Origin of the sequence: Nocardia iowensis (assembly GCF_019222765.1) — a bacterium.
Classification (GTDB): Bacteria; Actinomycetota; Actinomycetes; order Mycobacteriales; family Mycobacteriaceae; genus Nocardia; species Nocardia iowensis.
The window spans coordinates 859757-975099 of sequence record NZ_CP078145.1 but is presented as its reverse complement, the minus strand read 5'-3'; the positions used below and the strand labels follow the sequence as shown (position 1 = coordinate 975099).

The window sequence follows — 115343 nt, the reverse complement described above, 5'->3', positions numbered from 1 at the left end:
GGTCGATGGTGTCGGACCCTTGCCGATATCGCGGGTCTGGGTTGACCCCACACAGCCGCGCCATCATCTCCAGCGTCTCGTCGAACGTCCAAGCCTTCAGAGCCAGCCCGAATTGATAGTCGGGATCCTTCGCGACCATCCGGCGATAGTGCGCCAGGTTCCCTTCCCGCGGCGTCGCAACGTCCCCCGCGATCCTGGTTTGCAGCAGATGCTTACGCAACAACGCTCGGTCATATGGCTGCGTCATGAATCCCACCTCCGCGTCGCCCGGCGCTGCCGCCGAGGCCAGGTGCACCGACGCAGTGTTCGTTCGCCGTCAACATGACACTACAAGAATCGTCTGATTACTCCGCTCGATCGCGGAACGGGTTCCGGACCTCGAGTCCGGCGAAGTTGCGGCCGTGCTGAAGGTCTTCCGAGAGTAAGTATTTCGCGCCGGACTGGGCCGCGGCCTCGATGATCAACGCATCCCACCAAGACACTTTGTGTGTCTCCTGGAGGAATGAGGCGTTTACGACCACCAGTGGATCCATGTCGATGGCACACCATTCGCTGTAGACCGCAACGATGCGGCGAGCTTCGGCTGCCGTCAACCGCGGTGTGAACTTGCGCGTGGCGACGCTATAGAACTCCTGCAGGACCTGTGTGCTCAGCACACCGACCTTCCGGTCCCATAAGCCCGCGAGAACTTCACGAGCAATCACGCTTCGACGATCGATGCCTGCCTCATAGGCATAGAGGAGGACGTTGGTGTCTACGAAGACCCGTTCTGCACTCACCGGCTCCGACTCTCCCATCGGTCGTAGAGGTCTTCGCGCCGCCATTCGACGGGGCCCTCACCTGTCCGCTCCGCCGCCATCGCCATAGCTTGCAATGCCTGGTGTCTCGCCGCCTCATAGCGGGCGGTATCGGTGACGAGCTCGCGCACCTGCTGCGCCAACAACGCGCTGAGCGACGTCCCCTGCCTGGCCGCGATCACCTTCGCCTCGGTGATCAGCTCTTCGTCCAGCTGGAGCGTCAAGTTCCTCTTGGTCATGCCACAGGATATCACGTGGAACACAGGAATTTACGTGGAGCTTGCCACTATCCACGAAACGACAAAGGCCCGCCTCCCGAACGGGAAGCGGGCCTTCGACATTCAGACCGGAAAGACCTACTTGGCCTTCTCCAGCACCTCGACCAGACGCCAGCGCTTGGTCGCCGACAGCGGTCGGGTCTCCATCAGCTGGACGCGGTCGCCGATGCCGGCGATCTCGTTCTCGTCATGCGCCTTCACCTTGGAGGTGGTGCGAATGATCTTGCCGTAGAGCTTGTGCCGGTTACGGTCTTCCAGCTCGACGACAATCGTCTTGGTCATTTTGTCCGAGACAACGTAGCCGGTGCGTACCTTGCGGCTGGCGCGCTGCTCTTCCACTTTCTCGCTCATGCCGCATCTCCCTTGTCAGCGGGTCCGGTGGCCAGACCGAGCTCGCGCTCGCGCATGACCGTGTAGATGCGCGCGATCTCGTGACGAACCACGCGCAGCCGACGGTTGTTGTCCAGCTGACCCGTCGCCATCTGGAAGCGCAGGTTGAACAGCTCTTCCTTGGAGTCGCGCAGCTTCTGCACCAACTCTTCTTCGGTGAGCTCGCGGAGCTCTGCGGCCGGTGTTTCAGTAGCCATCAGAACTGCTCCTCCCTGGTCACGATCCTGCACTTCATCGGGAGCTTGTGCATCGCGCGGCGCAGGGCCTCACGAGCGATCTCCTCATTGGGGTAACTCATCTCGAACATCACCCGTCCGGGCTTGACGTTCGCGATCCACCACTCGGGCGAACCCTTACCGGAACCCATGCGGGTTTCGGCAGGCTTCTTGGTGAGCGGGCGATCCGGGTAGATGTTGATCCAGATCTTGCCGCCACGCTTGATGTGGCGGGTCATCGCGATACGCGCCGACTCGATCTGCCGGTTGGTGACGTAGGCCGGCTCCAGTGCCTGGATGCCGAACTCGCCGAACGCCACCGAGGTGCCGCCCTTCGCCATGCCGGAACGACCCGGGTGATGCTGCTTGCGGTGCTTCACCTTGCGAGGCATCAGCATGCGTCAGCCCTCCTGTGTCTCTGCCGGAGCGTCCACCACCGCGGTGGCGGCGCGCCCGGCCTCGGTGCTGGTCGCCGTGGTGCCGGCGGAACCGGACCGACGCGGGCGGGACGGACGCTCGCGGCGCGGGCGATCACGATCGCCTGCCGGAGCGCTCACGGCGGCCAGCTCACGCTTGCCACCGACGATGTCGCCCTTGTAGATCCAGACCTTCACGCCGATGCGACCGAAGGTGGTCTTGGCCTCGTAGAGGCCGTAGTCGATGTCGGCACGCAGCGTGTGCAGCGGGACCCGACCCTCGCGGTAGAACTCCGAGCGCGACATTTCGGCGCCACCGAGGCGGCCCGAGCACTGCACGCGGATGCCCTTGACGTTCGGCGAACGCATGGCCGACTGGATGGCCTTACGCATCGCACGACGGAACGCCACGCGGTTCGACAGCTGCTCGGCCACGGCCTGAGCAACGAGCTGCGCATCCGACTCGGGGTTCTTGACCTCGAGGATGTTCAGCTGCACCTGCTTCTTGGTGAGCTTCTCCAGCTCGGCCCGGATGCGATCGGCCTCGGCGCCACGGCGGCCGATGACGATGCCCGGACGAGCGGTGTGGATATCGACACGGACGCGATCCCGCGTCCGCTCGATCTCCACCTTGGAGATGCCCGCCCGCTCCATGCCGGTGGCGAGGAGCTTACGGATAGCGACATCTTCCTTGACGTAGTCCGCGTACTGCTTGTCCGCGTACCAACGCGACTTCCAGTCGGTGGTGATACCGAGGCGGAAGCCATGGGGATTGATTTTCTGTCCCATTTACTTTGCCCCTCCCTTCCGGCGGTTGCGAGTTGCTCCACCGGCGGTGGGGATGCTCTCGACCTCGATGGTGATGTGGCTGGTGCGCTTGCGGATGCGGAACGCACGGCCCTGGGCGCGCGGCTGGAACCGCTTCATGGTCGCACCCTCGTCGACGTAGGCCGTCGAGATGACCAGGGTGGCCGGGTTCAGGCCGAGGTTGTTCTCGGCGTTCGCCGCGGCACTGGCCACGACCTTGGCAACTGGCTCGCTCGCGGCTTGCGGCGCGAACTTCAGGATCGCCAGGGCATCCTCGACTCGCTTGCCGCGGACCAGGTCCACGACACGACGAGCCTTCATCGGGGTCACGCGAACGTGCTTGGCCGTCGCGCGCGCAGTCGGATTCTGAGTATCAGTCGTCATCGCCGCTTGCTCTTCCGGTCGTCCTTGACGTGGCTCTTGAACGTCCTGGTCGGCGCGAACTCACCGAGCTTGTGCCCGACCATGTTGTCCGAGACGAACACCGGCACGTGCTTGCGACCGTCATGGACGGCGAAGGTGTGGCCGATGAAATCGGGGATGATGGTCGAACGACGCGACCAGGTCTTGATGACCTGCTTCGTGCCCTTTTCGTTCTGCACGTCCACCTTCGCGAGGAGGTGGTCGTCGACGAACGGGCCTTTCTTGAGGCTGCGTGGCATTTCTTACCTCCTCCTTCAGCGCTTGTTCTTGCCGGACTTGCGGCGGCGGACGATGAGCTTGTCGCTCGGGCGGTTGGGCTTGCGGGTGCGGCCTTCCGGCTGACCCCACGGCGAGACCGGGTGGCGACCACCGGAGGTCTTGCCTTCACCACCACCGTGCGGGTGGTCGACCGGGTTCATCACGACACCACGGACGGTGGGGCGACGGCCCTTCCAGCGCATCCGGCCGGCCTTGCCCCAGTTGATGTTCGACTGCTCGGCGTTGCCGACCTCGCCGACGGTGGCGCGGCAGCGCACGTCGACGCGACGGATTTCGCCGGAGGGCATACGCAGCGTGGCGTAGGAGCCTTCCTTACCGAGCAGCTGGATGCTGGATCCGGCCGAACGAGCCATCTTCGCGCCGCCGCCCGGACGCAGCTCCACCGCATGGATGGTGGTACCGGTCGGGATGTTGCGCAGCGGCAGGTTGTTACCCGGCTTGATGTCGGCCGTGGGGCCGGACTCGATCGGGGTGCCCTGCACGATGCCCTTGGGCGCGATGATGTAGCGCTTCTCGCCGTCCACGAAGTGCAGCAGCGCGATGTTGGCGGTGCGGTTCGGGTCGTACTCGATGTGCGCGACCTTGGCCGGGATGCCGTCCTTGTCCAGCCGACGGAAGTCGATCAGACGGTAGGCACGCTTGTGGCCGCCACCGCGGTGCCGGGTGGTGATGCGACCATGCGCATTACGGCCACCCTTGCTGTGCAGCGGACGGATGAGCGACTTCTCGGGGGTCGACCGAGTGATCTCAGCGAAGTCCGAAACGGACGACCCGCGGCGACCCGGGGTTGTCGGCTTGTACTTACGAATTGCCATGAGTTCTTCTCTTCTTTCTGGAGTCCCAGACGCTTACGCGACCGGGCCTCCGAAGATCTCGATGGGCTTGCTGTCGGCCGAGATGGTCACGAGCGCGCGCTTGGTGTCCTTGCGCTTGCCGTAACCGAAGCGGGTCCGCTTGCGCTTGCCCTGACGGTTGGCGGTGTTGACGCTGGTGACCGTGACACCGAAGACCTTCTCGACGGCGATCTTGATCTGCGTCTTGTTGGAGTCCGGGTGCACCAGGAAGGTGTAGGTGCCCTCCTCGATCAGTCCATAGGACTTCTCGGAGATGACCGGCGCCAGCAGGATGTCGCGGGGGTCGGCGATGGTGGTCACTTGCTCTCCTCCTGTGCAGCCTCGGCGGGGCCGTGCACGAAGGCGTTGAGCGCCTCCACGCTGAACACGACCTCGTCGCTTTCCAGCACGTCATAGGTGTTGAGCTGGTCCGGCGCGATCGGGTGCACGAACTCCAGGTTCTGCACGCTCTTCCAGGCCGCGATGTCCTCACGTCCGAGGACGAGGAGGAACTTCTTGCGGTCCGACAGCTCCGCGAGGAAGCTCTTGGCCGTCTTGGTCGACGGGTCCTGCCCGGCAACCAGTTCGGAGATCACGTGGATGCGCTCGTTACGCGCCCGGTCCGAAAGAGCCCCACGCAGCGCGGCGCGGATCATCTTCTTGGGGGTGCGCTGGCTGTAGTCACGCGGCTGCGGGCCGTGCACGATGCCACCACCGGTGAACTGGGGCGCGCGGGTCGAGCCCTGACGGGCGCGGCCGGTGCCCTTCTGCCGGTACGGCTTCTTGCCACCACCGCGGACTTCACCGCGGGTCTTGGTGGAGTGCGTGCCCTGGCGGGCCGCGGCCAGCTGCGCGATGACCACCTGGTGCATCAGCGAGATGTTCGCGGTCACGTCGAAGATCTCCGCGGGGAGCTCGACGGTGCCATTGGTCTTGCCGCCCAATTCCTTGACCGGCAGGGTCAGGTTGGCCTTCTTTTCGAGGCTGGTCATGCGTGCGCACCACCCTTCACTGCGCTCTTGACGATCACGACATTGCCGCGACGACCCGGGATCGCTCCCTTGATCAGCAGCAGGCCGTTTTCGGCGTCGACCTTGTGCACCGAGAGGTTCTGCGTGGTGACGCGGTCGTTGCCCATCCGGCCCGACATGCGCATGCCCTTGAACACGCGGCCGGGGGTGGCACAGCCACCGATGGAACCCGGGCGACGGTGCACGGCCTGCGCACCGTGCGAGGCGCCCTGACCGGCGAAGCCGTGCCGCTTCATGGTGCCGGCGAAGCCCTTGCCCTTGCTGGTACCGGTCACGTCGACGTAGGTGCCCTCTTCGAAGACGTCGGCGTTGATCTCCTGGCCGACCTCGAAGGTGGACGCGTCGGCGACGCGGATCTCGGCGACGTGGCGGCGCGGCGTGACACCGGCCTTGGCGAACTGACCGGAGACCGGCTTGTTCACCTTGCGCGGGTCGATGGCGCCGAAAGCGACCTGGACGGCGCTGTAGCCGTCGCGCTCCACGGTGCGGATCTGGGTAATAACGTTCGGTCCGGCCTTGATGACGGTCACGGGAACGACGCGGTTCTTCTCGTCGAACACCTGGGTCATGCCGAGCTTGGTGCCCAGGATGCCGGCCGCAGGCCTGTTCTTGTTGTCAGTCATGTCTCGAGTCCCCGTCACTGAATGTTGACGTCGACGCTGGCCGGCAGGTCGATGCGCATCAGCGCGTCGACCGTCTTCGGCGTCGGGTCGAGGATGTCGATAAGCCGCTTGTGCGTACGCATCTCGAAGTGCTCGCGCGAGTCCTTGTACTTGTGCGGCGAACGGATGACGCAGTACACGTTCTTTTCGGTCGGCAACGGCACCGGCCCGACGACACGGGCCCCAGTGCGGGTCACCGTCTCGACGATCTTGCGCGCTGACGCGTCGATCGCCTCGTGGTCGTAGGCCTTGAGCCTGATGCGGATCTTCTGTCCCGCCACGCTAAGTGTCCTTTTCTCCGCTTATTACCTTCGTGATCCGGAAGCTGGCTTCCGTACCACCCTCAATTTGCACAGCCCGAACACACGAAGACGTCTCACGTGAGACCGCGACCGCGCACGCATGCTCGGTCCTCGCCGCTGTTCATCTGTCATGGTTCTCCGGTCCACGCGGTCGGGCGTGTCGCCCATCCGCTCATTCCTCGGCGCCGGATCAAAACTTCATCTCAGGCCTGGAACACTGTCCCGGACGTACCCACACCGGTTGACCCGATGAGGTACACGATTGGTACTACTCGCCTCGCCTAGCCATCCCGTCTCACTCGGAAACAGGCACGGCCCGGTGCAAGGCAACCCGAACAGTATGCCCGACGCGTCCATCGACTTCAAATCCGCCCCCCGCGAGCGGCTCCGCCCAGGTCATCGGCATGGCGGCGGAGACGACAAGGGCGGCGGTGTGACGATTCCGAGGAGCCGTCACGGCCGCCGCCGCTCGGGTAAATCAGCTGGTCCCGATCCGGCGAAGCCGGGCCGGATCAGTCGGAGCTCAGCCCAGTACCTGGCGGATCGCGTACGGCGATCCGGCGAAGCTGGCCGGATCGACCAGTGCGATCGCGATCCATCCGCTGCGCGAGGCGGCCGCCTCGGCGGTGACGCCGGAGAACTCGAGGTAGTCGTTGTACACGACACCGTCGACCTCTTGGCCACCGTTATAGACGGATTTTTCGTCGAGGTAGAAGAGGCCCTCGTTGGTCAGCGGGCCATTCAGCATGCCGACCAGTGGACTGTGCTGCAGCGCGACCGTTTCGCCGTGGTCCAGCACAACGCCGAAGTAGATGCCGTCCTGCGGAGCGACGACCGGAGTGATGGCGGCGGCTTGACCGGCCCCCGCCGATACCGCGAATGCGGCGCCGCCGAGTGCGATGCCCAACGCAACGACGGCAGTACGAATACTCATGATGCAGAACTCCAGTTCCCCTATGCGCCAACCGAAATGGTGTTGGCCCCCAGCGACGCCATCCCTCGGCCCGCCCCGTCAAGGTAGCAATGCGGGCCGACATCGGCAGGCCGACCAGCCAGCATGTTTTCGGCCGCACCCGCGGGCAACCTCGACGTGAACTTACTTTTGAGTAAGATACGGCTCATGACGAAAGAGACCGCGACCTACCGCGGCTGGAAGAAGCTGCCGGACAATCGGCTCGGCCACACGCTGTTCTCGCTGGGCATGGTCGCGCGGGTGCCCTATTTCGGCACGGTGCTGCCGAACGTCGTGCGGCTCGAACCAGGCCTGTGCGAGGTGACCTCGCCGAAGTGGTTCGGCATCCACAACCACCTGGGCACCTTCCACGCCATCGCGGCCTGCAACCTGGCCGAGGTGGCGATGGGCATGCTGAGCGAGGCGACCGTGCCCGCGACGCACCGCTGGATTCCGAAGGCGATGAACGTGCAGTACCTGGCCAAGGCCGAGACCGGCCTGCGGGCCGTCGCGAAGCTGCCGGAGATTCCGGACTTCGCGGCGATCACCGAGGGCCAGAACCTGATCGTGCCGGTCTCGATCTACGACAAGCACGGCCTCGAGGTCGTGCACGCCGACATCACCACCTGGGTCACTCCGAAGTAGCCAGCCCCTCAGCAGGGCAGGGGGCGGTCGTCGTTCGCCAGTGCGCCGAGCACCGCGGCGGCCGCTCGGGTATCGGCGAGCAGGCCACTGTGATCGGCGGTGTCGGTAGGGCAGCCGTCTTGCAGCCAGATGTTGCGGTTCTCGCCGGTCGGGGCGGCGAGCAGCGCGGTTTCCTGCGGGGTGATGATCTCGTCGGCGCGGGAGGCGAGGGCCGTGTACCGGATGCCGGGCACGGTCTCGCCTCCCGCGTTCAGCCGGTTCAGCAACGGTGACCCAACCACCTGCTGCTGACCCGGAGTTCCGAAGACCTGGGCGGCGATCTGCGCGTTACCCAGGCCGAGCGAGGCCAGATCCGGATAGCTCTCCCGCAGTCCGGCCCAGGTAGAGCCCCGGTACGGGGTGCCGAGCGTGACCACCTGAGCCACCGTCTCGGCGCCGTGCGTCCGCACGTATTGGCGGATCACCGTGCCGCCGGTGGAGTGGCCGACGAGCGCGACCTGGCGAGCCCCGGTAGCGACCCGCACGGACTGCACCACATCGCTCAGCTCGCTCGCCATCCGGTCGATATCGGCGACGCCGTAGACCACGCGACCGAGCAACGCGGCCCCGACCGGACCGATACCTGTTGTGCTGGAACCGGCTTGACCGCTCACGACATCACGCAGCCCGGGCGCGGAGCCGAGATTCGCCGCGTACACACAGTGACCTTCGGACCGCAGCAGTGGCGCGAGCAAGGCGAAGCTGCTGACCGCGTCGGTGCCGGAGCCGTGCACGAGCACCACCGGCTCCGGACGCGCCGGTGACGGGCGGCAGGCCCAGTCGTTGGCGCCTGCCAGCACCGGGATCGGCGGCGCGGCCACCGCGGCAGCCGGGTGCAGTACGGCCGCACAGGCGGCGGCGAGGATCAGGCCGGCGATTCGCGCGGCCTGTTTCCGAATCCACATCTCAAATTCCCAACGGAGCGGACAGCGCGGGCCACGAGTTCTTCAGCGCCTCTTCCCAATATCCCCAGGAATGGGTGCCGTCCGCATTGATGTCATAAGTTGCCGGAATACCCAATGTATTCAGACGGGTCCGCATATTGCGCGAGCAATAGTTGGTCGCTGCCTCTATGGCACCACCTTTGATGAGCTGTGCCGCAATTCCGTCTACGCCGGGCAGGGAATATTTGCCGTTCAATACATCGTGTTTCCCTGGCAGTCCGCCGCCGCTGGAAATGTAGATGGATTTGCCGCGCAATCCCTCGGCTTGCACATAGGGATCATTGGCCGCCCAGCGCGGATCGCCGGGCGCGCCGTACATGTTCGCCATGTTCGCCCAGCCCCAGGTCTCCACGGTGAGGCGGACGAACTCCTGGCCGACCGGATCGCTGATCTGCGCGCATCCGCTGTAGGCGGCGACGCTGGAGTAGAGGTTGCCGGTGGTCGCGGCGAGCGCCAGCGTGCTGGTGCCCGCCATCGAGAAGCCCGCGATGGCATTGCGTCCGTTGGTCGCGAAGTATTTGTCGATGAGCGGCGGTAATTCGCGGGTCAGGAAGGTCTTCCACTGCTGGCGCCCGAGCCGGGGATCGTCGTTGACCCAGTCGGCGTAGTAACTGAACATGCCACCGATCGGGGACACCACGTGCACGTTCTTGGTCGACAGAAACTGGAACGCATCTGTTTCCGTCTCCCAGGTGACGCCGTCCTCGCCGCCGCCGGCACCCTGCAGCAGGTAGAGCACCGGCCGGGGCACACTGGTGTCGGCCGCCCGCTGCGTTTCCACCTGGATATCGCGATCCATCGCGGCGGAATGAATTGTCAAGGTGAGCTTTCGCGCATCGTGTTCTTGCACCGCGACAATTGATGATTCCGCGGGCGCCCCGTGCGCCGGTGCGGGCATCACCGCTATAACAGCAGCCGCTCCAATTGTGACCGCGAGCACACCGAGCCAGCGGGGGTGGTAGCCTCTCATGATTCCCCTTCTCCTGAACACGGAAACCACCCGCGCTCGGCGCCAACACTAAGTGCGCAGCCACGCGTTTTCATCACTGAAGTTGCTGGGCCACCGATTCTGGGGGCACGGTAGAAAGCAATTCTCGAAGTGCTTGCTTTCACCTTGTTTGCCTTGTCGCGAGACCCGAATTCCGGGGGCGCCGAGCGGCGGGATAGTTGCGTCGGCCCGGCCGCAGCGGATTGAATGCCCTTATGGGTGTCAGCGCGGTCCGGGACGTCGACGTATGCGTGGTCGGGCTCGGCCCGACCGGCCGGGCGCTGGCGCATCGCGCGATGCGGGCCGGGTTCAGCGTGACCGCCATCGATCCGCGGCCGGATCGGCTGTGGCCGCCTACCTACTCCTGCTGGGTCGATGAGTTGCCGGATTGGCTGCCGCCGAGTGCGATCGCCACCACAATTCCGACACCCACCGTCTGGGCCAAGTCCGAACTCCGCATCGATCGGCCCTACTGCGTGCTGTCCAAATCCGGGCTACGCGAGGCACTTCCGCTCGACGACGCCACCGTGCTCACCGGGCGCGCCACCCGGGTCGACGCACACGTGGTCGAACTCGCCGACGGAACGACGATCACCGCGGCGACGGTGTTCGATACCCGCGGCCTGCCCACCCTCGGTCGGCGCAGGGCCGCCAGCGCGCACGGCATCTTCGTCGCCGCCGAGACGGCCGCGCCCATGGTCGCCGACGGCGAAGGGCTGCTGCTGGACTGGCGGCCGGAGAACGGCGCGGGTCCCGACGAGCCGCCGTCATTCCTCTATTCCGTGCCGCTCGGTGACGGCACGGTGATCTTCGAGGAAACCAGTCTCGGCCTGCGCGGCGGTATGCCGCAGCATGAACTGCGCAGGCGCACCCTGAATCGTCTTGCCGCGCACGGCATCAGGCTCACCGGTACGGAGCCCACCGAGGCCGCGCACTATCCGCTGGACCAGCCACCGCCGAAAAGGGGCGTGGCGCAAGCTGTTCCGTTCGGCTCACGCGGCGGCATGATGCACCCCTGCACCGGCTACAGCGTCGCCGATTCGCTGGCGCTGGTCGACACCGCGATCACCGCCTTGCGGCAGGGCCGCGACCCGATCGCCGAACTATGGCCGCGCCGCGCCAGGTTGGTGTACTGGATGCGGATGCGCGGCCTATGGGGTCTTGGCCGCCTGACCACCGAACAGTCGATCGCCATGTTCGACGCGTTCTTCAACGCCTCCCCGCGCGGCCAGCGCGCACTGCTGTCCGCACACGACGACTACACCGCCCTCGGCGCGGTCCTGTTCAACACCGTCGCGCACACCTGGCCGTTCCACTGGCGCTACGACCTGGTCGGCTGGACCCACCGCAATCGCTGGCTCGACTACGACTTCGATCAGGCGCCGGTCTCGGCCGCCCGGCGATAGCCGCGCACGGCCGGGTAGGCGAACACGATGATCAGCCCGATCGCCCACAGCAGGGTCTTCATCAGTGGCTCCCCGACCGGTCCGCCGTAGGCCAACCCGCGCATCGCGTCGATCGCACAGCTCATCGGCTGGTTCTGAATCGTGCTTCGCAGCCAGGACGGATAGGCGAAGACAGGTGCGAAACCGGTGTTGAAGAACATCAGCAGCGTGTTGATGATGCCGATGACGTTCACCAGCATCACGCCGTCGGTGATGGTGGCCAGGGCGGTGACGAGCACGGCGAAGGCGACACCGAACAGCACGGGAATCGCGATCAACGCGATCCCGGCGAGCGGCCCTTCGAGGAAGCGGAAACCCAACAGCATCCCGACCGCGACGACGAACAGAGTCGTGATCAGCACCCGGACCGCCTCGGCCAGCAGACGCCCGGTCAGCCCGGCCGCTCGGTGAATCGGCATGGTCCAGAACCGGCCGAGCAGGCCGGTCATCTTCTCGCCCTTGAACCCCAACGCGCTCACGACCGCACCAGACATCGCGGCGACCAGCGCGAGCAACGGAACCTGCGCGTAGATGCTGGGCTGGCCGGTGTACGCGGTGATCGAATTACCGAGCACGATCCGGAACATCACCAGCGTCAACGCCGGATACACCAGCGTCTGGATCGTCGTCGCGGGATCCCGCGCCCACACCAGCAACAGCCGCTTGCACTGGATCAGGCTGTGTGTGACCCACAGGCTCAGCGAGTTCTCTGGCTTCGCCGCCACTTCGGGCAACGGCGTTTTCCACGCGATGTTTTCGGTCTCCTCGACTCGCGCCATGGTGGCCTCCACAGAACTCATGACCGCCTCGCGCTCGCCCAGATCGCCAGCGGGGTGAACACGAGCGCTAGCCCGATCACCCAGACCAGCGGCACCCACAACACCTGCCAGCTCACCCCGCCCGCGGCCATGTCACGCAGCGCGAAGGAGAACTGCGAGACCGGCTGATTGCGCACGAACCCGCGAATCCACTCCGGAAAGCTGCGTTCCGGGACGAAGCCACAGGAGAGCATGCCGAAGATGAGCGTGGGCAGGGTCAGCGCCTGACTCAGCGATTCCGGGCTCTTGGTCAGGCTGCCGAGCGCGTCCGCGCCGAGCGCGAGCGTGGTGCCGACCGCTAAGGCGAAAACGCAGAACAAAGCGGCCTGGCCGAAACCCGCGACGAAACGGAAACCGATCACATATCCGAAGAGCAGTGCCGCGACCAACGAGGTGACCGAACGAACCAGCCCGGCCGCGACCCGCGCGGACAACGGAACCAGCATGCCGATCGGCATGGTCTGCATTCGGGTACTCAGCCCGGTCAGCGCCTCGAACGCGGCCAACTGCGCGTTCGACATCATGGTGAAGGCCATTGTCTGCAACACGATGATCGGCATGACGTACTGGGCGTAGTCGACACCCTGGAACTTCATGACGTAGCGCAGCGGTAGGTAGAACCCGACGGTGAACACCAGCGGCGTCACCACCGCGACGATCAGCTCACCCTTGGTGGCCATGGTCCGGACGATGCGGCCGGACAGCGCACGCCACTGGGCGAACGAGGACAGCCGGGGCTTGGGTAGGTCCGCGAACAACGCGGCCGCGTCGGCGGCCCGGGTCGGGATAGTGGGAGCGCTCACGCGTTCCCACCCGACCGACCGGTGATGGACAGGAACACGTCGTCGAGCGAGGGCCTGCGCAACGCGATGTCGGCCAGCTCGATGCCCGCGGTGTCGAGTCGGCGCAGCGCCTCGGTCAGCGTGGCCGCGCCCTCCGGCGCCGGAATCGAGAGGCGATCGCCGCCGTCGATGTCGGCGAGCACCGCCGCGGGTACCAGGTCGCCGAGCGCGGCGGCGGTCGAACGCAGTTGGGTCGGGTCGAGCGGGACGACCTCGCAGTAGCTGCCGCCGGTCTTCTCCTTGAGCTCGTCGGCGGTGCCCTCGGCGATCACCGTGCCCTTGTCGATGACGATGATGTTGTCGCTGAGCACGTCGGCTTCCTCGAGGTACTGCGTGGTGAGCAGCACCGTGATGCCTTGCGCCTTCAGCGCGTTCACCAGATCCCAGACACCCTGGCGGCTGCGCGGATCGAGGCCGGTGGTCGGCTCGTCGAGGAACACCACCTCGGGACGCACCACCAGACCGCAGGCGATGTCGACCCGGCGGCGCATGCCGCCGGAATAGTGGCGCACCGCGCGACGGCCCGCGCTCACCAGATCGAATTCCTCGAGCAGGGTGTCGGCGCGCTTGCGGGCGGCGGACTTGCTCAAGCCCATCAGGCGACCGAACAATTCCAGGTTCTCCCGGCCGGAGAGGTTCTCGTCGAGCGCGGCGTACTGACCGGTCATCATGATCGAACGACGCACCCCCGCCGCGTCCTTCAGCACATCGTGCCCGGCGACAACGGCGGTGCCCGAATCCGGCCGCAGCAGTGTCGACAGGATCTTCACCATCGTCGTCTTGCCCGCACCGTTCGGGCCGAGGATGCCGAGGACGCTGGCGCGGTCGGCGACGAAGCTGACCCCCTGCAGTGCGTGCACATCGCCGAACGACTTGCGAACATCCGTCACCCGGACCGCTGGCTCACTCGCACGCAGATCTGCTTGGTTCAAGCTCGGCATCAACTCTCCACTATCGGCAATTGCGACGACTCGGGGCCGCCGGAGCGCGCGCGTATACGTCCCCATAGGTGATCCGTAGCGCTTGGCGCGATGTTACCGGTATGCAGGGTTCGCACCGGGTCGCCCGCACGGTACCCAACGGGAGTGCGCGTTAATTGTGTCCTTACTCACAGTCGCCGATATCCGTCCGGCGCGACGCAGATCGGCGCTGGTGGACAGTGTCAAGGGCAGCGTGGTGGCGGCGGACGAGCCTTGTCGGCCCGTCGCGACGACCATAGTCTGCTAATCGGGGGAACACTCACTCGTCCGCGGCGGCTGCCCCGCAAGTGGTCCGCACGCCGATTTCGACACTGCGAGAGGTGATCATGGCCGAGTCCGCGCAGCCACGACTGGCGGCGCAGCCGGGAGGATCGGGCCGACCGAACGTGCTGACGTCCTACGACCCGCGCACCGGCGAGACCGTCGGCAACTACGCCGTGATGGGCGCGGGCGAAATCAACCGCACCGTGCGCGGTGCCCGATCGGCCGAAAGATGGTGGGCCGAGCTCGGATTCAGTGGGCGCAAGCGCTGGCTGCTCGACTGGAAGCGCGACATTACCCGCCGCGCAGGCGAATTGGTCGAGATCCTGTCCGAGGAAACCGGAAAGCCGGAGGCGGACGCGGCCATCGAGGTGATGCTGGCGGTGGAGAACCTCGACTGGGCGGCCCGCAACGCGGCGCGCGCACTCGGCAGGCACAAGCTCGGCTCCACCTGGCTGACCCGCAATCAGCGCGCCTCGGTCGGCTACCTGCCGCTCGGGGTGATCGGGGTGCTCGGTCCGTGGAACAACCCGGTGTTCACACCGATGGGCTCGATCGCCTACGCGATGGCCGCGGGCAATACGGTGGTGTTCAAACCGCATGAACTGACCACCGGCGTCGGCGTCTGGCTGGCCGACAGCTGGACCAGGCTGGCGCCCAACCAGCCGGTGCTGCAAGTGGTCACCGGCGACCACCTGACCGGAACCGCGCTGTGCCGGGCCAAGGTGGACAAGATCGCTTATGCCGGTTCGGATTCCGGCGCGCGCGAGGTGATCGCGCTGTGTACCCAGTCGATGACGCCGGTGGTCGTGGAACGCAGCGGTAAGGGCAGCATGGTCGTGCACGTCGACGCGAAGCTCGACGATGCCGCCGAGGCCGCGGTGTTCGGGGCGATGGCCAATGCCGGGCAGAACGCCACCGGGATTCAGCGGGCCTACGTTGCGGAGTCGGTATACGACCGCTTCCTGGAGTTGGTCGCCGCGCAGGCCGCCAAGCTGCGACCCGGCGCCGACAAGCGGGCGTCGTACGGCCCGATGATCTTGGAGTCGCAGGTCGAAGTGGTACGCAAGCAGATTCGCGACGCACTGGCCCGCGGCGGGCGCGCGGTGGTCGGCGGGCTGGATTCGATTCGCGAGCCGTACATCGAACCCGTGGTGCTCGCCGAGGTGCCCGAGGAGAGCGTGGCCATCACCGGCGAGGGCATCGGGCCCATGCTGGTCGTGAACAAGGTGACCAGCATGGACGACGCCGCACAGCGGATCAACGCGGTGGGCAACGATGTCGCGGTCTCGGTCTTCACCAGGGACGTGCACGAGATCGAGGCGTTCGCCGAGCGGCTGCGCGTCGGGGTGGTCACCATCAATTCCTCGACCGCCTACGCGGGCATCCCCGCGCTCCCCTACGGCGGCGTCGGCGAATACGGACAGGGTCACAGCCACGGCGATCAAGGCCTGCGGGAGTTCAGCCACACGCTGGCCATCGCCCGCAAGCGTTATCAGGCCCCGGTGAATCTGTCCACCTTCGACCGTCACCCGCGGCATGTGCGCTTGGCCAAGACCATCTTTCGGATCCGGCACGGTCGGCGCGCCTGATTGCCGCCATCCACTATCCGCGCCCGGAATCGGCTGCGAGTGGGGCGGCCCTATGCCGAGTGACCGAGCAGGACTGCTTCCATCAGCGCGGTGACGCGGGCCAATTGGGCTGGGCGCGAGTCGAAGTGGAGTAGCCGCCCGACGTCGATGACCTGACCGATGGCGGCGTGTACCCGGAAGCGAGCCTCGACCGGGTCGCCGTCCAGCAGGTTGGCCCACTCGAGGACGTTCTGGCGTTGAATGGCGCGCAGCTTGTGCTGTTCGGCCTGCGGCAGATTGCTGAATTCGGCGTAGTAGACCGGCATGATCTCCGGCATCGCGAAGGTGAGCCTGGCTTGGCGCTCGGCGATGCGGCGCACCGCGTCCTCGCGGCTGGTGGCCTCGGCGAGTGCCTCGGTGATCGCGAGGGCGACCCGGTCACCGGTCCGGTAGAACGCGGCGGCGAGCAGATCGGACTTGCTGGCGAAGTAGCGGTACACGCTGGAGGCGTTGATGCCGACCGCCGCGCCGATCTCCTCGATGCTGGCCTCGTGGTAGCCCTGCCTGCCGAAGATCCGGATCGCCTCGGTGAGCAGTTGTTCGCGCTTCGACGACACCGGCAGGCCGCGCGTGACGGGACCCGGATCCGGTTCCGGCGGCGCGGGCGGCAGGTCGGCGCGCAGGATCGCCAAGGACATGTCGTGCAACAGCGGCAGCAGCCGCGCGCCGGACAGCGCACTGCGGTGCGCGGAAATGCTGGCGATCGCGCTGAGCACGGCGGCCGCCAGCATCGCGACATCCGCGGGCGGGGAGTCGGGTCGCAGTTGCGCGATGGGCCCGGCGAGGGTGCCGTTCAGGTCGTCGTAGATCTTCCTGATCCGGATGCGATCTTCGCGTTCCAGGTAGCGCCGCTCCCAGCGGTACAGCCCGGCCTCGCGGCGGATCTCGATGGTGTGTTCGCTGATCGCCCGGATCAGGGCGTCCAGCCGCCGGGCCGGTTCCAGGTGTTCGTCGTCCGCGGCGCGGGCGACGTTCAGCAGGTGTCGCGCCCCTTCTTCCGCGGCCGCGACGAGCAGCGCGTACTTGTTCGTGAAATGGCGATAGAGAGCGGGCCCGGAGATGCCGACCTCGGCGGCGATCTCGTCCACGCCGACCGGGTAGTACCCGCGCTCGCTGAACGCGCGCGCGGCCGCCCGGATGATCTGCACCTTGCGATCCTTGGGCCTGCGGCGCACCGGCCCGCCCGTCACCCGACCACCACCCCCCACGGAATCGCTCCGCGATGCCGAGTCGTCGGCGTCGGACCGCGCGGAAGCGAGGCCGACCTCGCTGCGATCCGCGACCATGCACCTCTCCGTTCTCCGGCGGCGCCGCTGGTTGACAGCGCCCGACAATGGAACCTAAGTTAACCACAATTCGCAAAGTTAACCACTATTCATGGCACGGTAGCCGCTGAGTTGCAGCGTAGGAGCAGATATGAGCAATACAGATTCCGCAGCGGTAGCTGAGTCCTCCTCACCCGCGACGGGCTTTTCCGCGGTCCACGACGGCCGGGTGCTCCGGGTGACGATCACCAAGCCGAAGCGCAAGAACGCGGTCGACTACGACACCATGGTCGCCCTCGGCGACACCTTCCTCGCCGCGGCCGAGGACCGGTCGGTGCGGGTGATCGTGCTGACCGGCGAGGGCGGGGATTTCTGCACCGGTGCCGACCTGTCGGCCACTGCGGGCGAGGCCCAGCGCGGCATCACCTCCGACATGGTCATGGACGCGGCGAACCGACTGGTGAAATCCATCGTCGATGCCCCCGTCCCGGTGATCGTCCGCATCAAGGGCGCGGCGGCGGGTGTCGGCGTCGGCATCGCGTTGGCCGCCGACCTGGTCTACGCCAGCGAGGACGCCTACCTTTTGCTGGCTTTCATCAACATCGGCCTGATGCCCGACGGCGGCGCGGCCGCCATGGTCGCCGCCGCGGCCGGGCGCCCCCTCGCCGCGGAGATGGCCCTGCTCGGCGAGCGCCTTCCCGCTCCCGCCGCAAAGCAAGCGGGGCTACTCACCGCGGTGCTGCCCGAGGACGAGCTCGACGCGAAGGTGGAAGCCGTGGCAGCCAAGCTCGCCGCGGGCCCACGCCGCGCACTGGAACTCACCAAGAAGGCCCTCAATCAAGCAACACTGACCTCACTCGACGCGGCCCTGGCAGCCGAAAAGACCGGCCAGAGCGAACTTTTGAAGTCCCCCGACTTCATCGAAGGAGCAACCGCGATGCTCACCAAGCGCAAGCCGGTGTTCGCCGACTGAGAACCGGGAACTGTGCCTAGGCGACAACTGATCTCGCCGGTACATAACGATCAGCGCACCCGTGTCTGGCCTGAAGTCTCGGAGCGACGGGACTGCTATGTTCACTGGCTATGGGCTACCTGGTTACCGGGGCAACTGGGTTCATCGGTCGGTTCCTCGTCCCCGAGCTGCTGAAACGCGAGGGTGACATCCATGTGCTGGTGCGGCCGGGCGCCGAGTCCGCCGACCGGTTCACCTGCTGCGCCCGGGAGTGGGGCGGCGGGGATCGGGTGTTGCCGGTGCGCGGTGACCTAGGCGCGCCCGGACTGGGGATCGATCCGGCTTGGCTTGCCGAGCATCGCGGCTCGATCGACCATGTCTTCCATTTGGCGTCCAGCTATGACCTCGCCGAGCGCGGCGACGGCACGCGGCATCTGGTCGATGTCGCCGAGGGGCTGAAAGCCGGTCTGTTGCATCATGTCTCGACGGTGGAGGTGGCCGGTTCGACGGAGGGCCTGTTCACCGAGGAGATGTTCGACGAGGGCCAAGAGCTGACCACACCCGTGCAGCGGGCCAAGTTCGAGGCCGAGCGGATCGTGCGCGGTTCCGCGCTGCCCTGGCGTATCTATCGGCCCTCGTTGGTGATCGGTCATTCCCGGACCGGCGAGATCGACCGGATCGACGGACCGTACTACTTTTTCCGGCTGCTGCGGATGGGTGCGCAGCTGCCGAGAATCCTGCCGGTGCTGGTGCCCAAGCTCGGCGAAACCAATATGGTCCCGGTAGATTTCGTGGCCCGCGCGCTGGATCATATTGCGCACCAACCCGGTCCGAACGCGACGACCTTTCACTTGGTCGATCCGCGCAGACAGAGCGTGGCCGAGGCGTTGAATCTGTTCGCCGACGAGGCCGGTGCACCGCACCTGGTCGAGGTGATGCCGAAACGCGCGCTCGACATGGTGTTGCAGGTGCCCGGCGCGAGCTGGGTGCTCCCCCGGGTCGGCGTTCCGCAGGAGGTGTTGGAGCACAGCGAATTCAGCTGCTGGTTCGACTGCCGGAACACCAGCGCCGCACTCGCGGGCACCGACATCAAGGTGCCGCCACTGGCCGGCTACGCCCCGCTGATCTGGAAGTACTGGATCGAGAACTGGGTCTGATTCCGGCCGTGGCGCTTTCGCCCACCAGTCAGGCGCCGATGACCGTCAGGTAGATCAACGCCACATTGAGTGCCGAGATGATGGCGGCGATCAGCCAGGCGAACGCGGAGGTGACGCGGTGGTTGGTGTCCGCGCCCATCAAGCTGCGATCGCTGGTGAACCGCACCAGCGGGATCAGCGCGAACGGGATGCCGAAGGACAACACCACCTGCGAAATGATCAGCGCGCGAGTGGGATCGACGCCGATCGCGAGGATGGCGATCGCCGGGATCAGGGTGACCAGGCGACGCAGCATCAGCGGAATGTGCTTGCGCAGCAGGCCCTGCATGATCATCGCGCCCGCGTAGGCACCGACCGAGGTCGAGGCGAGACCGGAGGCCAGCAGGCCGATGGCGAGCATCAGTGCCGCGACCGGGCCGAGCGCGTCACCGACTGCGGTGTGCGCGTCGGTCAAGGTCTCGACCTCATGACCGCGCAGCGTATTCGCCGCCATCAGCACCATGGCCAGGTTGACCGTGCCCGCCAGCACCATGGCCAGGCCGACGTCCACCTTGGTGATCCGCAGCAGCCGGGCCCGCAGCGGGCCGGGGGCCGGGTGTCCGTGCCGATCCCGGGCCAGGCCGGAGTGCAGGTAGACCGCGTGCGGCATGACCGTCGCGCCGATCATGGCCGCGGCGAGCAGCACGCTCTCGGTGCCCTGGAACCGCGGCACCAGTCCGCCGACCGTGCCGGAGACCGAAGGCGGCGAGATGAACACGCTGGTCAGGAAACCGATCGCGATGACGGCGAGCAGCCCGGTGATCACCCGCTCGAACGGGCGCTGTCCGCGCCGGTCCTGCACCAGCAGCAGACCCATCGAGACCACCCCGGTGATCACACCGCCGACCAGCAGCGGCAGATCGAACAACAGGTTGAGCGCGATCGCGCCGCCGACCACCTCGGCCAGGTCGGTGGCCATCGCGACCGTCTCGGCCTGCCCCCAATACGCCAGCCGCACCGTCCGGCTCGACTTCGCGCGCACTGCCTCCGGCAATGACATGCCGGTGACCAAACCCAGCTTGGCCGAAAGGAATTGGACCAGCCCCGCCATCACGTTGGCCATCACGATGACCCAGACGAGCAGATAGCCGAACTGCGCGCCCGCGCTGATGTTGGAGGCCACATTGCCCGGATCGACATAGGCGATGGCAGCGACGAACGCGGGCCCGAGCAACAGCGATGCCGCGCGGACCCGCTGCGTCGCGGATCTGGCGGATTCGGCCAAGGTGGTACTCACGGAACAGAATTTTACGGGTTCCCGAACTTTTTCATCCAACCCACCCTTAAAAGCCGACCGCCTGGCCATACCCGAAGGTATAACCAGGCGGTCGGTCGGTATTCAGTTAGCGAGGCGGAAGCTCTCAGATGCCGAGTCCGCGGGCCAGGACCGGCCAGGACCGCTGGAACTCGTCCCGCCAGTAGCCCCACGAGTGGGTGCCGCTGTTGCGGAAGTTGTAGGTCGCCGGGATGCCGAGCGAATCCAGCTTCCCCTTGAGGTTGTTCGTGCAGTAGTTGGTGCCCGCTTCGATCACGCCACCGATGATGATCTGGTTGGCCAGGCCGTAGGCGCCGGGCAGGGCGTACTGACCGTTCAACGTGTCGTACTGGCCGGGCAGACCGTTGCCGGTCGAGATGTAGAGGTCCAGCCCGCGCAGCCCCTCGGCGTGCACGTATGGATCGTTGGCCACCCACTCCGCCGAACCCTGCGGGCCCCACATGTTGTCGGTGTTGCCGCCGCCCCAGGTCTCGACGGTGAGCTTGACGAACTCCGAGCCGACCGGATCACTGGTCTGCGCGCAACCGCTGTAGGCCGCGGCCGCCTTGTACAGGCCCGGCTTGGCAATCGGCAGCGCGAGGACGGTGGTGCCCGAGGTGGACAGACCCGAGATCGCGTTCACGCCATTGGTGCCGAGCGCGCCGTCGATCAGCGGCGGCAACTCCTCGGTGAAGAAGGTCTTCCATTTGTTGCGGCCGAGCGCCGGGTCGTCCTTGATCCAGTCGGTGTAGTAGCTCCACTTGCCACCGATCGGCTGGACCACGTTGACGTTCTTGTCCGACAGGAACTGCAGCGCATCGGTCTTCGCCTGCCAGGAGGCATCGTCCTGGCCGCCGCCCGCACCGTTGAGCAGGTACAGGGTCGGCCGCGGTACCGAGGCGTCGGCCGGACGCTGGACGTCGACGATGACCTTCTGGTCCATCGCCGCCGAGTACACGTAGAGCCGGATGTTGCGGTCATCCTTGTACTCGGCCTTGGTGATACGCGATCCGTCCGGGGCGGTCGGGTTGGCGAGCAGGCTCTTGGAATCGATGATCGGATCAGCGGCCGACGCGGGGGTCACGCCGAGGCCGGTCATCACTCCCGCAAGGACCGCCGTTGCCGCGATCGCCGCCGCGGCACGTAGGCCGCCGCGCCGGGTCTGTCGACGTATCAATTTCGCACCTTCGCTTCGTCTCGAGATTCCATCTGCATTCCCCTTGGAGCGCTTGCGAGCCGCGCATGCGCGAGGCCGCACGTGCCTGCGGTGGATGCCCTGGACACACCACGCCAGACCATACGGCCTATGTAGTCGTGACAACAGAGGTCATCGTTACCACAGCGTTGCCCCATCATGCCTGAGTTGCTTCGTTTCGCTCACGCCCGACCCACCTTCGGCGTTGCCGACCAGGCGCGCGGCATCAGCAGGTCGGACAGGCTCGGACCGATCTCCGCCAGTGCTTCCGGCGAGGTCATCTGATCATGCGCGACACCGACCGGGTGATCTTCGACACGCCCGTCGACGAACGGTTGCCAGCTGGCTGCCGCTGTCTCGTGACCGGCCGCGCTGTAGTAATCCAGCCTGCCGTGGAACACCTCTGGTCGATGCTCGGCGATGAGCTCGGCCGAGCGCACCGCGCTGCGGTAGATCCGGCGCACCCGTTCCGGGGTGAGCACGGCCATGTCCGGTGGGATGGTGGCGTGCAGCGCGGCGAGTGCGTCGTCGCTGAGATCGTGGATGTCGCCGTCGGTCGGCAGCAGCGCGTCGGCGCCGATGCCGAGCTCGCCGAGTGCCTCGCGGATCGCCGCACGGAAGTCCGTCACGTCGATGTCGGGGTGGCTGTCCAGCATCGCGAGCAACGCGACCTGTTCCCCCGCCGCCTGCAACTCCGTCGCGATGGCGTGGGCCAGCACACCGCCGAGCGACCAGCCGAGCAGCCGGTACGGGCCGGTCGGCTGGACGGCGCGGATCTCCGCGACATACCGGCTCGCCATCTCGGCCAGCGAGGCGGGCAGGTAACCGTCTTCCGACAGCGCGGGCGACTGCAGCCCGAAGATCGGCCTGCTGCTGGGCACGTAACGGGCCAGACCCGCGTAGCACCAAGACAATCCGTACATCGGGTGGATGCAGAACAGCGGCTCGGCGGCGGCTGTGTCGTGCGGTACCCGGGTGCGGATGGGCAGCAGCACGCCGAGGGCGGTGTTCGAGTCGAGGTCGTAGTCGTGATCGCCGGCGAGTGCGGCCAGGATGCGGGTGGCCAGGGCCGCCGGGGTGGAGTCGGTGAAGAACCACTGCACCCGGATCTCCGCACCGGTGAGCGTGCGCAGTCGGCTGACCGCGCGGGTCGCCACCAGCGAGTTGCCGCCGAGGTCGAAGAAGTCGTCGTCCAGGCCGACCTGATCGACGGCCAGGATGTCGGCGAAGACCTCGACGATGGTCCGCTCCAGCGGCGTGGTCGGCGGACGGTATGGGCGGGCGGCGAGTTCGGGGACCGGAAGCGCCTTGCGGTCGAGCTTGCCGCTGGCGTTGAGCGGCAGCGCGTCGAGGACGAGGACCGCCGACGGCACCATGTAGGACGGTAGGGCGCTGCGCGCGTGCAACAGGACCGCGGCTTCGTCGATGGCCTCCCCCGGCATCGCGACCAGGTAGGCGACGAGGCGGTCGCCGGTGCCGCCATGGACGAGGGCGACGGCCGCGTGCCGCACCGACTGGTGGCCGAGCAGCACGGTTTCGATCTCGCCGAGCTCGACTCGCTGGCCGCGCAGCTTCACCTGGAAGTCGCTGCGGCCCAGATACTCCAGCGCACCGCCGCGCCAGCGCACGATGTCACCCGTGCGATAGAGGCGCGCACCACCCTCGTGCGCGACGAAACGCTCCGCGGTGAGGGCGGGCGCACCGAGGTAGCCGCGGGCCAGCTGGACGCCGGCGATGTACAGCTCGCCCGCAGCACCGGGCGGAACCGGGCACAGCTGGCGGTCGAGCACGTGCACGCGAGTGTTGGCGACCGGCGTGCCGATCGGAACCGCAACGGCGGCAGGGTCTTCGACCGGATAGTCGGTGACCACCGTCGCCTCGGCCGGGCCGTACCAGTTCACCAATCGGGCGGCCGGTACGGCGGCGGCGAAGGTCGTCGCGGTCTCGCCGGACAGCGCCTCGCCCGCGGCAAACACGCGCCGCAAGGCCGGGTATTGCGCCGCCGTCTCCGGGCCGAGGAAGGCATCCAGCATCGATGGCACGAAATGCACGGTGCTGACGGCGTTTTCGGCGATGGTCCGGGCCAGGTACGCCGGGTCGCGATGGCCGTCCGGTTCGGCGACGACGATCGAGGCGCCGGTCTGCAAGGGCCAGAACAGTTCCCAGGTGGAGATGTCGAAGGTGATCGGCGTCTTGTGCAGCACCACGTCGGCGGTGTCGTGCGAGTAGGTCCGCTGCGCCCAGCGGAACTGGTTGACCATCTGGCGGTGCGTGATCACCACACCCTTCGGACGGCCGGTGGAACCCGAGGTGTAGATGACGTAGGCGACATTGTCCGGGTGAACGGCGGTGTCCGCTCCGGAGATCGCGTCCAGTGGCAGGTAGAGCGTGTCCACCGCGACGACCGGAACATCGGTGTCGGTGTCGAACGCGTCGCCGGTGGTGGTCAGCACGCAGGCGGGAGCGGCACTGCCGAGCACGTACTCGCTGCGCTCGGCCGGATGATCCGGGTCGATCGGCAGGTAGCCCGCACCGGCCCGCAGCACCGCGTAGATCGAGACGACCAGGTCGATGCCGCGCCGCATGGCCACGCCGACCAGCGATTCCGCACCGACGCCCCACCGGGCGAGCTCCGCGGCCAGCGCCCGGGAGCGCAGGTCGAGATCGGCGTAGCTGAGCGTGACGTCGCCGTAGCGCACCGCGGGCGCCTCCGGCGTGCGCGCCACCTGAGCGTCGAACAGCGTGAGCAGCGTCGCGTCGTCCAGCAGCTCCGGCACCTCGGTGGCGTTGCGGGCGGCCAGCTCGGCGCGTTCGCCGTCGAGCAACACATCGATGTCGGCGATGCGGGCCTGCGGGTTGGTCACGAACCGCTGGATCAGCGTCGAAAGCCGTTGCGCGAGCGCCGCTGCCGCTGGTTCGTCGAACAGGTCGCGCAGGTACTTCACCGAGACCCGCAGCTGACTGTCCAGCACCACCATCACGGTGAGCGGATAGTGGGTGCCGTTGACCGCGCCCACGCCGGTGACGCTCATGCCGTCGATCGCGCTGGCCTTGTCCAAGCCGTCGCGGTCGACGGGGAAGGATTCGAACACCACGAGGGAGTCGAAAAGCCCTTCCACGCCGATGGTTTCCTGAATATCGCTCAGGCCGAGGTAGTGGTGGTCCAGCAGCCCGGCCTGCTCGGCTTGCAGCTGGCGCAGCAACCCGCCGAGGGTGTCGGTGGCGCCGAGGCGCACCCGCACCGGGATCGCGTTGAGGAACAGGCCGACCATGCTCTCGACGCCGTCCAATTGCGGCGGCCTGCCGGACACGGTGGCGCCGAAGACGACATCGTCGCGATCGACGCTGCGGCCGATCAGCAGACCCCAGGCCGCCTGCACCACCGTGTTCACCGTGACACCGAGACCCGAGGCAAGCCGGGTGAGCGCGGTGGTGTCGGCCTGTGCCAGCTCGAAGCCGACTTCGCCGACCCCGGCGGCGATTTCGCGGCCCGGGTCCACCGGTGCCAGCGGCGTCGGCTCGGTGATGCCGGCCAGCGCGCTGCGCCAGGCCGCGCGCGCCGCGTCGGCCTGCTGGGCAACCAGCCAGGCAAGGTAGTTCCGGTACGACGGGACCTTGGGCAGATGCCGGGAATTGCCGCCGAGCGCGTAGAGCGTCAGCAGGTCCTTCATCAGCAGCGGCATCGACCAGCCGTCGATCAGGATGTGATGGCTGGTCACCAAGAGGTGGTACGCGTCGGCGGACGAGCGGATCAGCGTGAACCGCAGCAGCGGCGCGGTCCGCATGTCGAAGTGGTCGGCCAGGTCGGCCGCCTTGATCCTGGCCAGCTCCGCGTCGGCGGCACCGGGCTCGAGCTGGCCGAGGTCGATGAGCCGCCACGGCACGTCGAGCGAATCCTGCACGACCTGAAGGGGATTGCCCTCGGCGTCCTCGGCGAACGCGACACGCAAGTTGTCGTGCCGGTCGAGCACGCCCTGCGCGGCCGTGTGCATCCGGCCCGCGTCCACCGCGCCGCCCAGATCGAGGACGAACTGGGTGGTGTAGACGTCCACCGACGTCTCGGCGAGCAGCGCGTGGAACAGCATGCCCGACTGCAACGGGGTCACCGGCCACACATCGGCGAGGTTCGGGTAGGTGGCGGCGAGACGGTCGATGCAGGGCTGCTTCAGGCGCACCAGCTCGAAGTCCGACGGCGTGAATCCGCCCGCGTCTGGCCGCAGACCGTGCTCGGCCAGGCCGCCGAGTGCCCGGATCCAGTGCTCGGCAAAGGTTTTCACCTGGTCGCCGGTGAACACCGCTGCGGCATAGTCGAACCGGGCCAGCAGGCCGTCGTCGGTGGCGTCGACGGTGAGGTCGAGCAGCAGGTCGTCGGCCGCGGTGTCGGTGTGCACCCGGGCCGGACGCAGATCCCGGTAGCGCAGCGCGAATCGGCCACGGCCGAGCGCGCTGAGGTCGGCGGCGGTGTCGGCGTTGAGGTAGCGCAGCAGGCCGTAGCCGACACCGCGCGAGGGCACCGAGCGGCGCAACTCCTTGATCTGGGCCAGCGCCGCGCCCGCGGCGGGGCCGCCGACCAGCGCGTCGGCCGTGTCGATCCTGGTGAGCCGCAATGGCAACGGGTACTCGGTGGTGAATCCGCCGACCATGCTCTCGTCGGCATTCGTCGCCGACCGCTCGTCGGCGGACAACCGGATCACCGAGCCGAGGGCGCGGGTGACGGATTCCTCCGCCGACGTCTGCAGGGCCAGCGCGACGGCGGTCAGCAGCACGTCGTCCACGGCGGCGTGATAGGCGGCCGCGGCGGCGGCCACCGCGGCGGCACCCTCCGCGGTGATGGTCAGCGACACCCGGCTGCGGGTGCGCAGATCCCGTCCATCGGCGACGGTGCCCTCCGGTACGGAACCCAAGGTCCGCTCCCACCAACCCAATTCGCCGACGGTCCGCAGATCGTGCGCCCGCGCCGACAGCGCGCGGATGAGCACGCCGAGGCCGGACTCCGGGGCCGCGGGCGCCGCGTGGCGGCCCCGGCTCCAGGCGACGGTCAGCTGGTCGACGATGGTGCGCCAGGAAACATCGTCCACGACAAGGCCGTTGGCGACGACGATCAGCGTCGACCGGCCCTCGAGCCCGCCGGTCAGCACGAAGTGGATATTGCGTCCCTGTTCGGGATCGAGTGCCGCGGCGGCGGCATGCACCACATCATCGATGGGCAGCGAGGTTTCGCCGTGCTGCGGGTCGAGCCTGCGGAACGCCTCGCCGGTGCGTTCGTCGACCGGCGGGATCCGCAGCACCGGGGTGTCCCCCTCGCGGTCGAGCCGGACCCACAGCATCGGATGCTGATCGAGGACCTTGCCGACCGCGGTGTGCACCGCTTCGACGGCGCAGCTCTCCGGCACATCGAGGGCGATGGCGCGGACCTCGACACCGAAGTCGAGCAACCGGGCCGCCTGCGGGGTCAACGGCAGGTCGCCCGACTCGTCGCCCGGACCGTCCTCGACCACGGCGGCGCGGGCGAGCGCGGCGACGGTGCGGGATTCGAAAACGTCACGCGGCGAGAAGAGCACGCCGCGGGCTCGGGATCGCGACACCACCTGGATGGAGACGATGCTGTCGCCGCCGAGTGCGAAGAAATCGTCGTCGAGCCCGACCCGTTCGATGCCGAGCACCTCGCCGATCACCTCGGCGATGGTCAGTTCCGCCTTGGTCTGTGGTGCGCGGTAAACCGTTGTCTCCAGGACCGGTTCGGGCAGGGCCCGCCGATCCAGCTTGCCGACCGGTGTCAGCGGGATCTCGTCGAGCACGACGATGGCCGTCGGCACCATGTATTCCGGCAAGATCGTGCCGAGTTGTCCGGTCAGCGTGGCGACATCGAGCGTCGCGCCCTTGGCGGGCAGTACGTAGGAGACCAGCATCGTGGCACCGGAACCGGATTCGCGGCCGAGGGTGACCGCGAACTCGACGCCGGGTTGCGCGGCCAGCGCGGCATCGATCTCGCCGAGCTCGATGCGGAAACCGCGTACCTTCACCTGGAAGTCGTTGCGGCCCACATACTCGACCACCGGGCGATCGTTCGCCCGACCCCAGCGCACCACATCGCCAGTGCGGTAGAGGCGCTCGCCGGGCTGTCCATAGGGGTCCGCGACGAATCGAGCCGCGGTGAGTCCGGGCCTGGCGTGGTAGCCGCGAGCCAGCTGGATGCCACCCAGATACAGTTCGCCCGCAACACCTTCCGGCACCGGGCGCAGCCTGCTGTCCAGCACCAGCGACCGCGTGCCGCGGATCGGACCGCCGATGGTGACCGGTTCCCCCGGTCGCAGCGGGTCGCTGATGTTGGTCATGATCGTGGTCTCGGTGGGCCCGTAACCATTGTGGAAGCGCCGGTTCTCGGCACCCGCCCACTTGGCGACCAGGTCGGCGGGCACCGCCTCGCCGCCCGCCACGATCGCGCGCATGCCGGACAGCGCGTCCGGGTCGAGCGAGGCGAGTACCGACGGGGTGAGGAAGGCGTGCGTGACCTGTTCGTCGCGGATCAGTGCGGCCAGTTCGTCGCCGCCGAACAGCAGCGGCGGCGCGACCACCAGCGCACCGGCCGAACCCAGCGCCAGCAGCAATTCCAGCATCGACGCGTCGAACGACGGCGAGGCGAAAGCCAGTGCGCGCGTCGACTGGTCGAGCTCGTAGCGCTCCACCTGCTCGGCACTGAAATTGGCGAGGCCCGCGTGGGTGACCACGACGCCCTTGGGCAGCCCGGTGGAGCCCGAGGTGTAGATGACGTACGCGGCGTTGCCGCTCCGGACCGGGCCGTGGCGTTCGGTGAGGCTGATCGGGCGATCCGACCGGGCGGCGACATCGTAGGTGAAGTCGCGATCGTCGAGCACCAGCCAGGGGCGGCCACCGGCCATGGCGGGCAGGTCGCCGAGCTCGGCGGTCAGTGTCACACCCAGTGCCGCACCGGAATCGGCGACCATGTGCGCGATGCGGTCGGCCGGATAGGTCGGGTCGATCGGCACCAGCGCCGCGCCGGTCTTGGCCACCGCCCACACCGTGAGCACCGACTCGACCGAGCGCCGGATGGCCACGGCCACCAGGACATCCGGGCCCGCGCCGCGATCGATCAGCGTGCGTGCCAATTGCGAAGAGGCGGCGTCGAGTTCGACGTAGCTGAAGGAGCGGCCGCCGACAACGATGGCGACGCCGGTGGGATTCCTGGTGACCGCGGAGGCCATCAGTTCCGGCAGGGTGCGTGGCGGTGCGGCCTCGCCGCCGCTGCGCGAGACCAGGTCGGCCCGCTCCGATTCGTCCAGCACCTCCAGGTCGCCGACCGCGGTGCCAGGGTCTTTGGCGACTGCGGCCAGGATGCCGCGGAACCGGCGACCGAACTCGGCGACCGTGTGTTCGTCGAACAGGTCACGGGCATAGGTGAATTCGGCGGCGAGCCCGGCTTCGGCACCCGTCTCGGTGCGCTGCTCGCGCATGGTCAGCAGCAGATCGAACTTGGCGGTATCGGCGGCCGGGTCCAGCGCGGCGAAATTCAGGCCGGGCAGTTCGAAGCTGGTGGCAGCGAGGTTTTCGAAGGACAGTGCCACCTGGAACAGCGGGTGGCGGCCCGCGGAGCGCTCGGGATCGAGCACCTCGACCAGTCGCTCGAACGGGGTGTCCGCGTTGGCGAAGGCCCGCAGGTCGGTCTCCCGGTTGGCGGCGAGCAGTTCGGTGAAGCCGAGGCCGGGGGCGACGCGGGTGCGCAACACCAGCGTGTTGACGAACATGCCGATCAGGTCGTCGAGCTCGGCCTCGCCGCGGCCCGCGATGGGGGTGCCGATGGCGACGTCCTCGGTGCCGGACATGCGAGCGAGGAACACCGCGAGCGCGGTGTGCACGACCATGAACAGGGTCGCGTTGTGCTGCTTGGCCAAGGCCACCAGCGCGGCGTGCACGTCGGCGTCGACGACGAAGTTCGTCTTGCCGCCCGCGAAACTCTGTGCGGCGGGGCGTGGCCGGTCGGTAGGCAGGTTCAGCTCGTCCGGCAGGTCCGCGAGTTCCCTTGTCCAGTAGGCGAGTTGCGCTCCCGCCGGGGATTCGGGATCGTCGTCGCTACCGAGCACGCTGCGCTGCCAGAGCGCGTAGTCGGCGTACTGGATCGGCAGCGGCGCCCAGGACGGTGCCTCACCGCCGCTGCGGGCGGCGTAGGCCAGCATCAGATCCCGGGTCAGCGGGCCCATCGACCAGCCGTCGGCGCTGATGTGGTGCGCGACGAACACCAGCACGTATTCGCTGCCCGCGAGCTGGAACAACCGCGCACGGAACGGCACCTCGATGGTGACATCGAATCCGGCGGCGACGATGCGCTGCACCTCGTGCGCGACGCGTTCCTCGCCGATCTGCGCGGGGGCCAGATCGACCGAAACCTCATGTGGCGCCAGGACGCGCTGCTCCGGACCGTCCAATGTCTCCGGGTAGACGGTGCGCATGATCTCGTGGCGCGCCACGAGATCGGTGACGGCCTGCTGTAACGCGTCGACGTCCAGGTCGCCGGAGAGGCGGATGGCGACCGGGATGTTGTATACCGCCGCGGTGGTGTCGAATTGGTTGAGGAACCACATGCGCTGCTGGGCGAAGGAGAGCGGGATGTGGTCGGGGCGCGGCTGGGCGACGAGCGGGCTGCGCGCGTGCTCGCCAGCGGTGTGCTCGACCTTGACCGCGAGGCCCGCGACGGTGGAGGCCTCGAACAGCGCGCGCACCGGGACACGCGAATCCAGCGCGGCACCGATCCGAGCCGCGACCTGAGTGGCCAGCAGCGAGTTACCACCGAGCGCGAAGAAGTCGTCGTCGGCACCGACCCGCTCGACACCGAGCACCTCGGCGAACACCGACGCCACAATCTCCTCGATCGGGGTCGAGGGCGCACGGAACACCTGAGCCTCGAACTCCGGCTCCGGCAACGCCTTCCGATCCAACTTGCCGTTCACATTGAGCGGCAACGCATCCAACACCACAAACGCCGACGGCACCATATACGACGGCAACGCAGCGCCGAGCGCCGACTTCACCTGCGCCACATCGAGTCCGGCCGAATCATCCGGCTGCCCGACCTCCGCTGCGACCAGATAGGCCACCAGGCGATCACCGGTCTTCGGATCGGACTTGGCGATCACCGCAGCCTGCGCTATCTCGGGCAACGCCAGCAGCGCCGCCTCGATCTCACCCAACTCGATCCGGAAGCCACGAATCTTCACCTGGAAGTCGGTGCGGCCCTGGTACTCCAGCTCACCGTCGCGGTTCCAGGCCACCAGGTCACCCGTGCGGTACATCCGCGCACCGGACCGGAACGGGTTGGCCACGAACCGATCCGCGGTCAGATCCGCGCGGCCGAAGTAGCCGCGCGCCAACTGATCGCCCGCCAGATACAGCTCGCCGGAGACGCCGACCGGCACCGGCCGCAGCCGAGCGTCGAGCACGTAGACCTGGCTGTTCCACTCGGGTGCACCGATGGCGACGGAGCCCTGATCGGCCTCGGTCACTCGATGCCGGGTGATCGACACCGCGGCCTCGGTCGGGCCGTACAGGTTGTACAGAGCCACCTCGGGACGCGCCGCCAGGAAGCGCTGCGCCAGCGCGGCGGGCAACGCCTCGCCGATGGCCAACACGCGCCGCAACGGCGACGGCTCCGGCACGGATTCGGTCCCGGTGTGCACCAGCAGGGCATCGAGCATGGACGGGACGACATGCAGCGTCGTCACGCCTTCTCTGGTGATCAGCTCATTGAGGTAGGCCGGATCACGGTGCCCCTCCGGCGCGGCGATCACCAGCTTGCCCGCGCAGACCACGGCCGACCAGAACTCCCACACCGAGAGGTCGAAAGTCGCCGCCGTCTTGAGCAGCACGGCGTCGTGGCCGGACAGGCCGAATTCTGCTGTCTTCCACTGCAACTGGTTCGCAATGGCGGCGTGCGTGACCGCGACGCCCTTCGGCCGACCGGTCGATCCGGAAGTGAAGATCACGTACGCGGTGTGCTCGGGCCGCAACGGCGCGAGCCGCTCCTTGTCCGAAAGCGGGCCGCTGGCAAAGGAATTCAATGCGAGTTCGTCGATCCGCAGCACGGGCGCGACATCGGTGTCGAAGGCCGCGTCCTCGTCGGTCAGCACGCACACCGGTGCCGCGGTGTCGAGGATGTAGCCGGTGCGCTCGGCAGCCTGGTCCGGGTCGACCGGCACGTACGCACCACCGGCTTTGGCGACCGCGTACATGGCGACCACCAGGTCCACCGACCGGCGGAAGGCGAGCGCCACCCGCGTCTCCGGCCGGACACCCACCGAGATCAGATACCGGGCAAGCCGATTCACCCGTGCGTCCAGCTCGACGTAGGTCAGCTCGTGGCGGGAGCCGTCCGGCAGGTCGGCCACGACGGCGACTGCCTCGGGTGCCGCGGCCATGACCGACCGTTGCAGGAACGACGGCAGTGTCGCGGCCGTATCGACCTTGTGGACGGTCTCGTTCCAGGTGGACAGGACGGCGCGGCGTTCCTCGTCAGCGAGCAGGTCGATATCGCCGACGGGCGTCGCGGCATCGGCTACGACGGCGGCGAGGATCCGGGAGAACCGCTCGGCGAAGCCCTGCACCGTCGCGGCATCGAAAAGATCCGTGGCATAAGTGAAGAACCCACCGATGCCGGTGGGCGCGCCGGACTCGTCGTAACTGTCCCCGACGATCAGATGCAGATCGAACTGCGACACATCGAGATCCGCGTCGACACCAGCAACGGTCAGGCCGGGTAGTTCGAGTGCGGTGCGGGCGATGTTCTGGAAGGACAGCCCCACCTGGAACAGCGGATGATGCGCCGTCGAGCGCGGCGGATTGAGCACCTCCACCAACCGCTCGAACGGAATATCCGCGTGCGCGAACGCTTGCAGGTCGGTATCGCGTTGCCGCGCGAGCACATCGGTGAAGGATTCGCCGCCATCGAAGGTGGCCCGGAAGACCACGGTGTTGACGAACATGCCGATCAAGTCGTCGAGCTCGCGTTCACCACGACCCGCCACCGGTGTGCCGATGGCGATGTCGCCGGAACCCGACAAGCGGCCGAGCAGCACCGCCAGCGCGGTGTGCACGACCATGAACAGCGTCGCGCCGTGCGCGTGAGCAAGGTCGACGAGTCCAGCGTGCGTGGCCGCATCGATCTGTACGTCCACGCGCGCACCGGCCATCGACGCGATCGCGGGCCGCGGCCGGTCCGTCGGCAACTCCAGCAGGTCCGGCAACCCGGCAAGCCGCTTGCGCCAAAACAGGATCTGCTGTGCCGCAATCGATTCAGGATCGGTCTCGTCGCCGAGGACCGCGCGCTGCCACAGGGCGTAATCGGCGTACTGCACCCGCAGCGGTTCCCACCCGGGTGCCTCGCCCGCGGTCCGCGCGGCGTAGGCGATCATGACGTCGCGCACCAGCGGCCCCATCGAGGACGCGTCCGCAGCGATGTGATGCACCACCACCGCGAGAACATAGTCCGATCCCGCTGTGCCGTCGGTGATTTCGAGCAGCCGAACGCGCACCGGCACCTCACCGGTCACGTCGAACGGCGTCGACGCCAGCGCGTACACCTCGCCGGGGACCTCGGCCGCGGTGACAGGGCGGGCGGTGACGTCCAGCGTCACCCGGCTCGCGGGCAACACGACCTGCACCGGACCGTCCGCGGTCTCCGGATACACGGTGCGCAGCACCTCGTGCCTGCTCACCACGTCGTCGAGGGCCGCACCGAGCGCGGCCACATCCAGCGCACCGGTCAGCCGCAGCGCGAACGGCAGGTTGTAGGCGGCCGAACCAGCCGTCGCGACATCGCCTTCGGCCTGATCGAACCGGTTGAGGAACCACATCCGCCGCTGTGCCAGCGACAACGGCAACCGGTCGGGCCTGGCGATGCTGCCGAGCAGCACGCCCCGCTCGCCGTGGGTGCGTGATTCGATTGCGGCGGCCAGCGACTGCACCGTCGGCGTCTCGAACAGCGTCCGCACCGGAACCTTGGCATCCACTGCGGCACCCAATCGAGCCACCAGCTGCGTGGCGATGAGCGAGTTGCCGCCGAGGGCGAAGAAGTCGTCGTCGGCACCGACCCGGTTGAGTCCGAGTACCTCACCGAACACCTCGGCAACGATCTCTTCGACCGGCGTTGCGGGCGCGCGGAATTCCCGCGCGGTGAAGGTCGGCTCGGGTAGTGCCTTGCGGTCCAGCTTCCCGCTGGGGTTCAGCGGCAAGGCGTCCAGCGCGACGATCGCCGTCGGAACCATGTACGCCGGAAGTGTTTCCGCGACAGCCGTGAGCAGTTCCGCTTGCTCGATCGAATGTCCAGGGGTGGCAACAACGTAGGCCACCAGCTGGTCACCGAGCGCGGATGGGCGCACCAGCGCCACCGCCTGGTTCACCGAAGGCTGCGCCAGCAGCGCGGTTTCGATCTCGCCGAGTTCGATGCGCTGGCCGCGGAACTTGACCTGGAAGTCGGTGCGGCCGATGTAGTCCAGCCGATGCGACCGTCCGGCGGTGGCGTCGCGCCACACCACCAAATCGCCGGTGCGGTACATGCGTCCGCCGAAACCGAACGGGTCGGCCACGAAACGATCCGAGGTCAGGTCGGGACGCCGGACGTACCCGCGAGCCAACTGATCACCGGCGAGGTAGAGCTCGCCAGGCACGCCGGCGGGCACCGGTCGCAGCAGGCCGTCCAGCACGTACACCTGGGTGTTCCACTGCGGCACGCCGATCGGCACGGAACGGGTGTCCGAACCATCGGCGGGCCAGTAGGTCACCGACACCGCAGCCTCGGTCGGACCGTACAGGTTGTGCACCTCGGCAGCCGAAACCGCACGGAACGCGTTGACGGTCTCCGGCGGCAATGCCTCGCCGATCACGAAAACATCGCGCAGCGTCGGGCAGGAACCCGCCTCGACGTGCGCGGCGAATACCGTGAGCATCGACGGCACGAAGTCGGTGACGGTAACCCGCTGCGCGGCAATGGTTTCCGCGACGTAAGCCGGATCGCGGTGGCCATCGTGGGTGGCCACGACCAGCTTCGCCCCGGCCCGCAGTGGCAGGAAGAAGCCCCACAGCGATACGTCGAAGGTCGTCGCCGTCTTCTGCAGGTACACATCGTCGGCATCCAGCGGGTACGCCGCGAGCATCCACTCGATCTGGTTGTTGATCGCGGCGTGCGAGACCGCGACCCCCTTGGGCCGCCCCGTCGAGCCGGACGTGAAGATGACGTAGGCCGGATGCTGCGGCAGCACCGGTCGCAGCAGCTCCTCCTGCCGGACCGGCGCACCGTCGAAACCACTGGTATCCACCGAATCCAGGGTGAGCACCGTGATCCCGGCAGGCACCTCGATCGCGTCCGCCGACGTGGTCAGCACGCAGGTCGGCTGTGCCGTATCGAGAATGTGCGCGATCCGCTCGGCCGGATGATCCGGATCCAACGGCACATACGCACCGCCTGCCGTGACGATCGCGTACATGCCGACGACCAGGTCCAGCGAACGCCGGATCGCCAATCCCACCAGCGACTCCGCGCCGACTCCCTGCGAAATCAACAACCGGGCAAGCTTGTTGACCTGCTCATCGAACTCGCGATAGGTAAGCGTCGCGCCCTCGTAGTCCAGCGCGACGGCCCGCGGATGTGCCGCCGCCGCCCGCCGATACCCGTCCAGCAGCAGCTCGGGAGCAACCGCGTGCCGGGTCTCGTTCCACTCGAGCAGAATCCGCGCTCGCTCGGCGGGCGCCAGCAAATCGATCTCACCGACGGCGCGCTCCGGATGCTCCGCAACCCCGGCGAGCAGCCGCTCGAAGCGGTGCGCGAACTGCGCGATCGTCGTCTCGTCGAACAGCTCCGTGGCATAGGTGAACTGCGCGGAGAACCCACTGTCTTCCTTGGGCACGACGGTCAACTGCAGATCGAACTTGGCCACCGCACCGTCGAAATCGACCGCGTGCGCGGACAATCCGGGTAGCTCGACGTGGGCCTTGCTCATGTTCTGGAAGAACAGTGCGACCTGGAACAGCGGGTGGTGCGCCTGCGAACGCACCGGGTCGAGCACCTCGACCAACCGCTCGAACGGTAGCTCGGCATGCGAAAACGCCGCCAGGTCCGTCTCTTTGGTGGCGGCGAGCAGGTCGTGGAAGGAGGCGCCGGGATCGATCGTGGTGCGCAGCACCAAGGTGTTGACGAACATGCCGATGAGCCCGTCGAGCTCACGCTCACCGCGGCCCGCGACCGGCGTGCCGATGGTGATGTCGTCGGTCCCGGCGAGCCGGGCGAGCAGTGCCGCGAACGCGGCGTGCACCACCATGAATTCCGAAGCGCCCGCCCGCTGGGCGAGGTCGGTCAGCCCGCGATGCACCTCGGCGGACACCTCGAAGGTGTACTCCGCGCCGCCACCGGAGGCGACGGCCGGACGCGGGCGGTCCGCGGGCAGGTCGAGCCGATCGGGGATGCCCGCCAGGGCATCGCGCCAGTACGCGATCTGCGCCGCGGCCACCGAATCGGGATCGTTCTCGTCGCCGAGCACTTCCCGCTGCCACAGCGTGTAGTCGGCGTACTGCACTGGCAGCGGCGCCAAGGCGGGCGGGGCGCCGTTGCGCCGAGACAGGAACGCGCCGAGCAGATCACGCAGGAACGGCGCTACCGAGGCGCCGTCGGCGGCGATGTGGTGCACGACCACCACGACCACGTGCTCGCTGGGCGACAGCTCGGCCAGCGCGATGCGCAGCGGCACCGCCGCGGCGACATCGAATCCGGCCAGCGCGAACCCGCGCAGCCAGTCCACCAGCTCGTGCTCGGCCAACGGCTTCGGCGCCAGGTCCGGAACAGCCTGTGCGGCCGGGAGTACCACCTGGTAGCCGGTGCCATCGATGGCGGGATACACGGTGCGCAGCGTCTCGTGCCGTTCGATCACATCGGTGATCGCGGCCTGCAACGCCGACACATCCAGCGCCCCGGACAACCGAATGGCGAACGGAATGTTGTTCGCCGCCGACGCGGGGTCGAACTGGTTCAGGAACCACATCCGCTGCTGTGCCAGCGACAGCGGAATATGCTCCGGCCGCTCCATCGGCGCGAGCGCACGCCGGTCATCGGCGCCCTTCAATGGCTCCAACCGCTCGGCAAGCCCGGCGACCGTCGGCGTTTCGAAGATCAGCCGCGCTGGCACCCGCGCCGCGACGGCCGCACCGAGCCGGGCGGCCACCTGCGTCGCGATCAGTGAATTGCCGCCGAGCTCGAAGAAGTTGTCGTCCGCGCCGACCGGCGCACCCGGGCCGAGCAACTCGGCGAAGACATCGGCGACCAGCTCTTCCAGCGGACCGACCGGCGCCCGAAACACCTTGGTCTGCAACCGTGGCGCGGGCAGCGCCGCCCGGTCCAGCTTGCCAACGGGGGTCAGCGGGATCGTATCGAGCACCATGACCACCGTGGGCACCATGTGCGCGGGCAAGCTCTGCTCGGCGAAACCGGCCAGTTCGGCGGCATCCGCGGCCATTCCTGGCGCGGCATGCACATACGACACGAGAATCGTTGCGCCGCTGTCCAGGTTGTGCCCGACGGTGACCGCGAAGTCGACGGTCTCGTGCGCGGCGAGCACCGCGTCGATTTCGCCGAGTTCGATCCGGAAGCCGCGGATCTTCACCTGGAAGTCGTTGCGGCCCAGATACTCCAGTTCGCCGTGATCGGTCCAGCGCACCAGGTCGCCGGACCGGTACAACCGGGACCCGTTGGCGTCGAACGGGTTCGCGACGAAACGAGCGGCCGTGAGCCCTGCCCGATCGTGATATCCCCTGGCCAGCTGCGCGCCGGTGATATACAGCTCGCCGACGGCACCGCGCGGCACCGGGACCAACTGCTCGTCGAGCACGTATTCGGTGATCGCGCGGATCGGTGCGCCGATGGTCACCGGCGCGTCCGGGACCAGTGGCGCACTGATATTCGTCATGATCGTGGTCTCGGTCGGCCCGTACCCGTTGAAGAACTCCCTGGTGCCGCCGGACACCGGTGTTGCCCAGCGCCGCACCAGCTCCGGCGGGCAGGCCTCGCCGCCGGCGACCACCACGCGCAACTCGTCCAGACCGGTCGGGTCCACCGACGCCAGCGCGGCGGGGGTGATGAACGCGTGCGTTACACCCTCTCGGCGGATCAGCGCGGCCAGTTCCTCGCCGCCGAACACGGTCGGCGCCACCACCACCATGGTGGCCGCGCCGCCGATCGCCAGCAGCAGTTCCAGCACCGAGGCATCGAACGACGGCGACGCGAAATGCAAAGTCCGCGAATCACTCGTGACCTGGTACCGCTCGCGCTGCTCGTCGCAGAAACTCGACAAGCCGGCCTGGGTGACGACGACGCCCTTGGGCTTGCCGGTCGATCCAGAGGTGTAGATCACATAGGCCGGATGCTCGGCACGCAGCGGCCGCACCCGGTCGACGTAGGTCACCGGGTCCGCCGGGAACTCGTCGAGCAGCCTGGCGCAGTCGGCGGTGTCGATGGGCAGCCAGTCGACCCGGTCCGGCAGTTCGTCACGGACGGCGGCGACGGTCAGCCCGAAGACCGCGCCGGAGTCGACGACCATGTGCTCGACCCGGTCGGCCGGATAGTTCGGATCCACCGGCACGAATCCGGCGCCGGTCTTGGCCACCGCCCAGACCGCGAGCACGGATTCGATCGACCGCGGGATACCGACGGCCACCAGGTCCTCCGGCCCGACACCGCGGCCGATCAGCAGCCGGGCCAGCCGGGTCGACCGCTCATCGAGCTCGGCGTAGCTCAGCTCGGTCAGCGTGCCGGTGGCGTCGGCGAAGGTGACACCGATGCCGCCGGGGTTCGCCTCGACGGCGGTCGCCATCAGCTGCGGCAGCGTGGTGACTCTCGGCCGCCTGGTTCGGGTCGGCCGAACACGTGCCGGGCGGGTCATGCGCACACCGCTTCGAGCGTCTCATCACACCGCTGCCCGACCGACCGAACCATGGAGATGCCTCACCCTGCCTGTTGTCGCCGCATACCCGCTTCGATGCCCCCGCCCCCATGATCATCGAACGCGCGCATGCCCATCGTTACCGACCGCATCGGCCCACGCCGAACACAGCCTCGGCGATCCCCTAGGGCAGGACCGCGACCGGACCGCGCGAAACGTGCGCCGGAAACGATTATTCCCTGCCGACGCGCGATTGGTTACCTCACGTCGGCAGGGCATCCTCAGCTCAACCGATCGAGCAGAACGGCCAGCTCAGAGCCGATGTCGGCCAACGCCTTCTGCGCGGTCATCTGCGCGTGCGTCACCTCGATCGGCCGGTCGACCACCGCGCCCGTCACATACGGAGCCCAGTCGGTCGCAGTGGCGCGAAGCACATCCGTGGGATCCGCCACGGCCGCGCTGAAGTACTCCAGCGCACCGTGGAACACCCCTGGACGGTGCTCGGCGATGAGTTCGGCCGAGCGGACCGCGCTGCGATAGATCCGGCGCAGCCGCTCCGGGGTCAGCGCGACCAGTTCCGGCGGGATCATCGCGTGCAGCGCGGCCAGCGCCTGGTCGCTCAGGTCGTAGATGTCGTCCTCGGGCCCGATCAGCTCACCGCCGAGTCCGAGTTCGGCCAGCGCACCGCGCACCGCCGCGCGGAAGCCAGCGACGTCGGGGTTCGGGTGGCTGTCCATCATGGCCAGCAGCTCGACCTGCTCGCCGTCGGCCTGCAGTTCGGTCGCGATGGCGTGGGCGAGCACGCCGCCGAGCGACCAGCCGAGCAGCCGGTACGGGCCGTGCGGTTGCACGGTCCTGATCTCGGTGACGTAGCGGTGCGCCAGCTCGGCGATCGAGTTCGGCAGCTCGCCGTCCTCGGCAAGAGCGGGCGACTGGACGCCGAAGATCGGCTGCTCGGCGGGCAGGAACTGGGTCAGGCCCGCGTAGCTCCAGGCGAGGCCGTACATCGGGTGCAGGCAGAACAGCGGTGCCGCGGTGCCGCCGGGGCGGATCGGCAGCAGGACGTTCATGGCGGCGTCGGTCTCCCCCGTCGGCTGCGTGCCGATCCGCGCGGCGAGTCCGGCCACCGTGGCGTCGGTGAAGAACCACTGCACGCTGACCGTGGCGCCGGTGGCCTCGCGTAGTCGGCCCACCGCCTGCGCCGCGAGCAGCGAGTTTCCGCCGAGCACGAAGAAGTCGTCGTCGAGGCCCACTGTCTGCGCGCCGAGCAGATCGGCGAATACCTCGGCCACTGCCTGCTCCACTGGCGTGCTGGGCGCACGGAAGGTGACCGTACTGGTGAATTCCGGTGCGGGCAGGGCCTTTCGGTCCAGTTTGCCGTTGGGTGTGAGCGGGAGCGCGTCGAGGACGACGACGGCGTCCGGCACCATGTAGCCGGTAAGGAACTGGGCGGCCTGGGAACGAACGGTCACCGGATCAATTCCGGCAGCGCTCTCGGCCACCACGTAGCCGACCAGCCGATCGCCGTGCGCGTCCGAACGAACCAGGGCCACGGCCTGATTGACGCCGTCGCAGCGCAGTAGCGCCGCTTCGATCTCGCCGAGTTCGATGCGGAAACCGCGCAGCTGCACCTGTTGGTCACTGCGACCGGCGTATTCGAGCAGCGCCTTGTCGCCGGAGTCACGCCAGCGGCCGACATCGCCGGTGCGGTACATCCGTGAACCTGGCGCCCCGAAGGGATTCGCGACGAAACGGGTCGCGGTGAGGCCCGGCCTGCCGAGGTAGCCACGGGACAGTTGCGCGCCGACGACGTGGATCTCGCCCGGCACGTCGAGCGGGGTGGGGTGCAGCCGCTGGTCGAGCACGTAGGCGTCCAGCCCGGGGATCGCTCGCCCGATGACGCTGGCGGGATTGCGCCGATCCTGTTCTTCCAGCGGCAGGAACGACACGTGCACCGTGGTCTCGGTAATGCCGTACATATTCACCAGACGAGCTGCGGCACCGTGCCGTTCGTACCAGCGTTCGAGCTTGCGCAGGTCGAGGGCCTCGCCGCCGAACACCACGTAGCGCAGCGCCAGCGAGCCCGGCGCCGCGGACCGGTCCGCCTCCACCAATTGATAGAAGGCGGACGGAGTTTGGTTCAACACCGTAACGCGCTCGCGAATCAGCAACTCGCGGAACTGTTCCGGCGAACGCGAGGTCAGGTAGTCGACCACGACGACCGAGCCGCCGTGCGCCAAGCCGCACCACAGTTCCCACACCGAGAAGTCGAACGCGAACGAATGGAACAACGTCCACACATCGTGTTCGTCGAAGCGGAACAGGGTCTGGGTGTTCGCGAAGAGTTCGACGACATTGCGGTGCGCGACACCGACGCCCTTCGGCACGCCGGTCGAGCCGGACGTGTAGATGACGTAGGCCAGATTGTCCGGGTGCAGCGGCGCGAGCCGATCGGCATCGTGCACCGGGGCGTCGGCGAATGCCGCCGTCTCCTCGAACAAGACGACGGGCAGGTCACCGGTGGGCACCGCGGCCCGTTCGTCCGCCGTGGTCAGTACGCAGACCGGGGCGGCGTCGGCGAGCATGAATTCCAGCCGCTGCGCCGGGTACGCGGAGTCGATCGGCAGGTAGGCGGCGCCGGTCGCGAGCACGCCCAGCAGAGCGACCGGCAGGTCCTCGGTACGTGGCACCGCAACGGCCACCAGCGATTCCGGGCCTGCACCCTGCGCGATCAGTGCTCGTGCCACCTGATTGGCCCGGCGCTGCAGTTCACGGAAGGTGAGCGTGCGATCGGCGAATCGGATCGCGACCGCGTCCGGGCGGCGCCACACCTGATCGGCGATCAGGCCGGGGAGCGTCGCACCGGGTACCCAGGCGCCGAGTGAGTTCCATTCGTGCAGGACAAGTTCGCGTTCGCCGGCGGCGAGCACGTCGATATCGCCGACGACCGCCGAGGCATCGGCTGCGACGGCCGCCAGGATGCGACGGAAGCGATCGGCGAAGTTCTGCACGGTTGCGGCGTCGAACAGATCGGTCGCGTAAGTGAGAACCGCCGAAATGCCTTGGGTGTCCGGTTGTTCGGCGACGGTGAGCTGTAGATCGAACTTGGCGGGCTGGATCTGCGGATCGATGCCGGACACGGTGAGACCGGGTAGCTCGAGCGAGGTCTCGGCCAGGTTCTGGAAGACCAGCATCACCTGGAAGAGCGGATGCCGCGCCGCCGAGCGGACCGGATCCAGCAGTTCCACCAGGCGCTCGAACGGCAGGTCGGCGTGGCCGAATGCCGCGACATCGGTGTCTCGTACGTCGGCGAGCAGCGCGTCGAAGGTGGCGCCGGGTTCGATCTCGTTGCGCAGCACCAGTGTGTTGACGAACATGCCGATCATGTCGTCCAGTTCGGCCTCGCCACGACCGGCCACCGGGGTGCCGATGGCGATGTCGGTGGTGCCGGACAGTCGCGCGAGCAGCACCGCGAGTGCGGCGTGCACCACCATGAACAGCGTCGAATTGTGCTGCTGGGCAACGCGGTCGAGCGCGGCGTGCAAGTCCGCGTCGATCTCGAAGTCCAGCGTCGCGCCCTGGTAGGAGGCCACCGCGGGGCGCGGCCGATCCGCGGGCAGTGCCAGTTCGTCCGGCAGCGCGGCCAGCGCGGTGCGCCAGTACTCGGCCTGCTGGGAGATCAGGCTCGTCGGGTCGTCCTCCGAGCCGAGCACGTCGCGCTGCCAGATGCTGTAGTCCGCGTATTGGACCGGGAGCGGCGCCCATGCGGGTGCTTCGCCGCCGGTGCGAGCGGCGTAGGCCAGCACCAGGTCTCGGGTCAGCGGGCCCATCGACCAGCCGTCGGCGCTGATGTGATGGGCCACGAAGACCAGGACGTGCTCGGTGTCGGCGACCTGGAACAGCTTGGCGCGGAACGGCACCTCGGTGGTGACGTCGAAACCCGTGGCGACAACGCGGTATACCGCGTCGGCCACGTCCGCCGCATCGATCCGCGCGGGCGCGAGATCGACCGGCACGTGTGCGGCGATGGACTGCACGGGACCGTGCTGTGTCTGCGGGTAGGTGGTGCGCAGGATCTCGTGGCGGGCCACCAGATCGGTCACCGCCGCTTGCAGTGCGGCGGTATCGAGATCGCCCGTGAGGCGGATGGCCGCGGGGATGTTGTAGACCGAGGACGTGGTGTCGAACTGGTTGAGGAACCACATGCGCTGCTGGGCGAGCGACAGTGGAATCTCATCCGGGCGCGGACCGGCGACAAGGGCCTTACGGCCGCCGGTGCCCGCATGCTGTTCGACCTTCACGGCCAGACCGGCCACAGTCGACGCCTCGAACAGGGTACGAACGGGGACACGCGAATCCAGCGCGGCACCGATCCGAGCCGCCACCTGAGTCGCCAGCAGCGAGTTACCACCGAGACCGAAGAAATCATCGTCGGCACCGACCCGCTCGACACCGAGCACCTCGGCGAACACCGACGCCACAATCTCCTCGATCGGGGTCGAGGGCGCACGGAACACCTGAGCCTCGAACTCCGGCTCCGGCAACGCCTTGCGATCCAACTTGCCATTCACATTGAGCGGCAACGCATCCAACACCACAAACGCCGACGGCACCATATACGACGGCAACGCAGCGCCCAGCGCCGACTTCACCTGCGCGACATCGACATCGGCATTCGTCGCGCAGACCAGGTAGGCGACAAGGCGGTCGCCGGTGCGCGGGTCCGACTTGGCGATGACCGCGGTCTGCGCGATCTCGGGCAACGCCAGCAGCGCGGCCTCGATCTCGCCGAGCTCGATACGGAAACCACGGATCTTGACCTGGAAGTCGGTACGACCCCGGTACTCCAACTCACCAGAAGCGTTCCACGCCACCAAATCACCAGTGCGATACATCCGCGCACCAGCCCGGAACGGATTGGCCACAAACCGATCCGCCGTCAAATCCGCACGACCGAAATAACCACGCGCCAACTGCGCACCGGCCAGATACAGCTCACCGGAGACACCCACCGGAACGGGACGGAGCCGTGCGTCCAGGACGAAGACCTGGCTGTTCCACTCCGGCGCGCCGATCGGCACCGATACCTGATCGTTTCGAGTGACCCGATGGCTGGTAATGGACACCGCGGCCTCGGTCGGGCCGTACAAGTTGAACAGCTCGACGCGCGAATAGTCGCGCTGGAAGCGCTGTGCCAATGCACCGGGCAGTGCCTCACCGATCGCCAGCACCCGCCACAGCGAGTTCGGGAAGTCACCGGCGGTGAGCGCATCGAGCATCGACGGGACCACATGCAGCGTGGTGACCCACTCGCGAGCCATCAACTCGTTGAGATACGCCGGATCCCGATGACCATCAGGCGCCGCGATCACCAAACGACCACCACACACCGCAGCCGACCAGAACTCCCACACCGACAAATCGAACGTCGCCGCCGTCTTCAACAAAACCGCATCAGCAGCATCGAGACCGAACTCGGTCACCTTCCACTGCAACTGATTCGCAATCGCCCCATGCGACACCGCCACACCCTTCGGGCGACCAGTCGAACCCGACGTGAAAATCACATACGCGGTATTCGCCGGACGCAGCGGCGCAACCCGATCAGCATCGGCGATCGGAGATTTGTCCAGCCCCTCGAGATCGAGCTCGTCCAACCGCACCACCGGCGCGACATCAGTATCGAACTCAGCGTTGGTCAGCACACACACCGGCGCAGCGGTTTCAAGGATGTAGCTGGTCCGCTCAGCACCCTGATCCGGATCCACCGGCACATACGCACCACCGGACTTCGCCACCGCATACATCGCCACAATCAGATCCACCGAGCGGCGGATAGCGAGCGCCACCCGCGACTCCGGACCCACACCCATCGAAATCAGATGCCGGGCAAGACGATTCACCCGAGCATCCAGCTCGCCGTAGGTGACCTTCTCGCGACCCTCCGGCAGGTCCATCACCAGCGCCACGGATCGCGGATCGGCCGCCACCGCGGCGTCCAACAGCGAGACCAATGTCGCCGACCGGTCGACCTGCTGCTCGGTACCGTTCCACCGCGCCAGCACATCCCGGCGCTCGGCCGCGTCGAGGACCTCGATATCACCGACCGGGATCGCGGCGTCCGCCACCACGGCGGCGAGGATCCGCGACAGCCGTTCGGCGAAGCCCTGCACCGTCGCGGCATCGAAAAGATCGGTGGCATAGGTGAAGAACCCGCTGATGCCCGTCGGCACGCCGGACTCGTCGTAGCCGTCGCCCACGATCAGATGCAGATCGAACTGCGACACCGCGAGATCAGCGTCCAGCCCCGCCACCGCGAGGCCTGGCAGTTCGAGCGCGGTGCGCGCGATGTTCTGGAACGACAACCCGACCTGGAACAGCGGGTGATGCGCCGTCGAGCGCGGCGGGTTGAGCACCTCCACCAACCGCTCGAACGGAATATCCGCGTGCGCGAACGCCTGTAGGTCGGATTCCCGCTGCCTGCCGAGCAATTCGATGAACGACTCACCCGGATCGAGCTGCGTCCGGAAGACCACGGTGTTGACGAACATGCCGATCAGGTCGTCGAGCTCACGTTCACCACGACCGGCCAGAGGGGTACCGATGGCGACATCCGTCGAACCGGACAACCTCGCCAGCAGCACCGCCAAAGCGGTGTGCACGACCATGAACAACGTCGCACCGTGCGCCCGACCGAGTTCCACCAGTCCGGCGTGTGTGGCCGCATCGATCTGTACGTCCACGCGCGCACCGGCCATCGAGGCGATCGCGGGCCGCGGCCGATCCGTCGGCAACTCCAGCAGGTCCGGCAGGTCGGCCAGGTGCGATCGCCAGAAGCTGATCTGCTGTGCGGCAATGGATTCCGGATCGGCCTCGTCGCCGAGCACCGCACGCTGCCACAGCGCGTAATCGGCGTACTGCACCCGCAGCGGTGCCCAACTCGGCGCTTCGCCCGCGGTCCTGGCGGCATAGGCGATCATGACGTCGCGCACCAGCGGCCCCATCGAGGACCCGTCGGCGGCGATGTGATGCACCACGACGGCAAGCACATACGTGTCCGGCGCGCCGTCGATCTGAAGCAGCGCCACTCGCACCGGAACCTCGGCGGTCACGTCGAACGAACTCGACGCCAGCGCGTACACCGCGCCCGCCACGTCTGCCTCGCTCAGCACCCGCGGCGTGACATCCAGTGCAACGCTGTTGGGCGGCAACACCACCTGGATCGGGCCGTCGGCGGTCTCCGGGTACACGGTGCGCAGCACCTCGTGCCGCGCCACCACATCGTGCAGCGCCGCGCCGAGGGCGGCCACATCCAGCGCACCGGTCAACCGCAACGCGAACGGCAGGTTGTAGGCGGCCGACCCGGCCGCCTCGTCGTCGGCCTGGTCGAAGCGGTTGAGGAACCACATCCGGCGCTGCGCCAACGACAGCGGCAACTCGTCCGGCCGCGCGATGCTGCCCAGCTCGACCCCGGGACGACCATGCACCTGCGAGTCGATCACCGCGGCGAGGCCGGCCACGGTGGGCGCCTCGAACAGCGTCCGCACCGGCACTCGTCCGCCGACAGCGGCACCGAGCCGGGCCACCACCTGGGTGGCGATCAGCGAGTTGCCACCGAGCGCGAAGAAGTCGTCATCGGCACCGACCCTGGTCAGCCCCAGCACTTCCCCGAACACACCCGCGACGATCTCCTCGATCGCCGTTGCGGGCGCACGGAATTCCCGTGCGGTGAACATCGGCTCCGGCAGCGCCTTGCGGTCCAGCTTGCCGCTGGGATTCAGCGGGAACTCGTCCAGCGCGACGATGGCGGCCGGCACCATGTAGGTGGGCAGCGATTCCGCGATGGCGGCCCGCAACTCCTGCGGATCGATCCGGTCGCCGGGCGACGCGACCGCGTAGGCGACCAGTTGATCACCGAGCGACGTCCGGCTGACCAGGGCGACGGCCTGGCTCACCGAAGGCTGTGCCAGCAGCGCGGTTTCGATCTCGCCGAGCTCGATGCGCTGGCCACGGAACTTCACCTGGAAGTCGGTGCGGCCGAGGTAGTCGAGCACCATCTCCTCGGCGGTGTCCGCGTCGGAAGGCTTGCGCCACACCACGAGATCACCCGTGCGGTACATGCGTTCACCGGTGCCGAACGGATTCGCCACGAAGCGATCCGCCGTCAGGTCCGGCCGCCGGACGTAGCCACGGGCCAGTTGGTCACCGGCCAGATACAGCTCGCCCGCCACCCCCTCGGGTACCGGGCGAAGTCGAGAATCGAGCACATAGACCCGGGTGTTCCACTGCGGCAACCCGATCGGCACCGAACGGGTATCCGAACCGTCGGCAGGCCAGTAGGTCACCGACACCGCGGCCTCGGTGGGGCCATACAGGTTGTGCACGTCCGCGTCGAGCACCGCGTGCACCGCGCTGACCGTTTCCGGCGGCAACGCCTCGCCGATCACGAAGATCTGTTCCAGCGTCGGGCAGGCGCCCTTGGCGGTGTGCGCGGCGAAGATCGTGAGCATCGACGGCACGAAGTCGGTGACCGTCACCGACTGCGCGGCAATGGTTTCCGCGACATAGGCCGGGTCACGATGACCGTCCGGTGTCGCGACGACCAACTTCGCACCCACCCGCAACGGCAGGAAGAAGCCCCACAGCGACACGTCGAACGTGGTCGCCGTCTTCTGCAGATAGACGTCGTCCTGATCGAGTGGGTACTCGGCGAGCATCCACTCGAGCTGATTGTTGATTGCCGCGTGGGAAACCGCGACGCCCTTGGGGCGGCCGGTGGAACCGGAAGTGAAGATGACGTACGCGGGATTCAGCGGCGACACCGGCCGGAGCAGTTCGTCCGCGCGGACCGGCGCACCGTCGAAGCGCGCCAGTTCGGCGGTATCGATAGCGACCGCGGCAACGCCGTCCGGCAACGCGGCCGCGTCGGCGGATGTGGTGACGACACAAACGGGCTGCGCGGTATCGAGAATGTGCGCGATCCGCTCGGCCGGATGATCCGGATCCAGCGGCACATAGGCACCACCGGCGGTCACGATCGCGTACATGCCGACGACCAGGTCGATGGACCGGCGTATCGCCAACCCCACCAGCGACTCCGCACCGACGCCCTGCGAAATGAGCAGCCGGGCAAGCTTGTTGACTCGGGTATCGAAATCCCGGTACGTGAGCTCGGCCCCCTCGTAGGCCAGCGCGACAGCATTCGGGTGGGCTGCCACGGCCTGCCGGTAGCCGCCGAGCAACAGCTCGGGGGCGATCCGTTGCCGGGTGTCATTCCACTCGAACAGGATTCGATCCCGCTCGACCAGCGACAGCAGATCGGCATCGCCCACCGCGCGGTCCGGATCGGCCGCGACCGCGCGAAGCAGCCGGCGTAGCCGGGCGGCGAAACTTTTGACCGTCGATTCGTCGAACAGGTCGGTGGCATAGGTGAACATGGCGGACAGGCCGGTGTTTTCACCCTCGTGCGGGGTAACTGTCAGCTGCAGATCGAACTTCGCCGCCGCGCCGTCGAGGTCAACTGCCGCCGCCGACAGCCCGGGTAGCTCCAGCGCGGGCTTGTCCATGTTCTGGAAGAACAGCGCCACCTGGAAGAGCGGATGATGCGCCTGCGAGCGCGCCGGGTCGAGTACCTCCACCAGCCGCTCGAACGGCAGCTCCACATGCGAAAATGCCGCGAGATCAACCTTTTTGGCAGACTCGACCAGCTCGCGGAACGACGCACCCGGTGCGCTCTCGGTGCGCAGCACGAGCATGTTGACGAACATGCCGATCAGCCCGTCCAGCTCCGCCTCGCCGCGGCCCGCGACCGGGGTACCGATGGCGATGTCGGCGGACCCCGACAGCCTGGCGAGCAGCGCCGCGAACGCCGCGTGCACGACCATGAAGAGTGAGGCACCCGTGTCCTGCGCGATCGCGTCGAGCCGGGCCCGGATCTGGGCGTCCACCTCGAAGGTGTAGACGCCACCGCGGCCGGAAGCCAGCGCGGGCCGTGGGCGATCGGTCGGCAGTTCGAGGCGACCGGGCAGGCCCGCCAGCGCGCCGCGCCAGTAATTGATCTGTTCGGCCGCCACCGATTTCGGGTCGTTCTCGTCCCCTAGCATCGCGCGCTGCCACAGGGCGTAGTCGGCGTATTGCACCGGCAACGGCGCCCAGTCGGGCGCGGCGCCCGTGCGTTCACCCTCCCCGGCGGCTCCGCCTCCTGCCATCCCCGTGCGCGCGAAATACGCGACCGTCAGGTCCCGCACCATCGGCGCCATCGAGGTGCCGTCCGCCGCGATGTGGTGCACGACCACCGCGAGAACGTAGTCGTCGCCACCCAGCTGGAACAGCGCCGTGCGCAGCGGCACCTCGGCCGCCACATCGAATCCGGCCAGCGCGAACTCGGCCAGCCTGCTCGGCAGCTCGGTCTCGGCGACCTCGGTCACCGACAGCTCCGGAACCGCCTGTGCCGCAGGCAATACCACCTGGTAGCCGGTGCCGTCCACGGCCGGGTAGACGGTCCGTAAGGTCTCGTGCCGCTCGACCAGGTCGGCGACCGCCGCCCGCAGAGCGGTCACGTCCAGCGCGCCGGACAACCGGATGGCGAACGGGATGTTGTTCGCCGCCGACGCCGTGTCGAACTGGTTCAGGAACCACATCCGCTGCTGCGCCAGCGACAGCGGAATGTGCTCGGGGCGCGGCATCCGCGCCAGCGCCTGCCGCCCACCGGAGCCCGCGAGCGGGGCCAGCCGCGCCGCCAAGCCGGCGACCGTCGGTGCCTCGAAGACCGCGCGCGCTGGCACCCTGGCCCCGATCTGCGCGCCGATCCTGGCCACCACCTTGGTGGCGATCAGCGAGTTGCCGCCGAGCTCGAAGAAGTCGTCGTCGGCGCCGATGGGGGCGCCGGAGTCCAGCAGCTCAGCGAAGGTATCCGCGACCAACTGCTCCCACTGCCCACTCGGCGCGCGGAATTCCTTGGTCTGCAACTGCGGCGCGGGCAGCGCGCGCCGATCCAGCTTGCCGACCGGCGTCAGCGGAATCTCGTCCAGCACGGTGATCGTGGTCGGCACCATGTGCGCGGGCAACCGGCGCTCGGCCAGCGCGATCAGCTCGTCGGTATCCACCGCGGCGCCGGGTGCGGCCAGCACGTAGGAGGCGAGAATCGTTGTCCCGCTGTCGAGCTGATGCCCGATGGTCACCGCGAAATCGACGCCGTCGTTGGCGGCCAGCACCGCGTCGATCTCGCCGAGCTCGATGCGGAAACCGCGCACCTTCACCTGGAAATCGTTGCGCCCCGCGTACTCCAGTCGCCCATCCGCCGCCCATTTGACCAGATCGCCGGTGCGATACAGCCGGGAACCGCTGGGGTCGAACGGGTTCGCCACAAAACGGGTGGCGGTCAATGCCGGTCGGTTGTGGTAGCCGCGGGCCACCTGCGCGCCCGCGATGTACAGCTCGCCGACGACGCCGTCCGGCACCGGCGAAAGCCGGTCGTCCAGCACGTACTCGGTGACGCCGCGGATCGGCCCACCGATGGTCAGTGGAGCGTCGAGCATCAGCGGCGCACCGATGTTCACCACGATCGTGGTCTCGGTCGGCCCATAGATATTGAACAGCTCACGAACCCCGGTGGAAACCGGAAGTATCCAGCGGCGCACCAGATCCGGCGGCCACGCCTCGCCGCCGACCGCCACTACCCCGAGGTCGTCGAGGCCGGCCGGATCGATCGAGGCCAGCGCGGCGGGGGTGATGAACGCGTGGGTCACCCGTTCCCGGCGTAGCAGCTCGGCGAGATCGTCGCCGCCGTACACCGTCGGCGCGACGACGACCATGGTGGCCGCGCCACCAAGGGCGAGCAGCAGCTCCAGCATCGACGCATCGAACGAAGGCGACGAAAAGTGCAGGGTCCGTGCGGCGCTCGTCACGCCGTAGTGGGCGCGCTGCTCCTCACAGAACCCGGCCAGGCCGGCCTGGGTGGCGACGACGCCCTTCGGTGTTCCGGTCGAACCCGAGGTGTAGATCACCCAGGCCGGATGTTCGGCGCGCAGCTGGCGCACGCGATCGGCATTGGTGACCGGCTCGGTCGAGTAGCGCTCGACCGCATGCACGCACGCATCGCTGTCGATGACCAGCCATTCGACCTGTCCCGGCAGCTGGGTGGCGGCCTGCGCGGTGGTCAGGCCGAAGACCGCGCCGGAGTCCTTCACCATGTGCTCGATGCGGTCGGCCGGATAGTTCGGGTCCACCGGCACGAACCCGGCGCCGGACTTGGCCACCGCCCAGACGGCGACCACGGACTCGATCGAGCGCGGAATGCCGATCGCGACGAGATCTTCCGGGCCGATGCCGCGATCGATCAGCAGCCGTGCCAGTCTGGTCGACCGCTCGTCGAGCTCGGCGTAGCTCAGGTGCGCCAATGTCGTCGTGGCGTCGGCATAGGTCAGGGCGACGCCGTCGGGATTGGCTTCGACGGCGGTCGCCATCAGCTGCGGCAGCGTGATGACCCGGGGACGCCGGGTCCGCGCCGGCCGGACACGAGCAGAACGCGTCATGCGTTCACCATCGCCAGGTTCTTGCTTCCCCGCCGCCGATCCGGCCGCACGTCCCCCACCACTACACGAACCATGGAACTCTGCTCATCCTGCCTGTCGAACATGTTGAAGCCACACTTGCAACGGCTGCCCTCATTCGGCAAACCGGTCCCGAGTGACCCTAGTCATGATTTTGGGGGCTTGCACCCGGTACTGGTCGGGATTTACCCCACCCGCAGCAGGTCGGTCAGGGCGACCACCGCCGCCACCTGCGTCCATGCGCTGTTGACATCAGCACCATCGGCCAGCACCACGGCTTGCAGATCCGCCAACGCCGCCGAGTCGAGGGTACTGAGCCCCGCTCGATCGGTGAGCAGGTGGCTGATCCACTCGTCGGCCAGCGCTTCGGTCAGCTCGGCGTCGTCCGGGACGAGTACCACCGAAGCCCCGGCCGAGCCGGCGGCCACCACCTCGATCAACGCCAGCTCCGCCGGACCGCCGAGCTGGAAGGTGCGTGATTCGAAGGTCAGCTCGGTGCGGGTGCGCAATCGGTCCGCCGCCCCGGCCAGCTCGTCGTAGCCGAGCGTGCGCGCGCCGACGAAGGCCGGGTCGGTGCCCCGCAGCACCCGCGTGCGGTGCGCGTAGGTCACCGGACGCGGCGATTCGGCCGCGATCTGCGCGGCCACCGCGGGATCGTCGAGCACCAGCCAGTCGACATCGCCAACCGATGGCACGGCGGCATCGGTGAGCCCGATCTTGACGACCGGGGCCGCCGGAATCGTGGCGTCGGCCGAGGACACCGGAACGACGGCGGCACCGGCCTTGAGCACGGCCCAGGTCGCGACGACCGCGTCCACACCGCGGTCGAACCGGACGGCCACCCCGTCGCCGGGCCCGCAGCCACGCGCCGCGAGCACCCGCGCCAGGCGCGAGGAGCGTGCGTCGAGTTCCTGGTAGGACACCGCGTCCTCACCGAACACCACCGCGGGACCATCCGGGTCGTCCTCGACCACGGCGGTCAACGCTTGGGTCAGCGCCGTTCCGGTGGTCGACGTCGCGCTCTGAACGTTGGTCTCCTGCGCCGATTCCGCTGCGGCCTGGACCCGCTCCCGCTCTTGTGCGTCGAGCAGGTCGATGTCACCGACCCGCACCTGGGGATCGGCGACCACCGCGGTCAGCACGCGCTCCAGCCTGCGGCACAGCGCCTGCACCGTCGACTCGTCGAAGAGGTCGGTCGCGTAGGTGATCGCGGTGATCAGCTCGTCGGGCGAGCCGTCTTCGCGGTGCCGCGGGTCGACATTCACCTGCAGATCGAACTTGGCCGCGATCTGGCCGCCGTCCAGTCCGGTGATCGTCAGGCCGGGCAGTTCCAGCGTCGGCTGCTCGTTGTTCTGGAACGACAGCACCACGCCGAACAGCGGGTTGTACACCGACGCATGACCGGCGGCGACCACCTCGGCGACCCGTTCGAACGGGATGTCCGCGTTGGCGAAGGCCGCGAGGTCTGTCTCGCGGGCCTGCTCGACGAGTTCGGCGAAGCTGGTGCCGGGTTCGACGGCGGTGCGCAGCGTGAGCGTGTTGACGAACATGCCGACCAGCTCGTCCAGCGCGCGTTCGCCACGGCCCGCGATCGGCGTGCCGATGGCGATGTCGGTGCTGTTGGTCTGCCGGGCCAGCAACACGGCCAGCGCGGCGTGCACGACCATGAACAGCGTCGAATTGTGTTCGCGGGCAATCCGAACCAGCGCCGCGTGCACGTCGGGTGCGATCGCGAGGCCGGTCGAGGCGCCGCGCATCGACGGGATGGCGGGGCGCGGGCGGTCCAGTGGCAGGTTCAGCTCGCCGGTCAGGCCGTCGAGCTGATCGCGCCAGTAGGCCAATTGCCGTGCGGCGATGGAGTTCTCGTCGTCATCGGTACCGATGACGGTGCGCTGCCAAGCGGCGAAGTCGGCGTACTGCACCTCGAGCGGCGACCAGCGCGGCGAATTGCCGCCGATCCTGGCGAGGTACGCGGTCACCAGGTCCCGCGCCAGGGGTGCCATCGAGGCGCCGTCGGCCGAGATGTGATGGACGACCAGCGCAAGCAGGTGCTCGTCCTGACCGACCGCGAGCAGCAGCGCACGCACCGGAACCTGTTGCGTCACGTCGAATCCGGTGGACATCAACGCGGTGATGCGGCCGATCGGATCGGCGGTGGCCACGACCTCGAGGCCACCGGGCAGCGCCTCGCCGACCGACAGGATCTCCTGGTACGCCACCCCGGACGGATCCGCCGGGTAACGGGTGCGCAGCGTCTCGTGCCGTTCGAGCACATCGGCCACGGCATTGCGCAGCGCGGGCACGTCCAGCACACCGGACAGCCGGATCGCCAGCGGAATGTTGTAGGCGGGCGACTCCGGATCGAACTGGTTGAGCACCCACATCCGTTGCTGGGCCAGCGACAACGGCACCCGATCGGTCCGTGGCACGCGGGCCAGCGGCGGCCGCGCGCCGGACGCCTCGGCCGCGCCGGGCACGACGCGCGCGGCCAGCGCCGCGACGGTGGGCGACTCGAACAGTTCGCGCACCACGAGATTCGCGTCCAGCGCCTCGTTGATCCTGGCGACCACCCTGGTGGCGAGCAGCGAGTTGCCGCCGAGGCCGAAGAAGTCGTCGTCCAAGCCGATGTCCTTGGCGCCGAGCAGCCCGGCGAAGACCTCGGCGACCGCCTGCTCGACCGGCGAACTCGGCGCACGGAAGGTCGCCGTGCTGGTGAATTCCGGTGCGGGCAGGGCCTTTCGGTCCAACTTGCCGTTCGGTGTCAGCGGGAGCACATCCAGCACGACGAGCGCGTCCGGCACCATGTAGCCGGTGAGGAATTCGCCGACCTGACTGCGCAATTCGACCGGGTCCAACGCAGAACCGGTATCCGGCACGACATATCCGATGAGCCGGTCGCCCGCGTGCTCGTCGGCACGGACCAGCACCACAGCCTGACTCACACCGGGGCAACGCACCAGCGCCGACTCGATCTCGCCCAGCTCGATGCGGAAGCCACGCAACTGCACCTGCTGATCACCGCGGCCCGCGTACTCGAGCGTCGCTTGGCCACCGAAACCGACCCAGCGGCCGATGTCGCCGGTGCGGTACATCCGAGATCCGGGCACGCCGAACGGATTCGCGACGAATCGGGTCGCGGCAAGCCCAGGGCGACCGAGGTAGCCGCGAGACAACTGTGTGCCCGCGACGTAGATCTCACCCGCGACACCGACCGGCGCGGGATGCAACCGGTCTTCGAGCACGTAGGCATCCAGGCCGGGCAGCGCGCGGCCGATGACGCTCGCCGCGTTGTCGACCATCTGCTCGTCCAGCGACAGGAACGACACGTGCACCGTGGTTTCGGTGATGCCGTACATGTTGACCAGCCACGGCGCGTCCACCGCGTGCCGTTCGTACCAGCGCTGCAGCTGACGCAGGTCGAGCGCCTCACCGCCGAACACCACGTAGCGCAGCGCGAACTTGGCCTGATCGGCGGTCTGCGCGGCCCGATCGGCCTCGGCGAGCTGATAGAACGCCGACGGTGTCTGGTTGAGCACGGTGACCTGCTCGCGAATCAGCAACTCGCGGAACAGTTCCGGGGAACGGGAGGTCAGGTAGTCGACCACCACGACGGTGCCGCCGTTGGCCAGCGCGCACCACAACTCCCACACCGAGAAGTCGAAGGCGAACGAGTGGAACAACGTCCACACGTCGGTCTCGTCGAACTCGAACAGCACCTGGGTATTGGCGAACAGCTGCACCACATTGCGGTGCGCGACACCGACACCCTTGGGCACGCCGGTGGAGCCGGAGGTGTAGATGACGTAAGCGAGGTTGTCCGGCCGCAGCGGTGCGGTCCGCTCGGCGGCCCGGATCGGCGCGTCGGCGAAGTCGGCCGTTTCCTCCAGCAGGATGACCGGAATATCGCCCGCCGGAACCGATTCCAGCTCGCTCGCGGTAGTAAGGATGCACGCCGGGGCGGCATCGGACAGCATGAACTCCAGCCGCTGGGTGGGATAGGTGGTATCGATCGGCAGGTACCCGGCACCGGCGGTGAGAACCGCGAGCAGCGCGATCGGCAGCTCCTCGGTACGCGGAACCGCAACGGCCACCAGCGATTCCGGGCCGACGCCATGCGCGATCAGTGCCCGCGCCACTTTGTTGGCGCTGCGCTGCAGCTCACCGAAGGTAAGGGTGGTGTCGCCGTAGCGGATCGCGCCCGCGTCCGGACGCCTGCGCGCCTGGGCACCGATGAGATCCACCAGGGTCACCTCGGGCACGGCAGCACCCGGGCTGTTCCACTCGTGCAGCACCAGATCGCGCTCGCCCGGCGCGAGCACGTCGATATCGCCGACGGTCACGCTGGAATCACCCGCGACCGCCGTGAGGATCCGGCCGAAGCGGTCGGCGAAGTCCTGCACGGTTGCCTCGTCGAACAGATCGGTGGCGTAGGTGAATGCCGCCGAAATACCTTCCGCCGCACCGTGCCGGTCGATTCGCTCGACCAATGCCAGTTGCAGGTCGAACTTGGCCAGCGGCATCGCGAGATCCACTGCCGACACCGAGAGTCCGGGCAGTTCCAGTTCGGTACGGGCCAGGTTCTGGAAGGTCAGCATCACCTGGAACAGCGGATGCCTGGCCGCGGAGCGCGCCGGGTCGAGCAGCTCGACCAGCCGCTCGAAGGGCACGTCGGCGTGACCGAACGCCTCGACGTCGATCCTGCGCACCTCGCGCAACAGCTCGTCGAATGTCGCACCGGAGTCGATATCCGTGCGCAGCACAAGGGTATTGACGAACATGCCGATGAGGTCGTCGAGCGCGGCCTCGCCACGCCCGGCCACCGGGGTTCCGATGGCGATGTCCCTGGTGCCGGACAACCGGGCGAGCAGCACCGCGAGTGCCGCGTGCACCATCATGAACAGCGTCGAATTGTGGCTGTGCGCAAGACGGCTCAGCCCGGCGTGGACATCGGGACCGATCTCGAAGCCAAGCGTGGCACCGCGGTTGGACGCCACCGCGGGACGGGGCCGGTCCGCGGGCAGCTCCAATTGCTCGGGCAGCGCGGCCAATTCGGTCCGCCAGTAGGCGATCTGCTGGGCCAGTACCGATTCCGGGTCGTCTTCGGCGCCCAGGATCTCTCGCTGCCAGATCGCGTAGTCGGCGTACTGCACCTCGAGCGGCGGCCATTCCGGTGCGCCGCCGCGCATGCGGTCCAGGTAGGCGGCCATCAGGTCGCGGGTCAGCGGGCCCATCGAGAAGCCGTCGCCCGCGATGTGGTGCACCACGCAGACCAGTACATGCTCGGTCTCGGTCAGCTCGAGCAGCCGCACCCGCACCGGCGGCGCTACGGTCACGTCGAAGCCCTCGGTCACCGCTGCGGCGACGAGTCCGGGCACATCGGCCTCGGTGGCCTGCTCGACCACCAATTCCGGCACCGCACGCGGGTCGCCGGTCGGCAGCACCAACTGGTAGCCCTCGCCGTCGACCTCGGGGTACAGCGTGCGCAGCACCTCGTGCCGCTCCGCGAGGTCACGCACGGCGGCGCGCAACGCGTCGACATCGAGGTGGCCGGACAGACGCACCGCGGCCGGAATGTTGTTGACGGCACTGTCCGGATCGAACCGGTTCAGGAACCACATCCGCTGCTGTGCGTAGGACAGCGGCACCCTGGCCGGTCGCGGCCGCGCGTGCAACGCTTGGCCCGCAACCGAACCGGCGTGCTGCTCGACCCGTTCGGCGAGCGCGGCCACCGTTGTCGCCTCGAACAACAGCTGCACCGGCACTCGAACATTCAAGGCCGACCCGATGCGGGCGGCGGCCTGCGCGGCCAGCAGCGAGTTGCCGCCGAGTTCGAAGAAGTCGTCGTCCACGCCGACTCGGCCTTCGTCCCCGGTCACCAGCAACGCGGCGAACACGTCGGCGACGATCTCCTCCACCGGCGTTGACGGCGCCCGGAATGCCTTGGCGGCGAACACCGGTGCGGGCAGTGCCGCGCGGTCCAGCTTGCCGACCGGGGTCAGCGGGATCTCGTCGAGCACCATGATGGCGGCGGGAATCATGTACGCGGCCAAGGACTCCCCGAGGAACTCGACGAGTTCGCCGGTGTCCACGACGGTTCCGGCCCGCGGCAACACATAGGACACCAGCGCGGTGGCCCCGGACGGCAGCGTTTTGCCGAGCGTCGCCGCGTAGTCGATGTCGGGGTGCGCGGTCAGCGCGTTGTCGATCTCGCCGAGTTCGATACGGAAGCCACGGATCTTGACCTGGAAGTCGGAGCGGCCGAGATACTCGATGGCCCCGCCGTCCTCGCCTTCGGTGCGGCGCACCAGGTCTCCGGTGCGGTACAGCCGGGCGCCGGGATTGCCGGTGTCGGCGCCGAACGGGCTGGCCACGAAGCGCTCCGCGGTGAGTCCCGGCCTGCCGAGATAGCCCTGGGCCAGCGCGGGACCCGAAAGGTACAGCTCGCCGACCACACCGGCGGGTACCGGCCGCAGCCGCGAATCCAGCACGAACGCACCGACTCCCGGAATCGCCGAGCCGATGGTGATGAGATCGTCGGGCAGCATTCGCGTGGTGCTCGTCGCGAGAATGGTGGCCTCGGTCGGCCCGTAGCCGTTGTAGAACTCGTGATCGCGGGCCCAGCGGCCGACCAGTTCCGGCCCGAACTTGTCACCGGCTACCACCACGACCCGCAGGTCGTCCAGTCCGGTCGGATCGACCGACTCCAAGGCGCCCGGCGTGATCAGCATGTGCGTGACCTGCTCGCGACGCAGCAGATCGGCCAGCTCGTATCCGCCGAACACCGACGGCGGCGCGATCACCAGCGTGGCGCCGGCGGAGAAGGCGAGCAGCAACTCCAGGACCGACACGTCGAAGTTCGGCGAGCACACATGCAGCACCCGCGAATCGGCGGTCACCCCGTAGTGCTCGCGCTCGGCGGCCACCAGGCCCGCCAGGCCGGTGTGGGTGACCACGACGCCCTTGGGCTTGCCGGTCGAACCGGAGGTGTAGATGACGTAGGCCGGGTGCCGCTCGTCCAGCGGACGCACTCGGTCGGCGTAGGAGATCGGGTGCTCGGGCCGGGCGGCGATCCGCGCGGCCTGCACCGGGTCGTCGAGCTCGATCCAGTACACCCCGGTGCCGAGCACCGGGCGATGCGCCGAGGTGGTGAGCCCGACCACGGCGCCGGAATCGGACACGATGTGGTTGATGCGCTCGGTCGGGTAGGCCGGATCCACCGGCACGTACGCCGCACCGGTCTTCGCGATCGCCCACACGGCGAGCACCGACTCGAGGCTGCGCGCGATGCCGATGGCGACCACGTCGCCAGGACCGACACCGCGTTCGATCAGTTCCCTGGCCAGCCGGGAGGAGGCCGCGTCGAGCTGGGCATAGGTGAGCTGGCGTTCGTCGTCGAGCTGGCCCGACGGGTTGTAGCGGATGGCGACCTCTGCGGCCTCGGATTCGACGGCGGCGGTCAGCAACTGCCCGAACAGCGGGCTGCCCGACCTGCGGCGACGGCTACCACGAGCGGAACGACGGGCAGTTTCCATTCGAGTGCATTCACCTCTCGCATCGAGCTAGGACCCGGCCCTACCCATATCGAGGGCGTATCGTCCGGGGCCAGCGCGGTCCGAGCAATCATATAAGGGACTGTTCGGTGTCCACGCGTGCTGTCTTGGATTACTAACGGGCCGCTGACAGCGGCACGCGCCCCCTTGTCGGCTCCTGTCTTTCGATCACACATCCGCCGCTGCCCCCATGGAAGCGGTGTCTTGCCAGATGCCAGGGGTTATATCGGTGTCGAGCCGGTCATGTTGCAGGAGTACCCGGATCGGTGAACTAGTTCACAACCAACCACGCCGGGTTGCCTGCACCCCAGCTTGGAATCGGGTGCTCGCGCCGAGCCGCTCCAGCAGTCGCGCGGTCCGGCGGACCACAGTACGCCGAGACATGCCGAGCCGTCGCGCGATGGTGTCGTCGGTGGCACCGAGACCCATCAGGGTCAGGATCGCCCGGTCTCGTTCGTCGAGGGCCTCCGCGGTCGGGTTCACCGAAATGGGAGCGGCCAGCGACCACAGCACGTCGAACGTTTTGACCAGCAGGTCCAGCGCGGGTGAGCCGGTGATCCGCAAGCCCATGGGGTCCGGGCGGCGTTCGTCGACGTGCAACACCAGGCTAGCGCGTTCGTCGTCACTGATGATCAGTTTGAACGGCGGCTCGGGCAACGTGCGCGCCTGTGCCCCACTGGCATTGGTGGACAGTGCGTGCCGCAGCCGTTCCGGATCCTGATAGATGGTGTCCTGGTAGAGCGTCTGGTAGCGGATGCCTTCGCTGAGGCGACCCCGTTTGAGCAGGAACAACTGTCGCTCGCGGTCGAGATCGCTGAGATAGGGCCCGCGTTCGACGACCTTGACGCAGCTGCGCGCCGCGGTTTGCATCTCCTCGAAATCGGCGAGCATTTCCAGGCGTTCGAAGACCGGCACCACGGCGCCGTTGCTGCGCGGCGAGCGGCGCACCGAACGGAACGTCTCGCTGAGCCGCGCTGCGGCCGTGTGCATCTGGTTGATCTGCTGTTGTCTTCGCCGAGCCTCGGCCTCCGACAACGACTCCGGGGCATGGGCGTCCCACACCGCGGGCGCGCCATCGGGAGTCGTCACGCGCACGGCGGCGCGCAAGTCACACAGCACGTCCAATGAGGCCGCGGCGGTCTCTTCCGAAACGCCCAGATACTGCGCGATATCGGCGAGACTCGACCGCGGATGATGCACCAGCACGGCGTAGGTGCGGCCGTGTGGTGATCCAGGCTCGAAGATGTCGCCGAGGTCGGTCACGGAATGAGCTTAATGTGAACTGGCGGACGGAGTCCGGTCCGAAGACCGCGCACGGCCGGAGCGAAGGCGGAGGTACGCCTGACGACCGACTGGTTCTGGTGGGGAAACCTGCACGCCAGCAGGTGGCGTGAGCGACGGAATATCAAGCCCGGCAGCGGGGTCAGTGCGCCGACGGGCCCCACTGCAGTGGCACTCCCTTGGCCGCCAGGTACGGCATCGGGTCGATCTTGCTGCCGCCCTGATCCCAGATCTCCAGGTGCAGGTGCGGGCCGGTGGAGTTGCCGCGATTGCCGACGGTGGCGATCACATCGCCCGCGTTGACCCGCTGGCCTTCGCGCACAAGCATTTCGTTCACGTGGCCGTAGACGGCGGTGGTGCCGTCGTCCTGCTGCACGCGGACCCACAGACCGAAGCCGGACGCGGGGCCCGCCTCGATCACGGTGCCGTTGCTCACCGAGTGGATGGGGGCGCCGAGGTGGTCGGCGAAGTCGAGGCCGTAGTGGAATTCGCCCCAGCGGCTGCCGAATCCGGAGCTGACCGCGCCGGCGACCGGGCGCACCGCCACATTGGCGGGCGCGGGAGCGACCTGCTGCTGCACACCCTTGAGGATCTGCTCGGCCTGGGCCAGCGGGCCCGCGATCTCCGGCGGCAGGTTCGGCAGGCCGAACGGGGCGGCGACGGGGGCGGCGACCTGGGTGGCGACCGGCGCCTCGGGGGCCGGGGCCTCCGGTGCGGGGGTGGCGATCTTGGTCTGGGCGACCGGAAGAATGCCGGTTCCCCGGAAGGTCATCGGGCCCTCGGCCTCGTCACCGTCGTGCGCGCCGGGCAGCAGCGGACTGGCGACGGCGGGAGCGATCTGCGAGACGGTGCCGATCAGGGCGCCCGTGGCGACCGCGACACCGGCGGCGACCTTCACTCGTTCGGTCGCGGTCGACTCGGCGCGATGCCGCGTCGGCCGACCCGAAATATCATCGCCGATGAGGCTCATGACCGTAATGGAACTGGGGCCTACCCGGTGGTGCGACAAAGCTGCGTCCTTGCGTCCGAAGAACAGTTGGTTCAAGCGGTGCCTGGCCGGTCGCGGACCGGTTCGGTAACGATCCGGTCAAGCTTGCGATGTAACGGTTTGGCATCCGTTGTGATGGGAACTCTACGCCAGCGTGACCATTCCGCAACCTTCTGCGGCAAAGACGCAGGTAAACACCGGGTCACACGTCCAGTAAGTCAGACTGGAGCCGTGATCATCGATGACTTGAACGTCCCGATCGTGCTCGCTCCGATGGCGGGCGGACCCTCCACGCCCGAGTTGACCGTCGCGGTCACCGAGGCCGGTGGCTTCGGCCTGCTGGCCGCCGGTTACCTGAGCGCAGCCGACACTGCCGCCCGGATCACCGCCACCCGCGCCATGACCGGCGCGCCCTTCGGCGTGAATCTGTTCGTGCCGGGCCCCGCCACTCCCGCCGCCGCCTTCGCGGACTACCTGGCCGAACTCGCGCGCGAGCATCCGGTCGGCGACGCGAAGTACGACACCGACGACTGGGACGCCAAACTGGATCTGCTCGTCGCCGATCCGGTCGCGGCCGTCTCGTTCACCTTCGGCTGCCCGTCCGCCGCGGAGATCGCGCGCCTACATGCCGTCGGCTCCGAGATCTGGGTGACCGTGACCTCGCCCGCCGAAGCAGCCATCGCGGTCGAGCGGGGTGCCGACGTGCTCATCGCCCAGGGCGCGGAGGCGGGCGGGCATCGCGCCACCTTCCTCGATCGCGCCGAGGACGACGCCACCGATCCGCTGAGCGTGCTCGCCCTGCTGCAACTGCTGCGCGCGGCAACGGACCGCCCGGTGGTGGCCACCGGCGGCATCAGCACGGGCGCGGGCATCGCGGCCGCGCTCGCCGCGGGCGCGGCCGCGGTGCAACTCGGCACCGCATTCCTGCGCTGCCCGGAGGCGGGCACCAATCCGGTGCACCGCGCCGCGCTGAGCACGGACACCCCGACCATGCTCACCCGCGCCTTCACCGGCCGCCGGGCGCGCGGGCTGCGCAACCGGTTCATGGTCGAGCACAGCGCGACCGCACCCGCGGCCTACCCGGAAATCCATTACGCCACCGGCCCTTTGCGGGCGGCGGCCCGAACTGCGGGCAATCCGGAAAACGTGAACCTCTGGGCGGGACAAACGCACTCCCTGGCACCGGAGCTACCAGCGGGCGAACTGGTCCGCAAGCTCGCCGCTGATACGAAATCCGCACTGAACGCGGCGCTTTCGCGGCGAATCCAGGTTTGTTGACAACGACTTTCGATTAGAATCGAGACGCATCGCATCGGCCGTCCATCCTTGGAGGAGAGCGCTATGTCCCTCGATGTACCCACCGCATTACTCGAACGCGCCGAACGCGGCGAAGTCAGCGACGCCGACTTCGTCGAGGTTGTCCGCAACTCGCTGCCCTACGCCTGGGAAGTCGTCAGCCGGGTGGCCGGCGAACTGCACTCCGGCACAGCGGAATACGCGGACAACGTGGTTCCTCCGCCGGATGAGGTGGCGCGCGGGCAACTGCTGCGCGCCATGGCCTCCGACGCGATCCGCGGCGGACTGGAGCGCCACTTCGGCGTGAAGCTCGCCTTCCAGAACTGCCACCGGGTGGCCGCTTTCCCGCTCGCCGCGGTCGGCGGCGACACCTACAGCACGTTCATCGGTACCCGGGCCCAGCTGCTCAATCAGAGCCCGGAACTGCGTAACTGCTGATCACCAAGAGCATAGGCCCGGCGCGGCAAGCGATTTCGCTCCGCGCCGGGCTTATGCGGTGATCGGGCCGGTACCGGTGCCGGTCAGGACAGCGTGGTGACCGTCAGGTCGCCATCGGCGTACTGGGCGCGCAGCCGCTTCTTGTCGAACTTGCCGACGCTGGTCTTCGGCACCTCGGCGATGAACGTCCAGCGTTCCGGCAGTTGCCATTTCGCGAACTTGTCGGCGAGGAAGTCGCGCAATTCGTCGGCCTTCGCCTCGGCGCCCTCGGCGAGCACGATGGCCACCAGGGGCCGCTCGTCCCACTTCTCATCCGGCACGCCGATCACGGCCGCCTCGGCCACCGCGGGGTGACCCATCACGGCGTTCTCCAGGTCCACCGACGAAATCCATTCGCCGCCGGACTTGATCACGTCCTTGGAGCGGTCCACCAGCGTGAGGTAACCGTCCCGGCTGATCTTGCCGACGTCACCGGTACGCAACCAGCCGTCGTCGAACTTCTCCGGATCGACCTCGGCACCGTCCGGGGAGTAGTAGGAGCCGGTAATCCACGGCCCGCGAACCTCCAACTCACCCAGCGATGCTCCGTCGTTCGGCACCACGCTGCCGTCGTCGGCGACCAGCCTGGCCTGCACGCTGGCCGGGAACCGGCCCTGGGTGTAGCGGTAGGCCCACTCGTCTTCCCCGGTCACCCCGGCAGGCGGATGCGCGACGCTGCCGAGCGGCGAGGTTTCGGTCATGCCCCAGGCGTGCAGGATGCGGACGCCGTGCTTTTCCTCGAAGGCGCGCATCATCGACGGCGGCACCGCCGAACCGCCGACCACCACCGAGCGCAGATGGGTGATGTCCTGCGGGTGCGCGGCGAGCCCGGCGAGCATGCCGCCCCAGATGGTCGGCACCGCGGCGGCGAAGGTCGGCTGCTGTGCCGCCATCATTTCCAGCAACGGACCCGGCTGCAGGAACCGGTCCGGCATCAGCAGACTCGCGCCGGACATCAGCGCAGCGTACGGCAGGCCCCACGCATTGGCATGGAACAGCGGCACGATGGCGAGCACATTGTCGGCTCCGGAGAATCCCATGCTGCTCGGCGAGCACACCTGCATGGCGTGCAACCAATTCGAGCGGTGCGAATACACCACACCCTTCGGGTCGCCGGTGGTGCCGGAGGTGTAGCACATTGCCGCGGCGGAACGTTCGTCGATAATCGGGAAGTCGTAGGTATCCGGTTGCGCGGCAAGGAGTTCGGTGTAGTCATGCACCTTGACACCTTCGGGAGCGGACAGCGTCGACGCGTCGCCGTTGACCACGATGACGTGCCGGACCGTCTTCAGGTTCGGCAGGTACTGGGCGAACATCGGCAGCAGCGTGCCGTCGACGAGTACCACCTGATCCTCGGCGTGGTTGGCCACGTAGACCAGCTGTTCGGGGAACAGCCGGATGTTGAGCGCGTGCAGCACCGCGCCCATCGCGGGCGCCGCGATGTAGGCGACCATGTGCTCGTTGTTGTTCCACATGAAGGTGCCGACTCGATCGCCGATGCCGATCCCCAGCTCGCGCAACGCATTCGCCAGCCGTGCCGCGTCCGCGCCGAGCTCGCGATAGGTCATGGTGCGCACGCCGGTACCGGTCCAGGTGGACACGGTCGAATCGCCGACAAACGTCGATGCGTAGCGCAGCAACGTCGCCAGCGACAACGGCTCGTCCTGCATAGTGCTCAACATCGGAACTCCTTTTTCTTCAGTGACTTCCACTCAGAAAGCCAAGTCTGTTTCGGCCACCTTCGGTGTCTCCGAGGTGATCCCGTAGAGCAGACCCACCCAGCGGATGAGTTCGGGATACAGGATCGGTTTGCCGCTGGTGAGCACGGCGCACGAGAGCGCGCGCTCCGGATCGGCCCACGCCGCGTTGTTGGTGAAGCCGAGATGTCCGAAGGCGCGGCGGGTGTCGGGGCCGTACAGGCTGACCACCCGGCCACCGAGCATCGGCCCGTAGCCGAAGCCGAAGTTCATGCCGAGCGACAGGTCCGGCTCGATCCGCGACTGCGGAACAAGCGCGGCCGCAATGGTTTCCGGCCGCACCACCCGGACGCCGTCGAGTTCGCCGCCGCGCCGGAAGATCTCGTAGAACCGGGACAGCTCGTTGGCGGTGCTCACCACGTTCGCCGCGGGCGCGATGATGCCGAGGTAGGCGGGGTCGTTGCCGGTTTCCACGGCCTCGGTGAAGGAAACGCCGAGTATTCGCTCCATGGCCAGCGACAGCGGCGGCAGCGGAGCCAGACCGGTGCGGTAGTTCCTGGCGAGGGCCGGTAAATCCGGCGGCGCCACACCGTAATTGGTCCAGCGGAAGGACAGCGGGCGCAGGATCTCCTCGTCCAGAACGGTGCGAATGTCCTTGCCGGTGACCCGGTAGACCACCTCGCCGAGGATGAAACCACCGGACAGGGCGTGGTAGGACTGGAACCGGCCGGGCGGCACGGACGGCCGCACCGCGCACAGGTTTCGCACCAGCAGTTCACGATCCGCGACGGCCTCGGCCGTCAAGGCCTCCCTCGGCAGGTTCGCCACGCCGGAGCGGTGCGCGAGCACGTGCCCGACGGTGATGGATTCCTTTCCATGACAACCGTATTCGGGGATGTACTTGCAGATGGGCGCGTGCAGATCGATCAGTCCGCGGTCGACGAGCAGGTGCACCACGAACGCGGTGACACCTTTCGAGGCCGAGTAAGTGACGAATGGGGTGCTCGGGGTAACCGGCACCTTCGGCGTATCCGCCGCATCGTCCGGACCGTTGCCGTGTGCGTGGCCGAGTGCGCGGTCGAAGACGACCTCGCCGTGCCTGCGCACACAAACCTGGATGGCCGGATGCACGCCGCTGCGGTATACCAGCTGCATCCGCTGCCAGATCCGCTCGGCATAGTCGGTCGGCAGGCCCAGTTCGGTGGGCTCGGCCTCGGGGCCGATGGCCGCGACGGACTCTAGATCCGCCGGGATCCGGCTCCGATGGAGCAGGTCAGGCAGCTTCGAGAGGTTTCGGACGCGCGTCAGCATGGTTCAGCACATACCGACCATGAGCCACATCACACCGCGAATGCTACCCAACGGTAAGGCGCCTGGGGCGGGGCTGACCAGGAATGGTCTCCCGAACCAAATCCGACGGCATCCGCCTTCACTTTCGGCAGGTCAGCCCGCGTGGGCCGGGTAGGCGTGCACGACGGCGGTGTTCAGTTTGGGGACGACGTGGGTAAGGGTGTGCTCGGCCTCGTGTGCGACGCGATGCGCCTCGGCGAGGGTGATGGACGGGGCGACATCCAATTCCACGACGGCGTGCAGCCGGTGGCCGATCCAGCGCATCCGCAGGCTGCGGACGCCCTGCACGTCCGGTTCGGCGGCCAGGGCCCGCTCGGCGGCCGTCACCAGGCCCGGCTCGACCGCGTCCATCAGACGGCGCAGCACATCCCGGGCGGCGGTGCGCAGCACCGCGAGGATGGCGAGGGTGATCAGCAGGCCGATGATCGGGTCGGCCAGCGGAAACCCGAGCGCGACGCCGCCCGCGCCGAGGAGCACCGCCAGCGAGGTGAAGCCGTCGGTGCGGGCGTGCAGGCCGTCGGCGACCAGCGCGGCCGAGCCGATCCGCCGCCCGACCCGGATGCGATACAGCGCGACGGTCTCGTTGCCGAGGAAGCCGATCACACCGGCGACGGCGACCCAGCCGAGATGCTCGATCGGCACCGGGGCCAGCATCCTGCGGACCGCCTCGTACCCGGCGATCAACGCCGACAGCGCGATCATCGCGACGACGAACAGACCCGCCAGATCCTCGGCACGACCGAACCCGTAGGTGTAGCGCCGCGTCGCCGCCCGCCGCCCGAGTGCGAACGCGATCCACAGCGGCACTGCGGTCAACGCGTCCGAGAAGTTGTGAATAGTGTCCGCCGCCAACGCCACCGACCCGGAGGCCGCCACCACCAGCACCTGCAATGCCGCGGTTACCCCGAGTACCACGAGGCTTATCTTCACCGCCCGGATGCCGACGGCACTGGCTTCCAAGGCGTCGTCGACGCTGTCGGCCGCATCGTGGCTGTGCGGCACGAAGATCTCGCGAAGGATGCCGCGCAAGCCTTTTGGATGCTCATGCGTGTGCTGACCGTGCCCATGCTGGTGCTCGGAATCGTGGTGGTGGCCATGACCGAACTCGCCGCTGTGCCCATCCGCCGTATGCATCACGTCACGCTCCGAGATCTGTTGCCCAGGACTATGTTTCGTGCAAGTCATTCCGCTGTCCCGGTCCGCTGCTCCGGTAATTCACGCACGGCCATCTCGCCGCGGTGGTGCGGTGGAATGCCCGGGCCCGCGTGCTCGGCGTTGTAGACCGCGTCCACGACCAGTTGCCGGACGTGCTCGTTCTCCAGGCTGTAGTAGATGGTCGTGCCCGAGCGGCGGGTGCTGACCAGGCGCGCCATCCGCAGCTTGGCTAGATGTTGGGAGACCGAAGGTGCGGGTTTGCCGACATAGCCCGCGAGGTCGTTCACCGAAAGCTCGCGGTCGACCAGTGACCACAACAGGCGGACCCGGGTCGCGTCGGCAAGCATGCGGAAGACCTCGACAACCAGACCCACCTGGTCGTCCGCGAGCGACCGGCCTTCCTGGTTATCTGCATTCATACGCAGATAATAGAGCAGGCGGGCCGGTCACGGCCACTGGGGAGTTGCTGAGCGATTCCCCCCATCGGACCGGAATGGCGGCGACACCCCCTGCGTGGTCGCCGACATGCCGGTCCGTCCCCGTTCGCACCATTCACCGTCTTAGTCGTTATGGCGCTACTGCGCCAGGCAACCTGCCGAATATCACCCGAATGAGACAATTCCAGCGAGGCAAAGGTGGCCAGCCAAGCGGCAGCAACCTTGTGACCTGCGCGAATTCACCCGCGTCCCAGCAAAATTCAATACCCCTGGATGCACTCACATTTGCACGTGCATCGCGGGCCGACCGGTCGGCTATGACCGCTTTCCTGCCCGCGACCAGCCGCAAGCCTGGCCGGGTCCGCCGGGCCGGTGCGCCACTGGGCAATTCACCAGCGCACGTTGTAGGTGGAGACCGCGCTCTGACGAAGGCGATAGTCCGCCACCGAAGCGGTCCGGTCCGATCGGCGTGCGGAATTCGGCAATGGCGCAGCCACCCAGCGAGGGCACGGTCCACCATACCGGCCGCCGGATAATAAACGGGCACAGCAGGTTCCGCGTACTACGGCCGATGGGCCGCGGGCACCGCCGCTGACGCTCGGGCGGTAGCAACGGCCTGATCCCCGCACCGGCGGCAGGCTCGCTAGCGTAGGGGCATGCCAGTGGATCGAATGCTGCCGACGTCCGAGGCTCGGGACCTGCTCGAGCTGACCCGCGATATCGCCGACAAGGTGCTCGAACCGCGGGTGGTCGAGTGCGAGAAGACCGGGACGTTTCCCGACGGCGTCTTCCCCGCGCTTGGCGCGGCCGGTCTGCTGAGCCTGCCGTATCCCGAGGAATTCGGCGGCGGTGCCCAGCCCTACGAGGTGTACCTGCAAGTGTTGGAGGAACTGGCGGCGCGGTGGGCCGCGGTCGCGGTGGCGGTGAGCGTGCACAGTCTGTCCTGCCATCCGCTGTTCACCTTCGGCACCGAGGAACAGCAGCAGCGCTGGCTCGCGGACCTGCTGTCCGGTGAAACCATCGGCGCCTACAGCCTTTCCGAGCCGCACGCGGGCTCCGACGCGGCCGCGCTGCGCTGCCGGGCGACGAAAGTCGATGGCGGCTACCGGATCAACGGTGCGAAGGCGTGGATCACCAACGGCGGCCGCGCCGATTTCTACACCCTGTTCGCCCGTACCGGCGAAGGCTCCCGCGGCGTTTCGTGCTTCCTGGTGCCGCGCGATACCGAGGGACTGAGCTTCGGCAAGCCAGAGGAGAAGATGGGGCTGCGCGCCGTGCCGACCACTACCGCGGCCTACGACGACGCGTTCCTGCCCGACGAACGGCTGATCGGCGAAGAGGGACAAGGGCTTTCGATAGCATTCAGTGCCCTGGACTCCGGCCGCCTCGGGATCGCGGCCGTCGCAACAGGTTTGGCGCAGCGCGCCCTCGACGAGGCCGTCGCTTACGCCAAGGAGCGAGAAGCGTTCGGCCGTCACATCATCGACCACCAGGGCCTCGGCTTCGTGCTCGCCGACATGGCCGCCGCAGTCGATTCGGCCCGCGCCACCTACCTCGACGCCGCCCGCCGCCGGGACGCCGGGCTGCCCTACTCGCGCCAGGCCAGCGTCGCGAAACTCATTGCCACCGATGCCGCCATGAAGGTCACCACCGACGCCGTGCAAGTCTTCGGCGGTTATGGCTACACCCAGGACTTCCCGGTCGAGCGCTACATGCGGGAAGCCAAGGTCATGCAGATCTTCGAGGGCACCAACCAGATCCAGCGCCTCGTCATTGCCCGCCAACTCGCGGGCAACTGACGCGTCAAGATCCGCACCCGATTCGGCGACCCATAGCGGGTGCGGATCTCGCGAACAGGTCCGGATCCCGAACCACATATGGCCGAAAATGTCGATTCCCTGACCGCGGATCTCTTCGGACCTGCGGGTTCGCCACTTAGGCTCAGATCATGACAACGCCGTCCATCATCATTATCGGCGCCGGATTCGGCGGGCTCGGCCTGGCACTCGAGCTGCGGCGGGCGGGGCTGGACAGCTTCACCATCCTGGAACGCGCCCAGGATCTGGGTGGCGTGTGGCGGGAGAACACCTATCCCGGTGCCGCATGCGATGTGCCTTCGCCGCTGTACTCCTGGTCGTTCGAGCCCAAAACCGATTGGCCGCGGCGGTTTTCGGAGCAGCGTGACATCCACGAGTACATGCGCGGGGTTGCCGAGAAACACGACCTGGTGCGGTACATCCGGTTCGGCACCGAGGTGACCGACGCCGAATTCGACGAGCAGACCGGACGCTGGATCATCACGACCGCGGACGGCGCGCAGCTCACCGCCGACGTCCTCGTTCCCGCCGTCGGCCAGCTGTCGCGGCCCGCCATGCCGAACATCGCCGGAATAGACACCTTCGCGGGCCCGGCTTTCCACTCCGCCGAGTGGGATCACAGTGTCGATCTGACCGGTAAGCGCGTCGCCTGCATCGGCACCGGCGCCAGCGCGATCCAATACATTCCGCGCATCCAGCCGGAGGCCGCGCACCTCACGCTGTTCCAGCGGTCGGCGGCCTGGGTGCTGCCGAAGTTCGACACCGAGTACAGCTCCACCCATAAGGCCGTGTTCAAGTACCTGCCGCCGACTCGGCTCGCCGAACGGTTCGCGATCTGGTCGTTCTTCGAGGTGCTTGCGCTGGCGCTGACCGATATCCCGGCGATGAAGACGCCGGTGATCGCGCTGGCCGACCGGCATCGGGTCAAGCAGGTCAGCGATCCCGAACTGCGCGCGAAGCTGACCCCCGATTACGCGGCGGGCTGCAAGCGCGGCCTGTTCTCCAACGAGTATTTCCCCGCGTTGGCCCAACCGAACGTCACGGTGGAGACCACCGCGATCGAGGCGATCACGCCGACCGGCATCCGTACCGCCGACGGCGTCGAGCACGAGGTCGACGTCATCGTCTACGGCACCGGATTCAAGGGCACCGAGTTCCTCGCGCCGATGAACATCTACGGCCTCGGCGGCCGCAAGCTCGCCGACGTCTGGGGCGACGAAGGGGCCCGGGCCTTCCTCGGCCTGTCGGTGCCGCATTTCCCGAACCTGTTCATGATGTACGGCCCGAACACCAATGTGGGCTCCGGTTCGATCATCTACATGCTCGAATCGCAAGCGCGCTACATCCGCCAGGTCGTGCAGTACCTGTCCGACCGGCCGGGGCGCTACCTCGCGGCCCGAGCGGACGCCGAACAGAACTGGGACGATTGGCTGCAGCGGCGGCTGAAAGACACCCCGTGGAACTTTTGTTCCAGCTGGTACCGCAACGCGGCGGGCCGCATCACCAACAACTGGCCCGGCGCCACCGTGCTCTACCGTTGGAAGACAAAGACTTTCGACCTGGGTGACTACGACGAGGCACAGGCCGAGCCGCTGGCCGAGGTGTCCTAGCCGGACTCGGACGCACCATCGTTTTCAGCCGAGTCTCAGCAAGCGCCCAGTAAACTGGACACTGTTCGGACCCGGCAACGGAAGAGGTGCGCACCGTGTGGTGGCTACTGATCGTCGTGCTGATCGTGGCGGTGGGCGCCTTGGTCGTCGTACTGGCCCGGCAGAGCAAGCAGCGCGCGGCCACCGAGCTCGCCGACGCACTGGCTGATGCCCGCCAGGTCAACGAGCGGCTCGGCGGCCAGATCTACAACCTCAGCGGCAGCAATGACGCCGCCAGGCAGGCGCTGGTCGACGCGTCCGAACGACATCTCGCCGCCGGGTCGCAGCTCGATCAGGCGCGCACTCCTGGCCAAGCACGGCTGGCGAAACAGACGGCGCTGGAGGGGCTGTACTACATCCGGGCGGCGCGCACCGCGATGGGCATGGACCCGGGGCCCGATGTGCCCGCCCTCGACGGGCAGGACACCGCGGGCAAGGTCACCGAGAAGCGGATCGTCGAATACGACGGCCGGGAGATCGCGGCCTCGCCCGGTCCCTCGTCGGCGACACCGAATTACTACCCGGGCGGGCGGGTCGCGGGACGGCCGGTGCCCGCGGGTTGGTACTCCGAGCCGTGGTGGAAGCCCGCCCTGATCGGCGGGGCCTGGGGTATCGGTTCGGCGCTGCTGTTCACGTCGCTGTTCGCCGGGATGTCCGGTGTCGGGTACGACGCCCAGGGATTCGAGAGCGGATACGGCGACGGATACCAGGACGGGTTGGCCGCCGGGAACGGTGACGGCGGGAGCGACGCGGGTGGCGACAGCGGCGGTTACGACTCCGGCGACACCGCAGGATACGACTCCGGCGGTGACGCAGGCGGATTCGACGGTGGCGGCTGGGACAGCGGCGGGTTCGATAGTGGCGGTGGCGGGTTCGATGGTGGTGGCGGGTTCGACGGCGGCGGTTTCTGACCGCCTCGGCGCACGCCCGAGCCTGGAAATGCCAGGCGTTTTCGCCACTATCCGACGCGTAGGTGGTACGGCTGGCCCCACCCCGTACCCGCCTGCCTACACGGTTGTCGCCGGACCCCACACTGCTGGACGGTTGACGAATGATCATGCAGCGCAAGCGAACCGCGGTCATCGCCGCCGCATTGGTGATGGTCGGCACGCTCACCACGGCCTGCGGGAACCCGGCCAGGGAACCGGCCGTCATCGAAATTCCGCCCGGTTTCTGGCAGGTGGAGGACTACGGCACCGCGCTTTCGGTACATGACAACGTTGTGGAGGCCTATCAGCTGACCGAGCTCAGCTGTTTGACGGACGCACCCGCAACCCGATCCGAAAAGCCGGGCACCTACGTCACGGAAGACAAGGACGTTCTCACCCTCCGCCCCGGCACTCGGCCGGATCGGGCCACGCTGCACATCGACGGCTCCGCCGGCGACCGCACGCTTCGCCACATCCCCGCATTGCCCATACCATGCACCAGCTCTACCGAGCCGACCACCTTCGATGTCTTTTGGCAGACCTTCCAGGAGAACTATCCGTTCTTCGCGGCGAAAGGTATTGACTGGCACCAGGTTCGGGGCCGGTACCGCGAGCGCGCCGCCCTGGCCGAGCAACGCGGTGACGACACCGAGCTGTTCGCCGTACTGCGGGATATGGTCGCACCGCTCAACGACGCGCACGTGGTGGTGTCGGCAGGTGAGCATGGATTTTTCGGCATCGGCAGGCCGGGAACGACCATCCCCGGCCCGCAACTCGACCAACGGGTCAAGGAGCACGTCCAACGTCGCGACCTCCAGCAGCACCCGCTCACTGAATACGCCAACGGCCGCATCAGCTACGCGGACCTGCCCGGCCAGGACTACGGGTACCTGCGCGTCTCCGCGTTCAGCGGCTACACCGCCGAGCGCACCTTCGCCGCCGACAGCACCGAGCTCGACCGCGCCCTCGACGCGATTTTCACCGCGGACCGGCTGACCCGGCTGCGCGGACTGATCCTGGATCTGCGGCTCAACGGCGGCGGCTCGGACAGCCTCGGCCTGCAACTGGCCGCCCGCCTCACCGACCGCCCCTATTTCGCCTATGCCAAGAAGACCCGCAGCACCGAGCCCTGGGTGCAGCGGGTCGAGCCCGCCCGTGCCGGTTTCGCGGGACCCGTCGCGATACTGACCAGCGGCTCAACCATCAGCGCAGGCGAGACCTTCACTCAAGCGATGATGGAACGTCCTTCGCGCACAACACGAATCGGCCAGCCGACCCAGGGCGTGTTCTCCGACGTCATGCGGCGCAAGCTGCCCGGCGCGCGGCATGCGGACTGGTCGTTCGGCCTACCCAACGAGGAATTCTTGACCTCGGACGGACGGACCTTCGACGGCGCGGGCATCCCACCCGAAGTGACCGAGCCGGTCTTCACCGACGAAGAGTTCAGCCAGGACCGCGACTCCGGCTTCGATCGCGCGGTGCGCTGGCTCGAGTCGAGCGGGTCTTGACGGCAGTGCCAAACTGTCTGAGACTGTCAGCATCTCGAATCCAGATCCGCTGGCGGCACCTGGTCGAGCCCGAGCGCTGGAGGCCTCATGACGCTGACCACTGCCGACATTCCGGTCGAGGACTTGCGCCACCGATCGCGGCGCTGGGCCAAAGAATGCTATGAGTGGGCGAAGGTGCCGCTCCTGCCGTCGGGCGAGCGGGTGGGCCGGGTCTACGACGTAGTCGGGCCGCAGAACCTGTTCGGCGAGGACTCGCTGTTCATCAATCTCGGCTACTGGCGCGACCATCCGGCCACCCTCGACGAGGCGAGCAAGGACCTCGCGCGGCTGGTGGCCCGGGAGGCGGAGCTCGGGCCCGACGACATCCAGCTCGATGTCGGATTCGGCTACGGCGATCAGGACTTTCTGTGGGCCGAGGAGTTCCAGCCGAAGCAGATCATCGGCGTCAACATCGCGGTCGAACAGATCGAGATCGCCAGCAGGCGCGCCGCCGAACTCGGCCTCGCCCACCGCATCCGCTACGAATACGGCTCCGCGATCGACCTGCCGCGCGAGAACGAGTCGTGCACCAAGGTGACCGCACTCGAATCGGCCTTCCACTTCCCTTCGTACACAAAGTTTTTCGCCGAGGCCCACCGGGTGCTACAGCCCGGCGGCAAGCTCGTCACCGCCGACATCGTGCCGCGAACGAACCGCGCCTCGAAAGCCATCGTCCAACTGTCCGACCACCCCAACCTCCGCCGACTCCCCCGCACCCGGCACGAGCGCGACTACTTCGACATCCACCACTACCGGCAGGCACTGACCGACACCGGCTTCCACGACGTACTCACCTACTCGATCCGCCGCGATGTCTACGCCCCCCTCGCCAACTACCTCACCAAGCGCCTCCGCGACCCCGACATGCGCCGCGTAAACCCCGCCCTCCGCCTCGCCTTCAGCCGCCCCGGCCTCACCCTCTGGGGCCCCTGGGCCGACTACATCATCGCCGTAGCCACCAAACCTTCCTGATCAACGCCCCCACTCCCCCGTCACCACCCCCACATCCCATCGATCCCGCCAATCCGTTTCGGCCCCGCCGCCCTCCACCCGGTAGACTCCCCGACGTCCCACCAGGCATCATCGATGCCACCAGGTCAGCCCTCGTAGCTCAGGGGATAGAGCACCGCTCTCCTAAAGCGGGTGTCGCAGGTTCGAATCCTGCCGAGGGCACATTTTCTCCGCGGGTCAGCGGGATGCGGGAGTGGCTCTGCCGCAACGGCTGATGGGCCGCTGCGGCAGAGGCTGGGCGGGGCGTCAGGTTTGGTCGGGTTCGATGGACAGGACTGTGCCGGTGTTTGCGTCTACTTGGACCTCGTAGACGGCGCCGTCTCGGGTGCGGATGTCTACTTCCCATTGGGGGGTGCCGTCTGCGGTGTCCAGTTCTACCGATTGGACGGTGGCTCCGGCTAGGGCTTGGCGGGCTATTTCCAGGTCGCTCATCATTGGGTCTGCGGTGGCTTGGGCGGTGGCGCCTGCGATTAGAGCGGTGGCGAGTGCTGTACCTGCTGCGAGTCGGTATAGGCCGCTGGCGGGGCGGCGAATTGTGGACCTCATGATCGATCTCCTCTGCCCGTGGGCACTGAACTTCGGTAATCAACTTCGGAGGCGCGGTATGGGCTGCGCCCTCGGCAGGGAACTACCACCTCTTCGCCGGGGCATGCGTCTCTAGTTGGTCTGAGTGTTCGGCGCAATGGGTTGCCGGGCTGGGCGGCACACGCGGTAGGTAGGGCGTGGGTGGGTGGCGAAGCAGGTAGCTGAGTACTCGCGCGCTGGTGGGTGGGCGGTGCGACGATCGGCTTTCAGCCGGCCCGACACCGGAAAAATTCGAAGTAAAGAACGATCATCATGCCGAATGACAATGAACCCGCAGCCGTGATCCGCGCCCTCGACCATGTCGGGGTGGATTTCAGCCTTCCGGAACCCGTCCTCCTCGACTTTCTCGGCAATGCCGAGTTCACCCCGTACCCGGCGCTTGCTGCCGCGTTGCTGAAACTGCTGGACGGTCGCATGCTGCGCCGTCCGGTCTTCCTCGACGTCATCGTGTTCAATTACGAACACTCGCCGGGCAATCCGTCGCCACGCAGCATCGACGACGTCAACTTCGCTGTCCTGCAGGCGGCGATCCTGGAAGGTTTCAACAACAGGTACGGGGAGCAGAACACCAGCTTCCAGACCCTGACGAAACCACAGAACCAGCCGACGCCGCCGCTGCAGACGTTCATGCTCGTCGTCGAGGGCGCGGTGAAGACCGACAACGGGATCACCTTCGTCGATACCGACAACCCACAGGTCGAGGTCACGACCAAGCTGATCGATGTGCACTCCGAAGCCGCGAGCGGCATGGTGCCGCAGGAACTCGTCCGCATCGGGAACGGGTGGCGATTCACCCACGGCGACACCGAACTCTCGGTCAGCAACGGCGAAGCGGAGGCAGGCCCGCGACCGATCCGCGCCGGGTCGTTGAGCGAAGGCGCACACGCTTGGCCCGCCACGGTCGGAAACTTCAGCGGCGCTAACGGTTCAGAGGTGAAGCTGCTGTCCCGCATTCGAGTCGGCTATCGCCCGGTCGACGTCAAGCTGCTCGTCCGGGCACCCAAGAACGGCTTCGCCGCCAACACGGCCGAAAAGGCGCGCATCGCTTTGGATCCGGACGTGCTCCTCGTCCCGGTCGAGGTCGCCCGGTTCTTCTCCGATCAGATTCCAGTGCAAGAGATTTCGGCGGCCAGCCAGATGGCGCTGTGGGACCAGGTCCCGATCATCAGTCCCACCACCAACTTCAAGAGTGTCGACGGCAGTACCGGTGAACTGAAGTTCGCCGAACGCGCCTGGGATCACTGGCCCGTGCCCGACAACGAGGGCCTCTACCGCCACCTGGGCTGGGTGTCACCCGACAGCATCTGGGGCAAGGCGCGCATCAGGTTCCGGCTGGTCAACTACATCGACATCAAGACCGACAATGAACACGCCGCGCCGGGACCCGCACCGGGCGTGAACGACGTGCGCCTGCGGGAGAACAACACCACCCTGAACGAGCACCCCCAGCACATTTCGGACAAGCGGGTGCTGAAGGTGATCTTCATGCATCGGATCGCGCCGCCCGACGCGCCGCAGATCGGCGAGGCCCTGCTCGGCAACAATTGCATCGGCATCGCCGCGGGCGCGTCGGACCGGTTCGCCACGATCGCCCACGAGATCGGTCATCTGATCACGAATTCCGGCGGGCACAGCGACCTGCCGGACAATGTCATGAACGATCCGGGGCCTGGCACCCAGATCACCGAAACCCAGATCACCCAAGCACGGGCCTGGGCGCAGAATTTCGCCGACTTCTGGCAGCACTGATCGTCAGCGGCCGAGCAGCTCGCGCAGGGCCGCGGTGACGGTGGCGGGGGCTTCTTCGGCCATGAAGTGCCCGCAGCCGACGGTGGTGTGCTTCAGGTCGGGAGCCCATGCGCGCCACAGTGTTTCGGCGTCGAAGCCGAGGGCCGCGCCCCAATCCTGTTGCAGGACAGTGACGGGCATGCGCAGGTGATTGCCCGCGGCGCGGTCGAGGCGGTCGTGCTCGATGTCGATGCCCGCCGAGGCGCGGTAGTCGGCGACGATGCTTGGCACCGCGGCGGCGCAGGCGCGCAGGTAAGCAGCGCGGATCTCGGGCGGGATCGAGTCGGGGTCGCGGGTCCAGATGTCGAGGAAGTGTCCGAAGAACGCGTCGGGGGCGGCGCCGATCAGTTGTTCTGGCAACCCCGGCGGCTGCGCCATCAGGTACAGGTGGAAGCCGACCGCGGCCGTGACGCCGTGCAGCACGTCCCACATGTCGAGGGTGGGCAGCACGTCGAGCGAGGCGAGGTGAGTGACGGCATCGGGATGGTCGAGACCGGCGCGGATGGCGACCAGGGCGCCGCGGTCGTGTCCGGCCAGCGCGAAGCGCTCGTGTCCGAGGGCGCGGGCGACGGCGACGACATCGGCGGCCATGGTGCGCTTCGAGTAACCGCTGCCATCGGTCTCGACCGGCTTGTCGCTGTCGCCGTAACCGCGCAGGTCGGGGCAGATAACGGTGTGGTCGGCGGCGAGGTCGGCCGCGACGTGGCGCCACATCAGGTGGGTCTGCGGGAAACCGTGCAACAGCACGACCGGACTGCCCGAGCCGCCGACGGCGACATTGAGTTCGATCTGGTCGGCGACGGCGATCCGCTGGTAGGTGAATCCGGTAATCTTCGGGGTCATGAGGTGTCCTTCCGGTGTTCGCTGGTGACGCCGACCAGTCTTTTCTCGTGCACTCAGCAACGAATCAGCAGCGACTGAGTACGTCGGCTGCCTCGATCGAAGGGATCGGACTGGTCGTGTGGCGCAGCTGAGCTTCGGTGTCCTCGGGCCGATCGGCGCCGAGCGTGCCGGGAAATCGCTGCCGCTGAAGGGGCCGCGGCACCGCGCGGTGCTCGCGCGGTTGCTGGTCGCGCGGGGGCGCATGGTCTCGGTGGACCAGGTGATCGACGACCTGTGGGAGCGCCCGCCGCGCGGCGCGGTGGGCGCGATTCAGACGTTCGTCGCCGATCTGCGGCGGGTGCTCGAGCCCGATCGCCCACCGCGCACTCCCGCCGCGGTGCTGGTGACCGTCCCGCCCGGATACGCACTGCGCACCGAGCCGGATGCGGTGGACGCGGACCGGTTCGCCACCGCCGTCGAGCACACCGCCGAACTGCTGGCCGCCGGGCGGTTCGACCGCGCACTGACGACCATCGATGCGGCGCTGCCGCTGTGGCAAGGCCCGGCCTACGCGGAATTCGCCGAACAAGGCTGGGCGCGTGCCGAAGTCGACCGGCTCGACGGGCTGCGGCTAACGGCCGTCGAGCAGCGCGCCGCCGCGCTGATCGACCTCGCGCGGGCCGCCGAAGCCGTGCCGGTACTGAATACCTTGCTCGCCGAGCACCCTTTGCGCGAACACGCCTGGCAATTGCTCGCGGTAGCGCTCTACCGATCCGGCAGACAGAGCGACGCCCTGGCCGCGCTGCGCCGCATCCGCGACCTCTTGCGCACCGAATTGGGCGCAGACCCGGGTCCCGAGCTCCAGCGCGTGGAGGCGGACATCCTGGCCCACGCGCCGCATCTGCTCGCTCCAGCCGCCCGAACATCGCCGCGCGGAGGCGGTTTCGTCGGCCGGCGGTTGGAATTCGCCGCGCTGCGACACGCCGCCGAGGACGCCGCTCGGCATGGTCACGCACGATTAGCACTATTGGCGGGGGAAGCCGGAGCCGGTAAAAGCGCTCTGGCCCAGGAGATTTCATTTGCACTGACCGACAGCGGCTGGACCGCCGCGCGCGGCGAAAGCCCATCGGATGTCGGTGTCCCACCCGGCTGGGCATGGACCAGCATCCTCGCGACGCTGACCACCGCGGCCGATCCTGAAGGTCAACCTGCGGGTCCAGCGGGCCACCCTCCCACGGCAGCGAGCCCAGATCCGGCCGAAGCCCGGTTCCTATTTCATCGTGCCGCAGCCGAATACCTCGGGTCGGTGTCGCAACGCACGCCGGTCCTGCTGGTCTTCGACGACATCCACAATGCGGGCGCGGAAACCCTGGACCTACTCGCCGCGCTGGTCACCGGCGGTATCGCAGGCCCGGTGCTGATCGTGGCGACGTACCGCAGCACCGAGATCAGCACCGAACTGACTGCCGCGCTTGGCAAGATGGCGCGCGCCGAACCGGTTCGCGTGTATCTGAGCGGACTGTCCGAGACCGACACCGCCGCCCTGGTACGCGAGATCGCCGGACCGGATATCGCCGAGCCCACCGTGCACCGAATTCACCGGCGCAGCAACGGTAATCCGTTCTTCGTTCGCGAGCTGGCCCGGCTGCTGCGCGACGAAGGCGCCGTCGCCATCGATGCCGTCCCGGCGGGTGTCCGCGAGGTCATCCGGCATCGCATGGCCATGCTGCCGCAACCCGCGCAGACGGTGGTGCAGCAGGCGGCCGTGCTCGGCGAAGACGTCGATCGGGAGATCCTCATCGACCTCGTCGGCGACGAGAGCCGCGCGCTCGACAGTCTCGAAACCTCGCTGGCCGCAGGGCTGTTCACCGAACTACCAGACGGGCTGCTGCGCTTCACCCACGCGTTGGTACGCGACACCGTGTACCACGACATCAGTGGACCGCGCCGAGCCCGGTGGCACGGCACGATCGGTGCATTGCTCGAAAAGACCGGCACGGCACCCGTTTCAGTGCTGGCACATCACTTCGTCCGCGCACACAGCCGTACCACCGCGGCACCGGCTGCCCGGTACGCCAGCGCCGCTGCGGTCGAGGCCGAGCGGGGATTCGCCCTCGCCGAGGCGGTGCGGCAGTGGCGTGCGGCACTCGATGCCTTCGACCGGATGCCCGAACCCGACCCGGCCGCGCAACTCGAGGCGACCACGGGACTCGCGCGCGGGTTGGCGGTGACGGGTGCGCTCGGCGAGGCCCGCCATTACCGCCGACTAGCCGTCACGCAGGCCGGGCAGTGGGTCGATCCGATGCTCGCCGCGCAGGTCATCAGCGCTTTCGATGTCCCCGCGGTATGGACAACCAACGACGACCCGGAGCTGTCCCGCCACGTCATCGCGGCTGCGGAACGCACCCTCGCCGCCCTGCCCGCCGAGTGCCGTGCGCTGCGTGCGCGGTTGTGCACGACAATTGCCCTGGAACTGCGCGGCGCGGCGGACGACCGCGGCCTGCGGGCGGCCGAGGAAGCGGAGGCGATCGCTCGGGAACTCGGCGACCCAGCGCTGCTGGCGTTCGCGCTCAACGGCCGCTTCATGCACATGTTTCACCGGGCCGGTCTCAGTGCGGAACGTGCCCGTATCGGCGGCGAACTCATCGCGCTCGGGCGGCAACACCGGCTGGTCACCTTCGAGGTCCTCGGTCACCTCATCGGTATTCAAACAGCTTGCGCGACAGCTGATATCGCCTCAGCGGACGCCCACGCTGCCGCGGCGGACCAGTTGGCCACCGAATACGAGTTACCGATGGTCGGCGTCTTCAATCACTGGTACGCCGCCCTGCGCACCGCGATCACCGGCAGCCCGCACCAAGCGGAGGCCGCTTACCGCGCCGCGGCCGCGTCCCTCGCTGGCAGCGGTATGCCCGGTGTCGAACGGGGATTGCTTCCCTTGGCCCTGCTCTGCCTGCGGCTGCGGCACGGTCTGCCGAGCAATGACGCCGCGACCGCGGAATGGGGGCCGTATGAACCATGGGTGCGCCCGATCATTCTGTTGGACAACGGCCTTCGAGAGGAAGCCGCCGAGGCATTGCGGGCCATCCCCGACTCACCACGAGACCTACTGCTCGAACTCCGCACCTGCCTCACCGCCCGAGCCGCCCGAGCCCTCGGCGACGAACCGATGATGCGGCGCTGCTACGACCAATTGCTGCCCGCCGCAACCGAACTCGCCGGAGCGGGCAGCGGTCTGGTCACCCTCGAACCGGTCGCCCACTACCTCGCCGAACTCGCCACCGCCCTCGGCAAGCCGGAAGCCGCCACAGCGCATCGGCAACAAGCAGGCACCACAGCCCAATTCATGAAGTGAGCAGCCGATCCTGCTCGACCGGCGGCGTGCCGGAATGCCATGGCACAACCTTGCCGAAGCGGACCAGTTCGCCATACAGCCTCGGATCGACACCCGGGTCAGCACCAGGTCGAGCACGGCCCGCGCCGCCGCGGCCGGAGTCTGGGCATGGCGGAAGTCGCTGAACCATGGGCGGGAGGTCGCGGTGTCGACCATGCCGGGGCAGACCGCGGCGACCAGGGTGCCGGTAACCGAGTCACGGTCGCGGCGCTCGGCCGCCACCGCGCGCACCGCGGCGACCTGGGCCACCTTCGAGGGCACGTTCAGCCAGCGCGGCCAGCCCGCCTCCGTTGTCGTCTCCGAATGGATTGCGCTGCGCCAGGATTCGACGGCGTACTCGACCTGGTCGAGGGTGGCGCCGTCGAACAGCGGACGCAGCCGCTCCGGTAGATGGCCGAGCGCGCCCAGCGTGCTGGCCACGACGATCAGTCGCCCGCCGGGACGCAGGATCGGACCGAAGGCGCGCAGGATCGTATGGGTGGCGATGTTTGAGACGTCGATGAATTCGTCGGCCTGCTCGGATTGGGGGCGATCCGGGGTGAGCCGGGTAATGGCGTTGGAGAGCACAATGTCCACTCCGCCATGGCTTTCCCGCAGTTCGGCGGCGAGTGCGACGATGCTGCCGGTATCGGCGACATTCAGCACGCGCCCCCGCACCTGACTGCGCGTGTCCGGGGCCTCGGCGACCTCGGCCGCCGCGGCGGCGACTCGCTCGGCATTGCGACCGGTGAGCAACACCAGATCGGCGGGGTCCATTCGGGCGGCGAGCCCCTCGGCCAGCGCTCGGCCCAAACCTTGATTCGCCCCGGTCACCAGGGCAATGCGTGCCACGTTCATGACTCCAAACTAGGAACGCGGTATCCATGAGTCCAACGAAAGTTGGGCACACCTGCTATGCGTAGAAGTCATGGACTTCACCGATGTCTCGCTCACGGCACTGCGGGTCTTCCGTGCGGTGGCCGAGCAGGGCACCTTCACCGCCGCGGCGAACTCACTGGGCTACACCCAGTCCGCCGTCTCACGGCAGATCGCGTCGCTCGAACGGCTGGCAGGCGCGGAACTGCTGGAACGTCGCCGCGACGGCGTAAGGGTCACGGCGGCAGGGCATCTCGTGCTGCGGCGGGCCACCGCCGTACTCGACCAGATCGACGTGACGGCACGCGAGTTGTCCGGACTGCCCGCACAGGTCGCGACGGTACGAGTGGGCTGGTTCCCGAGCGCGGGCGGCGTCCTGCTGCCGAAGGCCATCGCGGCGCTGCGCCAGAACCATCCCGAAGTCACCGTCGTCAGCCGGGAAGGCAGCACACCCGCATTGGTTCGGGCCCTCCGCGCGGGCAGCCTCGACCTGGCACTACTCGGTTCCACACCGCCGTTCCGACCGCCGGACACCGAGTCGCCCGCACTTATTCTGCGCACCCTCACCGAGCGCAGCCTGTATCTGGCCGTGCCTGCCGCCCATCCGCTCGCTCGCGGCGACTACATCGACGTCGCGGATCTGCGCGGTCGGCGCTGGATCGCTGGGCCCACCACCAACGACGACACGCTGATGGGCGTCTGGCCCGGCCTGGACGAGCGGCCCGACATCGCCCATACCGCTCGCGACTGGCTGGCCAAGCTCCAATTGGTCGCCGCGGGTTGCGGATTGACCACTATCCCCGCCATCCTTGCCGCCGCGGCACCGCCCGGGGTGCGAGTCCTGCCGGTCCGCGGCGGTCCGCAGGAGCAACGACGACTCCTGCTCGCCCATCTGCCGTCCGCGCTGTCCGACGCGGCAGCCTGTCTAGCCGACGCACTCCGGGCAGCTGCGATAGCGCTGGACGTTCCCCGGTAACCGAATCCGTCGCGGCTCGGGGGTACCGTGGGTTTGCTTACAGTTCGCCGTCGATCGATGTGGTAGCTGAACAACCGACTTAGGCTGCTCTTCAACTGGACGAGCGTCCAGCACGAAGGAGAGGTTCTTCGATGCGCGTTATTCGTGGTTGGAAAGGTGCGGTGACCGTGGCCACGGTCACCGCGAGCGTCGCGCTCGGGCTGCAGGCCGCTCCCGCGGTGGCCGAAACTCCGGGGATGCTGATCTCGGTGGAGCCGCAGGCCGACGGATGGCATGGCATGTCCGGCGGGTCGGTGGTCAGCTACTGGATGGCGGGGTCGGACGGGACGCCGCGGCAAGCCAGCGGGGCGATGTTCGTCCCGGCGGGCACGCCGCCGCCCGGCGGCTGGCCGATCATCGCTTTCGATCACGGGACGACCGGACTCGGCCGTGGGTGTGGCGGCAAATCCGATCCCAGCACCGCGCCGGACACGCATTGGCATGCCGAGGAAGACGGCATCATGCGGCATCTGGTCTCGCAGGGCTTCGCCGTGGTGGCTCCCGACTATCTCGGACTCGGGCTTTTCGATACCGGGCCGCACCCTTACCTGGAGCTGAAGACCGAGGCGACCGCCACCCTCGACCTGGTGCGCGCCGCTCGCTCCGCGCGACCGGAGCTGTCGCGGACCTGGGCTGTGCTCGGCCCCTCGCAGGGCGGGCAGGCGGCGCTGGGCACCGGTCACCTGCAGGCCAGCTATGCCCCTGAGCTCGACTTCCGCGGCACCGTGGCGATCGACCCGGAGTCGGACGTCGAAAAGGTGCTTCCCATTGCGGGGCCAAGCATTCCGACCGTGCCCGATACGGCGGAAACGCTCGGCTTCGTGTCGATGATCTTCGCCGGACTGCGCACGGCGCGTCCCGATATCGATTTCGACCAGTATCTGAGCCCGGTGGGGCGGACGTTGCTCGACGATATCGGCACCATGTGCAAGCCGGAGATCGAAGCTCGGGTGGCCGGTCTCGGCATCGGCGAGCTGCTGTCGAAGCCGCTGTCCGACAACCGCGTTCGCGCGGCATACGAGTCCTACCTGACCGTGCCGACCAGCGGCTACGACGCACCGATCCTGTTGCTGCTCAACGTCACCGACACGACGGTCCCGTCGCCGCTGCACGCGGCCCTGGCCGCGCAGTTCGCCGCCAACGGTGTCGACTTCCAGACCGTCGCGGGCACCGGTACGCACACCCAGCTCAATCCCCAGATGTGGTCCGCCGTCGACGCATTCCTGGGACGCATCAAGGCAACTCCGGCCCAGGGGTAGGTCAGCCTGGCGAGAACCCGTTGGAAGCTGGCTGTCGAGCCACTTCTTCCGGCTCCGCGCACCGCTTAGCGTCGAATCACCCTGATAGAAGGAGATTTCGATGCTCGCACAGTCGTGCTGTTCGACGGGTTCGATCCGATGGATGTGATCGCACCGTATGAGGTGCTCGGCGCAGGTGGCCTGGTTACCGGCGGATTGCTCGAGGTCGAACTGGTCGCCGCGGAGGGCGCGCGGGAAGTGCCGAGCGGGGTGCCTCCGGTATCGCTGCGGGCCACCGGGGCGCTGGACCCGCAGCGCGCGGACATGATCATCGTGCCCGGCGCGATGGGACGCATGCCGACCAGCTCGGACGACTACGGGGACGACAGCGTCCTGACCGTGCTCGCCCGCACGCTGGATACCGGCCTGCCCGCACTGCTGAAGGAAGCGATGGACCGACCGGGGCTGACCATGGTCAGCGTCTGCGGCGGCTCGCTGGTACTGGCGCTGGCCGGTTTGCTCACCGGCCGCCCCACGACGACCCATCCGTTGGGCATGGATGCGCTCGCGGCCACGGGCGCGCTCGCGGTGGATGCCAGGGTTGTCGACGACGGCGACCTGATCTGCGGTGCCGGAGTCACCTCCGGTCTGGACGTCGGGCTGTATCTGCTGGAACGCGAACTGGGGCCACGCATCGCGCACGCCGTCGAGAAGCTGCTCGCCTACGAACGCCGCGGAACCGTCTGGCAGAACACAGGTTCCACGCCTATACCGGTCTGACTCGTTGTCCGGGAAGGTGATTGCCGCAACGTAAACGCCCGTCACGGTGGCGAGCCCCGCTCGATCGCCGCGCACTCGGCCGCGGCGGCCAGCACATCTGGTCGCGGCGACCCGAGCGGAGCTCAGCGAGCGACGACGCGGATGGTCTTCAATTCGGAATCCGCCGGATCAGGGACGTTCATCCCGCCGTCGATGCCCGAGCGCAGGTACTCGATCACCGCGTCGTCGATCAGCTCGCCGGGCAGGATCACCGGTATCCCGGGCGGGTACGGGGTGACCTGTTCGGCGGCGATCCGACCGGCGGACTCGGCGAAGGGCACCGTGTCGATCGCCCCGAAGAAGGCGTCCCTCGGCAGCATCACGGTCTCCAGCTGCAACTCCGCGGGGGCGGGCGGCCGAAATTCGGGAGCCGTGTGCCCCTCGTGCTGGTCCCGCCACGCGGCGAGCGCATCGACCAGTGCGTCGATCGTGGCCTTGTCGTCGGCGAAAGACAAGGTCGCAAGGATCCGGCGGTGATCGGACAGCCCCATATCGATGCGCCGGTTTTCCCGCAGCCAGTCCGCGACCTGGAAACCGCTTGCGCCGGTGGCGGATACGTCCATCAGTACTTGCATTCGGTCCAGGTCGTGCGATGCTTCGACACCGAGCAGCGTGTCCTCCATCACCTCGATATCGGGTATCGCGGCAAGATCGGTCCTGGCACGCTCGGCGAGACGCAGTGCGTTGCCGAGCAATTCGTGTCCCTGCTCGACCATCTGCCTGCGCCAGCCGTCGATGGCGGAGTACAGCAGCACATTCGGGCTCGTCGTCATCAGCAGGTCGGCGCAGGAGCTGAGATGTTTCGCGTCGATCAGGTCGCCCTGATGATGGAAGACCGAGCCCTGCTCGAAGCCCGCGCCCATCTTGTGCACGCTGACCACGCAGACGTCGGCGCCGACATCCATCGCCCAGGTCGGCAATTCGGGATGGAACGGCAGGTGCGCGCCCCACGCTTCGTCGACGATCAGTGGCTTGCCACGCTCATGGCACACCTCGGCAATGCCAGCTAGGTCCGCGCAGGTGCCGTACGGGCTGGGGCTCACGATCAACGCGCCCGCCGCGTCCGGATGCTCCTCCCACGCCTTGCGCACCTGGTCCGGCGACGGCGGGTGCGAGAAGTGCCGCTCGACATCCCAGCGCGGAGGTATCCAGTGCGGCTGCACGCCGGAAAAAATCAGTCCCGCGATGATCGATTTGTGGCTGTCCCTGGCGACGAGCAAGCCACCCTTGCTCCCGTCGGCGACCGACATCATCGCGGCCTTCACCGACAGTGAGCTGCCGCAGGTGGAGAAGAACGCCATGTCGGCACCGACCGCGTCGGCCATCAACTCCTCAGCATCCTTCAGATAGCCGCCGTGCGAGAGTCGATCGTCCAGCCCACCACTGGCCAGCACATCGGAGCGGAACGCGTCCTCGCCTAGTACGTCGAGAACGCGCTGGTCGGTGCCTCGCCCCTGCCGGTGCCCCGGCGGGGTGAAGCCATAGCGGCCGAGCTGGTGGTACTCGGCCAGAGCGTCTACAAGCGGTGCCTTCGAGTGATCCACAGTCAACGAGTACCCATACGCCCGGTCAGCACACTCCGGGCTACGGCACCGTACCCGTAGACCACGAAAGGATGGTCTCGCCGGATCGGCCGCGACGGATCAACATGGAGGTGTGGCAGGACAATTTGTTCCGGTCCCGGGGTGGTTTGCCTGGGAAAACCAGGATTGTGGGGTCGCCGTCGCGGATATCGACGGCGACGGCGCGACCGATGTCGTGGTGTTCATGGTGGACAACCCGGAGGGCCAGAACGCGGGTTTCTACCGGCTCGGCTCCGGCCTGGCCGCCGATGGTTCGGTGCTCACGTGGGGGCCATGGCTAGAGGTTCCGGAATGGTTCGGCTGGGAGAACCAGGGCGCGGGCGTCGCGCTCGCCGACCTCAGCGGCAACGGACAGCTGGACCTGGTGATCTTCCTGGTCGACAATCCGCCCGGCCAGAACCAGGGCTACTACCGGATCGGGCGCGACCTCGCCGCCGACGGCACGGTGACCGGCCGCTGGACGCCGTGGCTACCGGTGCCGGACTGGTACGGCTGGGAGAACCAGGGCGCCGACATCTGCCTCACCGTGCTCGACGGGCAACCGGTGCTGGTCCTGCTCACCGTGGACAACCCGCCCGGCCAGAACAGCGGCCAATTCCGGCTGGCGAAGGGGCTGGCGGCGGACGGGTCGGTGGCCGAGTGGACGCCGTGGGTGGCGGTGCCCGACTGGTACGGCTGGGAGAACCAGGGTGCGGGCATCGCCGTCGCGGATCTGGACGGTGACGGACGCCCTGAGCTGATCGTGTTCGCCGTGGACAATCCGGTCGAGGGAAACGTCGGGGTGTACACCATCGGCTGGGGATTGGACGGCACCGGTCACGCGATCGACGGCTGGAGCGTCTGGGCCAAGGTGCCCGATTGGGGTTTCACCGAAAACCAAGGTGCGGCAGCGGTTCTGCTGCCGAACGCGGGTGCGCCGCCGGAGTTGGTGGTGTTCACCATCGACGCGCTCCCCGGGCAGAATGCGGGCTACCTGCGGGTGGTCGAACTGGAGACCGATCTGGCGCATGCCGCGCACATGGGGCTGTGGCGCATCCTGGATTTCGGCACCGAGATCAACCCGGTGCACGCCGCCCTGCTGCACACCGGCGACGTGCTGTTCTTCGCGGGCTCGGGCAACGACCCCGATCGTCATAACGCACACGAATTCCGTACGCGCGTCTGGCATTACCCGAATCCCGGGCTGGTCCCGGTGGATACGCCGATCGACCTGTTCTGTGTCGGGCAGGCCATGCTGCCGGACGGGCGGCTGCTCGCCGCGGGCGGCACCGAACGCTACGACCCGTTCTACGGGCTACCCGACGCGCTGATCTTCGACCCCGGCACACTGTCCTGGAATGCCGTGCCGGACATGGCTTTCGGCCGCTGGTATCCCTCGCTCATCACCATGCCGGACGGCAATGTTGTCGCGGTGTCCGGTTTGGGCGCCGACAACTTCCTTTCGGTGGTTCCCGAGCTCTTCGATACCGCGACCCAGACCTGGTCGCAACTGCCGGTTCCCGGCCCGATTCCGATGTACGGCCACCTGGTCCTGCTCGACGACGGCCGTCTCTTCTACACCGGCGGCCAATACGGCGGGAACAACGGTGTGCGGCCGTCCATCTGGGATCCGTTCTCCGGCACGATGACCGAAGTCCCCGGCCTCGCCGACCCCGGCTCGCGCAACCAGGCCGCCAGCGTGCTGTTGCCCCCGGCACAGCAGCAGCGGGTGATGATCCTCGGTGGCGGCGGGTTCGATATCCACAGTCCCGCACCGGCGCTGGCGGGCACCATGATCGCCGACCTCGGCGCGCCCGGTCCCACTTATCAGCCGGCACCGCCGATGGACCACGCCAGAATGCACTTGAGCGCGGTCATCCTGCCGGACCGGACCGTGCTCGCCACGGGCGGTTCCGGCATGGAGGAGATGGCGCACGCCGCACCGCCACACGCCGAGATCTTCGACCCGGCAACGAGCACCTGGATGCACACCGCGAAGTGCCGCATCGCACGGCTGTATCACTCGGTCGCACTGCTCACGCCGGACGGCAAGGTGGTCACCGCGGGCTCCAACCCGGCCCGCAAGGACGAGGAGCTGCGGATCGAAATCTATTGGCCGCCCTACCTTTTCCAGCAGGGACGGCCCGATCTAGCGCTGACCACCGATACCGCACCCTATGGCGGCACCATCACCGCGACCAGCGCCGCCCCGCTGCGTGAGGTACACCTCGTGCGCCCCAACGCGTGCACCCACTCCTGCGACAACGAGCAACGCCTGATCGATCTCGAATTCACCACTACCGCACCGGGCTCGGTGACCGTGACGCTGCCGACCAACCCGGCCCTCGCCCCACCCGGCTGGTACCTGGTCTTCGCCGTCGACACCCGCGGCGTGCCCTCGGTCGGCCACTGGCTGCGGCTCGGCTGACCGCACCGCCGCACCACCCGCTGTGAGGTCACCCAATGCGGGCGGTGTTTGCGGCGCACAGCGGGGCGATGGTCGTAAGGTACGGACATGGTGCCCACCGAGAAGTCCGAGCTGGTGCAGGCGATTGTCGAGGCGTATCTGCTGGACGGGACCCGGCAGTACAGCCGCACCGAGGTCGCCGCGCAATCCGGGACGACCACGGCGCTGACCAAGCGGCTGTGGATGGCGCTCGGCTTCCCGGCCGGACTCGACGATGACGCCGTCGACTACACCGACGCCGACATCGCCGCGGTCCGCAACTTCCAGCGGCTCGACGTGCTCTCCTCCGCCGACGCCAGGCAGCAGGCGGCCACCGCGCGCACGCTCGGCCAGGGTATGGCGCGGCTGGCGGAATGGCAGGTCGATCTGGTGCTCGCCGAGCTCGGCGAGCGCATCGCCGCGGCGGATCCCGACGCGGACCAGGAGGAAACCATCCGCACCGCCACCGAGGGCACCATCGCCACGCTCGAACAACTCAACGCCTACGCCTGGCGCCGCCACCTCGCCGCGGCGCTGTCGCGGTCCCTCGATCCGGGCACCTCGGCGGGCGAAACCGTGCGCGAGTTGGCCGTCGGCTTCGCCGACATGGTCGGCTACACGCGGCTGACCAGGCACCTGCACCCCGACGAGCTCTCGCTGCTGCTGGAGTCGTTCGAATCCACCACCACCGCCGCGATCACCGAGAACGGCGGCTGGGTGGTCAAGAACGTCGGTGACGAGGTGATGTTCGCCGCGAACAGCGCCGTCAACGCGGCCCGTATCGCACTGGCCATCCAGGAGTCGACCATGATGGTCGGCGGCACCCCGGAACTTCGCGTCGCGGTGGCCTACGGGTCGGTACTGCAGCGGTTCGGCGACCTGTACGGCTCGGTGGTGAACATCGCCTCCCGGCTCACCGGCGTCGCCAGGCCCGGCACGGTACTCATCGATGACGAAGCCGCCGCGGCGCTCGACGGCGAGCCGGAGTTCATCATCAAGAACCTGCGCAGCGTCCGCGTCCGCGGCTTCAACCGCCTGCGCCCGCATGTCCTGCGCCGCAACGACAAGCATCACTGAGCCACCCCGCCGGGCACCGCGATCGAACTCGGCCGATAGCTCGCCCTAAGCTCGTGCCAGTGGAAATGGACTGGTCGGAGTTGCGCGCACGGTTCCTCGTCGAGGAGGACGACGCGATTCTGGCGTTGCACAAGCCCGCGGGCATCTCCGTGACCGGTGAGCGGCACGACACCGATCTCGTCGAACTGGCGGCCGCGGCGGGCGAGACGCTCTACCCGGTGCACCGGATCGACAAGGTGACCTCCGGGCTGGTGCTGTTCGCCAAGGAACTCGCCGCGCACGGCCAGCTGACCAGGCAGTTCAACAAACAGACCGCGGAAAAGGCCTACCTCGCGGTCGTCGCGTCGGCCGAACTGCCCGATACCGGTGTGCTCGACCTGCCGCTCAGCGTCGGACGCAAGAATCGCGTGCGCATCGCGGCCCCCCGGGAGAGTATTCGCCGCGAAGGGGACCGCTGGTTCGTCGAGGACGTCGATCTGCTCGCCACCAAGAACTACCCGTCCCGCACCGAGTTCGCGACGGTGCTCCGCCGCGCCGAGCACGCGGTGCTGGTATTGCGCCCGATCACCGGCCGCCGCCACCAGATTCGCGTGCAGCTGGCCTGGATCGGCCATCCCATCGTCGGCGACCCGCTCTTCGACAAGACCGGCGCGGCCGAGCGAACATACCTGCATTCGTGGCGACTCGGCCTGGCCGCGGACTGGCGCACCCCACCCGAGCTCGCCGTCGAGGCGACACCCGACGCGGCGTTCTGGCGGCCGATCCAGCCCGAGCCGCACGAACCCGGCGAGATGCTGCACCGAGCCGACGAATTGCTCCGCCGGATCGACTAGTCAGCGTGGCCACTCCGGTGACCGGCCGAGCATCGCGACGATCTGGTCGAGCCGATCCGTGCTGGACGACGGCACCACCGGACCGAACGCGGCACCGGGGGCGACTCGGGTATCACCGCCTGGGACGATTTGTGCCACCGGCAACGCCGCGTCGAGCAGTTCCGCGTCGAAGTGCACCGCCAGTCCCAAAGTCTTTGCCACATCCCAGGAATGCACGACGTAGTCGATGAAGTGGAAGCTCAACGCCTGCGTCCCGGAGAACTGGAAGTCGGTGCTGAACTCCGGCAGCGGAAACTTCCGGTCGAGCACGCCCGGCTCGGCGAACGCCGCGATGACGTGCTCGGCGGCGTCGCGATAACTCCGCACCGGGTCCGCACCCAACGGGCGTGATTTCCACAGGTCGGGATTGCCGTCGCCACGAGAAGCCGCGGCGAATCCGTAGTGCTGGGCGATCATGTGGGTCAGCAGTCCGTGCAGCGTCCAATCGGCGCATGGCGTCGGCTTGCTCAGATCCGCGTTGGTGGCGTGGTCCACCAGGTCGATGCTCGTTCGCACGGCCTGCGCGTTCAACGCGACGAGGTCGACGGCGCTCATCACCGCGTCGAAGGTGCGCAGTTCCGCGCCGGTATCCGATTCAGTGGCCATCAATGGCTTCTCTCTGCTCGATCGCGAAATGATGTGTACGCGCTTATCGTATGCGCCTGCTTATCATCTATCAAGCAGTATTTTCTATCCATGCCGGAAGCTCGTCGTCCCGATCTCGCCGCGATGATCGCGCCGCTCATCCGGGCGCTGATGGCGGCGGAACTGCCCGTGCTCGAACGACATGGGCTGTCGATGTGGGGCTACTCCGTGCTGCTCGGCCTCGGCAAGGAGCCGGTGTACACGCAGGCGGCACTGGCCAAGGCGATCGGCGCGGACAAGACCCGCATCATCGGCGTACTGGATGAGCTGCAGCAACGCGGGCTGATCCGGCGCGAACCCGACCCGGCGGACCGCCGGGTCAACCTGGTGTCGGTGACACAGGCCGGACGGAGCCTGCGCGATCGCACACAGCGCGACATCCAGGAACAGGAGGACCGCCTGCTCGCCCAACTGCCCCCGGCGGACCGGCGCGCCTTTCTGCGGTCGTTGCAGACCTTGTCCGAGCTCGTCGGCGAACAGGCCCAGTGACCGTAAACACAGACCAGTGTGCAGGTTTTCGCTGGTGGTGAGCCTCATGGCGACGCGTAACGCCCAGGTCAACTAGCCTTATCAGGTGCCGCGCACGGGAGGCGGGCACACTCTGACGCAACGGAGCGATCCCACAGAGAAAGCGAACGCCGATGATCCTGGTGGCTCAGGTCAGCGACACACATTTCGATCTCGGCGCCCGCAACGCCGAACGAGTCGAGCAGGTCATGGCGTTTCTGGCCGGCCTGCGGCACAAGCCGGACGCGATCCTGGTGACCGGTGACGTCACCGATTCCGGCAAGCCGGAGCAGTACGCCGAGGCCCGGCTCGCCTTCGACGTCGACATCCCGGTGTACGCCATCCCCGGCAATCATGACGACCGCGCCGCGTTCCGCAGCACGCTGCTCGGTGAAGCCGCCTCGACCGCACCGATCAACCACGCCCACCGGGTCGGCGATCTGACCGTCGCCCTGCTGGATTCGAGCATTCCCGGTGAGCCGAGCGGGCGGCTCGCCGACGAAACCTATACCTGGCTGCACGGCGTGCTCGCCACGGCACCGGCCGACAAACCGGTGCTGCTCGCGCTGCATCATCCGCCGGCGCACCTGTTCAGCCCGGTAGTCGACGAGATCGCACTACAGGAGCCGGAGAAGCTCGCCGAACTGGTCTCCAGCGACCAGCGCATTGTCGCAGTGCTCACTGGGCACGCACACTCCCCCGCGACGACGACCTTCGCGGGGCGTCCCTTGCTGGTCGCGCCGAGTACCGCGTCGGTTCTCGGCGGCGCGTGGGAACTCGACCTGCCCGACCACGTGATGGATTACGCCCCAGATCCCGCCGTCGCGTTGCACTTGATCGATGAGAAGCACAGCCTGACAACGCATTTCCGCAGCGTGCCGATGAGCGGCTGGCTCGGCATTCCGCCGAACTGACCTGTCGGCGCGCGAGCGGCCGTTTATCCACACCGGGCCGGGGCAGTCGAGGGGTGACGGTTCCCCTCGATGCGAAGGAACTCCGATGACCGATCTAGCCGCGTCAGCAGTTCGCACCGCGTTCTCCGCCGGGGCCAGGCTGCGGCATGCCAGGGTCTTTCATCCCGACGGCGTGCACCTATCCGGCCGCTTGCACGCCGAAAGCGAGTTCGAGCACCTGTTCGGCACCGGTGAACGCGCCGTCATCGCGCGCCTGTCGAAGGGAACCGGCACGCCGGGCGGCCTGCCCGATGTGCTCGGTTTCGCCTTCCGGGTGCTCGATCGCCATGACGAACCGTGGGATTTCGCGCTGGCGACCACCGGTCGCGGACTGCTGAGCCGGTTCCTGATCACCCCCGCCCGCGGCTGGGTCCGAGCCGAGTACGGCAGCCTGATGCCGTACCGGATCGGAAAGTCCGGGCCGAGGTGGTTGTTCGCCGAACCCGACACCGGCCAGCCCACCTCCGCATCCCTGGCGGCGATGAACGAGCATCTACAGGAGCATCCGGTCTCGTTCGAGCTGTCGGCGAGCGGGGTCACCGGGCCACCGGTGCGGCTCGCCGAACTGACCCTGCGGCTCTCGGAATCCAGCGAACACCGGACGGACTACTTCGATCCGATGCTCAATCACCCGGACGGGGTGGAGTTGCTGCCGAAGGTTGTCGGCCGGGTCCGTGAATTCGCCTACGCGGGCAGCAGAAGCGGCCGCGGCGAGGGCGGCTGACCCGAGCGACCGTTGTCAGCGCCGCACGGCTCGTTCGCGGCGATAGGCGGCGGGCGTCGCACCGGTCCAGCGCTTGAACGCGTAGATGAACGTCGAGGATTCCGCGTAACCGAGCCGGATCGCGACGTCGCTCACCGAAAGCGGTGTGGCGGTAAGCATTTCCTCGGCCAGTGCGCGACGCACCTCGTCGAGTAACGCACGGTAGCTGGTACCCGCGGCATCGAGGTGACGGCGCAGCGTGCGCGTGCTCATATTGAGATCACGTGCGACAGAGTCGATTCCGGGCGGCACGGTGAATCCGTCGGCGCCGCCGGGCACCAGGAGTTCGCGCACCTCGGCGGCGATGCCGGTGCGGGCACGGCGGCGGTGCACCAGATCCCGGCACTGGGCCAGGCACATCGCCCAGGTCTGTTCGTTCGCCTGCGGGAGCGGCTGATCCAGTACCGCCGGGTCGATGGCGAACAGGTTGCGCGGCTGCCCGAAGCGCGGGCGCACCACCGTGACCTCCTCGATCCGATCGGCGTATGCCGGTTCCGGAAAACGGAATTCGGCCCTGGCGAGCGGCAGCTGCCTGCCGAGGAGATCACTCATCACCTGATGCATGGCGGTGACATCCCGTTCGACCAGGAACTGCCGCACATCGGCCGGGATCAGCTCGTCGTGCACCCAGGCGACGAACTCCCCCTCGCGCCACTCGGCGACCGGCAGGCAGAAGGTGAAACTCAACTCCAGATATCGCAGCGCGAACGAGATCGCCTCGCCGAGGGTCGGGCTGCTGACGCAGGCGAACCCGAAGATGCCGAAGGTGGTGATCCGATAGCGGCGACCGATCTCCACGCCGAGCGCGGGACGGTCGGCGAGTTCGCGAACCAGATTACGAATCACCGCGAGTTCGATGTGCGCGTCGATCTGGGCGTCCGGGTCACGCAGCAACGGCTCGGTCAACCCGGTTCCGGCGAGCATCCGGCCAGCGGGCACGCCGTGCTCGGCCGCGTAGCCGACCATCAGCGCCACGCTGGCTATCCCGCGCGGAAAGTTCCAGTCGCGGATTCCCGGATCCTGCACCCGCTGCACAGCGGACAGTATGCGGCCTCGCGCATCCGCGCTTGCAAGCGCTCCAAGCGGCCTCGCGCATCCGCGCTCGCAAAGCCTATGGCCGAATTTCTCGATCGAACGAACGTCCGCCCCCTAGAGTGGACTTATCTTCGGGCTCGTGAGGAGTGTCACATGACAGCGGGTAACCGGCCATCGGTCCTCATCATCGGCGCCGGTTTCGGCGGCGTCGGTATGGCGATCGAATTGCGCCGCAATGGTTTCGACGACGTCACCATCCTGGAGCGAGCCGCCGATCTCGGCGGGGTGTGGCGGGAGAACACCTATCCCGGCGCGGCCTGCGACGTGCCGTCCCCGCTGTACTCGTTCTCGTTCGAGCCGAAACCGGACTGGCCGCAGCGCTACTCCGGGCGCGACGCCATCCACGCCTATCTGCGCGGGGTCGCCGAGCGCAATGGCGTCTACGACGCCATCCGGTTCGGCGTCGAGGTGACCGACGCGGAGTTCGACGACGCGTCCGGCCGCTGGACGGTACGCACCGCGGACGGGACCGCCAGGACCGTGGACGTCCTGATCTCGGCGGTGGGCCAGCTGTCGCGGCCCGCGCTGCCGAATATCCCCGGCGTCGACAGCTTCGCCGGTCCGGCATTCCACTCCGCCGAGTGGAACCACGACGTCGACCTCGACGGCAAGCGCGTCGCCTGCATCGGCACCGGTGCCAGCGCCATCCAGTACATCCCGGAGATCCAGCCGAAGGTCGCCGAGCTCACCCTGTTCCAGCGCACGCCTGCCTGGGTGGTCCCCAAGTTCGACACCGACTACTCGCCGATCCAGCACAAAGTGTTCGCCCGGCTGCCCGGCGCGCTGCTGGTCGAGCGATTCGGCTGGTGGGCGATCGCCGAGTTCGTGTCGCTCGGGCTGGTCGAATTCCCGGCCGTGGCGCGGCTGGTGGCGAAGATCGCCGACCGGCATCTGCGCAAGCAGGTGCCCGATCCGGCATTGCGGGCCAAGCTCACCCCCGACTATCCGATCGGCTGCAAACGTGGGCTGTTCTCGAACGACTACTACCCCGCGTTGACGCAACCGAATGTGCGGGTCGAGACCACCGCGATCACCGAGGTGCTGCCCGAGGGCGTGCGCACCGCCGACGGCACCGTGCACGAGGTGGACGTGATCATCTACGGCACCGGTTTCAAGGGCACCGAATTCCTCTGGCCGATGAACATCTACGGCCGCACGGGCCGCAAACTGTCCGACGCATGGGCCGAGGGCGCCCACGCCTACTACGGCATCGCGGTGCCGGACTTTCCGAATATGTTCCTGGTCTACGGCCCGAACACCAATCTGGGTGTCGGCTCGATCATCTACATGATCGAATCGCAGGCCCGCTATATCCGGCAGGCCGTCGAACTGCTCGGCGAACGCCCCGGCCACTGTCTCGAGGTTCGCGCGGAGCAGGAGGAACAGTTCAACGCGGCCCTGCAACACCGGCTCAGCCGCACCCCATGGAACTTCTGCTCCAGCTGGTACCGCAACGCCTCGGGCCGCATCACCAACAACTGGCCCGGCTCACCGGCCAGCTACCGCCGCCGGATTCGCAAGCTCGATCCCGACGACTACACGCTGACCCCCGCCGCCTGACTCCCACCGACGAGTCCGGACCCGACCGCCCTGGCAGACTTGTGCCGTGACTGGACGCCCGATAGCTGACGGCACGGCCGAACACGGGCCGCTGCGACCGATCGAGCTGGCCGTCGGCGCGGTGCTTGGCGGTGCCACCGTCGGGTTGGTCACCCTGGGCTCGGTGCTTCCGTTCGCCGCCGCGCTGAACCTGGTCGCCGCGGTGCCGATGGGTTTGATCGCGCACCGCTACCGGCTGCGCGCCGTGGTCACCGCCGCCATCGCGGCGACGCTGGTCACCTTTGTCGCGGCGGGCCTGGTGCCGACCACCGGGTTGCTGGCGACGGCGACGGTCGCGGGCATCATCGGCACGACCAAACGGCGCGGCGGCGGGTTCGTCGCGGTACTCGGGCTTTCCACGCTCGCCGGTCTGGCCTGGGCCTGCTTCGCCGTCGGGCTGCTGCAGTTGTTCTCGGCGGGGCGGAATCTGCTGTTCGACAACATCCGCAACCTTTCGCGCGGCATCCAGGACCTCGCGGCACGCCAGCAACAGCTCGAACCGCTCGGACGCGCGGCCGCCGATTTCACCGATTCCGTGCTGCGCTGGTGGTGGGCCTGGGTCGGCGGCGGCGTCGCCTCGGGCATGGTGGTGACCGCGCTGTTCTCCTGGTTCGTGCTCGGCTCGGTGCTGGATCGGCTGGCCTGGCTGCCCGGTCACGACCGGCTCGACGCACCGCCGGACGATCGGCCGATCGCGCCGTTGCCGGTGACCTTGCGCGGCGCAGGCTTCCGCTATCCCGGTGCCGTGCGCGACGCACTGTGCGATATCGACCTCACGGTCGATGTCGGTGAGTTCGTCGCGGTGGTCGGGCACAACGGCTCGGGAAAGTCCACGCTGACCCGGCTGCTCGCCGGGCTGCCGCCGACCGCGGGAATGGTGGAACGACCCGGCTCCGCGGGGCTCGGCCATCTCGGTGGCACCGCGCTGGTCTTGCAGCGACCGGAGAGCCAGACCCTCGGCGTGCTCGTCGCCGACGATGTGGTGTGGGGGTTGCCGCCGGAACTCGCCGCCGAGGTCGATGTCGACGCCTTGCTCGGTGAAGTGGGCTTGGACGGCATGGGCGACAAGGAAACCGCGACCCTGTCCGGCGGACAACAGCAGCGCCTCGCGGTCGCCGCGGCACTCGCCAGGAAACCCGCGTTGCTCATTGCCGACGAGGCCACCTCGATGATCGATCCGGTGGGACGGCGCGAGCTCGTCGAACTGCTTGCGGCACTGCCGAAACGGCACTCGATGGCCGTGGTACTGGTCACTCACCACGAGGCCGACGCGGCCGCGGCGGGCCGGGTGGTGCACCTGGCGGATGGACGCGCCGTCGAGCGGTTACCGGCCTGGCCGCGACCGGTACGGGACGCACGGCGCAGGCCGATGGGCGACACGATCCTCGAGCTGCACGCCGTCCAGTACACCTACAATCGCGGAACTCCCTGGGAGGCAGCGGCTTTGCATTCGGTCGACCTGTCGGTGCGGCGCGGTGAGGCGTTGCTCGTTGTCGGCGGCAACGGGTCGGGCAAGTCCACGCTCGCCTGGATCATGGCCGGGTTGATCGCACCGAGTTCCGGCCGGTGCGAACTGGCGGGTAAGTCGGTGACCCAGCAGATCGGCCGAGTCGAGTTGGCATTCCAGCACTCTCGGCTGCAACTACAGAAGCAGACGGTCGGCGCGGAGATCGCGGACTGGGGCGGCCGGGCCACCGGGTCCGGCGCGGTCGGGCGGGCGCTGGACGCGGTGGGGTTGGATCGCTCGCTCGCCGCGCGCTCCATCGAAAGCCTCAGTGGCGGACAGGCCAAGCGGGTGGTGCTCGCCGCGATCGTGGCCAGCCACCCGCAGGTGGTGGTGCTGGACGAGCCGCTGGCCGGGCTCGACCCGGAAGGGCGCGCGGACATCGTGGAACTGCTTGCGCGGCTGCGTGATTCCGGGCTGACGTTGATCGTCATCTCGCACGATGTCGAGGACATGGCGACAGTGTGCGATCGAACGGTGCACCTGCGGGCCGGACGGATACCGGCCGCCGACGCGGTGCCCGACGCCACCGCTGTCCGCGAAAGCCCCGCGCACAAACAGGATTCACGTCCGGCCGCACCGCTGCGACCGCCGGGCGATGCCGCGTGGCGGCTCGACCGTGGAGGTCGATCATGAGCTTGGTGCTGTTTCGCCGGGTCCCGGTGGCGAGTCCGGTGCACGCTCTGTGGGCGGGTACCAAGATGATCGCCGCGTTTGTGATCAGTCTGCTGCTGATGTTCCTGCCCACCTGGCCGGTGCTGGGAATCATGGTGGCGTTCCTGGTGCTCATCGGGGTGGTCGCCCGGCTGCCACTCGGCACCCTGCCGCGCCTGCCCTGGTGGTTCTGGGCGTTACTGGCGGCCGGGGCGCTGATCAACGTGCCGGTCGGCGGCCACGCCGTGCTGCGCTATGCCCAGGTGGCGGTATTCGGCCTGGTCATTCTCGCCGCATCGTTCCTCGTCGCCTGGACGACGCCGATGAGCGAAATCGCGCCCGCACTGGCCAAACTCGGTGCCCCGCTACGCAAACTCGGTGCGCCGGTGGATGAATGGGCTGTCGTCGTCGCCCTCACCTTGCGCGGGCTTCCGCTACTGATGGAGGAGATCCGGGTGCTGCGCGCGGCGCGCAAACTGCGCCCCAAGGACAACCTCCTCTACCTTGCCACCGAGAATCCGCTCATCGATATCCTCACCGCCGCCATGGCTGTATCCACCCGCCGCGCAGGCGAACTCGGTGAGGCGATCACCGCGCGCGGGGGCACCGGCGAACTCACCGCGCACCCCGGTTCGCCCGGACGCCGCGACGCGGTGGCGCTGGCGGTAGTCGTCGTAGTCTGCGGCGGCGCCTGCACGCTCGGCCTTCTCCTGCCGTAGGCACGACATCCAGTCACGTACTTGTCGTTTCGAGTGGGCGGCTGGATGGTTGCTGCGGGCCTGGGCGATGCCGCCGCGGGTGCCATCGGCGGGCGCCGATCCGGCGCGGTCGATCGGGCGAAGCCGTGGCCACAGTAGGGCGGCACGGTGTCCTACATGCTGCTCGCGTCACGTATAGCCAAGCGCTATAACATGACTCGTGGTCTTTAAAAGGATAAATACCCCCTATTATTAGGGTCGAACGGCAGGCCAGCGAGGTAGAGTTATCTGCGGAGTAGCTGTTCTTTTGATCACATCACGGCCGCGCGCTGCAGTGGGGGAAGGAAATCGGACACGCGCGGCGTTCTCCAATGCTTGAAACCTGATGAAGATTGGAACATCCGAATGATTCTCCGCAAGATCACTGCGGCCGTCGTGCCTCTCGTCGCCGCGGTCGCGGTCGGCGCGGGCACCTCCCAAGCACAGCCCACCGCCGGGCCGACGGCCGACATCGGCTACGAGGCAAAGCTGGTGGGAGACAAAATCATCACCACGCTGACCGGTGGATCGTTCGACGTGGCTGGCAGCGCTGTCGACATCAAAGACGAGGCCGGGAACACGGTGGTCACCATGCCGCTGGCGTTCCGACAGGACGGGCTGGAGTACCCACTACCGCACGCGGTGCGCGACGCGGGCCGGGTGCTGGAACTGACCGTGGTCAAGGACGTCGCCCAGGCGCGCCCGGCCCCGGCGACACCGATCGCCTCGCCGTACGAGAACCAGCGCGCGCAGGAAGCGTTCCTGTCGCAGTTCGGAATCGCCACCGCGGTAGGCGGTTTCATCGGCACGGTGATCGGCGCGTTGGTCGGCCTGACCGGCATCGTCGGCGGCCCGACCGTGATCGCGAGTGTGCTGGCGGGTGCGGCCGTCGGCGGCATCATCGGCACCATCGTGGCGGGCGGCCCGACGTTGATCATCGCGGGGATCGATCTGATCAGCACCCTCACCGCGCCCCCTGGGACCACCAAGTGGATGGACGACACCGGCCGTCCGAGGAACTGACGCGCACGTTCTGACGCGGCGCGCACCGAATCCCAACGATTCGGTGCGCGCCGCGTTTCTGTCTGCGCGCCAGGGTGTTTCGTGCGCGCTACCGCGGGCGGCAGCCGGGCGCGATCGGCACGCCCGCGACCCGGTCCGCGAGGTAGGACATGGCGCCGAGGGCTTCGCCGACCGCGGCGGGGTTGTGGCCGGGCAGCGCGGAGTGCACGGAGGTGATGTCGGCGCCCTGGGCGCAGTAGCGGCCGAGCACGTCGGTGAATCCGGCTACCGGAACCACGTCGTCGGTAGTGCTGTGATACAGGTACATCGGAATTCTCGGCGCCGGGCTGCCCAGTTCGTGCGGGTCGGTTGCGGCCCGAAAGTTGGGATGCGACAGCAAGTTCGGAACGCTGGAGTAGTCGTCGACGCGAGCGTTGACGTACTTGGCGACCAGATCGGGACCACAGGCGGCGCTGTCGGCGGCCAGCATCGCGCGGCCGCGGTCGTTGAGCAGCTCCATGATTCCGGCATCCGGATTGTCCCGAGCGGCCGCGATGAGGATGAGCATGGCCAAGCCCGCCTGCATGGTGCCGTCCACGTGCTGCGCGATCGCGGGCCAGTTCGACGGGACACCTCCTGCGGCGATGCCCGCGAAACGGACGTCGGGCGCGTACTGCGGCTGCATCTGCGCTGCCCACAGGGTGGCGAAGGCGCCGCCCGAATATCCCCAGGCGGCTATCGGAGTCGCCGGGCCCAGCCCCGCGGCGGGCAGGTCACGGGCGGCTCGGATGCCGTCGAGCACGCCGCGGCCGGAATTGACGCCGTCGAGGAACCGGGACTGCGGACCCTCGTAGTCGCTGGTCACCACGGCCCAGCCGCGGCGAAGCGCGTCGGCCATGAACGGGGTGTCGATCCAGGCCTGGGCGCCGCCGGGATCGCCGCCGCCGCGCAGCGCGTACGACGGCGCGCATCGGGTGCCGAGACTGTCCTCGGCGATCTGGTACGAGAGCAGCGGACGGGGCCCGGGGCCGAGCCAGGGCAGCATCGGGACCATGACGGTGGCCACGACGGGTATCGCCCTGCCGCCCGCGTCGGTGCTCCGATACTTCACCTGCCACGTCGAAATGGGCAGCGGTAGACCGAACAATGCGATCGGGCGGGAGTCCACGATCGCGCCCTCGGCATAGGAATCAAGGTCGGCGGGTGCCGCGTAGAACGGATCGGCGTCGGGCGGCGGCACCTGGGCCCGCGCGCTGCCGGGTGCCACGATGAGCGCGGACACCAGGACCAGTGCCGCCGCGACGACCGCCGACGATCCGGCGCGCGCTAGCGCCGTGCCGATGCGCCGAACAGGTGTTCGCGGTGTTGCCGCGCCGCCGAGGAGCGATGTCCCCCTACCGATTCCGTCCGGAGTCGCCATGGCAGGCAACCTACCTTGCTCGTCGCCGAACCTGTCGGCACTCGCCCGATGTTTCGCCGAAGCCTCGAATTTGTTGCCGGAACGACACATTCGGCCGACCAGCGGGGGCGCGCCACCGGATGCTGGGTGAATCCTGCGCATGGGGCCTCCCCTGTCCGGCGAGGCGCGTCGGTGGGCGCCGACCGCAACTCTGCGCCGACATACTCGGCCTCGGGGCCACCCACGGTACTGACCCATACCGGCCGCAGCAACGGTCAATGCTGGTCAGCCCCATCGCCGCCGGTTGTCCGGTACGGCCGGGCGGCGGCGTACCCTGGCATTCGCTCCGGCGGGTGTGGTCGCCCGGCGGACCCCGGTCGACTGCGCCGTACAGTGGTCGAAAGTGCCCTTGGCGCAACCGGTTCACGTTAGGTTCGCCCGGGTGACGAGGTGCGTCGACGAGGAGTAGCTGAAGCATGCGGCATGGCAACGGACTGGACATTCCCGAAGGACTCGCCGATGTGTGCGCGCCGGACCGGCTGGCGGTGATCGTCTACGACATGCAGGTCGGGGTGCTCAGCCAACTGCCGGACGGGCCGGAAATCATCGAGCGAGTGGTCCAGCTGGTGGACGCGGCGCGCAGCGGCGGCTATCCCGTGGTCTTCCTGCGGCACTTCTTCCTGCCCGAGCGGTTGAGCGGCGCGTTCGCGCTGCGCATGGCGATGAATTGGCAGCAGGTCGATTCCGTGGACAAGGTGCGCTTCATCCTGCAGCGCGACACACCGGCGTTCGAGTTGGTGCCCGAGTTGCAGCCGCGCCGCGACGAGGTGGTGTTCGACAAGACGTCGATGTCGGCGTTCGAAGGCACCCCACTCGCCGCCATGCTGCGCGACCTGCACATCGGCGCCTACGCGATCGCCGGTGTCGCCCTGGAGATCGGCATCGCCCCCACCGTCACCCACTCCACCGACCTCGGCTTCGTGCCGGTCGTCATCAGCGACGCGGTCGGCGGCCGCGACAAGGAGGCGATGGCCCGCGCCTACGCGGACTTCGAATTCCAGGGCCACACCATCGTCACCGACCTGGCCACCGTCACCCCGCTCCTGTCGGGTACCGGCTAGGTCACTTCTGGTTGTGCGGTCCGGGCGATCAGTCCGAGGTGCCCAGCCACGCCGGGTGCCACAGGCGCCCGGTCTCGGTCCAGTTCATGAAGCGCACCGTGCCAGGGATTTTCGGGGTCACCCAGACCGCTTCCTTGCGTTCCTCGGCGGTCAGGCTGTTGTCGAACGGGTTGGTTTTGCGCTCCAATTTGTTCAGCCGCTTGGCCAGTTCCCGCATGTCTGCGTCATTGAATCCGGTGCCGACTCGGCCGACATAGATCAGCCTGCCTTCGTACGGGATGCCGACCAGCAGTGACTTGAAATTCCGTGCGTCGCTGCGCCGCCAGCCGCCGATGACCACCGCCTGGGTGCGCCAGTTGCGCTGCTTCACCCAGGAATGCCCGCGTTTGCCGGGCAGATACACCGAATCCTTGCGCTTGGCGACGACGCCTTCCATGCCGTGTTCCTGGCTGTAGCGCACCGCGTCGGCGCCGGAACCGTCCAGCCGCGGCGGCACGACCATCGAGGGCGCGGTCCCGGCAAGTGCCTCCAGCACTCGGCGGCGATCCGAATACCGTTTGCGGACAAGCGAAGTGCCGTCCAGATACAGCACGTCGAAGGCGACGAATACCGCGCGTGCCGCATCGGCCTGCAGCAGACCGAGATTGGCGACGCCGTGGTCGTCGAACACCACCGCTTCACCGTCCAGGACAACATTGTGCCCCGCCAACTCCTCCGCGAGCACCGCCATCCCCGGGTACCGCTTGTTCACCACGATGCCCTGCCGACTACGCAAAGTAAGTGTGCCGGAATCTATTTCAGCGATCAGCCGGAAGCCGTCCCACTTGGTCTCGAAGCACCATTCGTCGGGCGTCAGGTCGGCGACGTCGCCGGGGGTGGCCAGCATGGGCGACAGCCCGCGCGGGAACGGCGACGGACCGCTGGACACCCGGATGATCCGGCCGGACGGTCGGCTGGGCTCGTTACCCGGTGCGTTCGTGGACTTATCGGCGCCGTTCGGACCGGCTCCGTCGGTCCGCTGCTCCCGCATCAAGTGCATCAGCCACTGGTTGCCGTTGGTCTGGATCAGCGCGTAGCGCCCGTTGAGCCGTTCCCCGTGGAATTGGACGATCACCTCGTCGTCGCGCCACTTCTCGGTCTCGTAGGTGCCGTGATCCCAGATGGTCATCTCCCCCGCGCCGTACTGCCCCTTCGGGATGGCGCCGTGGAAATCCAGGTACTCCAGCGGATGGTCCTCGGTGTGCACGGCGAGCCGATTCTGATCCGTGGAGGTCGGCGGTCCCTTCGGCACGGCCCAGGAGACCAGCACCCCGCCCCGTTCCAACCGGACATCCCAATGCAGCCGCCGCGCATGGTGTTCCTGCACGACGTAGCGATTGCCCGCCCCCGGCGCGGGCCGGTCGGCCGGAACGGGCTCGGGCGTCCGGGCCGGGTCACGCATCGACCGATACTTCGCCAGCGCGTCGGCCCCGGACTCCGCGGACGCGGTATTGCCCTTCGGCAGCGGCGGATCGAGGTCGGCGAGCAGGTCGCCGTCGTCCTGCCAGCGGGCAAGTACCTCGTCGAACCGCAAGTGCCGCAGCTTCTTCCGGTTCTCGATTTCCTTCCACGCGCGTGGCGCGGCCGCATTGGGTTGCGCCCGGCCGCGCAGCGAGTACGGCGCGATGGTCGTCTTGGACGCGTTGTTCTGGCTCCAGTCGAGGAAGATCTTCCCGCCGCGCGCCGATTTCGCCATCGTCGCGGTGACCAGATCCGGGTGCAGCCGTTCTAGATTCGTGGCCACCTGTTTGGCCACGGTGGACGCGCCGCTCGAGCGCACCGCACGGTCCAGCGGGACGTAGATATGAATGCCCTTGCTGCCACTGGTCACCGGGAACGCGTGCAGGCCGATGTCCTCGATCATGTCGCGTACCGCGAGCGCGACGCGCGCGCAATCCGCCAGTTCCGCGCCGGGGCCGGGGTCGAGGTCGAAAACCACCCGGGTCGCCGGACCCACTTCGTCCCCGTTGAAACGCCATTGCTGGACATGGACTTCCAGCGCCGCCTGCTGACCGAGCCAGGCGAGTCCGGCCTCGGAATTGATTACCGGGTAGGTGACCGTGCGGTCGGAGTGCTGGATGGTGTGCCGTTCGATCCACGACGGCGCGTGTGCGGGCAGATTCTTTTCGAAGAAGGACGGCTCGTCGACCCCGTTGGGCCAGCGCTTCCTGGTGACCGGGCGCCCGGCGATGTGCGGAAGCATCGCGGGGGCGATCGCCGAATAGTAGGCGATGACTTCGCCTTTGGTGGTGCCGGTGGCCGGATACAGCACCTTGTCGAGGTTGCTCAGCTCAACCTCGATACCACCGAACTCCCGGCGGGCCGCCATACCAGCGATTTTAGCGGCGGGGACCGACAAAAGCCGGGTCCCCGCCACTCATCAGGCCTGCGGGCCCGGCTGGCCCGGGGTGTTACCCGGCGCGCCCGGCTGATCCGGCGGGACCACCTTCTTGGCGGCTTCCTTGCCCTTGGCGATCTTGTCCGAGTACTTGCCCTGCGTCTTCTGGTCGATGAAGTCGCCGCCCTTGTCGATGGCGTCATTGATCTTGTCGGCGTTCTTGGCCGCCGCGTCCTTGCCCTTGCCGACGAGGCCCTTCAGAGTGTCCGCGAAGCTCATAGCGTTCGTTCCTTCCTCTAGCCCACTAGCAGGATGTTCAACCCACATCTTCCCACCACGAATCCCGTGGTGGGGCACCGACCGGGTCGACCCGCTGCCCGGGCATGGGAATCGCGATGGCCGTGCCCGCCGCCTCGGCCGCCGCCACCATCCGGCGCACCGGTTCCGACCAGCCGTGGAAGGCCAGATTGAACGTCGCCCAGTGAATCGGCACCAGCAGGCCGTTGGCCGGGTCGCCACACAGGTCGGCGTGCGCGCGGACCGCTTCCTCCGGGTTCATGTGCACATCGCGCCACCGCTCGTCGTAGGCGCCGATCGGCAGCAGCGTCAGATCGAACGGGCCAAGTGCGGCACCGGCTTCCGCGAAGGCCTTGGTGTAGCCGGTGTCGCCACCGAAGTACGCCCGCTTGGTCGGCCCGATGATCGACCACGATGCCCACAGCGTGGTGTTGCGCACCAGGCCGCGCCCGGAGAAGTGCCGCGCCTCGGTGCAGGTGAGCACCAGATCGGAGCCCTCGTGCGCCCGGCCGAGCGCGGACAGCGAGACCGAACCGCCCCAATCCAATTCGATGATCCGATGCTCCGGCACACCCCAGTGCCGCAGGTGCGCGCCGATGCCGACCGGCACCAGGAACGGCGCCGTCTGGCGCAGCACCAGCTCCCGGACGGTGTCCTTGTCCAGGTGGTCGTAGTGGTCGTGCGAGATGACCACGGCGTCCAGCGCGGGCAGGTCCGTCAGCGGGGCCGGCATCGGGTGCATGCGGGTCGGCCCGACCAGCGCGGACGGCGAAACCCGTTCGCTCCATACCGGATCGGTCAACACCCGATAGCCGTCGATCTCGATCAACGCGGTGGCGTGCCCGTACCAGGTGACCGCCAGTTCCGCTGCCGCAGGCGGCAGCTGCGGTGTCTGCAACGGGATCACGCCGAGCGGACGGCCGAGGTTGCGCTTGGTGAGTGTCGAAAGCACCAGGGACAGTGCGGCTCCCGCGACGAGCTGACTGCTCGGCTCGGTGTTGTGGAACTTGCGGTCGCGGTAGGTGGTCGCGCCCCGCGCGTACGGCTGAATGGCGGACATGCCCGCGCCCATCGCCGACGGGATACCCCAGGCCGCGCGGACCACCCAGGTGAGGCCGAGCGCACCCGCCGCCGTACCGGCGATACGTCGAATGTTCATCAGCGCCCCAGGAATTTCGCGGGACGTTTCTCTTGTCTGGCCAGCCGCCCCTCCTGCGCATCGGCGCTGGTCCACGCCGCCTCCAGGGCGGCGCGCTGCTGCGCGGTCTCCGGCTCGCGGGTGCCGTCGTCGTTGAGCACCAACTTCATGTGGCGCAACGACAGTGGCGCGAGCTCGGCGATCTGCTTGGCCCAGGACTGGGCGTCGGCCAGCGAACCGAGCCGGTTGGCGAAGCCGAAGTTGTAGGCGTCGGGCGCGGTTATCGACTCCGCGCCGAGCAGGATGGACCTGGCCGGACCGCCGCCGATCAGCGAAACCAGCCTGCGCATCGTCCAGCGGTCCACCGAGATGCCCAGCTTGGCCGCGGGAATCGCGATGTAGGCGTCCGGCGAGATCACCCGCAGATCCGAGGCGAGCGCGAGCTGCACGCCCGCGCCGATCGCGCCGCCGTTGATCGCCGAGATCACCGGCACCGGGCTGGACTCGATGGTGTGCAGCATTTCCATCAGGCCCGCGAGGAATTCCTCGGAATAGACGCCGGACAGATCCGCGCCCGCGCTGAAGATGGGGCCGCGCCCGGTCAGCACGATCACCCGTGCGTCGTCGGCAACGGCGGCAAGGACGGCCTCGCGCAGCAGCGTGACGAGTTCGAGGTTGAGCGCGTTGCGCCGCTCCTCCCGCTGAAGTTCGATGGTCACTACGTCACCGTCTCGGCTAACTCCGAGCATGCGACCTCCCCAACTGAACGATCCGTCTGGTTACATTCACTTTGCCACAGCGAGCGGCACAGATCGGTCAAGCCGATACGATCATCGGCTGTGCCGACAGACTTCGACATCCTGGTGATCGGCGCTGGTCAGGCGGGACTGTCGGCCGGTTATCACCTGCAGCGCCTCGGGCTACGCCCCGAGCAGGACTTTCTCATCGTGGACCACGCGCCCGGACCGGGCGGGGCCTGGCAGTTCCGCTGGCCATCGCTCACCCTGACCACGGTCAATCGGGTGCATGACCTCCCGGGCATGTCGTTCGCGGAAACATTGCCGCCCGGGTCCGAGTCGGCCCCGGCGGCAACCGCGGTGCCGCACTATTACGAGTTGTACGAAAAACGCTTCGATCTGCGAGTACGCCGACAGGTTTCGGTCACCGTGGTGTGCGACCGCACCGAGGACGGCAGCCCGGCCGAGCACGGTCCGGTCCTGAACGCCGAGACTGACTCGGCCGGAACAATCCGGGTGCGCGGCCTGATCAACGGCACCGGCACCTGGGAACACCCCTTCATCCCGCGTTACCGGGGTGCGGAGACCTTCGCCGGGCGGCAGCTACACACCCACGACTACCGCACCGCGGCCGAATTCGCGGGCAAGCACGTGGTGGTGGTCGGCGGCGGTATCTCGGCGGTGCAGTTGCTCGACGAGATCTCCCAGGTCACCTCGACCACCTGGGTGACAAGGACGGAACCGATCTTCCGCGACGCGTCGTTCGGTCCCGAGGACGGCCGTGCGGCGGTGGCGAAGGTGGAGGACCGGGTACGGCGCGGGCTGCCGCCCGGGTCGGTGGTCTCGGTGACCGGACTGCGGCTGGACGACCGGCTGCGGGCCGCCAGAGACCGCGGCGTGCTGCACCGGCTGCCGATGTTCGAGCACATCGAACCGGACGGGGTGCGCTGGGCGGACGGTTCGTTCCAGCAGGCCGACGTGATCCTCTGGGCCACCGGATTCCGCAGCGCGCTGGATCATTTGGCGCCGCTGCGGCTACGCGGACCCGGCGGCGGCATCACCATGACCGGACGGCTCGCCACCCAGGTGGCGGCGGACCCGCGCATCCACCTGATCGGTTATGGACCGTCCGCGAGCACGATCGGCGCCAACCGAGCGGGGCGTGCGGCCGCGGTCGAGCTCACCCGCTATTTGGCTGCGGGCTGACCGTCAGTCCTCTAGACCCATGGTGAGTGTTTCCGGATCGCCACCGATCCGGCTGCCGTTGTCCAGCGCGTTGATCGCGTCCATCTGATCACGGGTCAGTTCGAAGCCGAAGACGTCGAAGTTCTCCGCGATCCGGGAGGGGGTGACCGACTTGGGGATGACGATATTGCCTAGTTGCAGGTGCCAGCGAATGATCACCTGAGCCGGGGTGCGGCCGACCGCGGCGGCGACCGAGGTGATGGTCTGATCGTCGAGCAGGGTGCCCTGGCCGAGCGGGCTCCACGCCTCGGTGGCGATGGCGTGGCCGGCGTGGAATTCCCGTAGTTCCCGCTGGGCCAGCCGCGGATGTAGCTCGATCTGGTTCACTGCCGGGATCTCGCCGGTCTCGCCGATGATCCGCTCCAGGTGGGCGGGGTTGAAGTTCGATACACCGATCGACTTGACCCGGCCCTGCGTCTTCAACGCCTGCAAGGCGCGGAACGTGTCCACGTAGCGGTCGGCCTTGGGCACCGGCCAGTGGATGAGGTACAGGTCCAGGTAGTCCAGGCCGAGCCGGGTCATGCTGGCGTCGAACGCGCGCAGCGTCGAGTCGAAGCCCTGCTCGGAGTTCCACACCTTGGTGGTGACATAGATTTCGTCGCGCGGTAGCCCGAACTCGCGGATCGCGCGACCGGTGCCTTCTTCGTTTCCGTAGACCGCCGCGGTGTCGATGCTGCGGTAACCGACCTCCAGCGCCTTGGTGACGACGGAGGTGACATCGTCCGCCGGCACCTGGAAGACACCGAAGCCGAGCTGCGGGATCACGTTCCCGTCGTTCAGGATGATCGAGGGAATGGCGGAGGTCTCGCTTCTGAAGGTCACAGTGCGACGGTAGAAGTGTGGCGGCGAGCCGTCAACGCTGCCCCCTGGCGTGTTGGACCCGGGTTTACCACTCGACCTGCGCGTTCTCGCCGCCCGACAGTGACGGTGATGACTCGGGCAGGCCGAGTCTGCGGTAGCGAGCCTTGCGCAGCGCACGCAGTTCGGCCTCGGGCCGGGTGCGCAGGTGCGCGAGTTCCGCACCGATGGCGGCGACCATGCGGCGGGCGAAATCCGCCGGTTCGTCGGCCGCGTCGGGAAGTTCCGGCACGATGCGGTCGACGACACCGTCGGCGAGCAGATCAGCGGCGCGGATGCGTTGCGACCGGGCGAGGTCCGGTGCGTGGTCGGTGTCGCGGTAGACGATGGCGCTGGCGCCCTCCGGCGGGAGCGGCGCCAACCAGGCGTGGGTCGCGGCCAGGACCCGGTCCGCGGGCAGTAGGGCCAGGGCGCCGCCACCGGTGCCCTGACCGAGCAGCACCGAGATGGTCGGCGTGTTCAATGTCACCAAATCCGCGATGCAGCGGGCTATTTCGGGGGCCAATCCGCGCTCCTCGGCCTCCTTCGACAGCGCCGCACCCACCGTGTCGATGACCAGGACCAGCGGCAGGCGCAACTCCTCAGCAAGCGCCATGCTGCGCCGGGCTTCCCGCAGGGCGGCGGGACCCATGGAGTACTCGCCCTGCTGCCCGAACCGGTCGTGGCCGAACACCACGCACGGCTGGCCGCGCAACCGCGCCAGCGCGTGCACCACGGTCCGATCGGACTCGCCCTGCCCGGTGCCACTGAGCGGAACCCGTTGCGTCACATGACGTAGCAGGTCTCGAATGCCCGGGCGGTCGGGCCGCCGCGAGATCAGCACCGATTCCCATGCCGAGACGGCAGCGGCCGCCTGCTCCCTGCCGCGGAGCCGATCGAGTTCGGGCACAGTCGAATACGGCACCGGGATGCCGCTGAACACACTGAGCGCACGATGGGCGATGCGGCGGAAGATGGGGATCGTGACGGCGCCGTCGATGACGCCGCGGTGGTAAAGGTTCTCCGCGGTCTGCACGCCTTCGGGGAAGGGCTGGCCATACAGGGCCTGGTAGACGCGGGGGCCGAGGAAGCCGATGAGGGCGCCCGGTTCGGCGAAAGTCATGTGGCCCAAGGAACCCCAGGAGGCGAAGACGCCGCCCATGGTGGGATCGCGCAGATAGACCAGATAGGGATGCCCCGCGGATTTGTGGGCGGCGACGGCACCGGCGATCTTCACCATCTGCACGAAGGCGACGGTGCCTTCCTGCATGCGGGTACCGCCGGAGGTCGGCGAAGCGACGAGGGGCAGCCCGAGTTCGGTGGCCCGCTCCACCGCCGAGACGATCCGCTCGGCCGCGGCGACACCGACCGAACCCGCCAAAAAGCCGAACTCGCAAGCGATTACGGCCACGCGACGGCCACGCAACAGTCCCTCGCCGGTGAGCACCGACTCATCGGTGCCCGCCGCGACTGCCGCTTTCCGTAGTTCCTCGCGGTACCGCGTGGTCGCGGCCACCGTGATCGGTGGCCGGTCCCAGCTGATAAACGAGTCGGTGTCGAGCAGTTGCCCGAGTAGCTCGCGCGCCGAGATCCTCATCGGAGTGACTTTATTCACTCGTCCGGGGACGGAAGCGACGCCGCGCGAGCACTCAGTAGCCCTGCATCACCTTGCGCAGGGCGTACTCGGTAAGCGCGACCAACGCCTGCTTGGCCGGCTCGCGACGCCGAGCGTCGATGGACAGGATCGGCACGTCCGCAGGCACCGCGAGGGCTTGGCGGATGTCCTCGATCGGATACCGCGGTGCGTCGTCGAATTCGTTGAGCGCCACCAAGAAAGGTAGGCCGCGCGCTTCGAAGTAGTCGACGGCCGCGAAGCTGTCCTCCAGTCTGCGGGTGTCGACAAGCACCACGGCGCCGATGGCACCACGGATCAGGTCGTCCCACATGAACCAGAATCGGTACTGGCCCGGCGTACCGAAGAGGTACAGCACCAGATCGTCGGCGAGGCTGATCCGGCCGAAGTCCATCGCCACCGTGGTGGTCGACTTCATCGGAATGCCGGTCAAGTTGTCGATTCCGGTACTGGCATTGGTAACCAATGCCTCGGTGCGCAGCGGAACGATCTCCGAGACAGCACCGACCATCGTGGTCTTACCCACGCCGAAGCCACCGGCGACAACGATCTTCGCCGACGTTGGCTTGCTGGTGCGGGTGTCGACCTGCGCCGTCGAATCAAATACGCCGGAGTCCACTGAGAACCCTTTCGATCAGCTCGCGACGTTCATCGTCGCTGGAATCGTCTTTCAAAGTCGCCGAAACGCGTACATGCCCGGCCTCGATCAGGTCGGCAACCAGCACGCGCGCCACCCCGATGGGGATACCCAGTCGGGCTGCTACCTCGGCAACGGACGGCGATTCTCTGCACAACTCCACGATTGACGTCTCGATGTTGGTCAGTTCGAACTGCCGCTCCAGGGCGACCGGATGCGATGCGACGAGGGCCTCCAACGCCAACTCGACCGCGGGCCTCGTCCGGCCTGCGGTCAACGAGTATGGGCGAACGAGGCTCGGCTCGGCGCTCCCCACGCGGTGATCTTCTATGTCCATCCCACCATCAGGAACCCATCGTGACGCGTGGCGTGGCCTGAACTGTCTGGCCCACACGCTCGACCAACAACGCCATCTCGTATCCGACCTGCCCGATATCGCATGACGTATTGGTCAGCACGGCAAGGTACGAGCCGTCACCGACTGCCATGAGTAGCAGATAACCGTGCTCCATCTCGACGACGGACTGCAGCACGGTGCCGCCCTCGAACAGGTTCGAGACACCGACCGAGAGGCTGGCCAGTCCGGCGGTGACGGCCGAGAGCTGCTCGGCACGGTCGACGGGCAGCTGCGCGCTCGCGGCCATGAGTAGGCCGTCAGCCGAGACCAGGACGGCATGGGCTACGCCAGGAACCTCGTTGGCGAAGTTCGAAACCAGCCAATCCAGCTGACGATTCGTACCACCTAGATCGGGGTTCATCGGTCTCCTTTATCTCCGGTTAGGTTCATTGCTCTCATTGCGCGGCCATCCCGGACGCCCTGCTGGTGACGACTCAAGCTGGACCTGATCGTTTCTGGATCGCGGCGCGGTGCCCGTTCCACCGCACCGTTGACGGCGCCCGGGACCAGCCTTCCGCCCGGATTGCGTTGCGGCAACCCGGCCGCCGTCTTCGTCTCGGATTGCGCCTCGCTGGCTCGGCGCGCCGCCTGCCAACCTTCATCACCCGGTGACTCGAAGGACGCGGCCACTTGGGACCTGTCCATATTCGGGTCTGACAGCCACGCGGACATCATTTCCGCGAAAATTGGTGTCCCGCCCATGACGGAATCACCGGATTCGACCGCGGGCTGCAGTCGGGTCTGGAAGAACGACGCCGTCTTGGTCGGGTTGGACCGGTAGCTGTGCCGCCCCGGGTCGCGCCCCGTCTCCGCGTCCTGCGACTGCTCGTCGGAGCCGCGTCCGCGTTGCGACAGACCGATACCCGGCGAGGACTCCCGTTGCGGCAGACCATCGCCCGGCTCGCGCTGCGGCAGATTCGGCGGCACCTGCGAACCCGGCTGACGCTGCGGCAGACCGGTCGGCGTGGCCTCCCGTTGCGGCAGGCTCGCCGCCGCGTGCCGTTGCGGCAGACTCGAATCCCGCTGCGGTAGGCCACTGGAACTGGGATCACGCTGCGGCAGGCCACTGGAACTCGGGTCGCGCTGCGGCAGGCCACCAGCATTCGGGTCACGCTGCGGTAGGCCACCGGACGCGGCGGAATCCCGCTGCGGCAGCCCACTCGCGCTCGGGTCACGTTGCGGCAGCCCACTGGAGGTGGGATCACGCTGCGGCAGACCGCTCGCGCTCGGCTCCCGCTGCGGCAGACCGCTGGACGCGGAATCCCGCTGCGGTACACCGTTCTCGCCACGCTGACGCTGCGGCAGGCCACTCGCGTTCGGTTCCCGCTGCGGCAAGCCACCCGCGCTCGGATCGCGCTGCGGCAGGCCACCGGCATTCGGGTCGCGCTGGGGCAAGCCCTCACGCTGCGGCAAACCATTCGGCCCGGTCTGCCGTGGCGGCAGGCCACCCGAGACGCTGTCGCGTTGCGGCAGACCGCCCGCGCCGGGCTCGCGCTGCGGTAGCCCGCCGGATGCGGAATCCCGTTGCGGCAGACCGTTCTCGCCACGCTGACGCTGCGGCAGGCCACTGGGCGGCTGTGCCAGCCCGCTGATGCTCGGCTGTGGGACCCCGTTGCTGCCCGGCTGCCGCTTCGGCAGTTCGCCCGAATTGGCGTCCCGCGGCGGCAGACCGGTCACGGTCGGCTCGGCCGGAGCACCCGGCTGCCGCGGCGGACCGCCGGAGCCGAGGTTGCGCTTGGGCAGATTGGCCGCGGCGAGCTTGCCGCGCTGTGGTCCGCTGGACTGTTGACCCGGTGCGGGACGCAGCGTCGGGCCGGACTGCGCGTTCGGTTGCATGCCGGACGCCATGTTCGTGCCGGGCTGCCGCTGCGGCAGCCCACCGCCCGCCGGAACCGGCCCGCTGGGCGAGGGATTGGGGTTGCTGACCGGAATCGGCCCGCTCACGCCCGGATCGACGGTGACCATCACATTGCCGCCCGGCGTCCGGGTGATCGCCCGCATCTGCATCGACGACGGCGCGGACGGCCGCTGCCGCTCGACCGCCTGCGGGTTCGGGGTGACGGGCTGGGCCGTGATCGGCTTGCCCGCGACGATCAGGCCGACCGGGACGTGCACGGTCACCGTGACGCCAGGGTCGCGCGCGGTGTCGAAGGTGGGGCGCAGCCGCACGGTGAGTCCGTGCCGCTCGGCCAGTCGACCGACCACGAAAAGACCCATATGCCGTGCGGTATCCGGGCCCGGCTCGGCGGTCTGTTCCAGCCTGCGGTTGATGTCGGCCATCTCTGCGGGCGGCATACCGATGCCTCGGTCGGCCACCTCGATGAGCATGCCCTGATCGTGTGCCTGCGCGAAGGTGAACTTCACGTCGGTCTCCGGCGGGGAGGCGCGCAGCGCGTTGTCCAGCAGCTCGGCGAACAGGTGCGCCATGTCCGAGGCGGCGGGCTCGACCAGCGAACCACGTGGCGTGGCACCCAGTTTCACCCGCTCGTAGTCCTCGACCTCGGAGATCGCGGCGCGCAGCACGTCGGCGATCTCGACCGGCGCGGACTTGGCGCGGCGCTGCCTGGTGCCGGCGAGGATGAGCAGGTTGTCGCCGTTTCGGCGCATGCGGGCGGCGAGATGGTCCAGCCGGAACAGGTTTTCCAGCAGGCGCGGATCCTTCTCGTCGTACTCCATCGCCTCGATCAGGCTGAGCTGATGGTCGACCAGCGACTTGGACCGCCGGGCCAGCGTCTCGAACATGTCGTTGACCTGCGAACGCATCTGCGCCTGGTCGCTCGCGAGACGCAGTGCCTGGCCGTGGATATCGTCGACGGCGCGGGCCAGCTGGCCGATCTCCTCGGTGCTGCGCACCGGCATCGGCTCGAGCGGAACCTCTTCCGGCGAGGCGCCGTTGCGGAGCTGGGACACCTCGTGCGGCAGGTCGCTTTCGGCGACCCGCAGCGCGGCGAGGCGCAGCCGGTGCAGCGGCACGATCATCGAGCGCGCGACGAACACGGCGAGCAGCAGCGCGGCCAGGATGGTGGCGACGACGACCGCGGTGTAGGTCCACGCGTCCCGCTGGGCGGTGGACACCAGCGAGTTCA

The 115343-nt window shown here is 67.9% G+C and carries 76 protein-coding genes, 1 tRNA gene and 2 pseudogenes (2 of these 79 running past the window's edge); 30 read left to right on the top strand and 49 right to left on the bottom strand.

The window, feature by feature from the left end:
* The 15 genes from KV110_RS04465 to KV110_RS04395 all read right to left on the bottom strand — a co-directional run.
* Positions 1-247, bottom strand: partial view of a phosphatase gene (locus KV110_RS04465; protein WP_218473672.1) — the 5' portion only. It extends 554 nt beyond the left edge of the window; 247 of the gene's 801 nt are visible here — the first part of the coding sequence; its start codon is at positions 245-247; its stop codon lies beyond the left edge, outside the window.
* A 97-nt stretch (positions 248-344) separates the two neighbouring features.
* Positions 345-779 carry a PIN domain-containing protein gene (locus KV110_RS04460; RefSeq protein ID WP_218473670.1) on the bottom strand — a complete coding sequence of 145 codons (435 nt, stop codon included), beginning with the start codon at positions 777-779 and terminating at the stop codon, positions 345-347.
* The gene (locus KV110_RS04455; protein ID WP_218473669.1) at positions 776-1036 is read right to left on the bottom strand and encodes a DUF6364 family protein; all 261 of its coding nucleotides are present in this window, start codon (positions 1034-1036) and stop codon (positions 776-778) included. Before KV110_RS04455 ends, KV110_RS04460 begins: the two co-directional genes overlap by 4 nt.
* Positions 1037-1153: 117 nt before the next feature.
* The gene (gene rpsQ, locus KV110_RS04450; protein WP_218473667.1) at positions 1154-1426 is read right to left on the bottom strand and encodes a 30S ribosomal protein S17; all 273 of its coding nucleotides are present in this window, start codon (positions 1424-1426) and stop codon (positions 1154-1156) included.
* Positions 1423-1662: a 50S ribosomal protein L29 gene (gene rpmC / locus KV110_RS04445; RefSeq protein WP_014981663.1), complete on the bottom strand. Its 240-nt coding sequence runs from the start codon at positions 1660-1662 to the stop codon at positions 1423-1425. The genes rpsQ and rpmC overlap by 4 nt, the downstream gene beginning before the upstream one ends.
* Positions 1662-2078 (bottom strand): 50S ribosomal protein L16, encoded by a 417-nt coding sequence (gene rplP / locus KV110_RS04440; protein WP_025347180.1) that lies wholly within the window; start codon positions 2076-2078, stop codon positions 1662-1664. Before rplP ends, rpmC begins: the two co-directional genes overlap by 1 nt.
* Before the next feature lie 3 nt (positions 2079-2081).
* Complete coding sequence (rpsC, locus tag KV110_RS04435; protein WP_218473665.1) at positions 2082-2885, bottom strand: 30S ribosomal protein S3; 804 nt, start codon at positions 2883-2885, stop codon at positions 2082-2084.
* Positions 2886-3287: a 50S ribosomal protein L22 gene (gene rplV / locus KV110_RS04430; RefSeq protein WP_107654115.1), complete on the bottom strand. Its 402-nt coding sequence runs from the start codon at positions 3285-3287 to the stop codon at positions 2886-2888.
* Positions 3284-3565, bottom strand: coding sequence for a 30S ribosomal protein S19 (gene rpsS / locus KV110_RS04425; protein WP_019045020.1), 282 nt, complete (start codon positions 3563-3565; stop codon positions 3284-3286). Before rpsS ends, rplV begins: the two co-directional genes overlap by 4 nt.
* Positions 3566-3580: 15 nt before the next feature.
* Positions 3581-4420: a 50S ribosomal protein L2 gene (rplB, locus tag KV110_RS04420; protein ID WP_218473664.1), complete on the bottom strand. Its 840-nt coding sequence runs from the start codon at positions 4418-4420 to the stop codon at positions 3581-3583.
* Positions 4421-4453: 33 nt separating this feature from the next.
* Positions 4454-4759: a 50S ribosomal protein L23 gene (gene rplW, locus KV110_RS04415; RefSeq protein ID WP_167460767.1), complete on the bottom strand. Its 306-nt coding sequence runs from the start codon at positions 4757-4759 to the stop codon at positions 4454-4456.
* The gene (rplD, locus tag KV110_RS04410; RefSeq protein WP_218473662.1) at positions 4756-5430 is read right to left on the bottom strand and encodes a 50S ribosomal protein L4; all 675 of its coding nucleotides are present in this window, start codon (positions 5428-5430) and stop codon (positions 4756-4758) included. Before rplD ends, rplW begins: the two co-directional genes overlap by 4 nt.
* Positions 5427-6092, bottom strand: a complete 666-nt coding sequence (gene rplC, locus KV110_RS04405) for a 50S ribosomal protein L3 (RefSeq protein ID WP_040731331.1) — start codon at positions 6090-6092, stop codon at positions 5427-5429. The genes rplD and rplC overlap by 4 nt, the downstream gene beginning before the upstream one ends.
* 14 nt (positions 6093-6106) lie before the next feature.
* Positions 6107-6412, bottom strand: coding sequence for a 30S ribosomal protein S10 (gene rpsJ, locus KV110_RS04400; protein ID WP_003938093.1), 306 nt, complete (start codon positions 6410-6412; stop codon positions 6107-6109).
* A 544-nt stretch (positions 6413-6956) separates the two neighbouring features.
* Positions 6957-7367, bottom strand: coding sequence for a hypothetical protein (locus KV110_RS04395; RefSeq protein WP_218473661.1), 411 nt, complete (start codon positions 7365-7367; stop codon positions 6957-6959).
* 186 nt (positions 7368-7553) lie between these two features.
* On the opposite strand from KV110_RS04395, the gene KV110_RS04390 reads away from it, so the two are divergent.
* The gene (locus tag KV110_RS04390) at positions 7554-8030 is read left to right on the top strand and encodes a hotdog fold domain-containing protein (protein ID WP_218473659.1); all 477 of its coding nucleotides are present in this window, start codon (positions 7554-7556) and stop codon (positions 8028-8030) included.
* A gap of 8 nt (positions 8031-8038) precedes the next feature.
* On the opposite strand, the gene KV110_RS04385 is transcribed toward KV110_RS04390, so the two are convergent.
* Both KV110_RS04385 and KV110_RS04380 read right to left on the bottom strand, forming a co-directional pair.
* Complete coding sequence (locus tag KV110_RS04385) at positions 8039-8974, bottom strand: esterase/lipase family protein (protein WP_218473658.1); 936 nt, start codon at positions 8972-8974, stop codon at positions 8039-8041.
* Position 8975: 1 nt separating this feature from the next.
* Positions 8976-9983 carry an alpha/beta hydrolase gene (locus KV110_RS04380; RefSeq protein ID WP_218473656.1) on the bottom strand — a complete coding sequence of 336 codons (1008 nt, stop codon included), beginning with the start codon at positions 9981-9983 and terminating at the stop codon, positions 8976-8978.
* Between the two features lie 233 nt (positions 9984-10216).
* Here KV110_RS04380 and KV110_RS04375 point away from each other — a divergent pair, with 233 nt between their 5' ends.
* Positions 10217-11407 carry a lycopene cyclase family protein gene (locus KV110_RS04375; protein ID WP_218473655.1) on the top strand — a complete coding sequence of 397 codons (1191 nt, stop codon included), beginning with the start codon at positions 10217-10219 and terminating at the stop codon, positions 11405-11407.
* On the opposite strand, the gene KV110_RS04370 is transcribed toward KV110_RS04375, so the two are convergent.
* The 3 genes from KV110_RS04370 to KV110_RS04360 are packed head-to-tail and all read right to left on the bottom strand — an operon-like array spanning position 11377 to position 14047.
* Positions 11377-12246: an ABC transporter permease gene (locus KV110_RS04370; protein ID WP_218473653.1), complete on the bottom strand. Its 870-nt coding sequence runs from the start codon at positions 12244-12246 to the stop codon at positions 11377-11379. The genes KV110_RS04375 and KV110_RS04370 overlap by 31 nt on opposite strands.
* The gene (locus tag KV110_RS04365) at positions 12243-13067 is read right to left on the bottom strand and encodes an ABC transporter permease (protein ID WP_393537248.1); all 825 of its coding nucleotides are present in this window, start codon (positions 13065-13067) and stop codon (positions 12243-12245) included. The genes KV110_RS04370 and KV110_RS04365 overlap by 4 nt, the downstream gene beginning before the upstream one ends.
* Positions 13064-14047: an ATP-binding cassette domain-containing protein gene (locus tag KV110_RS04360; RefSeq protein ID WP_281427740.1), complete on the bottom strand. Its 984-nt coding sequence runs from the start codon at positions 14045-14047 to the stop codon at positions 13064-13066. The genes KV110_RS04365 and KV110_RS04360 overlap by 4 nt, the downstream gene beginning before the upstream one ends.
* Before the next feature lie 365 nt (positions 14048-14412).
* Between KV110_RS04360 and KV110_RS04355 the strand changes: the two genes are divergently transcribed.
* Positions 14413-15939 carry an aldehyde dehydrogenase family protein gene (locus tag KV110_RS04355; RefSeq protein ID WP_218473652.1) on the top strand — a complete coding sequence of 509 codons (1527 nt, stop codon included), beginning with the start codon at positions 14413-14415 and terminating at the stop codon, positions 15937-15939.
* A gap of 50 nt (positions 15940-15989) precedes the next feature.
* Here KV110_RS04355 and KV110_RS04350 read toward each other — a convergent pair whose 3' ends face one another.
* Positions 15990-17264, bottom strand: a complete 1275-nt coding sequence (locus KV110_RS04350) for a TetR/AcrR family transcriptional regulator (RefSeq protein WP_218473650.1) — start codon at positions 17262-17264, stop codon at positions 15990-15992.
* Between the two features lie 130 nt (positions 17265-17394).
* On the opposite strand from KV110_RS04350, the gene KV110_RS04345 reads away from it, so the two are divergent.
* Both KV110_RS04345 and KV110_RS04340 read left to right on the top strand, forming a co-directional pair.
* Complete coding sequence (locus tag KV110_RS04345; protein ID WP_218473649.1) at positions 17395-18216, top strand: enoyl-CoA hydratase; 822 nt, start codon at positions 17395-17397, stop codon at positions 18214-18216.
* A 110-nt stretch (positions 18217-18326) separates the two neighbouring features.
* The gene (locus KV110_RS04340) at positions 18327-19352 is read left to right on the top strand and encodes an SDR family oxidoreductase (protein WP_218473647.1); all 1026 of its coding nucleotides are present in this window, start codon (positions 18327-18329) and stop codon (positions 19350-19352) included.
* Between the two features lie 28 nt (positions 19353-19380).
* Here KV110_RS04340 and KV110_RS04335 read toward each other — a convergent pair whose 3' ends face one another.
* The 7 genes and pseudogenes from KV110_RS04335 to KV110_RS04305 form a co-directional block, all read right to left on the bottom strand.
* A complete protein-coding gene (locus KV110_RS04335) occupies positions 19381-20616 on the bottom strand; it encodes an Nramp family divalent metal transporter (protein WP_218478164.1) in 1236 nt (411 codons plus the stop codon).
* A gap of 136 nt (positions 20617-20752) precedes the next feature.
* Positions 20753-21745 (bottom strand): alpha/beta hydrolase, encoded by a 993-nt coding sequence (locus KV110_RS04330; RefSeq protein WP_218478163.1) that lies wholly within the window; start codon positions 21743-21745, stop codon positions 20753-20755.
* Positions 21746-22023: 278 nt separating this feature from the next.
* On the bottom strand, positions 22024-38778 hold the full coding sequence (locus tag KV110_RS04325; protein ID WP_423710052.1) for a non-ribosomal peptide synthase/polyketide synthase: 16755 nt from the start codon (positions 38776-38778) through the stop codon (positions 22024-22026).
* Between the two features lie 275 nt (positions 38779-39053).
* A pseudogene (locus tag KV110_RS04320) lies at positions 39054-51305 on the bottom strand (amino acid adenylation domain-containing protein); the annotation flags it as partial.
* 203 nt (positions 51306-51508) lie between these two features.
* Positions 51509-58855 (bottom strand): non-ribosomal peptide synthetase, encoded by a 7347-nt coding sequence (locus KV110_RS04315; protein ID WP_218473640.1) that lies wholly within the window; start codon positions 58853-58855, stop codon positions 51509-51511.
* Between the two features lie 294 nt (positions 58856-59149).
* Positions 59150-60136 carry a helix-turn-helix domain-containing protein gene (locus tag KV110_RS04310; protein ID WP_218473638.1) on the bottom strand — a complete coding sequence of 329 codons (987 nt, stop codon included), beginning with the start codon at positions 60134-60136 and terminating at the stop codon, positions 59150-59152.
* 160 nt (positions 60137-60296) lie between these two features.
* Positions 60297-61124, bottom strand: coding sequence for a M23 family metallopeptidase (locus KV110_RS04305; protein WP_218473636.1), 828 nt, complete (start codon positions 61122-61124; stop codon positions 60297-60299).
* A gap of 249 nt (positions 61125-61373) precedes the next feature.
* Here KV110_RS04305 and KV110_RS04300 point away from each other — a divergent pair, with 249 nt between their 5' ends.
* Positions 61374-62420: a nitronate monooxygenase gene (locus tag KV110_RS04300; protein ID WP_218473634.1), complete on the top strand. Its 1047-nt coding sequence runs from the start codon at positions 61374-61376 to the stop codon at positions 62418-62420.
* A gap of 63 nt (positions 62421-62483) precedes the next feature.
* Positions 62484-62876, top strand: coding sequence for an SCO5389 family protein (locus KV110_RS04295; protein WP_218473633.1), 393 nt, complete (start codon positions 62484-62486; stop codon positions 62874-62876).
* An 83-nt stretch (positions 62877-62959) separates the two neighbouring features.
* On the opposite strand, the gene KV110_RS04290 is transcribed toward KV110_RS04295, so the two are convergent.
* The 4 genes from KV110_RS04290 to KV110_RS04275 all read right to left on the bottom strand — a co-directional run bounded on the left by KV110_RS04290 (position 62960) and on the right by KV110_RS04275 (position 67536).
* Positions 62960-64597, bottom strand: a complete 1638-nt coding sequence (locus tag KV110_RS04290) for a long-chain fatty acid--CoA ligase (protein ID WP_218473631.1) — start codon at positions 64595-64597, stop codon at positions 62960-62962.
* A 30-nt stretch (positions 64598-64627) separates the two neighbouring features.
* Positions 64628-65923 (bottom strand): serine hydrolase domain-containing protein, encoded by a 1296-nt coding sequence (locus KV110_RS04285; RefSeq protein ID WP_218473630.1) that lies wholly within the window; start codon positions 65921-65923, stop codon positions 64628-64630.
* 132 nt (positions 65924-66055) lie between these two features.
* The gene (locus tag KV110_RS04280; protein ID WP_218473628.1) at positions 66056-67096 is read right to left on the bottom strand and encodes a cation diffusion facilitator family transporter; all 1041 of its coding nucleotides are present in this window, start codon (positions 67094-67096) and stop codon (positions 66056-66058) included.
* Positions 67097-67143: 47 nt separating this feature from the next.
* Positions 67144-67536: an ArsR/SmtB family transcription factor gene (locus KV110_RS04275; RefSeq protein WP_218473627.1), complete on the bottom strand. Its 393-nt coding sequence runs from the start codon at positions 67534-67536 to the stop codon at positions 67144-67146.
* A gap of 674 nt (positions 67537-68210) precedes the next feature.
* Here KV110_RS04275 and KV110_RS04270 point away from each other — a divergent pair.
* The 6 genes from KV110_RS04270 to KV110_RS04245 all read left to right on the top strand — a co-directional run bounded on the left by KV110_RS04270 (position 68211) and on the right by KV110_RS04245 (position 74669).
* The gene (locus KV110_RS04270; RefSeq protein ID WP_218473625.1) at positions 68211-69353 is read left to right on the top strand and encodes an acyl-CoA dehydrogenase family protein; all 1143 of its coding nucleotides are present in this window, start codon (positions 68211-68213) and stop codon (positions 69351-69353) included.
* 149 nt (positions 69354-69502) lie between these two features.
* Positions 69503-70981: a flavin-containing monooxygenase gene (locus KV110_RS04265; RefSeq protein WP_218473624.1), complete on the top strand. Its 1479-nt coding sequence runs from the start codon at positions 69503-69505 to the stop codon at positions 70979-70981.
* A gap of 86 nt (positions 70982-71067) precedes the next feature.
* Positions 71068-71931 carry a DUF1542 domain-containing protein gene (locus KV110_RS04260; protein WP_218473622.1) on the top strand — a complete coding sequence of 288 codons (864 nt, stop codon included), beginning with the start codon at positions 71068-71070 and terminating at the stop codon, positions 71929-71931.
* Between the two features lie 146 nt (positions 71932-72077).
* Positions 72078-73457, top strand: a complete 1380-nt coding sequence (locus KV110_RS04255) for a S41 family peptidase (protein ID WP_246634342.1) — start codon at positions 72078-72080, stop codon at positions 73455-73457.
* A gap of 87 nt (positions 73458-73544) precedes the next feature.
* A complete protein-coding gene (locus KV110_RS04250; RefSeq protein WP_218473618.1) occupies positions 73545-74468 on the top strand; it encodes an SAM-dependent methyltransferase in 924 nt (307 codons plus the stop codon).
* Between the two features lie 128 nt (positions 74469-74596).
* Positions 74597-74669, top strand: a tRNA-Arg gene (locus KV110_RS04245).
* Between the two features lie 84 nt (positions 74670-74753).
* Here KV110_RS04245 and KV110_RS04240 read toward each other — a convergent pair.
* A complete protein-coding gene (locus KV110_RS04240) occupies positions 74754-75053 on the bottom strand; it encodes a PepSY domain-containing protein (RefSeq protein WP_218473616.1) in 300 nt (99 codons plus the stop codon).
* A 291-nt stretch (positions 75054-75344) separates the two neighbouring features.
* On the opposite strand from KV110_RS04240, the gene KV110_RS04235 reads away from it, so the two are divergent.
* Entirely contained in the window at positions 75345-76841 is a 1497-nt protein-coding gene (locus tag KV110_RS04235; RefSeq protein WP_218473615.1) for a hypothetical protein, read from the top strand.
* A gap of 3 nt (positions 76842-76844) precedes the next feature.
* Here the strand turns inward: KV110_RS04235 and KV110_RS04230 are convergent, their stop codons facing one another.
* Positions 76845-77723 (bottom strand): alpha/beta fold hydrolase, encoded by an 879-nt coding sequence (locus tag KV110_RS04230; RefSeq protein WP_218473613.1) that lies wholly within the window; start codon positions 77721-77723, stop codon positions 76845-76847.
* Positions 77724-77841: 118 nt separating this feature from the next.
* Between KV110_RS04230 and KV110_RS41325 the strand changes: the two are divergent.
* Positions 77842-79116 (top strand): annotated as a pseudogene (locus tag KV110_RS41325) (AfsR/SARP family transcriptional regulator); the annotation flags it as partial.
* A gap of 1692 nt (positions 79117-80808) precedes the next feature.
* On the opposite strand, the gene KV110_RS41320 reads toward KV110_RS41325, so the two are convergent.
* Positions 80809-81933, bottom strand: coding sequence for an SDR family NAD(P)-dependent oxidoreductase (locus KV110_RS41320; protein WP_246634341.1), 1125 nt, complete (start codon positions 81931-81933; stop codon positions 80809-80811).
* Positions 81934-82003: 70 nt separating this feature from the next.
* Here KV110_RS41320 and KV110_RS04220 point away from each other — a divergent pair, with 70 nt between their 5' ends.
* The 3 genes from KV110_RS04220 to KV110_RS04210 all read left to right on the top strand — a co-directional run bounded on the left by KV110_RS04220 (position 82004) and on the right by KV110_RS04210 (position 84984).
* On the top strand, positions 82004-82927 hold the full coding sequence (locus KV110_RS04220) for a LysR family transcriptional regulator (protein ID WP_218473610.1): 924 nt from the start codon (positions 82004-82006) through the stop codon (positions 82925-82927).
* Positions 82928-83058: 131 nt separating this feature from the next.
* Positions 83059-84225, top strand: coding sequence for a lipase family protein (locus KV110_RS04215; RefSeq protein WP_218473608.1), 1167 nt, complete (start codon positions 83059-83061; stop codon positions 84223-84225).
* 84 nt (positions 84226-84309) lie between these two features.
* Positions 84310-84984, top strand: coding sequence for a DJ-1/PfpI family protein (locus KV110_RS04210; RefSeq protein ID WP_281427812.1), 675 nt, complete (start codon positions 84310-84312; stop codon positions 84982-84984).
* A gap of 122 nt (positions 84985-85106) precedes the next feature.
* On the opposite strand, the gene KV110_RS04205 is transcribed toward KV110_RS04210, so the two are convergent.
* Entirely contained in the window at positions 85107-86567 is a 1461-nt protein-coding gene (locus KV110_RS04205) for an aminotransferase class I/II-fold pyridoxal phosphate-dependent enzyme (protein WP_218473605.1), read from the bottom strand.
* Positions 86568-86679: 112 nt separating this feature from the next.
* Here KV110_RS04205 and KV110_RS04200 point away from each other — a divergent pair, with 112 nt between their 5' ends.
* The 3 genes from KV110_RS04200 to KV110_RS04190 all read left to right on the top strand — a co-directional run bounded on the left by KV110_RS04200 (position 86680) and on the right by KV110_RS04190 (position 90941).
* A complete protein-coding gene (locus tag KV110_RS04200; protein WP_218473603.1) occupies positions 86680-89013 on the top strand; it encodes a galactose oxidase-like domain-containing protein in 2334 nt (777 codons plus the stop codon).
* Between the two features lie 87 nt (positions 89014-89100).
* Positions 89101-90108: an adenylate/guanylate cyclase domain-containing protein gene (locus KV110_RS04195; RefSeq protein WP_218473601.1), complete on the top strand. Its 1008-nt coding sequence runs from the start codon at positions 89101-89103 to the stop codon at positions 90106-90108.
* Positions 90109-90173: 65 nt separating this feature from the next.
* Complete coding sequence (locus tag KV110_RS04190) at positions 90174-90941, top strand: RluA family pseudouridine synthase (protein WP_246634680.1); 768 nt, start codon at positions 90174-90176, stop codon at positions 90939-90941.
* Here the strand turns inward: KV110_RS04190 and KV110_RS04185 are convergent, their stop codons facing one another.
* Positions 90942-91586: a TIGR03086 family metal-binding protein gene (locus tag KV110_RS04185; protein ID WP_218473597.1), complete on the bottom strand. Its 645-nt coding sequence runs from the start codon at positions 91584-91586 to the stop codon at positions 90942-90944.
* A 90-nt stretch (positions 91587-91676) separates the two neighbouring features.
* Between KV110_RS04185 and KV110_RS04180 the strand changes: the two genes are divergently transcribed.
* The 3 genes from KV110_RS04180 to KV110_RS04170 all read left to right on the top strand — a co-directional run bounded on the left by KV110_RS04180 (position 91677) and on the right by KV110_RS04170 (position 93809).
* Positions 91677-92114: a MarR family winged helix-turn-helix transcriptional regulator gene (locus tag KV110_RS04180; RefSeq protein ID WP_218473595.1), complete on the top strand. Its 438-nt coding sequence runs from the start codon at positions 91677-91679 to the stop codon at positions 92112-92114.
* A 152-nt stretch (positions 92115-92266) separates the two neighbouring features.
* A complete protein-coding gene (locus tag KV110_RS04175; RefSeq protein ID WP_218473594.1) occupies positions 92267-93046 on the top strand; it encodes a metallophosphoesterase in 780 nt (259 codons plus the stop codon).
* Positions 93047-93131: 85 nt separating this feature from the next.
* The gene (locus KV110_RS04170; protein ID WP_218473592.1) at positions 93132-93809 is read left to right on the top strand and encodes a phosphodiesterase; all 678 of its coding nucleotides are present in this window, start codon (positions 93132-93134) and stop codon (positions 93807-93809) included.
* 15 nt (positions 93810-93824) lie between these two features.
* Here the strand turns inward: KV110_RS04170 and KV110_RS04165 are convergent, their stop codons facing one another.
* Complete coding sequence (locus tag KV110_RS04165; RefSeq protein WP_246634340.1) at positions 93825-94883, bottom strand: AraC family transcriptional regulator; 1059 nt, start codon at positions 94881-94883, stop codon at positions 93825-93827.
* 153 nt (positions 94884-95036) lie between these two features.
* On the opposite strand from KV110_RS04165, the gene KV110_RS04160 reads away from it, so the two are divergent.
* The 4 genes from KV110_RS04160 (at position 95037) to KV110_RS04145 (ending at position 100460) form a co-directional block, all read left to right on the top strand.
* The gene (locus KV110_RS04160; RefSeq protein ID WP_218473590.1) at positions 95037-96503 is read left to right on the top strand and encodes a flavin-containing monooxygenase; all 1467 of its coding nucleotides are present in this window, start codon (positions 95037-95039) and stop codon (positions 96501-96503) included.
* Positions 96504-96549: 46 nt separating this feature from the next.
* On the top strand, positions 96550-98682 hold the full coding sequence (locus tag KV110_RS04155) for an ABC transporter ATP-binding protein (RefSeq protein WP_218473588.1): 2133 nt from the start codon (positions 96550-96552) through the stop codon (positions 98680-98682).
* Positions 98679-99419 carry an energy-coupling factor transporter transmembrane component T family protein gene (locus KV110_RS04150; RefSeq protein ID WP_218473587.1) on the top strand — a complete coding sequence of 247 codons (741 nt, stop codon included), beginning with the start codon at positions 98679-98681 and terminating at the stop codon, positions 99417-99419. Before KV110_RS04155 ends, KV110_RS04150 begins: the two co-directional genes overlap by 4 nt.
* Positions 99420-99803: 384 nt before the next feature.
* Positions 99804-100460: a DUF8020 domain-containing protein gene (locus KV110_RS04145; protein WP_218473585.1), complete on the top strand. Its 657-nt coding sequence runs from the start codon at positions 99804-99806 to the stop codon at positions 100458-100460.
* Between the two features lie 88 nt (positions 100461-100548).
* On the opposite strand, the gene KV110_RS04140 is transcribed toward KV110_RS04145, so the two are convergent.
* Positions 100549-101859 carry a lipase family protein gene (locus KV110_RS04140; protein WP_218473584.1) on the bottom strand — a complete coding sequence of 437 codons (1311 nt, stop codon included), beginning with the start codon at positions 101857-101859 and terminating at the stop codon, positions 100549-100551.
* Positions 101860-102314: 455 nt separating this feature from the next.
* Between KV110_RS04140 and KV110_RS04135 the strand changes: the two genes are divergently transcribed.
* The gene (locus tag KV110_RS04135) at positions 102315-102959 is read left to right on the top strand and encodes a cysteine hydrolase family protein (protein WP_218473582.1); all 645 of its coding nucleotides are present in this window, start codon (positions 102315-102317) and stop codon (positions 102957-102959) included.
* 28 nt (positions 102960-102987) lie between these two features.
* Here KV110_RS04135 and KV110_RS04130 read toward each other — a convergent pair whose 3' ends face one another.
* Genes KV110_RS04130 through KV110_RS04115 form a run of 4 tightly spaced genes read right to left on the bottom strand, consistent with a single transcriptional unit; the run spans position 102988 to position 107520 of the window.
* Positions 102988-105327, bottom strand: coding sequence for an ATP-dependent DNA ligase (locus tag KV110_RS04130; RefSeq protein ID WP_218473580.1), 2340 nt, complete (start codon positions 105325-105327; stop codon positions 102988-102990).
* A 51-nt stretch (positions 105328-105378) separates the two neighbouring features.
* Positions 105379-105615 carry an antitoxin gene (locus KV110_RS04125; protein ID WP_218473579.1) on the bottom strand — a complete coding sequence of 79 codons (237 nt, stop codon included), beginning with the start codon at positions 105613-105615 and terminating at the stop codon, positions 105379-105381.
* A gap of 37 nt (positions 105616-105652) precedes the next feature.
* Entirely contained in the window at positions 105653-106792 is a 1140-nt protein-coding gene (locus KV110_RS04120; RefSeq protein WP_218473577.1) for an MBL fold metallo-hydrolase, read from the bottom strand.
* A complete protein-coding gene (locus KV110_RS04115) occupies positions 106792-107520 on the bottom strand; it encodes an enoyl-CoA hydratase (protein WP_218473576.1) in 729 nt (242 codons plus the stop codon). Before KV110_RS04115 ends, KV110_RS04120 begins: the two co-directional genes overlap by 1 nt.
* A 90-nt stretch (positions 107521-107610) precedes the next feature.
* Between KV110_RS04115 and KV110_RS04110 the strand changes: the two genes are divergently transcribed.
* Entirely contained in the window at positions 107611-108714 is a 1104-nt protein-coding gene (locus KV110_RS04110) for an NAD(P)-binding domain-containing protein (protein ID WP_218473574.1), read from the top strand.
* A 3-nt stretch (positions 108715-108717) separates the two neighbouring features.
* Here KV110_RS04110 and KV110_RS04105 read toward each other — a convergent pair whose 3' ends face one another.
* From KV110_RS04105 to KV110_RS04080, 6 genes are all read right to left on the bottom strand, one after another.
* Entirely contained in the window at positions 108718-109575 is an 858-nt protein-coding gene (locus tag KV110_RS04105) for an aldo/keto reductase (RefSeq protein WP_218473572.1), read from the bottom strand.
* Between the two features lie 64 nt (positions 109576-109639).
* Positions 109640-111187 (bottom strand): acetyl-coenzyme A carboxylase carboxyl transferase subunits beta/alpha, encoded by a 1548-nt coding sequence (locus KV110_RS04100; protein ID WP_218473570.1) that lies wholly within the window; start codon positions 111185-111187, stop codon positions 109640-109642.
* A gap of 52 nt (positions 111188-111239) precedes the next feature.
* Positions 111240-111842, bottom strand: a complete 603-nt coding sequence (locus KV110_RS04095) for a GTP-binding protein (protein WP_014981574.1) — start codon at positions 111840-111842, stop codon at positions 111240-111242.
* Complete coding sequence (locus KV110_RS04090) at positions 111823-112197, bottom strand: DUF742 domain-containing protein (protein WP_014981573.1); 375 nt, start codon at positions 112195-112197, stop codon at positions 111823-111825. The genes KV110_RS04095 and KV110_RS04090 overlap by 20 nt, the downstream gene beginning before the upstream one ends.
* Before the next feature lie 7 nt (positions 112198-112204).
* Complete coding sequence (locus KV110_RS04085) at positions 112205-112618, bottom strand: roadblock/LC7 domain-containing protein (protein ID WP_011207200.1); 414 nt, start codon at positions 112616-112618, stop codon at positions 112205-112207.
* A protein-coding gene (locus KV110_RS04080; protein ID WP_218473568.1) for a sensor histidine kinase crosses the window boundary here: on the bottom strand, positions 112615-115343 show its 3' portion. The gene runs 874 nt beyond the window's last position; only the last 2729 of its 3603 coding nucleotides appear in the window; its start codon lies off the right edge, out of view; the stop codon is at positions 112615-112617. Before KV110_RS04080 ends, KV110_RS04085 begins: the two co-directional genes overlap by 4 nt.

Bases quoted from the DNA above. Each gene is read 5' to 3' on its own strand.
- KV110_RS04455 (WP_218473669.1), bottom strand. From the start codon at position 1,036: ATGACCAAGAGGAACTTGACGCTCCAGCTGGACGAAGAGCTGATCACC.
- rpsQ (WP_218473667.1), bottom strand. From the start codon at position 1,426: ATGAGCGAGAAAGTGGAAGAGCAGCGCGCCAGCCGCAAGGTACGCACC.
- rpmC (WP_014981663.1), bottom strand. From the start codon at position 1,662: ATGGCTACTGAAACACCGGCCGCAGAGCTCCGCGAGCTCACCGAAGAA.
- rplP (WP_025347180.1), bottom strand. From the start codon at position 2,078: ATGCTGATGCCTCGCAAGGTGAAGCACCGCAAGCAGCATCACCCGGGT.
- rpsC (WP_218473665.1), bottom strand. From the start codon at position 2,885: ATGGGACAGAAAATCAATCCCCATGGCTTCCGCCTCGGTATCACCACC.
- rplV (WP_107654115.1), bottom strand. From the start codon at position 3,287: ATGACGACTGATACTCAGAATCCGACTGCGCGCGCGACGGCCAAGCAC.
- rpsS (WP_019045020.1), bottom strand. From the start codon at position 3,565: ATGCCACGCAGCCTCAAGAAAGGCCCGTTCGTCGACGACCACCTCCTC.
- rplB (WP_218473664.1), bottom strand. From the start codon at position 4,420: ATGGCAATTCGTAAGTACAAGCCGACAACCCCGGGTCGCCGCGGGTCG.
- rplD (WP_218473662.1), bottom strand. From the start codon at position 5,430: ATGACCAGCCTCGAAAAGAAGGCCAACCTGACCCTGCCGGTCAAGGAA.
- rplC (WP_040731331.1), bottom strand. From the start codon at position 6,092: ATGACTGACAACAAGAACAGGCCTGCGGCCGGCATCCTGGGCACCAAG.
- KV110_RS04395 (WP_218473661.1), bottom strand. From the start codon at position 7,367: ATGAGTATTCGTACTGCCGTCGTTGCGTTGGGCATCGCACTCGGCGGC.
- KV110_RS04390 (WP_218473659.1), top strand. From the start codon at position 7,554: ATGACGAAAGAGACCGCGACCTACCGCGGCTGGAAGAAGCTGCCGGAC.
- KV110_RS04385 (WP_218473658.1), bottom strand. From the start codon at position 8,974: ATGTGGATTCGGAAACAGGCCGCGCGAATCGCCGGCCTGATCCTCGCC.
- KV110_RS04380 (WP_218473656.1), bottom strand. From the start codon at position 9,983: ATGAGAGGCTACCACCCCCGCTGGCTCGGTGTGCTCGCGGTCACAATT.
- KV110_RS04375 (WP_218473655.1), top strand. From the start codon at position 10,217: ATGGGTGTCAGCGCGGTCCGGGACGTCGACGTATGCGTGGTCGGGCTC.
- KV110_RS04370 (WP_218473653.1), bottom strand. From the start codon at position 12,246: ATGAGTTCTGTGGAGGCCACCATGGCGCGAGTCGAGGAGACCGAAAAC.
- KV110_RS04360 (WP_281427740.1), bottom strand. From the start codon at position 14,047: ATGCCGAGCTTGAACCAAGCAGATCTGCGTGCGAGTGAGCCAGCGGTC.
- KV110_RS04355 (WP_218473652.1), top strand. From the start codon at position 14,413: ATGGCCGAGTCCGCGCAGCCACGACTGGCGGCGCAGCCGGGAGGATCG.
- KV110_RS04350 (WP_218473650.1), bottom strand. From the start codon at position 17,264: ATGGTCGCGGATCGCAGCGAGGTCGGCCTCGCTTCCGCGCGGTCCGAC.
- KV110_RS04345 (WP_218473649.1), top strand. From the start codon at position 17,395: ATGAGCAATACAGATTCCGCAGCGGTAGCTGAGTCCTCCTCACCCGCG.
- KV110_RS04340 (WP_218473647.1), top strand. From the start codon at position 18,327: ATGGGCTACCTGGTTACCGGGGCAACTGGGTTCATCGGTCGGTTCCTC.
- KV110_RS04330 (WP_218478163.1), bottom strand. From the start codon at position 21,745: ATGACCGGCCTCGGCGTGACCCCCGCGTCGGCCGCTGATCCGATCATC.
- KV110_RS04315 (WP_218473640.1), bottom strand. From the start codon at position 58,855: ATGGAAACTGCCCGTCGTTCCGCTCGTGGTAGCCGTCGCCGCAGGTCG.
- KV110_RS04305 (WP_218473636.1), bottom strand. From the start codon at position 61,124: ATGAGCCTCATCGGCGATGATATTTCGGGTCGGCCGACGCGGCATCGC.
- KV110_RS04295 (WP_218473633.1), top strand. From the start codon at position 62,484: ATGTCCCTCGATGTACCCACCGCATTACTCGAACGCGCCGAACGCGGC.
- KV110_RS04290 (WP_218473631.1), bottom strand. From the start codon at position 64,597: ATGTTGAGCACTATGCAGGACGAGCCGTTGTCGCTGGCGACGTTGCTG.
- KV110_RS04285 (WP_218473630.1), bottom strand. From the start codon at position 65,923: ATGCTGACGCGCGTCCGAAACCTCTCGAAGCTGCCTGACCTGCTCCAT.
- KV110_RS04280 (WP_218473628.1), bottom strand. From the start codon at position 67,096: ATGCATACGGCGGATGGGCACAGCGGCGAGTTCGGTCATGGCCACCAC.
- KV110_RS04275 (WP_218473627.1), bottom strand. From the start codon at position 67,536: ATGAATGCAGATAACCAGGAAGGCCGGTCGCTCGCGGACGACCAGGTG.
- KV110_RS04270 (WP_218473625.1), top strand. From the start codon at position 68,211: ATGCCAGTGGATCGAATGCTGCCGACGTCCGAGGCTCGGGACCTGCTC.
- KV110_RS04265 (WP_218473624.1), top strand. From the start codon at position 69,503: ATGACAACGCCGTCCATCATCATTATCGGCGCCGGATTCGGCGGGCTC.
- KV110_RS04255 (WP_246634342.1), top strand. From the start codon at position 72,078: ATGCAGCGCAAGCGAACCGCGGTCATCGCCGCCGCATTGGTGATGGTC.
- KV110_RS04250 (WP_218473618.1), top strand. From the start codon at position 73,545: ATGACGCTGACCACTGCCGACATTCCGGTCGAGGACTTGCGCCACCGA.
- KV110_RS04240 (WP_218473616.1), bottom strand. From the start codon at position 75,053: ATGAGGTCCACAATTCGCCGCCCCGCCAGCGGCCTATACCGACTCGCA.
- KV110_RS04235 (WP_218473615.1), top strand. From the start codon at position 75,345: ATGCCGAATGACAATGAACCCGCAGCCGTGATCCGCGCCCTCGACCAT.
- KV110_RS04230 (WP_218473613.1), bottom strand. From the start codon at position 77,723: ATGACCCCGAAGATTACCGGATTCACCTACCAGCGGATCGCCGTCGCC.
- KV110_RS41320 (WP_246634341.1), bottom strand. From the start codon at position 81,933: ATGAACGTGGCACGCATTGCCCTGGTGACCGGGGCGAATCAAGGTTTG.
- KV110_RS04220 (WP_218473610.1), top strand. From the start codon at position 82,004: ATGGACTTCACCGATGTCTCGCTCACGGCACTGCGGGTCTTCCGTGCG.
- KV110_RS04215 (WP_218473608.1), top strand. From the start codon at position 83,059: ATGCGCGTTATTCGTGGTTGGAAAGGTGCGGTGACCGTGGCCACGGTC.
- KV110_RS04195 (WP_218473601.1), top strand. From the start codon at position 89,101: ATGGTGCCCACCGAGAAGTCCGAGCTGGTGCAGGCGATTGTCGAGGCG.
- KV110_RS04190 (WP_246634680.1), top strand. From the start codon at position 90,174: ATGGACTGGTCGGAGTTGCGCGCACGGTTCCTCGTCGAGGAGGACGAC.
- KV110_RS04185 (WP_218473597.1), bottom strand. From the start codon at position 91,586: ATGGCCACTGAATCGGATACCGGCGCGGAACTGCGCACCTTCGACGCG.
- KV110_RS04180 (WP_218473595.1), top strand. From the start codon at position 91,677: ATGCCGGAAGCTCGTCGTCCCGATCTCGCCGCGATGATCGCGCCGCTC.
- KV110_RS04175 (WP_218473594.1), top strand. From the start codon at position 92,267: ATGATCCTGGTGGCTCAGGTCAGCGACACACATTTCGATCTCGGCGCC.
- KV110_RS04170 (WP_218473592.1), top strand. From the start codon at position 93,132: ATGACCGATCTAGCCGCGTCAGCAGTTCGCACCGCGTTCTCCGCCGGG.
- KV110_RS04160 (WP_218473590.1), top strand. From the start codon at position 95,037: ATGACAGCGGGTAACCGGCCATCGGTCCTCATCATCGGCGCCGGTTTC.
- KV110_RS04150 (WP_218473587.1), top strand. From the start codon at position 98,679: ATGAGCTTGGTGCTGTTTCGCCGGGTCCCGGTGGCGAGTCCGGTGCAC.
- KV110_RS04145 (WP_218473585.1), top strand. From the start codon at position 99,804: ATGATTCTCCGCAAGATCACTGCGGCCGTCGTGCCTCTCGTCGCCGCG.
- KV110_RS04140 (WP_218473584.1), bottom strand. From the start codon at position 101,859: ATGGCGACTCCGGACGGAATCGGTAGGGGGACATCGCTCCTCGGCGGC.
- KV110_RS04135 (WP_218473582.1), top strand. From the start codon at position 102,315: ATGCGGCATGGCAACGGACTGGACATTCCCGAAGGACTCGCCGATGTG.
- KV110_RS04130 (WP_218473580.1), bottom strand. From the start codon at position 105,327: ATGGCGGCCCGCCGGGAGTTCGGTGGTATCGAGGTTGAGCTGAGCAAC.
- KV110_RS04125 (WP_218473579.1), bottom strand. From the start codon at position 105,615: ATGAGCTTCGCGGACACTCTGAAGGGCCTCGTCGGCAAGGGCAAGGAC.
- KV110_RS04120 (WP_218473577.1), bottom strand. From the start codon at position 106,792: ATGAACATTCGACGTATCGCCGGTACGGCGGCGGGTGCGCTCGGCCTC.
- KV110_RS04115 (WP_218473576.1), bottom strand. From the start codon at position 107,520: ATGCTCGGAGTTAGCCGAGACGGTGACGTAGTGACCATCGAACTTCAG.
- KV110_RS04100 (WP_218473570.1), bottom strand. From the start codon at position 111,187: ATGAGGATCTCGGCGCGCGAGCTACTCGGGCAACTGCTCGACACCGAC.
- KV110_RS04090 (WP_014981573.1), bottom strand. From the start codon at position 112,197: ATGGACATAGAAGATCACCGCGTGGGGAGCGCCGAGCCGAGCCTCGTT.
- KV110_RS04085 (WP_011207200.1), bottom strand. From the start codon at position 112,618: ATGAACCCCGATCTAGGTGGTACGAATCGTCAGCTGGATTGGCTGGTT.